Raw genomic sequence first — 110,780 nt, 5'->3', positions numbered from 1 at the left:
GCAGCAGGCGCTGCGGGCCAGCGTGCTCTCCCTGGGGCTCAAGGTTGGTGTACGGGTGGGCTATGACAAGGCCCGTGCCAAGGATGCCCAGCACTGGTTCACCCAGCGCCACCTGGCACCTCATCCCCGAGCCCATGTGCTGGAGTCCTTTCTGGACTTCGCCCGCTTGCTGGGCGTCGAGGACCTCTCGCTGGCCTGGGACCTGCCGGTACCCGAGGCTGCTGTCGAGGAGGCCTCAGACATCACCGGCGAGACACCCTATGTGATGATCAATCCCTGCAGCAGCATACGTCTGCGCAATTTTCGCAACTGGTCCGCCGAGGGCTATGCGGCGGTGATCGAGCATGCCTGGCGCCAGCAGGGCTTGAAGACGGTGCTCACCGGTGGTGGCAGCACCCAGGAGCGCCAGCTCGGAGAGCGCATCCAGGCCCTCTGTCCCCCGGAGGTAGTGACTGATGCTATTGGCCAGACTTCGCTCAAGGGCCTGCTGGCATTGATTCGCAGCGCTCGGTTGGTGATCGCTCCCGACACGGGGCCCGTGCACATGGCCAATGCCCTCGGAACCCCCGTCGTCGGGCTTTATGCTACATCGAATGTGGATAGGACGGGGCCCTACCTATGGCGGGAATTTGCTGTGAATCGCTACGCGGAGGCCGTTCGCACCTTCCTGCACAAGGAGCCTGCGGAACTCCCCTGGGGCCAGCGGGTCCGTCACCCCGACGCCATGTCGCTGATTCGTGCCGAGGACGTGATCGACCGCCTCGAGGCAGTGCTGGCCCAATCCGAGACCCCACAGGACACGGAGTCCCCCGATGAAGCTTGACCTGACCGCCCTGGAGCGCTCCCGCCTGCTGGTGGTGGGCGATGTCATGCTCGACCGCTACTGGCATGGCGGCACCTCGCGCATCTCCCCGGAGGCACCGGTGCCGGTGGTGCGGGTCGACGAGGCCGAGGACCGCCCGGGGGGTGCCGCCAACGTGGCTCTCAACATCGCCTCCCTGGGCGCCCATGCCGCCCTGGCCGGCCTGGTGGGCGACGACGACAATGCCGATCGGCTGGCCTCCCGGCTGGAGGATGCCGGAGTGAGCACTCACTTCGACCGTAGCCCCGGCATTCCCACCATCACCAAGCTGCGGGTGATGAGCCGCAACCAGCAGCTGATCCGCCTGGACTTCGAGGAGGGCCTCGGCGACGTCGACACCTCCGGGCTGCTGGCACGGGTCGAGGCGGCCCTGCCCGACTGCGACCTGGTGATCCTCTCCGACTACGGCAAGGGGACCCTCAACCGGGTCGAGGCGCTGATCCGGCTGGTCAAGGCCACCGGCAAGCGGGTGCTGGTGGATCCCAAGGGCAGCGACTTTCGCCGCTACCGCGGAGCCAGCGTGATCACCCCCAACCTGGGCGAGTTCGAGGCCGTGGTGGGACACTGCCGGGACGACGGCGAGCTCGCCACCAGGGGCGAGGCGCTGCGCGCCGAGCTGGAACTCGAGGCGCTGCTGATCACCCGCAGCGAGAAAGGGATGACGCTGATTCGCGAGGGGCACGAGCCACTGAACCTGCCCACCCGGGCCCGCGAGGTCTTCGACGTCACCGGGGCGGGCGACACCGTGATCGGCGTGCTGGGCCTGGCGCTGGCGGCCGGGCACGGCTTCGCCGAGGCGATGACCCTGGCCAACCTGGCCGCCGGCCTGGTGGTGGCCAAGCCCGGCACCGCAACCCTGTCCATTGCCGAGCTCTATACCGCCCTGCATGGCGACAAGCTGGCCGAGTTCGGGGTGATCGAGGAGCCGGCGCTGATCGAGGCGGTGCGTGCCGCCCAGGCTCGCGGCGAGCGGGTGGTGATGACCAACGGCTGCTTCGACATCCTGCATGCCGGCCACGTCGCCTACCTGGAGCAGGCGCGCCGGCTCGGTGACCGGCTGGTGGTAGCGATCAACGACGATGCCTCCATCGGCCGCCTCAAGGGTCCCAAGCGGCCCATCAATCCCCTGGCGCGGCGCATGCAGGTGCTGGCCGGCCTGGGCGCCGTCGATTGGGTGGTGCCCTTTGGCGAGGACACCCCCCAGCGGCTGATCGAGGCGGTGCTGCCAGACGTGCTGGTCAAGGGCGGTGACTATCGCCCCGAGGAGATCGCCGGCGGTGCGGCCGTCCGCGAGGCGGGTGGCGAGGTCAGGGTACTGGGCTTCGAGGATGGCGTCTCCACCACGGCAATGATCTCCACCATCCTCGATCGCGAGACCTGATGTCGGCGCCACGCCCCTGGGTCCGTCGGGGCTATGCGGCGGCCCTCTACCTCCTCGCGCCGCTGATCTGGCGACGCGTCTGGCGCGAGCAGCTGCCCGGACGGGCGCGTCGCGAGCGGCTGGGCCTGATCCCGCCCGCCGGCGAGGGCGAGCGCACCCTCTGGCTGCACTGCGCCTCGGTGGGCGAGGTGCAGGCCGCCCGGCCCTTGATCGAGGCGCTCGGGCAGCGCTGGCCCGGTCACCGCCTGGTCGTCACCACCATGACCGCCACCGGGGCGGAACGGGTGCTGGCGCTGGCAGGGAATCGCCAGGCTTCAGGGGCCGGAGCCGAAGTGAGCCATCACTTCGTGCCGCTGGACTTCCCCGGGGCGGCCCGTCGCTTCGTCGCCCGCTTACGCCCCGAGCTTGCCATCTTCTTCGAGACCGAACTCTGGCCCAACCTGCTGGCCGCCTGCGACCGGGCCGACGTGCCGGTGGCGGTGGTCAATGGCCGCCTCTCGTCCCGTGCTTTCCGGGGTTATCGCCGCCTGCGCCCCCTGATGGAGGAGGCCCTGAGCCATGTGGCCTGGCTGGCGGCCAAGTCCGAGGCCGATGCCCGGCGCTTCATTGAGCTGGGCATGGCGCCGGCACGCACCACGGTGGTGGGCTCGCTGAAGTTCGATATCGGCAACGGCGACGAGGCTCGGGAGGTGAGTGAGCGCTTGCGCACTCGGCTGGGCAGTCGGCCGGTCTGGGTGGCCGGCTCTACCCACCCCGGCGAGGACGAGCAGCTGCTGGCCGCCCATGCTCGCCTGCGCGAGCGGCTGCCGGCTGCGTTGCTGGTCCTGGTGCCCCGCCATCCCCGGCGTTTCGACGCCGTCGCCGCGCTGTGCCGCCAGGCGGGCCTGACGCTGGCGCGCCGCTCACGCGACGAGTGGCCCCGGGACGACACGGCGGTCTACCTGGGGGATACCATGGGCGAACTGCTGGCGCTCTATGGCGCGGCCGACCTGGCTTTCGTCGGCGGCAGCCTGGTGCCGATCGGCGGCCATAACCTGCTGGAGCCGGCTGCCGTGGGCACCCCCGTGCTCACCGGGCCGGCGTTGGCCAACTTCGAGGACGTGGCCGAGGCGATGCGCGGGGCCGGCGCCCTGGTGGAAGTCGAGGATGCCGAGACGCTGGCCGCCGAGCTGCTGCGCCTGTTCGGTGACCAGGAGGCGCGACAGCGCCTCGCCGAGGCCGGCCGCGACGTGGTCGCGGCCAATCGGGGCGCCCTGGCGCGCACCCTGGCCGGCCTGGAAAGGCTCATGCGGTCGGAGTGAGTGCTCACTTCGTCATGCGCGTCAGGCGGGCAGCAGGCGCTCCACACCCTGTGCGGTGCCCAGCAGCAGCACATCGGCACCGCGGGCCGCGAACAGGCCGTTGGTGACCACGCCGACGATGGCATTGAGCCGTGCCTCCATGGCCTCCGGGTCGTCGATCATGAACTCGAAGCAGTCGATGATCTGGTTGCCGTTGTCGGTGACCACCCCCTGGCGATAGACCGGATCAGCACCCAGCTTGACCAGCTCCCGGGCCACGTAGGAGCGGGCCATGGGGATCACCTCCACCGGTAGCGGGTAGTGGCCTAGCCGCTCGACCCTCTTGGAGGCGTCGGCGATGCAGATGAAGCGCTCGGCGCAGGCGGCGACGACCTTTTCCCGGGTCAGGGCCGCACCGCCCCCCTTGATCATGTGCAGGTGAGCGTTCACTTCGTCGGCGCCGTCGATGTAGAAGGGCACGCTGCCGGCCTCGTTGAGCTCGAAGACCTCGATGCCGTGGCCGCGAAGGCGCTCGGCGCTGGCCTCGGAGCTGGCCACGGCACCGCGGAAGTCATGGCGCAGGGCCGCCAGCCGGTCGATGAAGCGGTTTGTGGTGGAGCCGGTGCCGATGCCGAGGAGGGTGTCGCCTGCGAGGCGGGGGCGGATCTCGTCGATGGCGGCGGCGGCCACGGCGTCCTTGAGTTCGTCCTGGGTCATGTCGTGCTCGCTGTCGGGTGGATGGCGAATGCCGCGCCATTATAGGCGATGCCGGCGGCGGGTGCTGGACGCCATGGCCGCCGCAATGCTACCAATAAGGGTTCCTCGCGGCACCAGTCACGGTGCCCCTCGCGTCACTTCTGGGATATCAGGATGCTCGAAGCTACCGTCAAGAAGATTCTCCAGGCCCGGGTCTACGAGGCCGCTCGGGAAACCCCCATCTCCCCGGCCCACTTCCTCTCCCGCCGTTTCAACAACCAGATCCTGATCAAGCGCGAGGACCTGCAGCCGGTCTACTCCTTCAAGATCCGTGGCGCCTACAACAAGATGGCCCAGCTCAGCGAGACGCAGAAGGCCCAGGGCGTGATTGCCGCCTCGGCGGGCAACCATGCCCAGGGGCTGGCGATGGCGGCCAAGCTGATGGGCGTCAAGGCGGTGATCGTGATGCCCCGCATCACGCCGGAGATCAAGGTCCAGGCAGTGCGGGCGCGGGGCGCCAAGGTGGTGCTCAAGGGCGATGCCTTCGCCGAGGCGGCGGCGCATGCCCAGGAGCTGATCGCCGAGCACGGCTACACCTATATCCCGCCCTTCGACGACATCGATGTCATCGCCGGCCAGGGCACCATCGCCGTGGAGATCCTGCGCCAGCATGGCGGGCCGATCGATGCCATCTTCGTGCCGGTGGGGGGCGGCGGCCTGATCGCCGGCATGGCCGCCTACATCAAGTACCTGCGGCCCGAGATCAAGGTGATCGGGGTGGAGTCCGAGGACAGCGCCTGCCTCAAGGCGGCGCTGGCCGCCGGGGAGCGCGTGGTGCTGGACCAGGTCGGGGTCTTCGCCGAGGGCGTGGCCGTGGCGCAGGTCGGCGAGGTGCCCTTCTCGATCATTCGTGACCTGATCGACGACGTCATCACCGTCAACACCGACGAGATGTGTGCGGCGGTGAAGGACATCTTCGAGGATACCCGGGCGGTCTCCGAGACCTCCGGGGCGCTCTCTCTGGCGGGCCTCAAGAAGTACATCCAGCAGACCGGGGCCGAGCACCAGACGCTCGTCTGCATCAACTCCGGGGCCAACACCAACTTCGACCGCCTGCAGCACATCGCCGAGCGCACCGAACTGGGCGAGCAGCGCGAGGCGATCCTCGCCGTGACCATCCCCGAGAAGCCTGGCAGCTTCAAGAAGTTCTGTCGCACCATCGGCAAGCGGATGGTCACCGAGTTCAACTACCGCTACGCGGACCCCGAAAAGGCCCACATCTTCGTTGGCGTCCAGGTGAAGCCCGGTGGCGAGGACCGCCAGGCCGTGATCGACAAGCTGCGCGGCGCCGGCTATCCCGTGGAGGACCTCACCGACAACGAACTGGCCAAGCTGCATATCCGCCACCTGGGGGGCGGCCGGCCGAAGGAGCATTTCGACGAGGAGGTCTACCGCTTCGAGTTCCCGGAGCGCCCCGGGGCGCTGATGAACTTCCTCACCCACCTGCCCCACGACTGGAACATCTCGCTGTTCCACTACCGCAACCATGGGGCCGCCTATGGCCGGGTGCTGGTGGGCATGCAGGTGCCCAACGGCGACCGCACCCACGTCGAGGAGTACTTCGACGATATCGGCTATCGCTACTGGAAGGAGAGCGACAACCCGGCCTATCGGCTCTTCATGGCCTGACGACGGGCAATCCTCGATATGCCGAGTGAGCGCTGACTCACCGTGCAGCCTGGCGCTCTCGAGTGTTTAGAAATGTAAAACCCTAAGTGTGGCGGTTGTCATACGCAGGCATCAGGCCCTATAGTTTCGGCGTCACCGCACTCTTGCGGTGACCCGATAACAACATTCACAACGACCCTCGCGGTCCTGTCTCCCACGGAGTCAACAATGAAGCGCAAGCCCGATCTGGTCATGGCCCTGGTGCTGGTCTTCGGCATCGGGGTCGTGGCGACCGGCTATGCCCAGGCGCTGGCGGGCGGCTGAATCCCCCGCCAGCCGGGTGGAGAGCGCCACGACCGGAACCGCCTGATGACGACGGCCGATGCAGATGCATCGGCCGTCGTCGTTCGTGCAGGAGGGACCCTCAGGGGCGTATCACCCGGGCATCGCTGACGATGGCGTCCAGCGGCACGTCCCAGGGGGCGGCGGGCAGGCGCTCGACCCGCTGGCAGTCGTGGGCCAGGCCGATCAGGCGCGGGCGAGGCCCCGGGCGGCGGGTGAAGGCCAGGGTGCGGTCATAGAAGCCGCCGCCCATGCCCATGCGCTGACCTCGGTCGTCGAAGCCCACCAGCGGTAGCAGGATCACATCGAGGGCCCAGGCCGGGGTGCGCCGCGCGCGATGCGCCCCGTGGCGGGCCTCGGGCTCCGGAATGCCGAAGCGGTTGGCCACCATGGGCGTTCCCGAATGGTAGTGCACGAACCATAGCTGGTTGCGGGAGAGCGGCTTGAGGACCGGCAAGTGGACGCGGGTGCCGCGGCGCTCGAGCCAGGGAATCAGCGGGGTGGGGTCGATCTCGCCGTCATTGGGCAGGTAGAGGGCCACGCGACGGGCACGCTGGATGTCGGGCAGCGCTCGCAGCTGTCGGCAGAGGCGTTCGGTGGCGTCACGGCGGGCCTCGGCGCTCAGTTCGCGTCGACGGAGGCGCAATTCACGTCTTAGCCGGCGACGGGGGTCGTCGGTCAGGGGGGCGGCGGTATCCTGCATGTGGGTCATGTCGGATGAGGGTTCCCCAGAGTGCCGCTGTCGTTCTGGCCCTTGAACCCAGTGGTTCAAGGTGGGTGGCCGCAGCCGAACCGTCAGGCTTTCCGACGCACGGACATGCACACGGGTCCGGCTAGCATTTGGCCCCCTGGGTACTGCGCATAGGCTCGAGGGACGATAACGACTGGCAAACACCCCAGGGAACACCGTCATCCTACCAGAGGCACGGGCGGGGCCAAAGGGATGATTGCGCCGTCTCAGCGCTCGGGCATGGCGTCCAGCGCCTTCTCGAGGCGGGCATTGAGCTCGTTGAGGCTCTGCTCGCCGGCCCGATGGTCATCCAGGGCCTCGAGCAGCTCATGGGCGATGTTGAGGGCCGCCATGATGGCGATCTTCTCGCGGTCGATCACTCGCCCCCGGGAGTGGATGCCCTGCATGGCGCGGTCGAGGTAGCGGGCAGCCCGCTCGAGCTTGTCCTGCTCCTCCGGCGGGCAGGCGATGGCATAGCTGCGCTCCAGGAGGGTGATCTCGGTGGTGGGCCGCTTGGGCTCGGTCATGGCAGGCTCCGGAAAGGGCCAGGGGAAGGGATCGCACACCGGGTGCGCGTCTTGGGGAGCCGATGCGTTAACATCGAGGCCACAGTTTGAATGCCAGTCACTATAAGAGAGCCGTTTGCGGGCGGTCAACGCGCCCGGCGGCCCCACCAGCGGATCTTGCCATGTCACTGATCAACGAACGCCAGGACTTCTCGACCATTGCCGACACCTTCCTGCTCCACGGGAGCATGCAGTCGCCGGCCTTCCTCGACGGACGCCTCTGCGCCGAGCTTGCGCTGCATGACCTGACCCCCGAGGCCTGGCTGGAAGAGGTCTGCCTGAGCCTCGGGGTCGACCAGCCCCGCGACGAGCCCAGTGCCGAGCGGCTGCTGGGCTGGCGCCGCCAGACCCTCGAGGCCCTCTCCGCCGCCGAGCTCAACTTCGAGCCCCTGCTCCCGGACGAGCTCTTCTCCCTGGCCGAGCGCGCCCTGGGCCTGCAGGAGTGGACCCTCGGCTTCCTCGAGGTGGTGGCCGATGCCGGCGAGGCGCCGCGCGGAGCCTGGTCGCCGGCCCTGCGCGAGGCCCTGGAGGACCTCGAGGGGCTGACGGGCATCGAGACCGATATCGAGGACAGCCCAGAGAACGAGAACGACCTCTTCGCCCTCACCGAGCACGCGCGCATGGCCGCGATGTTGCTCTACACCGAGCAGCATCCCGGCAAGCCCCAGGTCGAGCAGGTCGACGCGCCCACCCACCACTGAGGCCGGCCACAGACCCCCACCCACCCATCCAGGAGCCGTGATGCACCCCGAGATCCTGCCCCGCCCCGCCCCGATCACCCATGACGAGTACCGTGCCCGCCGCCGGGCGCTGATGGATCGGCTGCCCGCCGACTGTGCCGTGCTGCTGCCCGGTGCGGCGCTGGTCACCCGCTCGCGGGACAGCGAGTTCCCCTTCCGCCAGGACAGCGACTTCCACTACCTGACCGGGTTTCCCGAACCGGAGGCCCTGCTGCTGCTGCTGCCGGGCCGCGAGGCCGGCGAGAGCGTGCTGTTCTGCCAGGACCGCGACCCGACGCTGGAGGCCTGGACGGGCATCCGCCTGGGCGCCGAGGGCGCCGTGCGCGAACATGGCATCGACCAGGCCTTCGAGAATGCCGAGCGCGAGGCGCGGCTGGCCGAGCTGCTCGACGGGCGTCATGCCCTCTACCTGCCGCTGGGCGATGCCGAGGCCCTGGCGCTCGCCGAGGAGGTGCGCGGTGAGCTGGCCGGCCGCGCTCGCCGCGGGGCGGTGGCGCCCTCGGCCTTCGCCGACGTCAGCGAACGGATCCACGAGCAGCGCCTGTGCAAGAGCGAGGCGGAGCTGGCGCTGATGCGCCATGCCGGGGCGATCTCCGCCCGGGCCCATGTGCGGGCCATGCGCACCGCTCGCCCGGGACTCATGGAGCGACAGCTGCAGGCCGAGCTCGAGCACGAGTTCCGCTGGCAGGGCGGCAGCGGCCCGGCCTACGCCAGCATCGTCGGTGGCGGCCTCAATGCCTGTGTGCTGCACTACATCGAGAACCATGATCCCCTGGAGGATGGCGCGCTGGTGCTGATCGATGCCGGCGCCGAGTTCGACCTCTATGCCGGCGACATCACCCGAACTTTCCCGGTCAACGGCCGCTTCTCCGAGGCCCAGCGGGCCCTCTACGAGGTGGTGCTGGCCGCCCAGGAGCGCGCCGTCGCCGCGGTCTGCCCCGGCGTCACCTTGGCGACGATCCACGAGGGCGTGGTGCACGACCTCACCGCCGGTCTCATCGAGCTCGGGCTGCTGGAGGGCGACGTCGAGGCGCGCATCGACGATGGCAGCTACAAGCGCTTCTACCTGCACTCGACCTCCCACTGGCTGGGGCTCGACGTGCATGACGTGGGGGCCTACCGCCTCGAGGGCCAGCCCCGCACCCTGCGGCCCGGCATGGTGCTCACCGTGGAACCCGGCCTCTACGTGCCCGCCGCCGACGACCTGCCGGCGGCCTTCCGCGGCATCGGCATCCGCATCGAGGATGACGTGGCGGTGACTCCCGACGGCCACGAGGTGCTGACCGCGGAGGTACCCAAGCGGGTGGCGGATATCGAAGCCCTGATGGACAGGAATTGACCAGCCGAGGAGCGCTCGGAAATGCCTTTATGTAATGTACGTTATGAAATAAAAGAGGGCGCACCATGAGAGCGACATCGCGGCCGCGGGTGGATATCGCCATCATCGGCGGCGGCCTGGTGGGCGCCAGTCTGGGCTGCGCCCTGGCCCCGCTGGTCGAGCGGGCGGGGCTCAGGGTGGCGGTGATCGAGGCGGCACCACTGCAGCCGCAGCGGGCCGAGCCCTGGCAGCCCAGCTTCGATGCCCGGGCCAGCGCCATCGCCGGTGGTTCCGCCCAGCACTTCGCGAGCCTGGGGGTCTGGGAGCACATGGCCGAGATGGCCGCTCCGATCCGCACCATCCATGTCAGCGAGCGGGGACGGTTTGGCGCGACGCGGCTGCGCGCCGCGGAGCTCGGCGTCGAGGCGCTGGGTCATGTGATCCCCAATGCCTGGATGGGGCGAGTGCTGCATGGACGGCTGAGCGAGTTGCCACTGGCCTGGCACTGTCCGGCCAGGGTCGAGGCGATCCACCCCGTTGCCGAGGGGCATCGGCTGCAGCTGTCGGATGGCAGCGAGCTGGAGGCCGGGCTGACGGTGCTGGCCGATGGCGGTCGCTCGGGGCTCAAGGAGCGGCTGGGAATCGAGAGCCGCGAGTGGCCCTACGACCAGCTGGCGCTGATCGCCAGCGTCGAGGTCAGCCGGCCCCACGGGGGCGTCGCCTACGAGCGCTTCACCTCGGCGGGGCCCATCGCCCTGCTGCCGCTCCGGGGCCAGGCCATGGAACTGGTGTGGACTCACGAGCGCGGCCAGGAAGGACGCCGCTTGGCCCTGTCCGACGGGGACTTCCTGGCCGAGCTGCAGCAGGCCTTCGGCGACCGGGCCGGGCACTTCCGGCGGGTGGGGCGCCGCCATGCCTACCCGCTGTCGCTGATCACCGCTCGCGAGACCGCTCGCCCGGGACTGGCGGTGCTGGGCAACGCCGCCCATGCCCTGCACCCGGTGGCCGGCCAGGGCTTCAACCTGGCGCTGCGCGGGGTCATGGATCTGGTGGCCGCCATCGAGGCCGGCAGCGAGCGGGGAGAGGCCGCGGGGAGTACGGCGGTCCTGCAGGACTTCGAGGCGCGTCGAGATGCTGACCGTGACAACGTCATCCGCTTCAGCGACGGCCTGATTCGCCTGTTCGGGCTCGACATGCCCCTGCTCTCCCATGCCCGCGGCGCCGGCCTGGTGGGGCTGAACCTGGTGGGACCGCTGCGTCGCGGACTGGCCCGCCGGGCCATGGGGCTGGAAAGATAGCGGCTGGAACGACAGGGAACGACAAGGGCCGGAACGATAGGAGCGCGAAGGTGGGGCATCGATACGCTGAACAGACAGCATGGCCATCGCGGCCATCACGAGGAGCAGACGCCATGAGCGCAGAACAGGGACGCGCGTCGGCGCCGTTCGAGGTGATCATCATTGGTGGTGGCATGGTGGGCACGGCCCTTGCCTGTCTGTTGGGCCGGGCGGGGCTGGAGGTAGCGTTGCTGGATGCCCGCGAGGCGCCGCTCGACCGCGAGGCCGTGGGCAAGGGGCCGCCCTCCATGCGGGTCAGTGCCCTGACCCCGGTATCCCAGCAGCTGCTGGCGGGGCTGGGCGCCTGGGCATGGATGGCCTCGCGCCGGGTGAGTCCCTATCGCTTCATGCAGGTCTGGGATGGCGAGGGCAGCGGCGCGGTGAACTTCTCAGCGGACCAGGCCGGGGTGCCGGTGCTGGGCCATATCGTCGAGAACGACGTTACCCTGGCGGCGCTGGAGGCGTGCCTGGCCGAGCTGCCGAGCGTCCAGGCGCGCTTCGATGCCCGGGTGGCCGGGCTCGAGGCGGATGCCGCCGGGCGGACGGTGCTGCTGGAGGATGGCAGCCGGCTGACGGCGCCCCTGGTAGTGGCCGCCGACGGGGCCCGGTCACCGCTGCGGGCGATGGCTGGCATCGACGTCAGTTCCCGCGACACCGGCCAGGTGGCCGTGGTCACCACGGTGCGCACGCACCGCCCCCATGGCGGCGTGGCGCGCCAGGTCTTTCTCCCGACGGGACCGCTGGCCTTCCTGCCGCTGCGCATCGAGGGCGATGACCGCCACTGCTCCATCGTCTGGTCCACCACCCCGCAGGAGGCCGAGCGATGGGTGGCCATGCCCGGGGAGGCGCTGGGCGTGGCGCTGGGCGTGGCGCTGGCGGCGGCCATTGACCACCGGCTGGGCAAGGTGACGGTGACCGACCGGGCGCTGGCGGTACCGCTTACCCAGCGCCATGCCCAGCGCTACGTGCTGCCAGGCTTCGCCCTGGTGGGGGACGCGGCGCACAGCATCCATCCGCTGGCAGGCCAGGGGGTGAACCTGGGGCTGATGGATGCGGCGGTGCTCGCCGAGGAGCTGGTCACGGGCCGGCGACGGGGGCTGTCCCCGGGCGATGTTGCGCTGTTGGGCCGCTACGCCCGGCGGCGGCGCGGTGACAATGCCGCCATGCTGGCGCTGATGGACGGTTTCCGGTTGCTGTTCGGGGCGCGCCACCCGGCACTCACTCTGGCGCGTAACCTGGGGCTCTCGGGCGTCGACCGGCTGGGGCCGCTCAAGCGCCTGCTGATGCAGCAGGCGACGGGACATCGCGGCCGCTTGCCTCGCGCCTGTCGCGCCCTCAGCCGCCGCGACGCTGGCTGAGCACATTGAGGGCCTTGAGCAGGTTGAGGGCCTCGCCGAGCTGGTAGTCCTCGCGTAGGCGCTCGCTCATCTCGCTGCGGGTGCGCTGCTCGTCCGGGGAGCGCAGGTGGCCCTCCAGGTCCGCCTCGCGCACGTTCAGGCCACTGCCCTCGGCCACCTCCAGGCGGCCGCGGATCACCTCCACGTCGGGCTCGATGCCTTGGGCCTGGATCGAGCGGCCGTCGGGGGTGAAGTAGAGCGCCGTGGTCAGCTTGAGCCCCTCGCCGTTGCCCAGCGGCATGATCTGCTGCACCGACCCCTTGCCGAAGCTCTCGGTGCCCATCACCACGCCGCGCCGCTGGTCCTGCAGGGCGCCGGCGACGATCTCCGCCGCCGAGGCGCTGCCGCCGTTGATGAGTATCACCAGCGGCACCTCGGCCGCCGCCGTCTCGCGACCGGCCGAGAAGCGCATCGCGCTGTCCGGCAGGCGGCCCTCGGTATAGACGATCAGCCCCTCATCGAGGAAGGCGTCGGCCACGTCCACCGCGGCCTGCAGCACCCCGCCGGGGTTGTTGCGCAGGTCGAGCACCAGGCCCTTGAGCGGCCCGTCGCGCTCCAGGCGGCGGATGGCGCTGCCGACCTGTGCACCGGTGCGGGTCTGGAACTGGCTGACCCGCAGGTAGCCGTAGCTCGCCTCCAGCAGCTCGCTCTTGACGCTCTCGGTGCGGATGACCTCGCGGGTCAGGGTGACCTCCAGCGGGGCGCTCTCGCCCTGGCGCAGGATGGTCAGGCGGATCTCGGTACCCGGATCGCCGCGCATCAGGTTGACCGCCTCCTGCAGGGAGAGCCGGTCGGTGGGCGTGTCGTCGATGCGCAGGATCTTGTCGCGCGACTGCAGGCCGGCCCGGGAGGCCGGCGTGTCGTCGATGGGGGTGATCACCGTCAGCTGGCCATCCTCCATGCCCACCTCGATGCCCACGCCGCCGAACTCCCCCTGGGTGGACTCGCGCAGGCTCTCGAACTCCTCGCTGTCCAGGTAGGTGGAGTGGGGGTCGAGCTCGCTGAGCATGCCGCGCATGGCGTTGCGCAGCAGCTCGGCATCCTCGACCTCTTCCACGTAGCCCCGCTTGATGCGCTCGAACACCTCGGCGAAGGCCTGGATCTCGGCGACCGGCAGGTCATCCTCCGGGCTCTGGCCCTGGGCGGCGGCAGGCAGCGGGGCGAGCGCCAGCAGGGTGGCCGGCAGCAGGGCCGACACCAGGCGGCGCATCACGGTGGGCAGAGCGGCAGGACATAGGGACATGCAGATTCTCGCGGTTCCGGTGATGGCCGCCCAGCATAGCCCGTGGCCGGGCGTCTATGGAATAGCCGGCCTCACGGCTGGCGGGCGATCCAGCGCCGCGGGTCGATGGGGTCGCCGCTGCGGCGTACCTCGAAGTAGAGCCCCGGCCGCTGTTGACCGCCGCTGTTGCCCACCGCGCCCAGGGTGTCGCCGCGGGAGACGGCGGCGCCCACCCCGGCGCTGAAGCGCTGCAGATGGGCATGCAGGGTCATGACCCGATCGCCGTGGTCGACGATCAGCAGGTTGCCGAAGCCACGCATCCAGTCGGCGAACACCACCCGGCCGGCGTGCACGGCCTGGACCGGGGTGCCTGCGGCGGCCTGGATCAGCAGGCCGTTGCGATGCACGCCCGTCCCCTCGTGGAAGGTGGAGGCGATGCTGCCCTGCACCGGCCAGGGCAGCTCGCCGCGGGTCTGCTCGATGGCCGTGGAGGGCGGCGGTTGTTCCAGGCGAGCCAGCTGCTCCTGCACCTCGCGCAGGGTGCGTTCGGCATGGGCGCGATCCTGGGCGAGTGTGGCCAGGCGGGCCTGTTCGCTGGCGAAGCGCTCGTCCAGCCTGGCCACCAAGGCGGCCCGATCCGAGATCTGCTCGGCCAGGGTGGCGCTGCGCGCGGCAAGCTCCGTGGCCACGGCCTCGAGGCGTTGGCCGCGCTGCGCCAGCGCCCGGCGATTGTCGGCCAGTTCGGCATCGAGCCTCGCCAGCGCGTCGAGGCGCTTGTTGCGCGCCCGGGCCAGGCGGTTGAGATAGTGCTGCAGGCGGTCGAGCCGCGCCGGATCGTCCTGATTGAGCAGCAGCTTGAGCTGGGGGGTGCGGCCGAGGCGATAGAGGGCGTCGAGCTGGGCCGACAGGGCCTCGACCTGCTCGGCGCGCTCGACGGCCAGCGGCTCGCGGCGCGCCTCGAGGCTGGCGATTTCGTCGCCGAGGGCGCGTCGCTCGGCCTGCAGGGCATCGAGACGGCGGTGGGTCTCGGCCAGCGCCGTTTCCACCTCGCGCAGGGCCTCACTGGCTTCGTCCCGGGCCTCCCGGGTGGTGGAGAGCCGCGCGGAGACTTCGCGGAGCTCCTCGCCAAGGGCATCGAGACGCGCCTGCGCCTCGCGCTCGGAGGGCTGGGCGGCCAGCGAGGGCGCCAGGCCCATCACCAGACACAGGCCCATTAACAGAGCTAGCCCGGGCCGCCATGCGCCGAGTGTCGCACCGCCTCTCGCCATGCCCAGGCCTCCCAACCGGCTCAGCCGCGCTCGATCAGCACCCGGCCGGTCATCTCCTCGGGGATCGGCTGGTCCATCATCGTCAGCAGGGTCGGGGCGATGTCGCACAGGCTGCCGTCGTCCGCGAGCCGCGCCGGGCGCTCGCCGACATAGATCAGCGGCACCTCGAAGGTGGTGTGGGCGGTCTGGGGCGCCCCGGTCTCGGGGTGGACCATCTGCTCGGCGTTGCCGTGGTCGGCGGTGACCAGGCAGGCGCCGCCGACGCGCTGGATCGCCTCCACCACCCGGCCGACGCAGGCGTCCACGGCCTCGATGGCCTGGATGGCGGCCTCGAAGTCGCCGGTGTGGCCCACCATGTCGCCGTTGGCGTAGTTGCAGACGATCAGGTCGAAGCGTCCGGCATCGATCGCCTCCACCAGCCTGTCGGTGACTTCCGCGGCGCTCATCTCGGGCTTCTCGTCGTAGGTCTTGACCTCCTGAGGGGAGGGCACCAGCACGCGGGTCTCGCCTCGGTACTCGTCCTCGCGGCCACCGGAGAAGAAGAAGGTGACGTGGGCATACTTCTCGGTCTCGGCGATGCGCAGCTGGGTGAGGCCGCGCTGTTCCATCACCTCGCCCAGTGTGTTGACGAGTTCCGCCGGCGGGAAGGCCGCCGGCGCCGGGATGTCGGCGGCATACTGGGTCAGCATCACCAGGCCGTCGGCGGCGAGTCTGGGTCGTGCGCGGCGCTCGAAGCCGCCGAAGCCGTCCTCGACGAAGGCGCGGGTCAGCTCCCGGGCGCGGTCGGCACGGAAGTTCATGAAGATGGCGGCATCGCCGTCGGCCATGGCCACTGGCGCGCCGCTCGGGCGGATGCTGGTGGCGGTGACGAACTCGTCGGTTTCGTCGCGCTCGTAGGCCTGGCGCAGCCCCTCCTCGGCACCGATCGCCTCGAACTCGCCCTCGCCCTCGGTGATCAGGCGATAGGCCTTCTCGACGCGATTCCAGCGGTTGTCGCGGTCCATGGCGTAGTAGCGGCCGATGATCGAGGCCACGAAGCCGTTCTCGGGGCCTACCAGCTCGGCGAGGCGCGCATTGGTACGCTCCAGCGATGCCATGGCGCTCTTGGGCGGCATGTCGCGGCCGTCGAGGAAGGCGTGGACGACGATCCGCCGCGCCCCGCGGCGGGCGGCCAGCTCGGCCATCGCCAGGAAGTGCTCCTCGTGGCTGTGCACGCCACCCGGCGAGAGCAGGCCCAGCAGGTGCACCGCCTTGCCGTCTGCCACGGCGGCATCGATCGGCGCGGTCAGGGCCGCGATGGCGTCCAGGTCGCCGTCCTCGACGGCCTTGGTGATGCGCGTGAAGTCCTGGTAGACGATGCGTCCGGCCCCCAGGTTCATGTGGCCGACCTCGGAATTGCCCATCTGGCCATCCGGCAGGCCCACGTGGCGACCGTCGGTATGGATCAGGGTGTGCGGCTGCTCCTGCCACAGGCGATCCATCACCGGGGTACGGGCGGCGAGCACGGCGTTGTCCCTGGCGTCCTCGTTGTAGCCATAGCCGTCGAGGATGATCAGTGCCACCGGACGCGGGGTAGGGGTGCGAGTATCGGTCATGGGGGAGGGCCTCTATTGTCGTTGTCAGCCCCGGCAGGCACGCGGGTGGTCACCGGGGTCGCGACTTGCATCTGCTTGCGGCATCATATCGCACGGCACCGCCGGACGTCATTTGACTGGCCCGCGGGCCGCGGCCTGCCGTGGCTTCGTGTATACTGGGTGCCGCCGCGATTGGCCGGCCCCGTTCACCGTGCACCCGAGAAAAGAGTTAGCCGAACCCATGATCGATCAGCTGTTCGAATTCGTGCAGAATCACCCGCTGCTGGTGGGGGCCTTCCTGCTGGTGTTGACCGCCTGGCTCGCCTACGAGGTCCGCAACAGCAGCAGCGGAGGCGTGACCTCCGGCGAGGCGACCCAGCTGATCAATCGAGAGGACGCCGTGGTGCTGGACCTCCGCGAGACCGGCGAGTTCAAGGCGGGTCATATCGCCGGCGCGCGCAACATCCCCCAGAGCAAGCTCGACGAGCGCATACGCGAACTCGAGAAGGTCAAGAGCAAGCCGATCATCGTGGCCTGTAAGCAAGGCCAGAGCGCCGGCGTCGCCCAGGCCAAGCTGACCAAGGCCGGCTTCGAGCGGGTGCTCAAGCTCAAGGGCGGCATGGCCCAGTGGCAGGCGGATGGCCTGCCGGTCGTCAAGAAGTAAATTTCGTTCATCGAATCAAAGGACCTTTCCCATGGCGGAAGACAACAACCAGAACGCCGGCGCCAACGGCCAGGCGGCCGGCGAGCAGGACAAGCCCCAGCTGCAGTTCGCCCTGCAGCGCATCTACGTCAAGGACCTCTCCTTCGAGGCACCCAACTCGCCGACGGTCTTCCAGCAGCCGTTCAAGCCCAAGGTCGGCCTGGACCTGAACACCACCACCCGCCAGGTCGGGGAAGGCCAGTACGAGGTGGTCATCAAGGTTACCGCCCAGGTCACCCACAGCGAGGAGGGCACCACCTCCTTCCTGGCCGAGGTCGAGCAGGCCGGCCTGTTCCGCATCAGCGGCATCGAGGGGCAGCAGCTCGAGCACACCCTGGGCGCCTTCTGCCCCAACATGCTCTTCCCCTATGCCCGCGAGTGCATCGACAATCTGGTCAATCGGGGCGGCTTCCCGCCGCTGATGCTGGCACCGGTCAACTTCGAGGCGATCTACGCCCAGAAGAAGAAGCGCGAGGCCGAACAGGCCCAGCAGCCGGGCGAGCAGGCGACTCAGTAAGCGTGAGCGGCCCGTGTCAGTGTACGCCCTGCGCGTGAAGGCCCCGCGCATCCACGTCGCCGCCGACTTTATCGTCGGCGGCGACGTCGTTCTGCCCGAGGGGCCGGCCCGCCACGTGGCCCGGGTGCTGCGCCTGGCCGAAGGGGCGCCGCTGCGGCTCTTCGACGGCGCCGGCCGGGAGGCCCGGGCGGTGATCGCCGAGGCCTCCCGCAAGCGGGTGGTGGCGCGCATCGAGGCCGTGGCCCCGGGCACCGGCGAATCGCCGCTCGCGGTGCATCTGGGGCAGGCGATCTCCAAGGGCGACCGCATGGACTACGCCATTCAGAAGGCGGTCGAGCTCGGCGTGGCGGCGATCACCCCGCTCTACACCGAGCATGGCGACGTGCGCCTCAGGGGCGAGCGCGAGGCCAAGAAGCTCGCTCACTGGCAGGCCGTGGCGGCCAGCGCCTGCGAGCAGTGCGGTCGCGCGACCCTGCCGCCCGTGCATCCCCCGGCCGGCCTGGTCGACTGGCTGGCGGGCCGCGACGAGGCGCTGCGTCTGGTGCTGCATCCCGGCACCGCCGGGGCCCTGGCGCAAGAAGAGGCGCCGGCCACCGCCGCCCTGCTGATCGGCCCCGAGGGCGGGCTTTCCGAGGCCGAGGTCGAGGCGGCCCTGGCCGGCGGCTTCGCCCCCCTGTCCCTCGGTCCGCGCATCCTGCGCACCGAGACCGCGCCGGTGGTGGCGCTATCGCTGCTGCAATCCCGCTTCGGGGATCTGTGAGCGCTGACGCATCCCCGACGCCTCGCGCCTGTTTCCTTACCGGAGGTCATCCATGCCCGATTCCCGAGACCGTCGCCCACCGCCGTCCCCCGCGTCTCGCCCTGCCGGCGCGCGGAGCACCCGAGCGCCCCGGGCATCAATCGGAGACGTGGCCTACCTCGAGGTGGTGACCGTCAACGACACCGGTGCCTTCCTCGACTGGGGCCACCCCCGCGACCTGCTGCTGCCCTACGGCGAGCAGCGTTTCCGTCCCAGCGTGGGCCGGCGGGTGCTGGTGATCATCTACGAAGACCAGCAGGGCCGGCCGGTCGCCTCCCAGCGCCTCGACCGCTTCCTGGCCGACGAGGCCGAGGGCCTGGCGGCGGGCGACGAGGTGGCGCTGGTGATCGCCGAGGCGACCGACCTGGGCTACAAGGTGGTGGTCGATCAGCGCTTCTGGGGACTGCTCTACCGCGACGACGTGAACCGGCCGCTACGCCGCGGCCAGCGGCTCACCGGCTACGTGAAGCGCCTGCGTGACGACCGCCGCCTGGACCTCTCGCTGCTGCCGCCGGGGCCGGCGCGCCTCGACGTGGTCGGCGAGCAGGTGCTCAAGGCGCTGCGCGAGAGCGGCGGCTACCTGCCGTTGGGCGACAAGAGCGACGCGGGGGAGATCAAGGCGCGCCTGGGGGTGAGCAAGAACGCCTTCAAGCAGGCCATCGGGCGACTCTACAAGCACCAGCGGATCCTCCTGGAGCCGGGCGGCATCCGGCTTGCGCCGAGCACGGAGTAGGCCGTTGGGGCAGCGCGGATAGCGAGAGGCGCCGGGGACAGGCTGAAGGGGAGGTCCGAGGACCAAGGAGGGCCGAGGTAGCGTCCAGAGAGGAATTCATAGCGCCTCCCCGCAAGCCGTCGCCGGGTTAGCCTCGAGCTGCACCGCACACACCGCACCGCATCGCCAGCTTGGTGCGCCGCTGGCCGCTGCGGCATACTGACCGCACTCACTCCCCGACCGGAAACACGACGCCATGAGCGAACGCGCGCTGAAGATCGGCGTGGTGATGGATCCCATCGCCGATCTCACCTACAAGAAGGACACCAGCCTGGCCATGCTGTGGGCCGCCCGGGACCGTGGCGCCTCGCTGCACTACCTGGAGCAGGAGGATCTCTTCCTGCGCGAGGGGCGCGCCTTCGGCCGGATGCGCGCGCTCGAGGTGCATCGCGACCCCGGCCACTGGTATGACCTGGGCGAGCCCGAGGTGGCGCCCCTGGCCGAGCTCGACGTGATCCTGATGCGCAAGGACCCGCCGGTCGACGGCTACTTCCTCAACGCCGTCTACCTGCTGGGCTTCGCCGAGCGCGAGGGCGTGCTGGTGGTCAACCCCACCCAGGCGCTGCTGGAGTGCAACGAGAAGCTCTTCGCCCAACAGTTCCCCCAGTGCTGCACCCCGACCCTGGTCTCCTGCAACGAGGCCGTGCTGCGCGCCTTCCACGCCGAGCACGGCGACGTGATCTTCAAGCCGCTGGACGGCATGGGCGGCACCGGGATCTTCCATGTGCGCCCCGACGGCCGCAACCTGGGCGCCATCATCGAAATGCTGAGCGAGCGCGGCAGGCGCCAGATCATGGCCCAGCGCTACATCCCCGAGATCAGCGAGGGCGATACCCGCATCCTGCTGGTGGACGGCGAGCCGGTTCCCTTCGGCCTGGCCCGCGTGCCCATGGCCGGCGAGACCCGCGGCAACCTGGCCGCCGGTGGCACCGGGATCAGTCGCGAGCTCACCGCCCGCGACCACTGGCTGATCGAGCAGGTCCAGCCGATGATCCGCGAGAAGGGACTGATGTTCGTCGGCCTCGACGTGATAGGCGACTACATCACCGAGATCAACGTCACGAGCCCCACCTGTGTGCGCGAGATCGACGACCAGCGCGGCACCGATATCGCCGGCCAGCTGATGGACGCCATCCAGCGCCGTCTCGGCGATCAGCGCTGATCCGGGAGGCCTGTGGCCCATGACGAGCAGCCCCGTCAGCGACCCCATCCAGTATGCCCCGGTCACCCGGCCGTATCGGCACTGGCTGGCCTGGTCGCTGGCGCTGCTGCTCCACCTGGTGGTCATCGGGGTGGTGGCGAGCCGCCAGTTCGCGCCGGCACCCGTCGAGCGCTCCAGCATCGACGTGGTGCTGGTGAGCCGGCCCTCGCCGCAGGCCGTGGAGGCCGCGGCCATCGCCGAGGCCGACCAGCGCGCCGCCGGCACGCCCCAGGACCAGGCGCCGGCGGAGGCCCGGGCCGCACCCATGGATGAGCTGCCCGAGCGGCAGGCGGCCGAACCCGAGGTGGACCCGGCCACTCCGGCCGAACCGGAGCGTACCGCCCGCCCCGATCCTGACCGTCCCAGCGAGGCACCCGAGCCCCCGGCGGCCGAGCGCCCCCGCGAGGCCCAGGCGACCCCCGAGCCCCGCGACAGTGCCCCCCAGTCGGCCGAGACCTCGGCGCCGCCCACCGCTTCGGCCCCCTCCGCCTCGGGACGCGACCTGCTCGCCCAGGCCACCTCCAGCATCCGCGAGCAGGGCCTCTCGTCGGAGTTCGCCGGCGAGCAGCCGGGCGAGGGGCGCCAGGCCGCCCAGCAGGCCGCCGAGGCGCGCTACATCGATGACTGGACCCGCCGGGTCGAGGATTACGGCAACCGGGTGCACCCGGCGCCGCGTCACCTCGAGGGACAGCTGCGCATCCGGGTGGTGATCGGCCGTGACGGTCAGGTTCGCCGGGCAGAGGTGATACAATCCTCGGGACATGCCGAACTCGACCAGGCGGCCCTGGACACGGTGCACGGTGCCGCGCCCTATCGGCCCTTCGACCGGGGCATGGGCAACCTCGACAGCCTGTCCATCACCCGGGTCTGGCGGTTCGGCCAAGGCAATCATTACGGCGTGCAATAGGTCCGCCGGGGAGTCTCATGCAATCCGTGCAACACTTCGGCTTGAAAAACCACTTCCTGCTGGCGATGCCGCACCTGGAAGACCCCAATTTCGCCGGCAGCCTCAGCTACCTCTGTGACCATGACGAGAACGGCACCATGGGCGTGATCATCAACCGGCCCCTGGAGCTGACCCTGGACGCCCTGTTCGAGCAGCTCGAGCTGGGCGGCGACGAGAGCCCCCATCGCGATGCGCCGGTCTACTATGGCGGCCCGACCCACAAGGATCGCGGCTTCATCCTGCATCGCGGGTCCAGCGATGCCTGGGATTCCAGCATCCAGGTCGCCGATGACATCGCCCTGACCACCTCCATGGATATCCTCCAGGCGCTGGCGGACGGCAAGGGGCCCGAGCAGTTCCTGATCTGCCTGGGCTGTGCCGGCTGGGAGTCGGGGCAGTTGGAGGCCGAACTCAAGGAGAATGCCTGGCTCACGGTGGAGGGTCGCGCCGACATCCTCTTCACGGTGCCGCCCGAGCAGCGCCTGGGCGCCGCCGCGGGCATCCTGGGCATCGACCTGAACCTGATGACCCGCGAGGCGGGCCACTCCTGATGAGGGGCCTGCACGCGATGACGGAGCCGGCCTGATGGCCGATGCCGGCTCGCGACTGATCCTGGCCTTCGACTTCGGCACACGACGCATCGGCGTGGCGGTGGGCAACGAGCTGCTCGCCAGTGCCCGGGAGCTCGCGCCCTTGCCGGCCCGGGACGGCATCCCCGACTGGGCGCAGGTGGCGCGGCGGGTGGACGAGTGGCGCCCGGACCTCTTCGTGGTGGGGCTGCCGCTCAACATGGACGGCAGCGAGTCGGTCATGAGCACCCGCGCGCGCAAGTTCGGCAAGCGCCTCTATGGCCGCTATGGTATTCCCTGCGAGATGGTCGACGAGCGCGGCTCCACTCGCGAGGCCAAGTCCATCGCCCGGGAGGCCGGCCACCGCGGCAACTACCGTGAACAAAGCGTCGACGGCATCGCCGCGGTACTGATCCTGAAGGGTTGGTTCGCCCGGCGCGAGGGGCTGCCGCCGCGCTGACGCCGGTCGATCAGGCCGGGCGGGTGCCGCCGTCGCGGTACTTCCTGGCGACGTCGCCCACCGAGATGCAGGTGAACTTTTCGATGAAGAACGCCAGGGTCGCCGGGCAGCGGAAGCGCTCCTCGAAGGCCTCCACCTGCCCTTCCCGCTCTCGCTCGACACTGGCCAGGTAGGCGTCGCCGGCCCTGCGGACCCTGACGGTCGCCTGGCTGTCCTGGTCCTGTTTCTCGACCATCAGCTCGCGCTGCCCCTCGAGCAACTCCCCCAGCACCTTGCCCCCCTCGAGCTCCTCGGGCGAGGCCCAGAGGGGCTGGTCACGGTTGCCGTAGCGATACAGGAAGATCATCGGCAGCACCGAGAAGATGGCCGTCGTCAGCGTCCAGGTCATCGCCGTGCCGGAGAGTTCCGCCGTGAACACCGCGACCAGCTGCACGACGATGGCGACGGCCAGCAGCCCCGCCAGGGGGCGCCACATCCGCGGGTTCATGAATCCCCTGTCCAGGAAATAGCCCCACAGCCCGATCACGACCACCGCCCCCACGCCCAGCTGGATCATGGCGAGCAGCGATCCTCCGCCCATCAGCAGGGCGATGATGCCGATCAGGATCAGCACGGTATAGAAGCCACACAGCAACAGATACGCACGTTTCAGGTTCATCGGTGTTGCGCCTCCAGGCCTGGTCGCCATGCGGCGACGCGGGTTGTCGTTCCCCACCAGCATAGGTGATCGGTCGTCACTTGTAGGCCGCTTAGAAGGCAGCGTCGTCAACGCCTAGGCGCTCGGGGACGAACCAGGGCACGTCGCGCAGCTCCTTGTCGATGCGTTCCTCGACCCCGAGCAGGGTGGCGAAGATCGCCATGCGCACCGGGATGCCGTTGTCGGTCTGGCGGAAGATCGCCAGGCGCGAGTCGCCGTTGAGGTCCACGTCCAGGTCGTTGGCCTCGGGGCGGCTGTCGCGGGGCAGCGGGTGCATGACGATGGTGGCGGGGCTGCAGCGGCTGTCCAGGAAGGCGCGATCCACGGTGAAGTCCCGGGAGAGGTTGAAGCCCTCGCTCATCTCGGCGGTGAAGCGTTCCTTCTGGATGCGGGTGGTGTAGACCACGTCCACGTCGGAGAAGTCGCCGGCCAGGCTCTCGCGGACCTCCACGCTGAGCCCCTGGCGGCTGACTCGCTCGATCAGGTGGTTCGGCATCTCGAGACCGGGCGGCGCCACCAGGGTGACGCGCATCGGGGCGTAGCGTGACAGCAGCTTGATCAACGAGTGCACGGTGCGGCCGTACTTCAGGTCGCCGGTCATCAGCACGTGGGCGTCCCTGAGCGTCTTGCCCTGCAGGGCGAACTCCTTGTCGATGGTGTAGAAGTCCAGCAGCGCCTGGCTGGGATGCTCGCCGGGGCCGTCACCGGCGTTGATCACCGGCACATTCGTCGCGGCGGCGAACTCCGCTACCGAGCCCTGGTCCGGATGGCGCATGACGATGGCATCGCAGTAGCCGCTCATCACCCGGCTGGTGTCGTAGAGCGATTCGCCCTTGGCCATGGACGAGAAAGTGAAGCCGGTGGTGTCGCAGACGCTGCCGCCGAGCCGGCAGAAGGCGGCATGGAAGCTGACCCGGGTGCGGGTGCTGGCCTCGAAGAAGAGGTTGCCGAGCACGGCTCCTTCCAGCACCCGGGTGATCTTGCGGCGCTGGGCGATGGGCTCCATCCGCGCGGCGACGCGCATCAGGTGGTCGATGTCGTCGCGGGACAGGGAGTCGATGGAGAGCAGGTGGGAACGCATCACAGGCCTCGGCGGGTGGCTGGGGGACGGGCGCTAGTGTAACCCTCCGGGGGGATGGCTTCACGGGCATACCGGTATGCCGTCTCACTTGGAGCCATCGCGGGCCGGCAGTGCCGCCGGGGGCGACGGTCAGGCCGCCGGGACCTTGCCGCCCAGCCGCGCGGTGATCTCGGCGGCGGTGTCGCGTACCAGTGCGCCCAGCTCGGCCAGTCGCTCCTCGGGGATGCGCGCCTTGGGCCCGGAAACCGAGATGGCGGCCAGCGGAATGCCGTGTTCGTCGTGGATGCAGGCGGCCACGCAGTGCAGGCCGATGGCGTGCTCCTCCCGGTCGCAGGCGAAGCCCTGTCGGCGGATCTCGGCCAGCCCCTCACGCAGCGCTATGGGACTGTGCAGCGTGTTCTCGGTGACGCGCGCCAGGCCCCGGGCGTCGAGGATGCGCTCGAACTCGTCGTCTGGCAGCCAGGCCATCAGCGCCTTGCCGACGCCCGAGGCGTGCAGCGGCGCCCGGGAGCCGAGCCGTGTGATCATGCGCATCATCTGCGGCGACTCGCTCTGGGCCAGGAAGACCGCCGTGCCGTCGTCGCGCACGCCGAGGTTGGCCGTCTCGCCGGTCTGGGCGGTGAGGCGGCGCAGGAAGGGGCGGGTGGTGCCGACGAAGTCGCGGGCCTCGAGGAAGCTGTTGCCGATGCGGAAGGTCTTGACGTCAATCTTCCACCCCCCGAGCTCGCTGTCCTGGGTGACGAATCCCTGGCTCTGCAGGGCCTGCAGCAGCCGGTGGGTGGTGGAGGGGGCGAGCTCCGCCTGCTCGGCCACCTCGGAGAGGGCCAGACCGCCGGGGTTGGCCGCCAGGCGCTCGAGCAGGTTGAGCCCGCGCACCAGCGATTGGCTGTGGCCGCTGGTGCTCTTGCCCGACCCGGCGGGCCGTCCCGCTGTCCTGCGCTTGCCTTCGCTCACCCCGATTGTCCTCCTGCGGCATTCTCTCGAGGCCACAGGATACCGTGTCGGCCGGGCGCTGTCGCGGTTGCGGAAATGGCTTCCACCCAGCGCTGACGCCGCGAGCTCAGCGGTTTCGCCGCGGTTTCAGCGATGTCGCCACTGGGGCGGGCGCTTCTCGATGAAGGCGTCGATCCCCTCGCCTGCATCCTCGGCCATCATGTTCCGTGCCATCGCCTCGCCGGCATAGGCGTACGCCTCGTCCAGCGGCATGGCGAGCTGGCGGTGGAACATCGCCTTGCCGGTGCGCACCGCGACGGCGCTCTTGGTGCAGATGCTGGCGGTGAGTGAACCCAGTGCCTCGTCGAGGGCCTCGTCGTCGGCAACTCGATTGACCAGCCCCCAGTCGTGGGCCTGGTCGGCGTCGATGAACTCGCCGGTGAAGAGCATCTCCATGGCCCGCTTGCGCCCGACATTGCGCGACAGCGCCACTGCCGGCGTGGAGCAGAACAGCCCGGCATTGATGCCCGAGACGGCGAAGCGCGCTGAGCGGGCGGCCACGGCCAGGTCGCAGCTGGCCACCAGCTGGCAGCCCGCCGCCGTGGCGATGCCCTGGACTCGGGCGATCACCGGCACTGGCAGGGCGACGATGGCCTGCATCACCGCTCCGCAGCGCGCGAAGAGCCGCTGGTAGTAGGCCTCGTCGGGGTTGGCACGCATCTGCTTGAGGTCGTGGCCGGCACAGAAGGCGCGGCCCTCGGCGGCGATCACCACGCAGCGCACGTCCTCGTCGGCGACCACGCGGTCGAGTTCGCCGCCGAGGGCCGCGAGCATTGCCTCGGAGAGCGCATTGAAGTGCTTCGGCCGGTTCAGCGTCAGGGTGGTCACACCATCGAGATCATAGCGCCGGACCAGGGGGCTGTCATCCTGCATGCTGGGGTCTCCGATGAAAGGGAACAGCCCCCAGGCTAGCACCTCGGAGGCCTTCTTCGCCGGGGCAGGTGACGTCAGACGTCGCTGCGGAAGGCACGATCCTCGCGGGGCAGGATCAGGTTGAGAACGATGGCGCACAGGGCGCCGGGAATCAGCCCCGACTCGATGATCGCCTGGAGGTTGTCGGAAAGCTCGGCGTAGAGCCCCTCCTGGGCCGGCAGGCCGATGGCCGCCGACAGCGAGACGCCGATGATCACCATGTTGCGCCTGTTGAAGTTGATGTGGGAGAGCATCTTGATGCCGGCGCTGGCGATCATGCCGAACATGATCACCACCGCGCCGCCGAGCACGGCATTGGGGATGCTGGAGACGATGGCGCCGAGCTTGGGCAGCAGGCCGGCGATGACCAGGAAGGCACCGCCGATGGCCACCACGAAGCGGCTGACCACGCCGGTCAGCGCCACCATGCCGACGTTCTGGCTGAAGCTGATCTGGGGGAAGGCGTTGAAGATGGCGGCGAAGACGCTGGCCAGGCCGTCGGCCATCACCCCGCCGGAGAGTTCCTTCGGAGTGGGCGGGCGATCCAGCCCCCCGGCGGTGGTCCCGGCGATGTCGCCGATCGACTCGGCGCAGGTCACCACGGCCAGTAGCACCACCGGCAGCACGGCGGCCCAGTGGAACTCCAGGCCGATGGCCAGCGGTGTGGGCAGCGAGAGCCAGGCGGCGCCGCCGATGGCGGAGACGTCCACCAGGCCGAAGGCGGTGGCCGTGGCATAGCCGGCGAGCAGGCCGATCAGCGGGGCCGCCTCCGACCAGATGCCGCGACCGAACTGGTGCAGCCCCAGGGTGATGACCAGCACCAGCCCCGCCAGCAGCAGGTGGTGCGAGGCCCCGAAGTCCTCGGCCCCGAAGCCGCCGCCGACATAGGCCAGGCCCACCGGCATCAGCAGGGTGCCGAGCATGATCACGAAGGTGCCGGTGACCACCGGCGGGAAGAGGAAGCGGAACCAGGGCAGGAAGAGCCCCACCAGGGCCATGGCGACCCCGCCGCAGAGCGCCGCGCCCAGGGCCGCCGGTAGCCCCATGCCCACGGCGATGGGGATCAGCACCGGCACGAAGCCGAAGCTGGTGCCCATGACGATGGGCAGGCGGGCCCCGATGGGGCCGAGCCCCAGGGACTGCACCAGGGTGGCCACCCCGGCCACGAACATGGCGGCCTGGATCATGAAGGTGGTCTGCTCGGCGGAGAGGTCCGCGGCACCGGCGATGATGATGGGCACGGTGACGTTGCCGACGAACATCGCCAGCACGTGCTGCAGCCCCAGGGGGATGGCGCGCCCCAGGGGCGGCATGGCATCGACGTCCTGGGTGCTGCGCACCCGGCGCGCCGTCGCGTCGGCGGGGGACTCGGTGGTCATGGGGTGTCTCCTGTTGTCGTTGTTGGACGTGGTGAGAACAGAGGGAAACGGGATGGGAATCAGACTGATCCGCGCAGCTCGCGGGCGGCCTGGTCATGCCGGGCCAGCAGGGCGTCGAGGTCGAGGTCCCGTGGCCAGCCGTCGATCAGGCGCCAGCGCCCGGCGACCATCACCCGGTCGGCGCGGTGGGCCCCGCACAGCAGCAGGGCCGCGACCGGGTTCTCGGCGCCGGAGAAGCGGGCCTCGTCCAGCCGGAACAGCGCCAGGTCGGCCTGCTGGCCGGGCGCCAGCCCGCCGATGTCGGTGCGTCCCAGGCAGGCCGCCGAGCCGCGGGTGGCCCAGCGGATCACGTCGTCGTGGGTCACCCGGCTCGGCGAGTAGCGCAGCCGTCCCAGCAGCAGGGCCTGGCGCATCTCCTCGGCCAGGTTGGAGTGATCGTTGGAGGCCGAGCCGTCCACCGCCAGCCCTACCGGGCAGCCGGCGGCCTCGAGTTCCAGGGTGCGGCACATGCCGGAGCCCAGCACCATGTTCGACGACGGGCAGTGGGCGATGCCGGTGCCGGCCAGGCCCAGGCGGGCGATTTCGGGGTCGGTGAAGTGAATGCCATGGGCCAGCCAGGTGCGCGGCCCCAGCCAGCCGGTGGCCTCCAGGTAGTCCAGCGGGCGCATGCCGAAGAGCCGCTGGCAGTAGGCCGTCTCGTCCTCGGTCTCGGCCAGGTGGGTGTGCAGGCGCACGTCCTTCTCCTCGGCCAGGCGGGCGCTCTCCTGCATCAGTTCGCGGCTCACCGAGAAGGGCGAGCAGGGCGCCAGGGCGATGGTGGTCATGGCGCCGTCGCCGCGCTGGTGGTGAGCGTCGATGAGCCGGGCACTCTCGTCGAGGATGGTGGCCTCGTCCTGCACCACCGACTGGGGCGGCAGGCCGCCGTCGTCGCGGCCCACGCTCATCGAGCCCCGGGTGAGGGCGGCCCGCACGCCGAGGCGGCGGGCGGTCTCCACCTGGACGTCGATGGCATTCTCCAGCGCGCCGGAGAAGACGTAGTGGTGGTCGGCCACGGTGGTGCAGCCGGACATCAGCAACTCGACCATGGCGAGTTCGCTGGCGAGTGCCAGCTGGCGCTCGGTGAGATTGGCCCAGACGTCGTAGAGGGTCGTCAGCCAGGGGAAGAGTTCCTTGTTCAGGGCCGGCGAGTAGGCCCGGGTCAGGGTCTGGTAGAAGTGATGGTGGGTATTCACCAGCCCCGGCAGCAGCACATGCGCCGAGGCGTCGAAGACCTCATCCACCGGTGTTGTCGGTGTGGCGCCGGAAGGCATTGCCTCCACGATACGTCCGTCCTGAATCACCACACCGCCGGCGGCACGCGCATCGCTGCAGGCGAGCGGCCGGCGGATCCACAGGGTCGGGTTGGGCTGGGGCATGTTGTCCTCCCGGTGGGCCGTCAAGCGGCCGCTGAATGGACAAAGGGTTACCCAAGCCTCGTGTCGGACTGGAGCCTTGGTTCAGGTACCTTCGACATCATGTGTGTACTGTCGGTATTGTCCAATGCGCGGCATGGATTGTGTACAAAATGGGAGGCTTTAGGGCAACTGTCAAGAGCGTGATGCTCAACGCTCATTTGCTCTCGCCGTGCCGCTTACGCGCCGGTCGGGCAGGCCGGCTGCACGGATCCTTATCCATTAAAAGAGCCGCCGCGTCGATGACGCGGCGGCTCCGGTCTGCCGGGAGGGAACGGGGCTCAGTCGGCGTAGTTGCTCTCGGAGTAGAGCACCCGTACGCGCAGGGTGTGCTTCACCTGGCGCAGGGCCTCCAGTGCCCGCGAGCCGTAGGCCTTGTCCACGTCGATGACCACGTAGCCAATGTGCTCGTTGGTCTGCAGGTACTGGCCGAGGATGTTGATGTCGTTCTCGGAGAGCACGCGGTTGATCTCGGAGAGAACCCCGGGCACGTTCTCGTGGATGTGCAGCAGGCGGTGCTTGCCCGGGTGGGCCGGCAGGGCCACCTCGGGGAAGTTGACCGAGCTGACGGTGGTGCCGTTGTCGGAGTAGGTGACAAGCTTCTCGGAGACCTCGATGCCGATGTTCTCCTGGGCCTCGAGGGTGGAACCGCCGATGTGCGGGGTGAGGATGACGTTGGCCAGGCCACGCAGCGGGCTCTCGAACTCTTCTTCGTTACCCTTGGGCTCCACCGGGAAGACGTCGATGGCGGTGCCGTTGAGGCGGCCGGCCTTCAGCGCCTCGGCCAGGGCCTCGATCACCACCACGCTGCCGCGGGAGGCATTGATCAGGATGCCACCCGGCTTCATCAGGGCGATCTCGGCCTCGCCGATCATCCAGCGGGTGGAGGGCAGGTCCGGCACGTGCAGGCTGACCACATCGGCGCGGGCCAGCAGCTCCTCGAGGCTGGCCACCTGGCGGGCATTGCCCATCGCCAGCTTGGTCACCACGTCGTAGTAGATGACGTCGAAGCCCAGCGACTCGGCGAGCACCGAGAGCTGTGAGCCGATGCTGCCGTAGCCGATGATGCCCAGCGTCTTGCCGCGCGCCTCATGGGCGTTCTTCGCCGACTTCAGCCAGCCACCCTGGTGGGCGCGGGCGCTCTTCTCGGGGATGCCGCGCAGCAACATGATCGCCTCGGCCAGCACCAGCTCGGCCACCGAGCGGGTGTTGGAGAAGGGCGCGTTGAAGACAGGGATGCCGCGTACCAGAGCGGCATCGAGGTCCACCTGGTTGGTCCCGATGCAGAAGCAGCCCACCGCCACCAGCTTTTCGGCCGCGCTGAAGACGCGCTCGTTGAGCTGGGTACGCGAGCGGATGCCGACGAAGTGGACGTCGCGGATCTTCTCGATCAGCGTCGCCTCGTCCAGCGAGGTCGGCAGGTGCTCGATATTGGTGTAACCGGCATTGAGTAGGTTGTCCACCGCGCTCTGGTGGACGCCCTCGAGCAGCAGGATCTTGATCTTGCTCTTGTCCAGGGACGTTTTGGCCATGGTCGATTCAACCCCTTCGTCGGCGCGCGCCGCATGCATGTGTCATGAAGATGCTGAAGAGCCTGGGGCCCGCCGGAGACGCTTCGCCCGGGGCAAGGGCAGGCTCGAAACAGGGCCGATAGCTTATCACAGCCGGCATGAGCGAGGATGAAAATGCTGAGCGCCATGGATGAATGGCATGCAAGTTGCCCGGAGCCGGCCGGGGCAGACGACCCCCCCGGGGGAGCGTGTATACTGTCCGCCTATGAACCAGCCACCAGCGAGAGAGGCGATGGCGGAACAGCACAGCCAAGGCAGCGGCGACGAGCCGGCACCGGCCGACTTCGCCGCCACCGTCGAGCGCCTCGAGCAGCTCGTCGAGCGACTGGAGTCCGGCGAGCTGTCCCTGGAGGGGTCGTTGGCCGCCTTCGAGCAGGGCGTGCGCCTGACCCGCGACGCCCAGCGTCGGCTCGACGAGGCGGAGCTGAGGGTGCGCACCCTGACCGAGGGCGAGGCCGGCGGCGTTGACCTGCAACCCTTCGATGCGCCTGCCGCGGAGGACGATGGTGAGCGCTGATCCCCTGGCCGGCCGCCTGGCCGCGGATCGTGCCCGGGTCGACGCCCGTCTCGAGGCGCTCTTCACGGCGCGCACGCCCCCCTCGCCGCGCCTCGAGGCGGCCATGCGCCACGGACTGCTGGTGGGCGGCAAGCGGCTGAGGCCGGTGCTGGTCTATGCGGCCGGTCGCTCCCTGGGCGCCGCGGACGACGACCTGGATGCCCCGGCCATGGCGTTGGAGCTGGTCCACGCCTATTCGCTGGTCCACGACGACCTGCCGGCCATGGACGACGATGACCTGCGCCGTGGCCAGCCCACGGTGCATCGGGCCTATGACGAGGCCACGGCGATACTCGCCGGTGACGCCCTCCAGGCCCTGGCTTTCGAGGTGCTGGCGCGGGCCGCTCACCCCCGGCTACCGGCACTGGTCACCGGCCTGGCCGGAGCCGCCGGGCGCGACGGCATGGTGGCCGGCCAGGCGCTGGACCTCGCCGCCGTCGGCGGGCACCCGGATACCGCGGCGCTGGCGGCCATGCATGGCCACAAGACCGGTGCGCTGATCCGCGCCGCGGTGCGCCTCGGCGGGCTGGTCGCCGTCGACGAGGCCGACCCGCGGCTGGCTGCCTTGCACGCCTATGCCGAGGCCATCGGCCTGGCCTTCCAGATCCACGACGATATTCTCGACGTGACCGGCGACACCGCCACCCTGGGTAAGACCTCCGGGGCCGATGCCGCCCGGGCCAAGCCCACCTACCCGAGCCTGCTGGGGATCGCGGGCGCCCGCCGCCGGGCCGATGCGCTGGTCGAGACGGCCGTGGCGGCCCTGGCGCCGCTGGGCGAGGCCGCCACCCCCCTGGCCGACCTGGCCCGCTACATGATCGAGCGTGACCATTGACACTACAGGGCCCTCATGAAGCTGTTCGATGACATCCCCGTCGAGCGTCCGGCCACGCCGCTGCTCGATACCCTGGATACCCCGGCCGGGCTGCGCGCCATGAATGCCGGTCAGCTGGCCCAGGTGGCCGACGAGCTGCGCGCCTACCTGCTCTACAGCGTGGGCGTCTCCGGCGGCCATTTCGGCGCCGGCCTGGGCGTGGTGGAACTCACCGTGGCCCTGCATCAGGCGCTGGAGACCCCCTATGATCGCCTGGTCTGGGACGTGGGCCACCAGGCCTATCCCCACAAGATCCTCACCGGGCGCCGCGAGGCGATGACCGGCATCCGCCAGTACGGCGGCCTTGCCGCCTTCCCGCGGCGGGCCGAGTCGGAGTACGACACCTTCGGCGTGGGCCATTCGAGCACCTCGCTCTCGGCGGCCCTGGGCATGGCCCTGGCCGCCCGCACCCGCGGCGAGAAGCGCCGGGTCTGCGCGGTGATCGGCGATGGCGCCCTGACCGCCGGGATGGCCTTCGAGGCCCTGGCCCATGCCGGCCATGTGGACGCCAACCTGCTGGTGGTGCTCAACGACAACGAGATGTCGATCTCCGAGAACGTCGGCGGCATGGCCAGCTACCTGGCACGCATCCTCACCAGCAAGCCCTACACCAGCATGCGCGAGGGCGGCAAGCGGGTGCTCTCCCATCTGCCCGGGGCCCTGGAGCTGGCGCGGCGCACCGAGGAGCATATGAAGGGCATGATCAGCCCGGCTACGCTCTTCGAGGAACTGGGCTTCAACTACATCGGGCCCATCGACGGCCACGACCTGCCGCTGCTGGTGCAGACCCTGCGCAACATGCGCGACCTGGAGGGACCCCAGTTCCTCCATGTGAAGACCTGCAAGGGCAAGGGCTTCCTGCCCGCCGAAGCCGACCCCATCGGCTACCATGCCATCACCAAGCTGGAGAAGAACGGCGACACGCCGCCACCGCTCAAGCCGGCCCGTCCGCCAGTCAGCCGCAAGCAGAAGTACTGCCGTGTGTTCGGCGACTGGCTGTGCGACATGGCCGCGGTGGACGAGCGGCTGGTCGGCATCACCCCCGCCATGCGCGAGGGTTCCGACCTGGTGCGCTTCTCGAAGGAGTACCCGGAGCGCTACTTCGATGTGGCCATCGCAGAGCAGCATGCGGTGACCCTGGCCGCGGGCCTGGCCTGCGAGGCCATGAAGCCGGTGGTGGCGATCTATTCCACCTTCCTGCAGCGCGGCTATGACCAGCTGATCCACGACGTGGCGGTGCAGGCGCTTGATGTCACCTTCGCCATCGATCGCGCCGGCCTGGTGGGCGAGGACGGCCCCACCCACCACGGCAGCCTGGATCTCTCCTACCTGCGCTGCGTGCCGGGGCTGGTGGTGCTGGCCCCCGCCGACGAGGCCGAATGCCGGGCGATGCTCAGTGCCGCCTACCACCATCCCGGTCCAGCCGCAGTGCGCTACCCGCGCGGCACCGGCTCGGGCGTCGCGACGCCCGACCATCTCGAGCCTCTCGAGATTGGCCGAGCCGAGTGGCGGCGGCGCGGCAGTGGGGACGCGGTGCGGGTGGCCCTGCTGGCCTTCGGCAGCCTCAACGGCCCGGCGGCGGAGGTGGCCGAGCGCCTCGACGCCAGCCATCTCAACATGCGCTCGATCAAGCCGCTGGACCGTGACGCCGTGCTGGCCGCGGCCGACGAGCACGACCTGCTGGTGACCCTGGAGGAGAACGTGGTCGCCGGCGGTGCCGGCAGTGCGGTCAACGAGCTGTTGGTGGCCGAGGGGGTGCAGGTGGAAGTGCTCAACCTTGGGCTGCCCGACGCCTTCGTCGAACACGGCAAGCCCGCCGAACTACTCGCCGAGTGCGGCCTGGACGCAGACGGCATCGAGGCCTCGATCCGCGCCCGGCTGCCCTGACCCTTCACGTTTCTCTCACGAGGTTGCGATGCTGTTCCTGATACTGATCGGTGCCCTGCTGGGGCTGGCCATCGGCGGCCCCATCGGCCTGTTGGTGGGCGGCGCCCTGGGCTATTGGCTGGGCAGACGCCTGCGTCATCGCCTGCTGAACAAGCTGGTTGGCGTCCAGTCACAGTTCCTAGAATCGACCTTCGCCGTCATGGGGTGCCTGTGCAAGGCCGATGGCCAGGTCTCCGAGGACGAGCTGGAAACCTCCCGGCAGCTGTGGGAACGGCTGCGGCTCAGCGAGGTCCAGCGCGCGCAGGCCCGCGCTGACTTTACCCGCGGCAAGGGCGACGACTTCGACCTGGACGCTGAGCTCGCCAGGGTTCGCCGCATTGCGGCACACCAGCCCGCGCTGCGTCAGGTCTTCCTGCAGGTGCAGCTGGCCGCGGTCGCCGCCGATGGCGAGCTGCACCCTGCCGAGCACGAGATGCTGATGCGGGTGGTGCGGGGCCTGGGCTGTTCCGAGGCCGAGATTGCCCAGGTCGAGGCGATGCTGCGCGGTGGCCCTCGGGGGGAGGACGAACAGGGCCCGTCGCTGGAGGATGCCTACCGGGTGCTGGGCGTCGACCAGGACGCCAGCGACGCCGAGATCAAGAAGGCCTACCGCCGCCTGATGAGCGAGAATCATCCTGACAAGCTTGCCGCCAAGGGCCTGCCCGAGAGCATGCGCGAGGTCGCCAAGGAGCGTACCAGCGAGATCGGCAGCGCCTACGAACGCATCCGCAAGGCCCGCGCCGCCTGACGATGCTCAGGCGGCGAAGGGCAGCACCGCGGTGTAGACCGCGAAGTAGTGGCAGGTGCTGCCGCCCATCACGAACAGGTGCCAGATCGCGTGGTTGTAGGGGATGGCGCTGATGGCATAGAAGGCCACGCCCAGGGTGTAGGTGACGCCGCCGGCGACCAGCAGGGCGAGGCTGGTATCGGACAGGCGGGCCGCCAGTTCGTCGCCGGCGAAGACGATCAGCCAGCCCATCAGCAGGTAGATGGCGACCCGCAGCGTGGCGAAACGGTGGGGCCAGGCCAGCTTGCAGGCGATGCCGGCCAGCGCCAGGGACCAGACGGTGGCGAACAGTGTCCAGCCCGTGGGGCCGCGCAGGTTGACCAGCAGGAAGGGCGTGTAGGTGCCGGCGATCAGCAGGTAGATCGCGCAGTGGTCGAGCAACTGGAACAGGCCCTTCAGGCGCGGGTGGCGGACCCCATGGTAGAGGGTAGAGGCGGCGTAGAGCAGCACCAGGCTGACGCCATAGCAGCCGATGCCGACGAGCTTCCAGGGGTCGACCCGGGCAGTCAGGCTGGCCAGCACGAGCAGCACCACGACCCCCGCGAGGCTGAGCGCCGCGCCGATGCCATGGCTGATACTGTGAAGGAGTTCCTCGAGGCTACTGAAGGGCGTCTCGTCGTCGCGGGTGGGATGCGTCATCGGGGGAGCCTCCTGCCGAGGAGCCAGACCGATGCCGGGGTCCGGTGGCTCAGGGCTTGCGTTCGATATCCACATCGCTTGCCTGGGTGAAGTCGCCCAGCGCCATCATGTGGCCCAGTTTGCCGGCCTTGGTGGTGAGGTACTGCTCGTTATGCGGGTTTAGACCGGTGGTCAGCGGGACGCGTTCCACCACCACCACGCCGGCCTGGGTCAGGGCGTCGACCTTGCGGGGGTTGTTGGTCATCAGGCGCAGCGCCTTGACCCCCAGGTGATCGAGCATCGGCACGCAGAGGTCATAGCGGCGCAGGTCGGCGGCGAAGCCCAGCTGCTCGTTGGCTTCCACGGTGTCGGCGCCGGCATCCTGGAGGTGATAGGCGCGGATCTTGTTGAGCAGGCCGATGCCGCGGCCTTCCTGACGCAGGTACAGCAGCACGCCCCGCCCTGCCTCGGCGATGCGCTTGAGCGCTTCCTGCAGCTGGAAGCCACAGTCGCAGCGCATGGAGAAGAGGGCATCGCCGGTCAGGCACTCGGAGTGGACCCGTCCCAGCACCGCTTCGCCATCGGCCACGTCACCCAGGGTCAGGGCGATGTGATCCTTGCCGGTGGCATCATCCTCGAAGCCGTGCATGGTGAAGGTGGCCCAGGGGGTGGGCAGCCGGGAGGCGGCGATGAATCGAATCGTCACGATGTACCTCGGTGGAAGACCACGGCGTTGTCGACGGGTGGAGGGCCATTCTATCAGGAAGGCCGGGCTGGCTCACCGTTGTGTCACGGGGCTCATCCCCGGGCCATTCGATGGGGTACAATGGCGCTCACATTTTCCGTGGACGAGCGAGCGCATGGAACTCAAGAACGACCGCTTTCTGCGCGCCCTGGCGCGTCAACCCGTCGACCGCACGCCGGTGTGGATGATGCGCCAGGCCGGCCGCTACCTGCCGGAGTATCGCGAGGTGCGTGGCCATGCCGGCAGCTTCATGGACCTGTGCCGCAACCAGGAGCTGGCCTGCGAGGTCACCCTGCAGCCGCTGGAGCGCTACCCCCTGGATGCGGCCATCCTCTTCTCGGACATCCTGACCATCCCCGATGCCATGGGGCTGGGGCTCTACTTCGAGACCGGCGAGGGCCCGAAATTCCGCAAGCCGGTACGCACTTCGGCCGAGGTGGAGGCCCTGCAGGCACCGGACGCCGAGCGAGACCTGGACTACGTGATGCGGGCGGTCGCGACCATCCGCCGCGAACTCAACGGCCGGATGCCGCTGATCGGCTTCTCCGGCAGCCCCTGGACGCTGGCCACCTACATGGTGGAGGGCGCCTCCAGCAAGGACTTCCGTCACGTCAAGACGATGCTCTATGACGCGCCCGACACCATGCACCGGCTGCTCGATACCCTGGCCCATGCGGTCACCGATTACCTCAACGCCCAGATCCGTGCCGGCGCCCAGGCGGTACAGATCTTCGACACCTGGGGCGGGGCGCTCTCCACGCCGGCCTACCTGGAGTTCTCGCTGCGCTACATGGAGCAGATCGTCGCCGGCCTGATCCGCGAGCACGAGGGGCGCCGGGTGCCGGTGATCCTGTTCACCAAGAACGGCGGCCAGTGGCTCGAGGACATCGCGGCGGCCGGTTCCGATGCCGTCGGCCTGGACTGGACGACCGAGCTCGCCGATGCCCGGGCGCGGGTCGGTCATCGCGTCGCCCTGCAGGGCAACCTCGACCCTCACGTGCTGTTTGCCCGCCCCTCGGCGATCCGAGCCGAGGTGGCGCGCACCCTCGACAGCTTCGGCCACGGGCCCGGGCATGTCTTCAACCTGGGGCACGGCATCAACCAGTTCACCGACCCGGACCATGTCACGGCCTTCATGGACGCCCTGCATGACCTGAGCCCGGCCTATCACCGCAACATCGCCCATGGCTGACTGGCTCTACCGGCTGGCCGCCGGGGAGGATAGGCGCTGGCGCCGCCGCTGGGCGCTGCTGGCCTGCCTGGCGGTGTTGGTGATCGCCTGGGGCAGCCTGGCGCCCAGCAGCGAGCTGCCCGAGACGCTGCCCTGGGACAAGGCCAGTCACTTCATCGGCTATGCCGGCCTGGCGGGCCTGATCGGGCTCGCCGGCGTCCGTCTGCCGCTGGCCTTCCTGGCCGCGCTGCTGCTGGGCATCGTCATCGAGTTTGCCCAGCTCCCGGTGCCCGGCCGCAGCGGCGGCGACGGAGCGGACATCCTGGCCAACGGCCTGGGCGCCGCCTCGGCGGCACTGGGGCTGCATGCCTTTCGTCGGGTCTGCCTGCGCCGTCCGCCTCGGGGCATGCCGCGCCACTAGAGGCGCGGCTCCCGGCTGGCGTCGGGCTCTGCCTGGCCGCCGGTCGCCAGGTCCAGGGTCGGCTCGCTGGCGGTGCGCTGGGGGCGGTGGCGTTCGGCAGGGCGCGTCACCCGGGCGCGGCCCAGCACGCTCTCCTCCTCGGGTGCGCTCCTGCTCGCCGCGCTGGTCCAGGCGGCCTCGTGGTCATGCACCGCCGGGCGCCGCTCCCAGGAGCGGGTGACCACGGCGCCGGGGGCGAAGCCGGGGCGCTGTGCGCCCAGGTGGTGGGGCAGCAGCCACAGCTCGGCCAGCAGGCGCAGGGCCACGGCGGCGAGCAGCCAGGTACCCCCGGCCAGGGCCAGGGTCGGCCAGGCGGAGGCCCAGTCGACGGGGGCGAGCCAGGGCGTGCGGGGAGCCAGCCACAGGGCCGCTCCGGCCAGCAGGCCGAGCTGCAGCAGCAGGTGGCAGGTCAGCAGGGTGGTGCGGGCCAGCGGCCGGCGAGGAAACAGGAACTGTCGCATCGGGGTCCTCCCGGGGAATGCACATCGTGGTGATGAGTCGCGCCGACGTCCTTGCCGGCCAGGGCAGGATGCTACCCCAGATCCCGCCGCCCTGCAGTCATTGCGTATCGCCAGGTTGACCAACGGGAGTGCGCTTGCCAATGTGGAACGAGAGGCGGAAGTGGCTGTCCCGTCGGGAGGACTTCCGCCAACTCACCAGCATCAAGGAGCGGCTATGACAACCTATATCGTGGTGGCTGATGCGGCGCGGGCTCGGCTGTTCACCCGCAATGGACTCAAGGTCAGCGAGAAGGACAGCCTCCTCCATGCCGAGGGTCGCATGCACGAGGGGGACCTGGTGACGGACAGCGGTGGCGATGTCCATGAGTCGACCTCGACGACGGCGCGCAGCGCCGGCGGGGAGAATGTCGCGACCCAGCACCACGAGGAGATCTTCGCCCGCGAGGTCGCCGAGCGGCTCTATCGCGCCCGTGTCGACAACACCATGGAGAAGCTGATCCTGGTCGCACCGCCGCGCTTCCTCGGCCAGTTACGGGAGAAGGTCGATGGCCCCACCGCCAAGCTGGTGATCCACACCCTGGCCAAGGATCTCACCAAGGCCTCCCTCGCCGATATCCAGGAGGCCGTCAGCGACCTCCGCTAGCCTCTCGCTGACGCCTTCCCCGCGGCCCGGCTCTGTCGCCGGGCCGCGTCGCGTCAGGGCACCTGGGGCAGAGCGATCTGGTCGCTGCGACGGATGCCTTCGGTCATCTGCCGACACAGCTTGAGGAACTCGCGCATGCCGGTGGCCAGGTACTTGTGGCGATGCCAGATGAAGGTGAACTGGCGACTCAGGTCCAGCTCCGGGGTGGCGATGGGCACCAGGCTGCCGCGGCGGAAGGCGTCGCGCAGGGCCAGTTTCGAGACGCAGCCGATGCCGAGCCCCGATTCCACCGCCCGCTTGATGCCCTCGGTATGCTCCAGTTCCAGCAGGATGTTGAAACGCCCGCGGCGGTGACGTGCCGCCTGCTCCAGGGTCAGCCGGGTGCCGGAGCCCTGCTCGCGCATGATCCAGGCCTCGCGCAGCAGACGGTCCAGCTCCACCGGACCCGCGGTGGCGAGCGGATGACGGGGCGAGCAGAACACCGCCAGCTCATCCTCCACCCAGGGCTGGGTGATCACGTCCTCCTCCTCGCACTGCCCCTCGATCAGCCCCAGGTCGAGCCCGTGCTGGCGAACGCTGTCGATGATGGTCCGGGTGTTGCGCACCGAGAGGCGCACCCGGCTGCCCGGATGGCGCTGCATGAAGTCGCTGATCAGCAGGGTGGCCAGGTAGTTGCCGATGGTCAGGGTGGCGCCCACGTCCAGGGTGCCGATGCCCTGCTGGCCACGCAGCAGCTCCTCCACCTCCTCGGCGCGGTCGAGCAAGGCCACCGCCTTGGGCAGCAGCTGGAAGCCCAGGGCATTGAGCTTCAGGCGCTTGCCGATGCGATCGAGCAGCCGGCAGTCGAACTGCCGCTCCAGCTCGGCGAGGGCGGTACTGGTCGCCGACTGAGAGAGCGCCAGGATGCGGGCCGCCCGGGAGACGCTCTCGTGCTGGGCGACGGTGACGAAGACTTCCAGCTGGCGCAGGGTGTAACGCATGACACTCCTCGGCGGTTTGATATCTAGAGCTGATATCTACAGTATAGATAAGTGTTATCCATACAATCCATTTAACAGATAATGCCTCGTCTCTTAGAATTGCACTCAAAGATTGGCTGTCTTATCTATTCGTTTATGGAATATCTAGGAGTCGGCATGAGCAAGTTTGCGCTTGAGGACGTTCTGAGTGTGCACCACTGGAACGATACCCTGTTCAGTTTCCGGACCACCCGCGAGCGCAGCCTACGCTTCAAGAACGGCCAGTTCGTGATGATCGGCCTCGAGGTGAACGGCAAGCCGCTGATGCGGGCCTACTCCATCGCCAGCCCCAACTACGAGGACCACCTGGAGTTCTTCAGCATCAAGGTGCCCGACGGTCCCCTGACCTCGCGCCTCCAGCACCTCAAGGTGGGGGACCAGATCATGGTCAGCCGCAAGCCCACCGGCACCCTGGTCACCGACGACCTGCTGCCGGGGCGCAACCTCTACCTGCTTTCCACCGGCACCGGCCTGGCGCCGTTCATGGGCCTGATCCAGGACCCGGAAGTCTACGAGCGCTTCGAGAAGGTGGTGCTGGTGCACGGTGTGCGCAACGTCAGCGAGCTGGCCTATGCCGACTTCATCCAGAAGGATCTGCCCGCCCACGAGTACCTCGGCGAAGAGATCAGCGAGAAGCTGGTCTACTACCCCACCGTGACCCGCGAGACCTTCCACACCATGGGGCGGCTGACCGATCATATCCGCAGCGGAAAGCTGGCCGAGGACACCGGCCTGCCGACCATCGATCCCAAGCAGGATCGCGCCATGATCTGCGGCAGCCCGGCGATGCTCGATGACACCAGCCACCTGCTTGACGAGCTCGGCTTCACCATCTCGCCGCGCATGGGCGAGCCCGGCGACTATGTCATCGAGCGGGCGTTCGTCGAGAAATAAGCTGGAAGCTTGAAGAGCGCCGCTACGCGGCTGGAAGCTGGAAGAGAAAACCCCGTGGCCTGGCCACGGGGTTTTTCAGTATGCGGTGGTGGATCGTACGCTGACCGACTTCGAGCTTCGAGCTTCGAGCTTCGAGCTTCGAGCTTCGAGCTTCGAGCTTCGAGCTTCGAGCTTTAGACCGCATCCTTTCCGGTCTCGCCGGTACGAATACGGAGCACCTGCTCCAGGGCGGTGACGAAGATCTTGCCATCGCCGATCTTGCCGGTATTCGCGACCTGGGTGATGGCATCGATCACCTTCTCGGCCATCTCGTCGTCCACGGCCACCTCGAGCTTCACCTTGGGCAGGAAGTCGACCACGTACTCGGCGCCGCGATAGAGCTCGGTGTGGCCCTTCTGGCGACCGAACCCCTTGACCTCGGTGACGGTGATGCCCTGGACACCGATCTCGGAGAGCGACTCCCGTACGTCGTCGAGCTTGAACGGCTTGATGATGGCGGTCACCAGTTTCATGGTCTTGATCCTCGTTGTGTCCGTTGGTCGGTGGCGCTGTCCGCCACCCCTGCTGCATTCATTGTGCCAGAGCATACACCCGCTGCGGGAGGAATAAAAAAGGCCCCCCGAAGGGGGCCAGAAGGAGCACGCCAGCTCACTCGGGGGCCTGCCTCACTTCTTGGAAGCACTGAACTCGGGGTAGGCTTCCAGGCCGCACTCGGTCAGGTCGACGCCTTCGTACTCTTCTTCCTCGGTGACCCGGATGCCCATCACGGCCTTGAGGATCAGCCAGACGATCAGGCTGGCCACGAACACCCAGGTGAAGATGCCGAGGATGCCGATGATCTGGGGGCCGAAGCCGGCCTCGGCGTTGGTAAACGGGACCGCCAGCACGCCCCAGATGCCCACCACGCCGTGGGCGGAGATGGCACCCACCGGGTCGTCCAGCTTGAGCTTGTCGAGGACGACGATCGAGCTGACGACCAGCAGGCCGCCCACGATACCGATCAGCACGGCACCCAGAGCGCTGGGTGACAGCGGGTCGGCAGTGATCGCCACCAGGCCGGCGATGGCACCGTTCAGGGCCATGGTCAGGTCGGCCTTGCGGAACCACAGCTTGGCCAGGATCAGGGCGGCGATCACGCCCCCGGCGGCGGCCGTGTTGGTGTTGACGAACACCTGGGCCACGTTGTTGGCGGAGGCGACGTCGGACATCTTCAGCTCGGAGCCGCCGTTGAAGCCGAACCAGCCCATCCACAGGATGAAGGTACCCAGGGTGGCCAGCGGCAAGTTGGCGCCGGGGATGGCGAAGATGCTGCCGTCCTTGCCGTACTTGCCCTTGCGCGGGCCGAGCACCAGTACGCCAGCCATAGCCGCGGCGGCACCGGCCAGGTGCACGATGCCAGAGCCAGCGTAGTCGGAGTAGCCGATCTCGGCCAGCCAGCCGCCGCCCCAGGTCCAGTAGCCGGACACCGGGTAGATGAAGCCGGTCATGACCACGGCGAAGGCCAGGAAGGCCCACAGCTTCATGCGCTCGGCCACGGCACCGGAGACGATGGACATGGCGGTGGCCACGAACACCACCTGGAAGAAGAAGTCCGAGCGCATCGAATAGTAGGGAGCGTCGTCACCGCCGGCCAGCACTGCATCGACGCCGTTCTCGCTACCGATCAGCATGCCGAGACTCGGCAGGACGCCGCCCGCGCCGCTGGAGTACATCAGGTAGTAGCCCACCAGCAGGTACATGGTGCAGGCGATGGCGAACAGCGCGATGTTCTTGGTGAGGATCTCGGCGGTGTTCTTGGAGCGTACCAGGCCCGCCTCGAGCATCGAGAAGCCGGCGGCCATCCACATCACCAGGACGCCGCAGATCAGGAAGTAGAAGGTATCGAGCGCGTAGCTCAGCTCCGGTAATTCGACCATGGGGTCTCTCCACGTCAGGAAGGGTAAGGGAGGCGTCGGTCAGACGGCATCGGCGCCGCGCTCACCGGTGCGGATGCGGATGACGTCCTCCAGCGGCGTGACGAAGACCTTGCCGTCGCCGATCTTGCCGCTGTTGGCCGCGCTGCAGATGGCATCGAGCACCGCCTCCAGCCGTGAATCGTCTACCGCGACCTCGACCTTCACCTTGGGCAGAAAGTCGACGACGTACTCTGCACCGCGATAGAGCTCGGTGTGGCCCTTCTGGCGCCCGAAGCCCTTGACCTCGGTGACGGTGATGCCCTGGACGCCGTTGTCGGCGAGTGACTCGCGCACGTCGTCGAGCTTGAACGGTTTGATGATGGCAGTAATCAGCTTCATCCCGGATCTCCCCTGCTGGATGTCGGCGGCCTGATGCCGTGCGATGGGTGGCTGTCCTGCTCAAGCGTAAACCGTGCCACATTACGGAATATGGTTTTTATATCAGTGAGATGAGGCGATGTGCGAAGCGGCTTCCCGGTGAGGTGAACCTCGCCGCCACCGCGGCTGCACTCTTGTGGTGCCTTGTCGTGGTACTCATGCCCCATAACAGGGCGCCGGCGGGGAATGCGCCGGGCGGGGGGCTTGCGTATCCTGTGGGCAGGCATCCCATCACGATTGAGGAGAGACACCATGGTGAGCCATGATCGTATCAGCCGCCTGGCCCAGCAGATCGGCGACCGCCTGCAGGGCGCTTCTCAGGCTCCGGAAGAGGTGCAGAAGGGCATTCAGCAGGTGGTGAAGGGCGCCTTCGATCGCCTGGAGCTGGTCTCGCGGGAGGATTTCGACATCCTGATGGACGTGATGCAGCGCACCCGGGCGCGGGTCGAGGCGCTGGAGACGCAGGTAGCGGCCCTTGAGGCGGCGCTGGACGGCAACGCCTCGCAGGAGGCGGCGCCTAGCGAGCCTCCGGCCGCGCTGCCGGAGGAGTCGAGCCCCGAGGAGGATGCCGGCGCCGGTGAGACCGAACGCTGATCCCCGGCCGGTGCCGGGCGCATCCGGCTGGCCTGGGCTAGCCTGAGGGTAGATAGGCTGCGAGGGATCGCCGATGACGCTGGCAATCATCCACACCCGGGCCGGCCTCGGGCTCGAGGCGCCCGAGGTGCTGGTCGAGGTGCACCTGGCCAATGGGTTGCCCGGCATGACCCTGGTGGGGCTGCCGGAAGCCGCCGTCAAGGAGAGCCGCGAGCGGGTGCGCAGTGCCTTGGTGAATGCCGGCTTCGACTTCCCGCTGAGGCGCATCACCCTCAACCTGGCGCCTGCCGACCTGCCCAAGGAGGGGGGCCGCTTCGACCTGCCCATCGCCCTGGGCCTGCTGGTGGCGTCTGGCCAGGTACCGCCCGAGGCGCTGGCGGATGTCGAGTGCGCCGGCGAGCTGGCCCTGGACGGCCGGCTGCGCCCGGTGACCGGCGTCCTGCCGCTGGCCATGGCGACGCGTCGCGCCGGTCGGCGACTGATCGTGCCGCGGGCCAATGCCGACGAGGCGGCCCTGGCCGGCGATCTCGAGGTGTTGCCGGCGGATCACCTGCTGGAGGTGGTGGCTCACCTGCTGGGTCAGACGCCCATCGCACCCCATCGGTCACCGAGTATCGTCCCGTCACTCGAGGCGGGCCCTGACCTGGCGGAGGTGCGTGGCCAGCATCAGGCACGGCGCGCCCTGGAGGTGGCCGCCGCCGGCGGGCACAACCTGTTGTTCGCCGGGCCGCCCGGCACCGGCAAGACCATGCTGGCCAGCCGCTTGCCGGGGATCCTGCCGCCGCTTTCCGAGTCGGAGGCCCTCGAGGTGGCGGCGATCCGCTCGGTCAGTGGGCGTTCGCATGCCGAACAGTGGGGTGTGCGCCCCTTCCGCGCCCCGCACCATACCGCCAGTGCCGTGGCCCTGGTGGGCGGTGGTTCGAAGCCGCGGCCCGGCGAGATTTCCCTGGCCCATCACGGGGTGCTGTTTCTCGACGAGCTGCCGGAGTTCTCGCGACACGTGCTGGAGGTGATGCGCGAGCCTATGGAGTCGGGACAGATCCATATCGCCCGGGCCAGCCACGAGCGCCGTTACCCGGCCGGCTTCCAGCTGGTGGCGGCCATGAATCCCTGCCCCTGCGGCCACCTGGGTGACCCTCGCCAGGCCTGCCACTGCACGGCCGCGCAGATCCAACGCTACCAGACGCGCCTGTCGGGGCCGCTGCTCGACCGCATCGACCTGCAGGTGGAAGTCCCGGCGCTCTCGCCGGAGAAGCTCACCTCCCGCGAAGCGGGGGAGTCCTCGGCGGTGGTGCGCGAGCGGGTGCTGGCGGCCCGGGCACGTCAGGCGGCTCGCGGCGCGCTGAATGCGCGGCTGGCCGGGCAGGCCCTGGAGGAGGCCTGCGCCCTGCAGGCGGCGGATCGCGCCTGGCTGGCCAGCGTGCTGGAGCGGCTCAAGCTGTCGGCCCGGGCCTACCACCGGGTCCTGCGGGTGGCCCTGACCCTCGCCGACCTGGCCGACGAGGCGCGTCCCGGGCGTGACCAACTGATCGAGGCGATCGGCTACCGCCAGCTCGATCGTCTGCTCAAGGGCTGAGGGCCAGCCCGCGCTCAGAGGGCGGTAGCGTCCAGGGCCCCGCTGATCTCGCTGCGCCACGCCGGCGCGTCGCTCCCCGCGCGTCGCAGTTCCAGGCTCAGGCGATAGGGCAGCAACTCGCGGTCGGAGAGCTGCAGCCGGGGGCCGTCGGCCTCGAGGCGGCTGTTCAGGCGCCAGTGGTTGTCGCCGCCCCCCTCGGCCATGGCATCGCGCCACGCCAGCACCTGAGGGCCGTCGGGAACCGCCAGCAGGGCGCGGGTCAGGCTCTCGAGCACGCGTTCTTCGCCGAGCCCCAGGCGGCGGTCGACGTCCGGCCTGGCCAGCAGCAGGACCTGGTCGACCGCCGGTCTGGGCATGGGCGGCGTCGCCGTGAGCCGCTTGGCGGCGCGCTCGCCGAGCCCGAACAGGGCCTGGCGCAGCGTGGTCGGCTGCTCCGGCGCAGCGGCACAGCCGGCGAGCAGCAGGGTCGCCAGCAGCAAAGGCAGGTGGGGTTTCATGGTGAGATCGTCTCCCGGGGCGGGGTGTCGGTCGGCTCCAGTCTGGCAATGAAGCGGTCGAGGACCGTGAACAGCTCGCGGCGAATCGGCTCGGCCTCGTTGACCAGGTGGTGACGGGCCTCGGGGTGGCGATGGATCTCGGCGCCGGGGAACTTGCGCGCCAGCACCTCGAGGTTCCACTCCCAGTCCACGGTCAGGTCCTGCTCACCCTGCAGGATCAGGGTGGGAACCGGGCTCGGTGGCAGTGCCAGCAGCTGCGGCATCCAGCGGCGCATGGCCCCCACCCAGTCCATCGCCAGGCGGTCGGTCTGGAGGGGGTCGCCCTCGCGCAGGAAGTCGGCGAAGTCGGCATCCGTGGAGTTGGCGCGGAACTTGCGCGGGATCGATTCCACGAAGGGCCCCACCAGGCGGTGCAGCCAGCTCGACTGGTTCCAGCCCCAGGGGCGTACCAGCGGCGCCAGCAGCGCCAGTCCCGACCAGGCGCCGTCGTCGCCGCGGGTCAGGGCGTCGGTGGCGAGGATCGCCGCCCCGGTGCTCTGGCCGATGCCCAGCCAGGGCCGGGGGGCCAGTCCCTCGTCCTCGAGATGTTGCTGCAGGTGGTGCAGGCAGCTGCCATAGTCATTGAAATCGTCGATGGAGGCACGGCGGCCGCTGGAGAGGCCATGGCCGGGCAGGTCCCAGAGCACGACCCGCCAGCCCCGCGCGAGCAGGCACTCCAGCAGGTGGCAGTAGAGGCCGAGATGGTCGAAGTAACCGTGCACCACGAAGGCCGTGCCGATGGGCGCCTCGGGACTCCAGACCTGGGTCCAGAGGCGGAAGTCACCGGCCTCCAGGTAGCCCACGTAGAGGCCCACATGCTCGGCAAGCAGGGGTGCCAGGCCGTAGTGGCCCAGGTAGCGCTCGAGGTCTCGGCCGGACAGGTCTGCCGGGGCGAGTGGCCCGAGGGCCTGCAACGGGGTGAAGTCGCTCATCGGTTTCTCCGCAATGCCCGTTCATGCTAGCGCCAAGCCGCCGGCCCGGCCAGCAATGCCTCGGTGGCCGGCCGGCCTCATCATCATATGCGAGCCACGGGCGGTAAGCGGCAGGTATAGGTTTACATGTGGAAGTATTTTCCACAAAATCGACGCTACACCGTCATCTTTCCCTGTCCGGCCGGTCGGTGCCAGGGGGCACCGAGCAGCCAAGCATGAGGAGTACGACCCATGACCCAACGCATCACTCGCCATCGCCTTCAGGTGGCCGCCGAGCTGGACCGTTTCATCAACGAACAGGCCCTGCCGGGCACCGGTGTCGACCCCGAGGCCTTCTGGGCCGGCGTCGACGCGCTCTTCCATGATTTGACCCCCCAGAACCGCGAACTGCTCGCCGAGCGCGATCGCCTGCAGGAGAAGCTCGATGCCTGGCATCGCGAGCACCCCGGCCCGATTCGCGACATGGCCGCCTACCGTGCCTTCCTCGAGGAGATCGGCTATCTGGTGGAAGCACCGGCCAGGGTCGGCGTGACCACCGCCAACGTCGACCGCGAGATTGCCGTCCAGGCCGGCCCGCAGCTGGTGGTGCCGGTCAACAACCCGCGCTATGCACTGAACGCTGGCAATGCCCGCTGGGGCAGCCTCTACGACGCCCTCTACGGCACCGACGCCATCTCCGAGGAGGGCGGTGCCGAGAAGGGCTCGAGCTTCAACCCCAAGCGCGGCGAGAAGGTCATCGGCTATGCCCGCGGTGTGCTCGACCGCGCCGCCCCGCTGGCCACCGGCTCCCACCATGATGCCGTCAACTATGCGCTGCGCGACGGCCACCTGGTGGTCTCCCTGGACGGCGGTCGCGAGACCGGCCTCAAGGACCCGGGCAAGCTGGTGGGCTTCAACGGCCCGGCCGAGAGCCCTGAGTCCGTCCTGCTGGTCAACCACGACCTGCACCTGGAAATCCAGATCGATCCGAGCCACCCGATCGGCAAGACCGACCCGGCCGGCGTCAAGGACCTGGTGGTCGAGGCGGCGCTGACCACCATCATGGACTGCGAGGATTCGGTGGCCGCGGTGGACGCCGAGGATAAGGTCGGGGTCTATGCTAGCTGGCTGGGCCTGATGAAGGGTGACCTGGAAGAGCAGGTCGAGAAGGGTGGAAAGACCCTCACCCGCCGCCTCAATGCCGACCGCACCTGGCACAATACCGACGGGGGGACTGTCACCCTGCCGGGCCGCTCGCTGATGTTCGTGCGCAACGTCGGTCACCTGATGACCACGCCGGCGGTGCTGGATGCCGACGGCAACGAGCTGCCCGAGGGCATCCTCGACGGCATCGTCACCGGCCTGGTCGCCCTGCACGACCTGAAGAAGGGCGAGAACGAGCCGCGCAACTCGCGCACCGGTTCGATGTACATCGTCAAGCCGAAGATGCACGGCCCCAAGGAGGTCGCCTTCTCCAGTGTGCTGTTCGGCCGCATCGAGGACATCCTCGGCATGGCCCGCGATACCCTGAAGATGGGCATCATGGACGAGGAGCGTCGCACCTCGGTCAATCTCAAGGCCTGCATTGCCGAGGCCAGCTCACGGGTGGTGTTCATCAACACCGGCTTCCTCGACCGCACCGGCGACGAGATGCACACCGCCATGGAGGCGGGCCCGATGATCCGCAAGGGCGACATGAAGGGCTCCGCCTGGATCCAGGCCTACGAGAAGAACAACGTCCAGGTCGGCCTGGCCTGCGGCCTGCGCGGCCGCGCCCAGATCGGCAAGGGCATGTGGGCCATGCCCGAACTGATGGCCGCCATGCTCGAGCAGAAGGTCGGCCATCCCAAGGCCGGGGCCAATACCGCCTGGGTGCCGTCGCCCACCGCCGCCACCCTGCATGCCCTGCACTACCACCAGGTGGATGTGGCGGCCCTGCAGCGCGAGATGGAAGGCCAGGGCGAGGCGGACTTCCTGAATGACCTGCTTACCGTGCCGGTGGCCGAGTCACCGCAATGGAGCGACGAGGAGCGCCAGCAGGAGCTGGACAACAACTGCCAGGGCATCCTCGGCTATGTGGTGCGCTGGGTTGAGCACGGCGTGGGCTGTTCCAAGGTGCCGGACATCCATGACGTGGGCCTGATGGAGGACCGCGCCACCTTGCGGATCTCCAGCCAGCACATCGCCAACTGGCTGCACCATGGCGTGGTCGATGCCGCCCGGGTCCAGGAGACCCTGGAGCGCATGGCCAAGGTGGTCGATCAGCAGAACGCCGGTGACCCGGAATACACGCCGATGAGCGCCGATTTCGCCGCCTCGACCGCCTTCCAGGCCGCCAGCGACCTGATCTTCAAGGGTCGCGAACAGCCCGCCGGCTATACCGAGCCGCTGCTGCACCACTGGCGTGCCGTGCACAAGGCGAAATAAGCGGCTTCGGGCTTCGGGCTTCGGGCCCAGCTCAGCGGATACATTGATATCCGTAGCTCGTAGCTCGTATGCATCAAGCGCCCCGGGTACCTGCCCGGGGCGCTTTCGGTTATGTTGACGCAAACGTCACCTTCCCAATGAACCGCAAGGAGCCTGCCGATGACCGTGATGACCGCCGCCGCCATCGAGGACTTTCTCGACGAGGTCTTTCCCCAGCGGACCGGGACCATCGAGGGCGTCGACGAGATGCGCGCGACCATGAGCCTGGCCATCGAAGACGAGCACCTGCGCCCCGGGGCCAGTGTCTCCGGCCCCACCCTGATGGGGCTGGCCGACGTCTGTCTCTACGTGGCGATACTGGCCCAGATCGGCCCCGAGCCCATGGCCGTGACCAGCGACCTGCATTGCCGCTTCCTGCGCCGGCCGCGGGGCGATCGCGATGTCATCGCCAACGCCCGCATCCTCAAGCTGGGACGCCGCCTGGTGGTGGGGGAGGTGCAGCTCTTCTCGGCCGGCGACGAGCGGCCGATGGCCCTGGTCACGGCGACCTACGCCCTGCCCGACGGCGACTAACCGCGTGACCTTGCGCGCAGCACCGTCACCGCCAGGGTCAGCCAGCCGCCGATCATCAGCACCCCGCCCAGCGGGGTGACCAAGCCCAGACCGCGCAGGCCCGTCAGCGCCATGGCGTAGAGCGAGCCCGAGAAGAGCGCCATTCCCGCCGCCCAAAGACCCAGGGAGAGCCGCTGGCCGGCGAGCGGTGTGGTGGCGCGCCAGGCCAGCACCGCCAGCAGCGCCAGGGTATGCCACGCCTGGTAGCGCACCCCGGTCTCGAAGGCAGCCGCCAGCCGCGGGGCCAGCTGGCCCTCCAGCGCATGGGCGCCGAAGGCACCGGCCATCACCACCAGGGCGCCGGAGAGCGCCGCACCCAGCCACCATCCCCTATCCTGCATATTGGTCTCCTCGCGGTTCTCGTTAATCGGGCGCTACCGTACCCCGGCGAAGCGGAAGCCGCTACAATATTGCCCCCGATTCACAGGGCTATCACAGACATCAGCATTGCTCGGGCTGATCCGTCGGCAGGCCTACGAGGAGGCGCTGTAAACCCTTCCATGGGCGCTACCGACGCCATCCCTGGCGTAGGACCTCCTCTTCGGCCTGCCCCCGGTGCCCTCGCTAGTGTCAAGTGCGATAGCTCTGCCCTGATTCATTGCTGGCGACGAGTGCCCCAAGCCCATGACCGACCCACGACACGACGACAAGACCACCGCCCCCGAGGGCCCGGATGCCCCGCTGCATCGCCGCGGCATCAAGAGCTATGTGCTGCGCGCCGGCCGCATGACCCAGGCCCAGACCCGGGGACTCGAGGAGGTCTGGCCGCACCTGGGACTGACCCTCGCCGATGGCCGCCAGGACCTCGATGCCCTGTTCGGGCGACAGGCGCCCCGGGTGCTGGAGATCGGTTTCGGCATGGGGGCCTCGCTGGTCGAGCAGGCCGAGCGTCATCCGGACACCGACTTCATCGGCATCGAGGTGCATGCGCCGGGGGTCGGCAAGCTGCTCGACGAGGCCGACAAGCGTGGCCTGACCAACCTGCGCGTCTACCGCGAGGATGCCCTGGCGGTGCTCGAGCAGTGCCTGCCCGAGGTGAGCCTCGATACCCTGCAGCTGTTCTTCCCTGACCCCTGGCCGAAGAAGAAGCATCACAAGCGGCGCATCGTCCAGCCGGCCTTCGTCGAACTGGTGCGGTCGCGACTCAAGCCCGGTGGCACCCTGCACATGGCCACCGACTGGGCGGCCTATGCCGAGTGGATGGCCGAGATGATGGAGGCCGCTCCGGGCTTCGCCAACACCGCCGGCCCCGAGACGGCCCCCTATGTGCCACGCCCCGAGTTTCGCCCGCTGACCAAGTTCGAGGCGCGCGGCGAAAAACTGGGGCACGGCGTCTGGGACCTGATCTTCACGCGGGTCGACTGACCGGGTCTAGCCGCAGGGCGTCGGTAGCATCCATGGTAACGGCGGTATCCTTAGGTTTGGGTTTTTGGCGAACTTCAGCTCACTCAGCTTTACCACCGTTTTTCTATCCTGCCGTTACCTAATATAACTTCGTTTTCACTGCAGGCTGCGAAGAACCCTAAAGGCTGGAGATGGACAGTCTGGATACAATAGGCATACTGTAATTGTATATACATTATTTTCGCCCAAGGATGCCTATGGCCAACACGCCGCCTCTCTATCAGCAGATCCAGCAGTACCTGCTCGACAAGATCACCAGTGGTGAATGGCCAGCCCATCACCAGATTCCCCCGGAAGAGCAGCTAGCCCGGGATTTCCACGTCAGCCGCATGACCGCCAACAAGGCGATCCGCGACTTAGTCCAGAAAGGGTATCTGACACGCCAGTCGGGGCTTGGCACTTTCGTCACTGATCGAAAGGCAGAGTCATCACTGGTCGAGGTGTACAACATCGCCGAAGAGGTGCGGTCTCGCGGGAATCGTTATGGCAACAAGGTTCTGATCTACGAAGCGAGCGAAGCCAGTGATGAGGTGGCGCTGCGTCTCGGGGTGCGGCTCGGCAGTCGGGTCTTCCACACTCTGATCCTTCACCTCGAGAACGATGTGCCGATCCAGCTCGAGAGGCGTTTCGTCAATCCGCGCTGGGTCCCGGATTATCTGGACACCGACTTCTCCCGCTACACACCCAACGAGGTGCTGGTGGCCGCCTGTCCCATCACTGATGTGGAGCACATCGTAGAGGCGGTGCTGCCCGACCACCAGGCTGCCGAATGGCTGGCCATCGAAACGGTTAGCCCCTGCCTGAGCATGATTCGGCGTACTTGGTCTGGTGAGCATCTGATCAGCTATGCGCGGCTGCTCCATCCTGGGGAGCGCTACAAGTTGCGCTCCTCGATGCATCGCGAGCTGAAATGATCGACCGGTCCACCACTCTCGATGCAAACGGCTGGGGATTCCCAGCCGTTTGCGTATGCAAGCTTTACTACAGTTTCAGCCGATCAGTGTCTGTACCAGATAGCCGGTAGGGACGGCCAGCAGCAGGCTCAGGGACACCCGGATGAACCACACCACCAGCATGCGACCCACCGACAGCGGAATGCTGGTGGAGAGGATGCAGGGGATCGAGGCCGAGAAGAACAGCACGGCCGACACCGACACCACACCGGCGGCGAAGCGAACCGCAAACTCGGCTTCTGCCATCAGCAGCGCCGGCAGGAACATCTCGGCGAGTCCGGCAGCGGAGGCTTGCGCCAGGGCGGCCGCATCCGCCATGTCCCACACCGCTACAAAGGGGTAGAAGAGCCAGCCCAGCCATTCAAACAGCGGCGTGTACTTGGCAACCAGCAGGCCCAGCAGCCCCACCGACATGATCGATGGCAGGATGCTGATGGCCATGACCAGTCCTTCCTTGAAGTTGAGTGCCACGCTGCGATGCAGGCTCGGGGCCTTCTCCGCCACTTCCAGGCCAGTCTGCCAGGCCGTAGTGAGGCGCTTGCCGGGTACCGCTTGTGGTTCGCCATCCGTGGCGCTGTCATCCATCCGCGAGAGCGGCGGCAGCCGCACGGTCACCGCGGTGACGATGAAGGTGATCAGCAGGGTCAACCAGAAGTAGAGGTTCCACACGTCCATCAGGTCGAGGGTCTTGGCCACGATGATCATGAAGGTGGCCGAGACCGTGGAGAAGCCGGTAGCGATGATGGCCGCCTCCCGCGCCGAATACTGTCCGGCCTGATAGACCCGGTTGGTAATCAGCAAGCCGATGGAGTAGCTGCCCACGAAGGAGGCCACGGCGTCGATGGCCGAGCGGCCCGGCGTGCGCCAGATGGGGCGCATCACCGGCTGCACCAGCACGCCGATCAGTTCCAGAAGGCCGTAGCTGATCAGCAGCGCCAGGAAGATGGCGCCGATCGGCACGATCAGACCCACCGGAATCACCAGCTTGTCGAACAGGAAGGGCAGCATGTCCGGCTCATGCAGGAAGGCCGGCCCCCATCCCGTCAGCGCCATCACCGCGGCTGCGACACCGGCAATCTTCAGTATCGTGAATATGCGCTCGGTGAGGTTGCGGTTCCAGTTGCCGCGGACCAGTGGATAGGCCGCGCCGGCAACAATCAGCACCAGGGCATAGAGCCCGCTGGCTTCTCCCAACAATGCGCGCGCGCCGGTCACCATATGGTCCAGGGGGATGGTGCGCTTACCGGCGATCTCGATGGGCACGAAAAAGATCAGGACGCCCAAGGCGCTGGGCAGGAACAGCTTGAGAAGGGTGGCAGTAGCGGCGGGTTGCCGAGCCAGAGGGTCTTGGCGATTCATGAGCATACCTCTTGTCTTGTGTCGTGCGGTGACTGGGTCGGGATAGGCGTCCTGCCTCGATATGTATATACAATAAAATAAGCCAAGCCGGTACCTTCGCCTAGCTATCCAGGCTAGACATTGGTCTAATTCCTTGATCGATGACAGATGGAATTGAGACTGTATATCCTATATAACTATTTGTTTAACGTGAAATAATAAGGATCCCCATCTTTTCGGGCGCGCTGCTTCTCCCTGTGAGCCTCTTGGGGAGGTGGCTTGACGTGGTCCCGCATGCTGGGCTTAATTGTATATACATTGAGTCTGCATCTGTTGAACCACCCCGGAGGAGGCCTCCATGTCGAATACCCCCCCTACGCGTCGTCTATGGCGCGAGATGAAAGTCTTCGACGGGCTGCACACGCTGCCCGAGCCCATGGCCGTCGTCACCGAAGGGGCGCGGGTCGCGTCGCTGGTGCCGATGCGGGAGTTCGATGAAGGGCTCGCGGAAGGCTGCCATGACATGGGCCGCGGCGGCGTGATGACCCCCGGCCTGGTGGACTGTCATACCCACCTGGTGTTTGGCGGCTCCCGTGCCGATGAGTTCGAGGCGCGCCTGAAAGGAGTCAGCTACGAAGAGATCGCCCGTCGTGGCGGTGGGATCCTGAGCACCGTGACGGCCACTCGGGAAGCCAGCGAGGACGAACTACTCGAGCTGGCCAGGCCGCGTCTCGAGGCACTGATCGCCGACGGTGTCACCACCGTGGAGATCAAGTCCGGCTACGGCCTGACGGTCGAGGACGAGCTGAAGATGCTGCGCGTGGCGCGCCGTCTCGGCAAGGCGCTGCCGGTGCGTGTGGTGACGACACTACTGGGTGCCCATGCGCTGCCGCCGGAGTTCAAGGATGACAGTGACGGCTATATCGACCTGGTGTGCCAGGAGATGGTCCCGGCGGCCGCCAGCGAAGGTCTTGCCGATGCTGTCGATGTGTTCTGCGAGAAGATCGCCTTCTCGGTGGCGCAGTGCGAGCGGGTCTTCGAGGCCGCCGAAGCGCATGGTCTGCCGATCAAGGCCCACGCCGAGCAGCTCTCCAACCTGGGTGGCACCGCCATGGCGGCCCGTCACGGGGCACTCTCCGCCGATCATATCGAGTACCTCGATGAGGCCGGGATCGCCGCCATGCGCAAGGCCGGTAGTGTCGCCGTGATCCTGCCGGGGGCCTTCCACACCCTGCGCGAGACGCAGCAGCCGCCCATTGAGGCACTGCGCGAGGCCGGCGTGTCCATGGCCGTGGCCACCGACGCCAACCCGGGCAGCTCGCCGCTGTTCATGCCGACCTTGATGCTGAACCTGGCCTGCACCCTCTTCCGCCTCACGCCTTCCGAGGCGCTGGCCGGCATGACCGCCCATGGGGCGACTGCCCTCGGACTCAAGGGAGAGGGGCGGATCCGGGAAGGGGGCGCCGCCGACCTGTGTGTTTGGAATATCGACATCCCGGCCGCACTGGCTTATGCCGTCCAGCCCGGTCGCCTGCGTCAGCGACTGTTTCAAGGGGAGCTGACTCATGCCGTCTGATACGTCGCATCACCAGGATTTCGACAGCACCTTGTGGCAGGGGCGTACCGACCCCGAGCCCGACAGCGAGCGCTGGCACCAGAAGATTAAGCCGCTGGCTGAGGGTGGCACACCCGGCTGTGCGCTGCTGGGGTTCGCCTGCGATGCCGGGGTGGCACGCAACCAGGGCCGTGTGGGCGCCGCCGAGGGCCCTGCCGCACTGCGTCGCGCCCTGGCGCCGTTGGCCTGGCACCGACAGGACCCCGCCTATGACGCCGGCGACGTGCGCTGTGAAGGCGACGCCATGGAAGTTGCCCAGCAATCGCTGGCCGACCGTCTCGCCCCGCTTCTGAGGGAGGGGCACCTGCCCATCGTGTTGGGTGGCGGCCATGAGGTGGCCTACGCCAGCTGGTCGGGGCTCGCCCAGCATCTGGCGACCCGCGGCGAGATGGCGCCCCGCGTCGGCATCATCAACCTGGATGCCCATTTCGATCTGCGTGACCCCCAGCACGTGCGCTCCTCGGGCACACCCTTCGCGCAGATCGCCGACGACTGTCGACAGCGCGGCTGGCCATTCCGCTATGCCTGCCTGGGCGTGAATCGTGGCGCTAATACGCGGGCGCTGTTCAACCGCGCCGACGAGCTTGGCGTGATGGTGCGCGAGGATCGCGACTTCCAGCCGGCCCGCTTCGACGAGATCCAGCGCGACCTGGAGCGCTTCCTGGTGCGCTGCGACCACCTCTACCTGAGCATCGATCTGGACGTGCTGCCGGCCGCCGAGGCCCCCGGGGTGAGTGCCCCGGCCGCCCGTGGCGTTGCGCTCGCCCTGATCGAGCCGCTGATCGAGAGCATTCGAGATAGCGGCAAGCTGCGCCTGGCCGACCTGGCGGAACTCAACCCCGGCCGTGATATCGACGGCCGCACCGCCAGGGCGGCCGCTCGCCTGGTGCATCTGCTGACCCTGAATGACTGAGAGCCGACGGCTCCACGACACGACAATCCACCAAGACTCAAGAGTCAATACGCTATGACCCAGCAAGACAAGCGTCACGACCCCTCCCGCAAGATCGCCGCGCCCACTGGTACCGAGCGCAGCTGCAAGAGCTGGCTCACCGAGGCCCCGCTGCGCATGCTGATGAACAACCTGCACCCCGATGTGGCCGAGCGCCCCGAGGACCTGGTGGTATATGGCGGCATCGGCCGTGCCGCTCGCGACTGGGAGTGCTACGACAAGATCGTCGAGACCCTGCAGCGCCTGGAGGATACCCAGACCCTGCTGGTGCAGTCCGGCAAACCGGTGGGCGTCTTCGAGACCCACAAGGACGCGCCGCGTGTGCTGATTGCCAACTCCAACCTGGTGCCGGCCTGGGCCAACTGGGAACACTTCAACGAGCTGGATCGCAAGGGTCTGATGATGTACGGCCAGATGACCGCCGGCTCGTGGATCTACATCGGTTCTCAGGGCATCGTGCAGGGCACCTACGAGACCTTCGTCGAGGCAGGTCGCCAGCACTATGACGGCGAGCTCAAGGGCCGCTGGATCCTGACCGCTGGTCTCGGTGGCATGGGCGGTGCTCAACCGCTGGCCGCCACCCTTGCCGGTGCCTGCTCACTCAATATCGAGTGCCAGCAGAGCAGCATCGATTTCCGTCTGCGCACTCGCTACCTCGACGAGCAGGCCGAGGACCTGGATGACGCCCTGGCCCGCATCGAGCGCTATACCGCCGAGGGTAAAGCCATTTCCATCGGCCTGTGCGCCAACGCTGCCGACGTGCTGCCCGAGCTGGTCAAGCGTGGTGTGAAGCCGGACATGGTCACCGACCAGACCAGCGCCCACGATCCTCTGCATGGCTATCTGCCCTCCGGCTGGACCTGGGAGGAGTACGTGGCGCGTGGCAAGTCGCAGCCCGAGGCCACCGTCAAGGCCGCCAAGCAGTCCATGGCGGTGCATGTGCAGGCGATGCTCGACTTCCAGAAGATGGGCGTGCCCACCTTCGACTACGGCAACAACATCCGCCAGATGGCGATGGAAGAGGGCGTCAAGAATGCCTTCGACTTCCCTGGCTTCGTGCCGGCCTATATTCGCCCGCTGTTCTGCCAGGGCATCGGCCCGTTCCGCTGGGCAGCGCTCTCCGGTGACCCGGAGGACATCTACAAGACCGACCAGAAGGTCAAGGAGCTGATACCGGACGATCCGCACCTCCACAACTGGCTCGACATGGCGCGCGAGCGCATCAGCTTCCAGGGCCTGCCGGCGCGCATCTGCTGGGTCGGCCTCAAGGACCGCGCCCGCCTGGGCCAGGCCTTCAACGAGATGGTCAAGAGCGGCGAGCTCAAGGCGCCAATCGTGATCGGGCGCGACCACCTGGACTCCGGCTCGGTAGCCAGCCCCAACCGTGAGACCGAGGCGATGCAGGATGGCTCCGATGCCGTGTCCGACTGGCCGCTGCTCAATGCCCTCCTCAACACCGCCGGTGGCGCTACCTGGGTGTCGCTGCACCATGGCGGCGGCGTGGGCATGGGCTACTCCCAGCACGCGGGCGTGGTGATCGTCTGTGACGGCACCGATGACGCTCACGCCCGCGTGGGCCGGGTTTTGCGCAATGACCCGGCTACCGGCGTCATGCGTCACGCCGATGCCGGTTACGAGACCGCCAAGGAGTGTGCCCGTGAAAACGGCCTCGACCTGCCGATGCTGAACAACTAATAGGAGACTTCCCAATGGCCCATCTCGAGATTCGGCCCGGCACGATGACCCTGGCGCAGGCGCGTCAGGTCTTCCAGGAGCCTGTCAACGTCAGCCTTCCGGGCAGTGCCGATGACGATATCGGCAAGTCAGTCGACTGCGTCAACCGCGTCATCGCCGAGAACCGCACCGTATATGGCATCAACACCGGCTTCGGGCTGCTGGCCCAGACCCGCATCGCCAACGAGGACCTCGAGGCGCTGCAGCGCTCCCTGGTGCTCTCCCACGCCACCGGCGTCGGAGCGGCCCTAGATGACAACCTGGTGCGGCTGATCATGGTGCTCAAGGTCAACAGCTTGGCGCGCGGGTTCTCTGGCATCCGTCGAGAGGTGCTCGACGCCCTGGTCGCACTCATCAATGCCGAGGTCTACCCGCATATCCCGGTCAAGGGATCCGTCGGGGCTTCGGGGGATCTCGCCCCCTTGGCCCATATGAGCGTGGTTTTGCTCGGTGAGGGAAAGGCTCGGTATCAGGGCGAGTGGGTCTCGGCTCGAGAAGCCCTTGAGATCGCCGGACTCGCCCCTATGGAGCTGGCGCCCAAGGAGGGTCTGGCTCTGCTCAACGGCACCCAGGTCTCCACTGCTTATGCGCTGCGCGGTCTCTTCGACGCCGAGGATCTGTTCGCTGCGGCGACGGTATGTGGGTCATTGACCGTGGAGGCTACTCTCGCCTCTCGCTCGCCCTTCGACGCTCGGGTCCATGAGGTCCGTGGCCAGCGCGGCCAGATCGATGCCGCTGCAGCCTATCGTCACCTGCTGGGGGAGGGCAGTGCCATCGGAGACTCCCACGCCGACTGCGACAGGGTCCAGGACCCCTACTCACTGCGTTGCCAGCCCCAGGTGATGGGTGCCGTTCTGACCCAGATCCGTCAGGTAGCTGAAGTGCTGGCGGTGGAGACCAATGCAGTCTCGGATAACCCGCTGGTGTTTGCTGCGGACGACGACATCATCTCCGCTGGCAATTTCCACGCCGAGCCGGTGGCCATGGCGGCCGACAATCTGGCGTTGGCCATCGCCGAGACGGGCTCGCTGGCAGAGCGGCGCATCTCGCTGATGATGGACAAGCACATGTCCCAGCTGCCTCCCTTCCTGGTGGAGAATGGCGGGGTCAACTCGGGCTTCATGATCGCGCAAGTGACGGCGGCGGCTCTGGCGAGCGAGAACAAGGCCCTGGCCCATCCGCACAGCGTCGACAGCCTGCCCACCTCTGCCAACCAGGAGGACCACGTCTCCATGGCTCCGGCCGCCGGCAAGCGGCTCTGGGAGATGGCCGATAACGTTCGCGGCATCCTGGCCATCGAGTGGCTGGCCGCCTGCCAGGGGCTCGACATGCGCCACGGCCTGAAGAGTAGCAAGACACTGGAGCAGGCCAGGCAACTGTTGCGCGAGCGGGTCAGCCACTACGGGCAGGACCGCTTCTTCGCACCGGACATCGAAGCCGCCAGTGAGCTGCTCGCCGACCGTACCCTGAGCCCTCTGGCTCGACCCGGCACGTTGCCCAGCCAGCACTGATACGCCTGGTGCTGCTCTACGGCACCGGGCCGTGGAGCAGTCATCGTATTCAACTCCAACGACAAAGTAGGCTTTCCATGAATGCAATCGTCTTGGCCATCCTGGTGATGGTCGGTCTGAGTCTTTCTCGCGTTTCCGTGGTCTTTGCTCTGATCGTCGCCACTCTGGTGGGCGGTCTCTATGCTGGCATGCCCATCAATGAGATCCTTGATGCCTTTAACGATGGCCTAGGCAACGGCGCTACCGTGGCGCTCGCCTATGCCGTGTTGGGCGCCTTCGCCGTGGCGCTTTCTCGTTCGGGGATCACCGAGGTATTGGCGAATCGTGCCATTAGCCGCTTTCATGTCGACGAGACGGGCAGCAGCCGGCGGATGGTGACTTATACGCTGCTGGCCGCCTTGTTGGCCGCGGCCATCAGTTCCCAGAACCTGATCCCGGTACACATCGCCTTCATTCCGGTAGTGGTGCCGCCTCTGCTCAAGCTGATGAACCATCTTCAGCTTGATCGTCGCTTGGTGGCTTGTGTGATCACTTTCGGCATCACCGCGCCCTACATGCTGCTGCCGGTGGGCTTTGGTGCCATCTTCCTTAACGACATTCTGCTGACCAATCTCAATGAGAGCGGTGCCGCATTGGGTCTCGAGGTGACTCGCCAGATGGTGCCGATGGCCATGGTGATTCCCATCGGGGGCATGGCGCTGGGGCTCGCCGTGGCAGTGCTGATCAGCTACCGGAAAGGGCGTAAGTATGAGGACCGTGATCTGGCGCACGGTGACGAGACTCCTGCCGAGGCGTCGCAGCATCTGAAGGGCTGGCAGAAGGCCGTACTCGCCATTGCGCTGGTAGGCACGGTAGCGGTTCAGCTCTACACCGGCTCGATGGTGCTGGGCGGTATCTTCGGTTTCGCCGTGCTATCGCTGAGCGGTGTTTTTCGCTGGCATGAGCAGGACGGCATCTTCACCGAAGGCATGCGGATGATGGCCCTGGTCGGCTTCATCATGATCACCGCGGCAGGTTTCGCCAGCGTGATGCAGGCCAGTGGTGAGGTCGAAGGGTTGGTAACGAGCTCCACCGAGATGATCGGTGACAACAAGGGACTGGCGGCGTTGATCATGCTGCTGGTGGGCCTGTTCATCACCATGGGTATTGGCTCGTCTTTCTCGACGATTCCGATTATCGCCTCGCTCTACGTCCCATTGGCGCTCAACTTCGGCTTTTCGCCGCTCGCTACAGTGGCCTTGGTTGGCACCGCTGCTGCTCTGGGGGATGCCGGCTCGCCCGCCTCGGATTCGACGCTTGGCCCCACCGCCGGCCTCAACGTCGATGGCCAGCATGATCACATTTGGGACAGCGTGGTGCCGACTTTCCTGCACTACAACATTCCGCTAGTGGTCTTTGGTTGGATTGCGGCCATGGTGCTGTGACCTGACCAATGCTTCTCACCGCCGCGTGTGATCCACCGGCGGTGATTTAAACGGTTCATGGCACTTTGCCGGAAAAGCGGCGTGGATCTTTACAAAGAAGTACGCCGTGTCGCCATATCCGAAGGCAATCCGCTTGCTGATCTTGCGGGCAGTCTTATTATAGCCGCTGCAGACAGGGGTAATCCGATCATCGGGCTCCACCTGGAGATGCGACGTCTAAGGGGCCAGAAACGCGTGATGAGCGACGGTGAAGCCTTTCCGGAGCAGGGGGGTAGCCTCTATGGCGAGGGCGGTAACCGTGAACAGACGTTTGTGGTGAATAACTGCTTGCTCGGATTTACCGACGTTTCGCTATCCTGCCTTAATTAGGTCAGCTTTGTTTCGCTTTCACGCCAGTCTGCGAAGAACCAAAAGAAAGCCGCCCCGGAAGAGGCGGCAAAAAAGACCGTGACTAGCAATGAGAGGGAGAAACCAGGGCAGGAGACTGGCGGGTTCCTGCCTGGCGTGGCGCCTCATCAACGCCACGGTTCAAGAATAATCATTCTCGTTTGAGCTGTCAATACAAATGCGAACGCTTTTCGTTAGCGATGTATCGTCAGCCGGCAAGGCGCAGCCACAGCGGCAGGGTCAGCATGGCCAGCAGCGTCTGGCCGGTGATCAGGGCCGCCATCAGCTCGGCGTCTCCGCCCAGCTGGCGGGCCAGGATATACGCCGAAGTGGCGGTGGGCAGGGCGGCGAACAGCAGGGCCACATCGCGGGTCACTGGATCCAGGCCCAGCAGCAGGGCCAGAATGAGCACCAGGGCCGGCATCAGCCCCAGCTTGACCAGGTTGGCGGTCCAGACCCCGCGATCGCGTCTCAGTAGCGCGGCGGGACGCAGCGCCACGCCCACCGCCACCAGGCCCAGCGGCAGGGCGGCACGGCCCAGCAGCTCCATGCCGGGCTGGCTCCAGCCGGGCAGGCCGATGCCGCTGAGGTTGAGGGCGATGCCGGTCAGGCAGGCCAGGATCAGCGGGTTGCGCGTCAGTGCGGCGAGGCTCCTGCCCAGGCTCGCCGAGCCCAGAGTGCCGGTTGCGATGAAACTGGCCACGCAGAGCACGTTGACCACTGGCACCATCAGCGCCACCGCGACCGCGGCCACCGTGGCCCCGGCACTGCCGTGCAGGGCGGCGGCCCCGGCCACCCCGACATAGGTGTTGAAGCGCAGCGCGCCCTGGAAGGCCGAGGTGAAGGCGGGCGCAGCGAGTCGCAGCCGGCCTCGCAGCCCCCACAGCAGCAGGCCGAACAGGCCCATGGCACCGAGCAGGGCGAGGGCCAGCCGGGCCACCGGCACCTGGGCGACGTCCGCGGTGGCCAGGGTCGAGACCAGCATGGCGGGAAACAGCAGGAAGTAGATCAGCCGTTCCATGCGCGGCCAGAAGTCGCCGCCCGGCTGGCGCCACCAGCCGAGCCCGGCGCCCAGCAGGATCAGCAGGAACAGCGGCCCCAGTGCGTTGCCCACGTCGTCCATGACAGTTCCCTCCTGATGGTCTCCCCTGCGACATCCTTGCGCACTTCGCCGCAGGCAAATGCTGATAAGCTTACCTCCATCCTGCCACCGATGGAGGCCCCGCGCTTCGCCATGCCCCCGCGTATCCCGTCGTCGAGCGGTGCGGCTCGCCCCCCGCTGCTGCCCCTGCTGATCACCGTCACCCTGCTGACCCTCGCCGTGGCGCTCTGGTACCTGACCCGCTACAGCCTGCGCGATGAGGTCGGTGTGCACTGGCATCCGCCGGCGGAGGTCCGCTGCGACCTCCATGCGGGCCCCTGCACGGCGCGCCTGGGGCAGGGCATCACGCTGCGCCTGGCGATCGCGTCGGACGGCCCCATCCGGGCCCTGGAGCGTCTGCCGCTGGAGGTGCGCCTGGCGGGTATTGCCGCCGAGTCCGCGCGCGTCGACTTCGTCGGCCGCGACATGGACATGGGGTTGCACCGCTTCCCCCTCGAGGCCGTGGGAGGCGGCGTCTTCCGTGGGGAGGGGCAGGTGACGATCTGTACCGAGGCGGTCATGCCCTGGCGCGCGAAGGTGGTGGTGGACACGCCACAAGGCCGTCTGGGAAGCTGGTTCGACTTCGACGTGGCGAGGCGGTGATCATGCAGCGGCGAGGCATCTGGCTGGGACTGGGCGCGATACTGATGGTGGTCGCGGTCGGCCTCGCCTTCTACCAGCAGCAGCTGAGGGACCCGGCGAAGGGCGAGCCCCAGGGAGGGCCGATCGAGCTGCCGTCGACCGCGGGCGAGTTCTCGCTGAGCCAGCTCGATGATGATCAGCTGGCGGTGATCTTCTTCGGCTACACCTGGTGCCCGGATGTCTGCCCGATGAGCCTCGCCGTGGTGCGTCAGGTGATGGGGCGTCTCGACCCCGAGCAGCGGCGCCGGGTGGTCCCGCTGATGATCTCGCTGGACCCCGAGCGGGATACCCTGACGCGGCTGGAGGAGTACCTGGCCTTCTTCGGGGAGGGGTTCATCGGCGCCACCGGCAGCCAGGACGCGCTCGAGGCACTGGCCGAACGCTACGGGGTGGTCTGGCGCAGGGTGGCGACCCCGGACTCCGCCATGGCCTACACCATCGATCACAGCGCCTCGCTGTTCCTGGTCGACCGCGACGGCGAGATTCGCCGCCGGGTGCTGCATTCCCCCACCTCGGGCCCGCTGCAGGCCGCCCTGGAACAGGCGCTGGCCGAGGGCTGACGCCTCGGCACGGGAACGGCTGGCTTATTTCTCGTCGGGTGCCTGCTGCAGGCGCTCGATCATGGCCATCAACGCCCCCGTCTGGGAGCCCCGGCGGCTGTCATGCAGGGGGTCGAGTTGCCAGGTGCTCTCGGAAAAGCCCCACCAGTCCCAGCAGCCCTGGGGATTGGGCAGGCTGGTTTCCGCCTGGGGGTAGAGCACCACCCGTCGATTGGTGGCGGCCCACTCGTTGAGGCCACTGTGGCGAACGAAGGCCTCGTCGATCTGCTCGACATCCATGGCACAGCCATGCAGCGCCACGGTCAGCTCACAGCCGCCCTTCTCGCAGTTCGCTGGCACGAACAGGTAACCGGTGTCACCCAGCCCGCGGGCGTCGAAGCTTGACTGGTCGAAGCGCACGAGCTCACCCCGTGGTTCGCCCGGCGCGGGGGGCGCCAGGTCGCCGTGCAGCCAGCCCAGCATCTCCCCGGCGATATCCAGGTCGCAGGCCAGCAGGTGGGTGCCGCCGCCGCCGCGACAGTCCGCCAGGGCATCCACGGGCGTGTCCACACTCGCCGCCAGCGGCCAGCCGTGGCCGGCCTCCTCGCTCTCCATGAACCTCAGCTGGCCATCGGGGGAGGCCAGCCAGCCGCGAAATTGCTCGGCCAGGGCTTGGCCCAGTGCGGGGGCCACGGTGTCGTCCTCCGCGCCATGCCAGACGAAGACCCGCAGCTCGGCCAGGGCCTCGGGCTCGCCGACCAGCTCGCGCCGGCGGTACCCCCGGTAGCGGTCCTCGAGCTCCGCCGGGTCCGGCATGCCTCGCTGGGTCGACATGCATTGGCCCAGGGCCAGGCCCAGGGAGCCGCGGGCACAGGCCCAGGGCCCGGCGGCGGCGACGCCCAGCCCGGCGAACCGTTCGGGCCAGGCCACCGCCAGCTGGGTGGCCATGTAGCCCCCCGAGGAGACACCGAGCACGCTGACGCTGTCCCGGTCCACGCCCAGGCGCGGCAGTTGTGCCGGCGGCTCCTGGGCGGCCAGCGGGGCGGCCAGCCCCAGACAGAGACCGGCGGCGGCCAGGCAGCGGAGGGCGTTCATCGGGGCCGGATCATTCACCAGCCACGTCGAGCAGCTCGACCTTGAAGATCAGCGTCTCGTGGGGGCCGATGGGACCCTGTCCCTGGGCGCCGTAGGCCAGCTCGGAGGGAATCACCACCTCCCAGGTGTCACCCACGCTCATCAGCAGCAGGGCTTCCTGCCAGCCCTCGATGACCTGGCCGACCTGGAAGCTCACCGGCTCGCCGCGATCATAGGAGCTGTCGAAGACGGTGCCGTCGATCAGGGTGCCCTCGTAATGGACCTCCACGGTGTCGGCGGCGGTGGGGGTCGCACCGTCGCCGGATTCCAGCTCGCGATACTGCAGGCCCGAGTCGGTGACCGTCACCCCGTCCTGTTCGGCGTTCTCGGCCAGGTAGGCCTCGCCCTCGGCGCGGTTGGCCGCGGCCTGCTGTTCGGTCTCGGCCTCGCGGGCGGCCATGGCCTCCTGCTGGAACGTTGTCAGGGCCTTGGCCATCTCCTCGTCGCTCATTTCCAGCTCGCCGTCGTCGAAGACGTCGCGGATGGCCTGGGTGAAGGCATCGACGTCCAGGTCCTCGACATCCTGCTGGATGCTCTGGCCCAGGGTCACGCCGAGGCTGTAGCCCAGCTTTTCGTCGTCGGTCTCCGGGGCGGCGGCCAGTGCCAGGGGGGCGGCGGCCAGCAGGGCTGTCAGGGAGGCGGAGGTCAGCAGTGTCTTCATGAAAGAACCTTGTGCTTTGGCGCGCAGGCGCCTTGGGTGGATGTCCGAGAATGCATGGAAATCATGGGACTCTAACAGGGCCGGGCCAGTTCCGCACCCGCATGACATACAGGGGGAAACCGGCCCGGCGAGGGGTGCCCGCGAGGGTCAGACGATCAGGGTCGGGCAGTGGGCGGAGCCGGCCACCCGCTGGGCGACGCTGCCCAGCAGCAGGCTCTTGTCGCCGTTGGTGCCCTGGGAGCCGATCACGATCAAGTCACACTCGCGCTTGCGGGCAAAGCGCACGATGATGCGCGACGGCCGCCCCCCCTTGACGAAGGAGCGTACCTTCTCGGCCGGCACCCCGAGCTCCACGGCATGAGACTTGGCATGGACCGCGATCTCGGTGGCGTACTCCTTGAGCGCGTCATCGGGCAGGTCGAGCTGCTCGGGCCTCACCATGGAGAGCGAGGCCTCGAGCAAGCTGTGGTGCTTGAAGACGCACAGGATGTAGAACTCGGCCCCGGTCAGCAGCTGCAGGCCAGCACCTTTCTCCAGCGCCTTGAGGGCGCCCTTGGAGCCATCCACCGGGACCAGTATCCGATTGAACATGGTCGTTTACTCCTTGGGTCAGGCGAACGCCAGGTCACGCAGGAACAGGGCGATCTGCGGGAACATGATCAGCAGGGCCGCGGCCATGATCAGCATCAGCACGAAGGGCGGCGTGCCCTTGATCACGTCCAGGTAGGGGCGCTTGAAGATGGCGATGGCGGTGAAGATGTCGCACCCGAAGGGTGGCGTCGCCGAACCGATGGCCACCTGCAGGGTGATCAGGATGCCCACCAGCACTGGATCGAGCCCGGTAGCCGCCACGGCCGGGGCGAAGATCGGCGTCAGCACCAAGATCACCACGATGGGGTCGACGAACATGCAGGCCACGAAGAAGGCGACGCAGATGGCGATCAGCACGCCCGTGGGGCCCGCCTCGTGGACGCCCGCTGCCGCCAGGATCTCCTGGGGGATCTGGGCGAAGGAGATGATCCACGAGAAGCTATTGCCCACCGCGACCAGGATGAACACCACGGCGGTGATCAGGCCGGTGGACTTGGCGATGGCATAGATGTCGTTGATCTTCAGCGAGCGGAAGATCAAAAACTCCAGGAAGATGGCGTAAAGCACACAGGCGGCCGCTGCCTCGGTGGGGCTGAAGATGCCGCCGTAGATGCCGCCAACGATGATCACCGGGAAGCCCAGCGGCCACAGGGCCAGGCGGACCGCGGTGAGGCGTTCGCCCCAGCTCGATTTCGGCTCGGTAGGGACCTTGCGCACGGTGGCGTAGATCACGCAGTAGATCGAGAACATCACCAGGATCAACAGCCCGGGCCCGATGCCGGCGATGAACAGTTCGGCGATGGAGGTTCCCGAGATAACCCCGTAGATGATCATGCCGATGCTGGGCGGGATCAGGAAGGCGATATCGCTGGAGTTGATGATCAGCGCCAGGGTGAAGGAGTCCGAGTAGCCGGCCTTGAGCATCTTGGGACGCAGTGGCGACCCGACGGCCACCACCGTGGCCTGGGTAGAGCCCGAGACGGCGCCGAACAAGGTACAGGAGGCCGCGGTGGAGACCGCCAGACCGCCCTTAACGTGGCCAATGAAGGACATCACCATGTTGATCAGACGATCGGCCGAATGCCCACGCGTCATGATATCGGCGGCCAGGATGAACATCGGCACCGCAATCAGCGAGGCGGGGCGGATGCCGGCCATCATCTGCTGGATGAGCGTGTCCATCTGGCCCAGGCCGTTGAACATCATGTAGAAACCGATGACCGCCGCGGTGATCAGCGGGATCATCATGGGAAAGCCCAGCAGCAGCAGGGCGATCATGGTGGTAACCATTATTGTCGTCATCGTGCGTTCCCCCGGGCGTTCTGCCCTCCGTCAGACTTCCGTTTCCGTGTCCTTGTAGCCGTCGAGCACGCCAGTCGACAGATAGACGTCCCGTGACGTCAGGTTCTTGATCGCGGTGAGCAGGTACTGGATCCCGGTGATCAGAAAGCCCAGGGGTGCCCAGATGTAGATGATCCAGATCGGGAAGCCCAGCGCCGGCAGGATCCTGCCCTTGGACTGCAGGTCCAGGATGTAGACGATCGAGTAGTAGAGCAGGAAGAACATCACCAGCGAGGTGACCAGAGAGATGAAGATCATCAGCGCCTTGCGGCCGCCGACCGGCAGGGCATCGTAGATCGCCGACATGCGGATATGGCGACCGTGGCGGGCGGCATAGCCGATGCCGGCGAAGGTGATCATGATGATCAGGATGCGGTTGATCTCGCCGGAAAAGAAGATGCTGTCACCGAACACGAAGCGGGCGATGACGTTGGCGATGGTGTTGAAGGCCATCAGCAGCACGCCGAGTGCCAGGATCGCCGCCTCCAACTTGCTTATCAGGGTGTCGATGACCCCGAGCGGGCCAGGAAGGCCCGAGCGATAGTGCTTTTCGGACTCGTCGTCGGTCATGTCCGTACTCCCCTTCGGCTGCGATGAGGGAAAATCAGGAATCCCTTATGGCCAGCATACGCGTGGATGCCTGGCCCGGTGGCCGCCGACATCAACGCTGGGTGCACGCTGCCATGTTCGGAAACCTCATGTCCACAAACCTCATGTCCATAAACAACAGGAGGGGGGCGGCCCGGGCAGGCCACCCCCCTTCAAGGTCGAAGCCGGTGGTGATTACTCCACGTCTTCGGTTACGGCCTCGAGGTCGGCCTTGAACTGCTCGAGCAGTTGCTTGCCACGCTCGCCGGTCATGTCGATGAATTCTTCTTCGACCTGGGGCGCGCGCTCCTTGAAGGCCTGGATCTGCTCATCGTTGAGCCGTGTCACGGTGCACTCGTCGCAGGCTTCCATGATCTTGTCGAGCGATTCTTCGGCCAGGCCCTGGATGTGATCGATGGTATGATCGTAGGCCGCTTCGGATGCCTTACGCACCAGCGCCTGGTCCTCGTCGGAGAGGCCCTCGAAGAAGTCCTGGTTGGCCATCATCGCGGTGGTGAACCAGCCATGGCTGGTGAAGGTCAGGTGCGGGGAGACCTCGTAGAGGCCGCCGGACTCGATCCAGAAGATCGGGTTCTCCTGGCCGTCGATGATGCCGGTCTGCAGGCCGCCATAGACCTCGCCCCAGGGCAGCGGCGTGGGCGTCGCACCGAAGGCGTTGTAGGTCTCCGCCAGCAGCGGGTTGGTCATGGTGCGGATCTTCTTGTTATTGAAGTCCTTGGGCGAGGTGATCGGCTCGTCGGCGGTGACCACCATCTCGCCTTCCGGATACATCTGAAGTAGCTCCAGGCCTTGCTCGGCATAGAGCTCCGGAAACACCTCGTTGATGGCCTTGCTCTCGTCGAAGAACTCGAGCACCTGGTCCATGTCGGTGGGCATCAGATAGGGAATGAAGAAGATCTGCGCCTCGGGAATCAGCGAGCCGGTGAAGCCGGGCGACTGGTTGACGAACTGCAGGATGCCGTTCTGGGTCTGCTCCATGATGTCGTCGGACTCGCCGAGCTCGCCGAAACGGTAGATCTGCAGCGAGTGGTCGGAGTTGGCCTCGATGTAGTCCTTGAAGGCGACCGCGAAGACGTCCTGGACGTCACCCTCGTATTCCTCGTGGGCGTAGCGCCAGTTGTCGGCGAAAGCAGCGGTGGACATGCCGAACATCAGTGCGCCGATACCGGCGCCCGTCAACAGCTTGTGTGACTTCATTCTTGTGATCCCTCTGCAGGTTTGTCCCGTGATGGAGGATGCGGCCATCAGCAGGTGTCAGGTGAACATGACATTCACTCGGCTGATTTCAGGCTAGCGTGGCCGCCAAGAGGGGTCAAGCTGGCTTTCTAGGGTTTGCAGGGCACTAAGATGAGGTTTTTTCTGCACTTGCAGACGCGTGGCGAGGCGTTCCGCCAGGCGGGGAGAGGGGCTCGGCAGGGCAGATAGCCGGTCGCTCTCGAACGCCAGCCGCTCCAGGCGCGAGAGGGCCTCGCGCTCCGCCTGGAGCTCGGCTTGCTGGAGCGTCCGGCGCAGCGCGGCCACGGACTCGCTCTCCTGGGCCTCCGGCTTCAGCTCCCGGCGCAGCCGGCGAAGGGGGATCGTGACACGGCGCTGCCAGCGGCGGACCGGGTCGGGGCACGCGTCGCACGCCAGCCCGTGCTGATAGAGCCAGCAGTGCCAGAGCAGCTCGCAGACATCGACCCCGGCCTCGTCCTGGAGCACCAGGCAGGCCGCCTCGACGCCGTCGCGCCCGTAGAGGGCGAGGGCAAACTCCCATAGGGGGGCGTCGAGCAGTCGGGCCCGCAGAGCGGACGGCAATTGGGTAGAATCGTGGGTCATGACACGGCTGTCGTCCCGGTGGGCGGCAGCCTCACGGACTGCCGAGTGGAGCCTGCATGATCGCACTGCGCCAAGTTTCCCTGCAACGCGGCACCCAGACCCTGCTCGAGGGAGCCGACCTGACCCTGCATGCTGGCCACAAGGCGGGCATCGTCGGGCCCAACGGGGCGGGCAAGTCGAGCCTGTTCAAGCTGCTGCTCGGCGAGCTCTCCCCGGACCAGGGGGAGATGGAGATGAGCGGTGGCCAGCGCATCGCCCACATGGACCAGGAGGTGGCGGCGCTGGAGCGCTCCATCATCGACTACGTGCTGGACGGCGACCGCGAGCTGCGCCACACCGAGGCGGCCCTCGAGGCCGCCCGCGAGCAGGACGCCGCCCATCGCGAGGCGGAACTGCATGGCGCCATCGAGGCGTTGGATGGCTACAGCGCCCCGGCCCGGGCGGCTCAGCTGCTGGTGGGGCTGGGCTTCGTCCAGGCCGACCTGGAGCGGCCGCTGGCCGCGTTCTCCGGGGGCTGGCGGATGCGCGTCAACCTGGCGCGCACGCTGTTCAAGCCCTCCGACCTGCTGCTGCTGGACGAACCCACCAACCACCTCGACCTGGATGCCCTGCTGTGGCTCGAGCAGTGGCTCACCCGCTACCCCGGCACCCTGCTGCTGATCTCCCACGACCGCGACTTCCTCGATGCGGTGTGCGATCACATCGTGCACTTCGATCACCGCAGCCTGGTGCTCTATCGTGGCAACTACTCCACCTTCGAGCGCACCCGCGCCGAGAAGCTGGCCCTGCAGCAGGCCGAGGCCGCCAAGCAGCAGGCGCGCCGCGAGGAGATCGAGCGCTTCGTGGCCCGCTTCCGCTACCAGGCGACCAAGGCGCGCGCCGCCCAGAGCCGGCTCAAGACCCTCGAGCGCATGGGGGATATCGCCGTGGCCCATGCCGACTCGCCCTTCCACTTCACCATTCCGGCGTCCGACAAGGTGTCCCACCCGCTGCTGGTGCTCGACGAGGCGCGCCTGGGCTACCGTAACGAGGCCGGCCAGGAGGCGGTGCAGCTCGAGGGCGTCAAGCTGAGCCTGCTGCCCGGCCAGCGCATCGGCCTGCTGGGCCCCAACGGGGCCGGCAAGTCGACCCTGATCAAGTCGCTGACTGGCGATCTGCCGTTACTCTCCGGCCGGCGGGTAGCCGGCGAGCACCTGGCGATCGGCTACTTCGCCCAGCACCAGCTGGAGGGGCTGGACCTGGCCGCCACGCCCTTCATGCACGTGCAGCGTCTCTCGCCTACCGCCGCCGACCTGGACATTCGCAAGTTCCTGGGCGGCTTCGGTTTCCACGGCGACGACGCCTTCGCCGAGGTGGGGCGCTTCTCCGGCGGCGAGAAGGCGCGCCTGGCCCTGGCGCTGGTCGCCTGGCAGAAGCCCAACCTGCTGCTGCTGGATGAGCCCACCAACCACCTGGACCTGGAGATGCGCGAGGCGCTCACCGAAGCGCTGGCGAGCTTCGCGGGGACGGTGATCATCGTCTCCCACGACCGGCACCTGTTGCGCGCCACCGTGGACGAGTTCTGGCGGGTGGCCGACCATCGCGTCGAGCCCTTTGATGGCGACCTGGAGGACTATCGGGCCTGGCTCAAGGCGCGCTTGGAGGGCGAGCGCCGCGAGGCCCGGGCCGACAAGGCCGACCGCCAGGCCGAGGGGGAGGCTCCCAGGGAGGATCGCAAGACGGCCCGTCGCGCCGCCGCCGAACTGCGTGAGAAGCTGCGGCCCCTGAAGAAGACGCGCGACCGCGCCGAGCAGGCCATGGAGAAGGTCCAGAAGGAACTCGCCGCGGTGGAGGAGACGCTCGGCGACGCCGAGCTCTATACCGACCCGGCGCGCAAGGACGAGCTCACCGAGCGCCTCGGTCGCCAGGGCGAGCTCAAGTCGCGTCTGGAAGACCTGGAACAGGCCTGGCTGGAGGCCGAGGAGGCGTTGGAGGCCGCCGCGCTGCGCGCGGAGCTATGAGCCATAAGCTTGAAGCTGAAAGATAACCTGGTCCGGCTTCGCCGGGAGCTGGAAGCCCCCCTTGAATGAGACACCTGTGGGCGCGCGCTGCCTTCCAGCTTCCAGCTTCCAGCTTCCAGCTTTCAGCTTTCGAGCAGGAACGTCACCGGTCCATCGTTGATCAGCGAGACCTGCATGTTGGCGGCAAACTCGCCGCTGGCGACCCTCGGCCAGGCGTCTCGGGCGCGCCTGAGCAGGTAGTGGAAGAGGCGCTCGCCCTCGGCGGGCGGTGCAGCGCTGGAGAAGCTGGGTCTCAGCCCCTTGCGGGTGTCGGCGGCCAGGGTGAACTGGGAGACCAGCAGCAGGCCGCCTTCGGCCTGCTGCAGGTTCAGGTTCATCTTGCCCGCCGCGTCGGGGAACACCCGATAGTGCAGTAGCCTGTGCAGCAGCCGGTCGGCTGCCGCCTGGTCGTCGCCCTTCTCGACGCCCACCAGGGCCAGCAGCCCCGGGCCGATGGCGCCCACCTCGCGATCGTCGACCGCCACGCTGGCACGTTTGACGCGCTGGATCAGGGCGCGCATGGCTCTCCTCCACTGGTTGAGTCGGGGCGACAGAGGGTAGCACCTTGGGCGGGTCTCAGGCGTCCGGTCACCAGGCGCGGCAGAGCATGATGTCGCAGTGGGGTTCGCAGAGCAGGCGCTCGGTGATCTGGCTATGGCGGCCCAGCTGGCCGCGGCTGCCCAGGGCGAGCAGGTCCGGCGGCTGGCGGCGCAGGCGGGTCATCAGGACCTCGAGGGGCTCGCCCTGCTCCAGCACCAGCTCGAGCTCCGGCACGTCGTCGAGCTCGCTCATCAGCTGCTCGGTCTCGCGCTCGAGCTGGGTGCGCAGGCGTTCCACCTCGCGGTCGCGCCAGCGGGCATAGTCGCCGTCGGAGCCCAGCTCCCGCTCGCCGGGGATGTCCCAGGCATGGAGCAGGGTTAGCCGGGCGCCGGGGAAGCGCTTGAGGGTCTCGCGCAGGGTGTGGCGCGAGGTCAGCGAGAAGTCCACCGGCACCAGGATGTCCTGCCACTCCTGGGTGGCCAGGTGGCTGACCGAGAGCACCGGGCAGGGGGCGCTGCGCAGCACCCGGGCGAGGGTGGTGCCGGCGACCAGGTCGGGCTGGCCGCGCTTGCGATGGGCGCCGAGGATGATCATGTCCGCCTCGCGCTCATGGGCCTCGCGGATGATCTCGGCATAGGGGGCGCCGGCCATGGTCTGGATCAGGCACTGGGGCTCGGGCAGGGCATAGTCCTCACGGATGTCGACGAGGGTGGCGCGGATGTCCTCCACCACGGCCGCTTCCAGGTCATGCAGGACCCGTCGCGGCAGGTAGGGGTCGAGCACATGGATGACATCGAGTCGGGCACCGCTCTCCACCGCCAGGCGTATGGCGCGGGCGAAGGCGGCGCGGTTCTCGGCGGAAAGGTCGCTGGCGAAGAGCAGGGTCTGGCTCATGATGGCTCACTCCCGGGAAGGTTGATCCCCACGGCACAGCCTTCAGCATGGGCGGCAGGGGGGGAGCGCGCAAGCCTGGCGGGTTACCACCAAGCGTGGAAGTGGTGCACCGGACCGTGGCCCTGACCCACGTCAAGCCGGTGGCTCTCCTCGAGGGCCCGCGAGAGCCAGGCCTTGGCGGCGGCCACCGCCTCGCGGGGAGCGTCGCCAAGGGCCAGGCGGGCGGTGATCGCCGAGGAGAGGGTACAGCCGGTGCCGTGCAGGTTGGTGGTGTCGACCCGGAAGCCTTCGATCCAGGTGGCCGCGTCGGTGGTGATCAGCAGGTCGGGGCAGTCCTCGCCACGCAGGTGGCCACCCTTGAGCAGCACGGCGCCGGCGCCCAAGGCACGCAGGCCGGGGGCCAGCGCCTCCATGCCGGCGCGGTCCTCGGGTACCGGGCAGCCCAGCAGCACCGCGGCCTCCGGCAGGTTGGGGGTGATCAGGTCGGCCAGCGGCACGAGGATATCCCGCACTGCACGGATGCCGGCATCGTCGACCAGGATGTCGCCGCTCTTGGCCACCATCACCGGGTCGAGCACGATCCGGCCCGGCCGCCGCCGAGTCAGGGCCTCGCGGATCACCTCGGCGACCTCCCGGCTGGCCACCATCCCGATCTTCACGGCATCGATGTCGATGTCATCGAGCAGCGTCTCGAGCTGGGCGGCGATGAAGTCCGCCGGCACCGGGTGAACTCCGGTGACGCCGCGGGTGTTCTGGGCGGTCAGGGCGGTGATCACGCTGGTAGCATAGGTCCCCAGGGCCGAGAGGGTCTTGAGGTCGGCCTGGATGCCGGCGCCGCCACTGGGGTCGGAGCCGGCGATGGTCAGGGTGTTGGGTATGCAGCGGGAGGCGGCCATCAGCGTCACGTCATTGCGGTCGAAGAGAGCCAACAGCCTACTGCAGGGACGGGGGGCGGTGCCATGCTGACCCTGTTCCTGGTGGCGCTGGCCAGCGCCACCCTGCTGCCCGGTGGCTCCGAAGTGTGGCTGGCCCGGCTGTGGTGCGCCGGCGAGCCGGCCATGCTGCTGTGGGCGGTGGCCAGTCTCGGCAATACGTTGGGCAGCCTGGTCAATGTGGGGCTGGGGCGCTACGCGCGACACTTCCAGGATCGCCGCTGGTTCCCGGTGTCCCGTCGGGGGCTGGAGCGGGCCGAGCGCTGGTACCTGCGTTTCGGGGAGTGGAGCCTGCTGGCCTCCTGGGCGCCGCTGGTCGGCGACCCGCTCACCGTACTGGCCGGCATCCTGCGGCTGCCATGGTGGCGCGCCATCCTGCTGATCACCCTGGCCAAGGCGGCGCGCTATGCCGTGGTGCTGTGGCTCGCGAAGGCCTGGCTGGCTCCCTGGTGTTGAGTGCCGATGCGTTGAGACGCATCGCTGGCCGGGTTTCGGCAAAAGGCCGATAATCCTCTAGGCTAGTTATTAGCCTGCAATCCTGAGCGGCTGTCTCCGGTCCGCAGCGATGAGGGAACGAGGTCGGCGTTTGACCGCCAGCCTAGGGATACGCGATTCGAGAGGTCATTCGTGGAGCATGACAGCATGGCAGTGGTTTCCGACTACTGGGCGACGGGATTCTTCATCCTGGCGGTACTCGTGCTGTGTGTGCTGATGATCGGCCTCTCCGCCTTGCTTGGCGGGCGCAGTACAGGGCGCAGCAAGTCTCTCCCCTTCGAGTCCGGGGTGATCGGCGCTGGCAACGCGCGTCAACGCTTTTCCGTCAAGTTCTATCTGGTCGCCATGCTGTTCGTGATCTTCGATCTCGAAGCCGTTTTCCTGTTCGCCTGGGCCGTATCCGTCCGTGAGGTGAGCTGGGCGGGCTTTGCCGGGGCGGCCGTGTTCATCGTTATCCTGCTGGCCGGGCTGGTCTACGATAGCCGCGTCGGTGCCCTCGACTGGGCGCCTCCCGGGAGCAGGCCACGTGACGGGCAAGGCTGACGCCGTGCCAGAGGCTGGTGTCGCCCCGGGTAGCCGTCACATCATCATCTGCCGAATGTCGCTGGAGGAGTCGCATGCCCTATACCTTGACGCGTGCCGAAGAGGCGGTGTCCGCCGATGCCCGCTATCCGCTCGGCCGCACCCAGCGGGTCGAGGACGACCCACTGAGGCAGCAGGTGCATCGCAGCGTGTTCACCGGCAAGCTGGAAGAGGTACTCAACTCGGCGGTCAACTGGGGACGCAAGAACTCCCTGTGGCCCTACAACTTCGGCCTGTCCTGCTGTTATGTGGAGATGACCACCGCCTTCACCGCGCCGCACGACATCGCCCGCTTCGGCGCCGAGGTGATCCGCGCCTCGCCGCGCCAGGCCGATTTCATGGTCATCGCCGGGACCTGTTTCATCAAGATGGCCCCCGTGATCCAGCAGCTCTACGACCAGATGCTCGAGCCCAAGTGGGTGATCTCGATGGGTTCCTGCGCCAACTCCGGTGGCATGTACGACATCTACTCGGTGGTTCAGGGGGTCGACAAGTTCCTGCCGGTGGATGTCTATGTGCCGGGCTGTCCGCCGCGTCCGGAGGCCTTCCTGCAGGGACTGCAACTGCTGCAGGATTCGATTCAGGAGGAGCGTCGGCCGCTGTCGTGGGTAGTCGGCGACCAGGGCGTGTACCGTGCCGAGATGCCCTCGCAACGCGAGAGGCATCGCGACCGGCGCATCCAGGCCACCGAACTGCGCAGTCCCGACCGCCTCTGAGTTCGTTTTTTGCAGGAGCTTGCCGACGTCCATGAGCGACGCTATCCCGACCACCGCCCCTTCAGCCACCGACGATCCACTCGTCGGTGCGCTCAGGCAGCGCTTCGGTGATCATGCCCTTGTCGAGCAGCCGACTCTCACCGGGCTGCCGGTGGTGTGGATCGCCCGTGAGTCCCTCGGCGACATGCTGCGCTTCCTGCGCGACATGCCTGAACCGTTCGAGATGCTCTATGATCTCTCGGCGATCGACGAGCGGCTGCGCACCCATCGTCGCGACCTGCCCGCGGCCGATTTCACGGTCTTCTACCACGTGCTGTCGGTGTCACGAAACCGCGACGTGATGCTCAAAGTAGCCCTGCAGGAGGGCGACCTGGCACTGCCCAGCGTGGTTTCGCTCTATCCCAACGCCAACTGGTACGAGCGTGAGGTGTGGGACATGTTCGGCATCGACTTCGTCGGCCACCCGCACCTCACGCGGATCCTCATGCCACCGACCTGGCAAGGGCATCCGCTGCGCAAGGATCACGGCGCCAGGGCCACCGAGTTCGACCCTTACACCCTCACCGTGGAGGGCCAGGATGTCGAGCAGCGGGCGCTGCAGTTCAAGCCCGAGGAGTGGGGGATGCGGCGCGAGCGGGAGGGCGCCGAGTTCATGTTCCTCAACCTCGGCCCCAATCACCCCTCGGCACACGGCGCCTTCCGCCTCGTACTGCAGCTCGACGGCGAGGAGATCATCGACTGCGTCCCGGATATCGGCTATCACCACCGCGGTGCCGAGAAGATGGGCGAGCGCCAGTCCTGGCATAGCTACATCCCCTACACCGACCGGGTCGACTACACCGGCGGGGTGATGAACAACTTCCCTTACATCTTGGCGGTGGAGAAGCTGGCCGGTATTGACGTGCCCGCGAGGGTCGAAACCATTCGCGTAATGATGGCCGAGATGTTCCGCATCTCCAGCCACCTGCTGTTCCTGGGCACCTATCTCCAGGATCTGGGTGCCATGACGCCGGTGTTCTTTACCTTCACCGATCGCCAGAAGGCCTATGAAGTCATCGAGGGTATTACCGGCTTTCGCATGCACCCGGCCTGGTACCGAATCGGCGGAGTCATGCAGGATCTGCCCAAAGGCTGGGACCGGCTGGTGCAGGGGTTCCTCGACTGGATGCCGCGCCGGCTTCGGGAATACGAACGGGCGATGATGGACAACACCATCGTCAAGGAGCGCACCCAACACATTGCCGCGTTCAACACTGACGAGGCGCTAAAGTGGGGCGTCACCGGCCCCAACCTGCGCGCCACCGGGTGCAACTTCGACCTGCGCAAGCAGCGCCCCTATGGCGGTTACGAGAATTTCGACTTCGAGGTGCCGCTGGGCCGCCACGGCGATGTCTTCGACCGCGGCCAGCTGCGCATCGAGGAGATGCGCCAGAGCCTCAAGATCATCCAGCAGTGCGTCGATCACATGCCGGCAGGCGACTACAAGGCCGACCACCCGTTGACCACGCCGCCGCCGCGCGAGCGGATGCTCCAGCATATCGAGACGCTGATCACCCACTTCCTGCAGGTGTCGTGGGGGCCGGTGCTCGAGCCGGGCGAGTCGCTGGCGATGATCGAGGCGACCAAGGGCATCAACAGCTACTACCTGACCAGCGACGGCAACACCATGAGCTACCGAACCCGTATCCGCACGCCGAGCTTCCCGCACCTGCAGCAGATTCCGGCGGTGATGCGCGGCGGCTTCGTGCCCGACCTGATCGCCCACCTGGGCAGTATCGATTTCGTGATGGCTGACGTGGACCGCTGACCCATGACCGAGAGCGCACGACGGATCGCCAGCGACGCTGAGGGCTTCATTCTCGAGGCCGAAGACCGGCGCGCCATCGCGCACGAGCGCGATCACTACGAGCAGCCCCAGGCGGCCTGCATCGAGGCGTTGAAGATCGTCCAGCATCGTCACGGCTGGGTGCCCGACGCGGCGATCCCGGCGATCGCCGAGGTGCTGGGGGTGGGGCCCGCCGATGTCGAGGGCGTGGCAACCTTCTACAGCCTGATCTTCCGCCAGCCGGTGGGGCGGCACGTGATTCTGGTCTGCGACAGCAGCTCGTGCTTTCTCAATGACTATGAGGAACTGCGCGACGCGTTGTCCGAGCGGCTCGGCATCGGCTTCGGCCAGACCACCGCCGATGGCCGCTTCACGCTGCTGCCGGTGTGCTGCCTGGGCGCCTGCGATCGCGGCCCGGCGCTGATGATCGACGATCATACCTACGGCCCCGTCGACCCGGGGGATGTGGCCGACCTGCTGGAGGGTTATGCATGAGCACAAGCCGCTATCATTGCCAGCTGCGCCAGGGCGCCGCCGAACGCCGCGCCGAAACCCACCCGCTGACCTGGCGGCTGCGCGAGGATGGCGCCATGCTGGGGCTCGACGACTATGTCGAGAAGGACGGCTATGCCGCGGTCCGCGAGGTGCTCAATCACCGCACCGCCGACGACGTGATCAAGACCATGAAAGAGGCCAACGTGCGCGGGCGTGGCGGTGCCGGCTTCTCGGCGGGCCTCAAGTGGAGCCTGACCATGAAGGGGCCGGACATCCCGCGTGGTTACCTGGTCTGCAACGCCGACGAGATGGAGCCCGGCACCTTCAAGGATCGCTTGCTGCTCGAGCAACAGCCGCATCTGCTGATCGAGGGAATGATCCTCGCCGGCTACGCCAATGATTCGTGCTTCGGTTACATCTTCCTGCGTGGCGAGTACCTCGAGGCGGCGCGCGCCGTGCAGCAGGCGCTCGACGAGGCGCGCGCCGCCGGCTGGCTGGGCCCCGATATCGCCGGCAGCGGTTTCGACTTCGATATCGCCCTGCACACCGGCGCCGGACGCTACATCTGCGGCGAGGAGACCGCGCTGATCAACTCGCTGGAGGGCAAGCGCGCCAACCCCCGGGACAAACCGCCGTTCCCCGGTCAGTCCGGTGCCTGGGGCAAGCCCACCGTGGTCAACAACGTCGAGACCCTGTGCAACGCGCCGGGCGTGATGCACCACGGCGCCCAGTGGTACCAGGATCTCTCCGGCGACTTGAGCGACGACGGCGGCACCAAGCTCTACGGCGTTTCCGGCAAGGTCAACAAGCCCGGCCTGTGGGAGCTGCCGATCGGCACCCCGGCGAGCGAGCTGCTCGAGCGGGCCGGCGGCATGCGCGACGGCCGGGCGCTCAAGACCTGGCTGCCCGGCGGCGGCAGCACCGGCTTCCTGTTGCCCGAGCACCTCGACGAGGCGCTCGACTTCGACACCATCGGCAAGCTGGGCAGCCGCCTGGGCACCGGGCTTATGACGGTGGTCAACGAGGACCAGAGCGTGCTGTCGCTGATGCGCAACCTCGAGCAGTTCTTCGCCCGCGAGTCGTGTGGCTGGTGTACACCGTGTCGCGATGGGCTACCGTGGATCGTCAAGCTGCTCCAGGCGCTGGAGCGCGGCGAGGGTGAGCGCGGCGACATCGAGATGCTCGACAAGCTGGCCGACGACCTGGGGCCGGGCAAGACCTTCTGCGCCCATGCGCCCGGCGCGGCGATGCCGCTGCAGTCGGCGCTCAAGTACTTCCGCGACGAGTTCGAGCGCGGCGTGACGCATCCGGCGGGGGTGGCCCATGCCGAGCCGATTCCGGTGGGCGAGGCATGAAGCGGACCATCAACCAGGAGGCGAGGTAGCGCCATGGCGACGATTCACGTGGACGGGCAGCGCTACGACGTGGAAGGGTCCGACAACCTGCTGGATGCCTGCCTGTCGCAGGGCCTCGACGTGCCCTATTTTTGCTGGCATCCGGCGATGGGCAGTGTCGGTGCCTGCCGGCAATGCGCGGTCAAGCAGTTCAAGGACGAGGACGACACCCAAGGCAAGCTGGTGATGTCGTGCATGACCCCCGCGGCCGATGGTACCCGGATCTCGATCGATGACGAGCAGGCGCGCGAATTCCGTGCCAGCGTCATCGAGTGGCTGATGACCTATCATCCCCACGACTGCCCGGTGTGCGAGGAGGGCGGCCACTGCCACCTGCAGGACATGACGGTGATGACCGGCCACGACCGTCGGCGCTATCGCTTCCGCAAGCGTACCCACCGCAACCAGTACCTGGGGCCGTTCATCGCCCACGAGATGAACCGCTGCATCAACTGCTATCGCTGCGTGCGCTTCTACCGGGATTATGCCGGCGGCACCGATCTGGGCGTCTTCGGCATGAACAACAATCTCTATTTCGGTCGTCATCAGGAAGGCACGCTGGAAAGCCCCTTCTCCGGCAACCTCAGCGAGGTCTGCCCCACCGGGGTGTTTACCGACCAGACCCACTCCGAGCAATACACCCGCAAGTGGGACCTGCAGTTCGCACCGAGCATCTGCCACCAGTGTGCGGTGGGCTGCAACATCAGCCCCGGTGAACGCTATGGCGATATCCGGCGCATCGAGAATCGCTACCACGGCGAGGTCAACCGCTTCTTCCTCTGCGACCGCGGGCGCTTCGGCTATGGCTACGTCAACCGTGACGACCGCCCGCGCCAGCCCGAATGGCGTAGCGATCGCGATGATGCCTGGGTGACCCTGGAGGTTGATGCCGCCCTGGATCACGGCGCCGATCGACTGAGAAGCGCCCGTCGGGTGATCGGTATCGGCTCCCCCCGTGCCAGCCTGGAAAGCAACCATCAACTGCGTGAGCTGGTCGGCGAGGAGGCTTTCTCCACCGGCATCGCCGCCGCCGAACAGCGTTGCCTGGACGAGATGCACTCGCTCAACCAGCGCTGTGGGCTGCCCACGCCGACGCTTCGCGAGGTCGAGCACCACGACGCGCTGCTGATTCTCGGCGAGGATCTGATCGAAAGCGCCGCCCGCGTCGGCCTGGCAGTGCGCCAGGCCGCCCAGGCACGACGCGAGACGCTGGCCGCCGAGCGCGATATCCCCGCCTGGAATGATGCCGCGGTACGCACCCTGGGGCAGGATCGCTACCATCCGGTGTTCATCGCCTATCCGATTGCCACGGAGCTCGACGACGTCACCGCGGCGCGCTTCACGCTGGCCCCGGACGACATCGCCCGGCTGGGGTTTGCGGTAGCCCACGAGATCGACGACAAGGCGCCGGCCGTCGCCGGCCTCGACCCCGCCACCCGCGAGGCGGCCCGCGACATCGCTGCGCAGTTGATGGCCGCCGAGCGCCCGCTGGTGATCAGCGGCGGCTCACTGGGCTGCGAGGCCATCCTCCAGGCTGCCGGCAACGTGGCCCGGGCCCTGGCGCGCCGTGCCCGCCGAGGGGGGGTCTTGCTGGTGCGTCGCGAGGCCAACAGCACGGGGCTAACGATGATCGGCGGCAAGCCGCTGGAATGGGCGCTCGACGAGCTCGCCAGCCGGCGGGCCGATGCCGTGGTGATCCTCGAGAACGACCTCTACCAACGCCTGCCCGCGACGCTCATCGACGTAGCCCTCGCCACCGCCGAAACGGTGGTGGTACTCGACCATCAGCGCACCGCCACCTGGGCACAGGCCCATCTGGGCCTGCCCGCGGCCAGCTTCGCCGAGGCCGACGGCACCCTGGTCAGCCTCGAGGGCCGGGCCCAACGTTTCTTCCAGGTCTTCGATCCCACCTACCTGCGCCCCGCGACGCGCATCCACGAGAGCTGGCGCTGGCTGCATGTGTTGCGTGGCGACATCCGGCGTCACCCGGTGGCCGACATCACACTCGATGCCGTGACCCGCGACTGTGCCCGTGCCAACCCTGCGCTGGGCGCCATCGTCGATGCCGCGCCGGACGCCGACTACCGGGTGCACGGCCTCAAGCTGGCGCGCGAGCCGCACCGCTACAGCGGGCGAACCGCCATGCGCGCCCATCTCGATGTCAGCGAGCCGCGGGTTCCCCAGGACCCGGATTCACCCTTTACCTTCTCGATGGAAGGCTACAGCGGCATCGGCCGTCCCCGCGAGGAGGTCGCCTTCGCCTGGGCGCCGGGATGGAACTCGCCCCAGGCCTGGAACAAGTTCACCGATGAGGTCGGCGGCCACCTGCGCGCTGGCGATCCGGGAGTGCGCCTGATCGCTCCGCGCCCCGGTGCTGATGTCTACGCGACCTCGATTCCCGAGGGCTTTCGTGGCCGCGACGGCGAGTGGCAGCTGGTGATCCTGTCGCGGCTGTTCGGCGGCGACGAGACCTCGTCGCGGGCCGCGCCGATCGTCGCTCGGGCGGCGCCGGCCACCCTCGCAGTGGCCCCCGATGATGCCACGCGGCTGGGCGTGGATGACGGGGACCGGCTCGAGATAACCGGCCAGGCCGGGTCGCTGACGCTCGCGGTGCGTCGCGAGGCGACCCTGCCCGGTGGGGTGGTCGGCTTGCCGGCCGGTCTCGCGCCAGTGCTGGTCGCCGGGGAGTGGGTACGCCTGGCCGTGTCTCGTGGCGGGGGCGGCGATGAAGGGGGGCACTCATGAGCTGGCTGTCAGCGTCACTCATCGCCAGCTTGCTCGCCATGCTGCAGGCGGGGGTGATCCTGCTGGGCGTGGTGCTGCTGGGCGCGGTGCTGACGATAGTCGAGCGTCGCCTGCTGGGGCTCTGGCAGGATCGCTACGGGCCCAATCGGGTGGGCCCGTTCGGCTCGCTGCAGCTGGTCGCCGACATGATCAAGATCTTCTTCAAGGAGGACTGGATCCCGCCGTTCGCCGATCGTGCGCTATTCGTGCTGGCACCGGCGATCGCCATGGCCTCGTTGCTGCTGTCGTTCATGATCATTCCCATCACCCCCGGCTGGGGGGTGGCGGACTTCAATATCGGGCTGTTGTTCTTCCTCGCCATGGCCGGCATCAACGTCTACGCGGTGCTATTCGGCGGATGGTCGAGCGGCAACAAGTATGCCCTGCTCGGCGCCATGCGCGCCTCGGCGCAGACGCTCTCCTACGAGGTGTTCATGGGCCTTTCGCTGATGGGTGTGGTGGCGATGGCGGGCACCTTCAACATGCGCGAGATCGTCAACGCCCAGCCGGGCCTGTGGTTCGTCGTCCCGCAGTTCTTCGGCTTCGCTACCTTCCTGATCGCCGGCATCGCGGTGACCCACCGCCATCCCTTCGACCAGCCCGAAGCCGAGCAGGAGCTGGCCGACGGCTACCACATCGAGTACTCGAGCATGAAGTTCGGCATGTTCTTCATCGGCGAGTACGTGGGCATGGCGCTGATCTCGGCGTTGATCGTCACGCTGTTCTTCGGCGGCTGGCATGGCCCCTGGCTGCCGCCGATCGTGTGGTTCGCGCTGAAGACGGGGGCCTTGCTGGTGCTGTTTATCCTGCTGCGCGCCTCGTTGCCCAGGCCGCGCTATGACCGAGTGATGAGCTTCGGCTGGAAGTTCTGCCTGCCGCTGACCCTGATCAATCTGCTGGTGACCGGGGCGCTGATCCTGCTCACCGACCCGCTGTAACCGAGGAGCGACCACCATGTTCATGAAGGTGATCGAAGGCACTATCTCGCAACTGCGCACCCTGGGCATGATCTTCATGCACAGCTTCCGCAAGCGCGAGACGGTCAACTATCCCGAACAGCCGGTGTATCTGCCGCCGCGCTACCGCGGGCGCATCGTGCTGACCCGCGACCCCGACGGCGAGGAGCGTTGCGTGGCCTGCAACCTCTGCGCGGTGGCCTGTCCGGTGGCCTGCATCTCGCTGCAGAAGGGTGAGCGCGAGGATGGGCGCTGGTACCCGGAGTTCTTTCGCATCAACTTCTCGCGCTGCATCTTCTGCGGGATGTGTGAGGAGGCCTGCCCGACCTCGGCGATCCAGCTCACCCCGGACTTCGAAATGAGTGAGTACCGGCGCCAGGAGCTGGTCTACGAGAAGCAAGACCTGCTGATCAATGGGCCGGGCAAGGATCACGACTACCACTTCTACAAGGTGGCGGGGCTGGCGATCGCCGGCAAGGACAAGGGCAAGGCGCAGGACGAGGCCGAGCCGATCGACGTCAAGACACTGCTGCCCTGAGGCGCAGGAGGAAATGCCATGGACATCGCCTTCTATCTGAGTGGCCTGGTCGCGGTGCTGGCCACCCTGGGAGTGGTCACCAACACCAATCCGGTGCATGCCCTGCTCTACCTGATCGTCTCGCTGATCAGTGTGGCGCTGGTGTTCTTCGCGCTGGGCGCGCCCTTCGCCGGGGCGCTGGAGGTGATCGTCTATGCCGGGGCGATCATGGTGCTGTTCGTGTTCGTGGTGATGATGCTCAACCTCGGTCATGAAGGCACTGCCCAGGAACGCTTGTGGTTGCGACCGCGGGTCTGGCTGGGGCCGGCGGTGCTCTCGGCGGTGCTGCTGGTGACCCTGATCGCCACGCTGTGGAGCGGAGATAATGGGCGCATGATCCCCGGCAAGACGCTGACCGCCAAGGCCGTGGGCTCCCTGCTGTTCGGTCCCTGGCTGCTGGTTGTCGAGCTCGCCGCCATGCTGCTGCTGGCGGCATTGGTGACCGCTTCGCATGTCGGGCGTGTGCCGGGGCCGACGCCTTCCGGCAGTCGCGACACCCAGCCCCGCAAGGAGGGAGCATGAGCGGCATTCCCATGGAGCACGGCCTGGTACTGGCCGCCATCCTGTTCGTGCTGGGGATCGCCGGACTGATCTGCCGGCGCAACCTGGTGTTCGTGCTGATGAGCCTGGAGATCATGCTCAATGCCGCAGCACTGGCGTTCATCGTCGCCGGCACCGCCTGGGGGCAGCCGGAGGGGCAGGCGATGTTCCTGCTGGTGATCACCCTGGCGGCGGCCGAAGCCAGTATCGCCCTGGCGCTGTTGATCCAGCTCCATCATCGTTTCAAGACGCTGGACGTGGACGCGGCCAGTCGCATGCACGGATGAGGCACCGCCGATGTCGTTACTGCCACTGACCTTCCTGTTGCCGCTCGCCGGCACCCTGATCCTCGCGCTGTCGCGGGGCCGGCTCGACGCGCGAGCCTGCACGAGGGTCGGCGTGACCAGCGTGGGGCTGGCGGTGCTGGTGTCGCTGTGGGTGGGCTGGCGATTCCTGGCCGCTGGCGGGCAGGGCCTCGGCATCACGCTGTGGACCTGGGTGACGGTCGGCGATTTTCGCCCGACCATCGGCCTGGCGCTGGACGGCCTGTCGCTGACCATGGTCGGCATCATCACCGGCGTGGGCTTCCTCATCCACCTGTTCGCCGCCTGGTACATGCAGGGCGAGGCCGGGGTAAGGCGCTTCTACGCCTACATGAACCTGTTCGTGGCCAGCATGCTGCTGCTGGTGCTCGGCGACAACCTGCTGCTGCTCTACCTGGGCTGGGAAGGCGTCGGCCTGTGCAGCTACCTGCTGATCGGTTACTACTACCGGACCGCGGCCAATGGCTGGGCGGCCTTCAAGGCGTTCATCGTCACCCGCCTGGGCGATGTCTTCCTGGCGATCGGCCTGTTCCTGCTGTTCCGCGAGCTGGGCACGCTGGACATCACCGAGATTCTCGCCCGGGCGCCTGAGGTGTGGGTCGAGGGCGCCTGGCAGGCGCAGCTCGCGTCGCTGCTGATCCTCGGCGGGGCGCTGGGCAAGTCGGCGCAACTGCCGCTGCACACCTGGCTGGCCGATGCCATGGCGGGCCCCACGCCGGTCTCGGCGCTGATCCACGCCGCGACCATGGTCACCGCCGGCGTCTATCTGATCGCCCGCCTGCACGGGATCTTCGAGCTGGCGCCGGCGGTACTCACCCTGGTCGGCGTGATCGGTGCGCTGACGCTGCTGATGGCCGGTTTCGCCGCACTCGCCCAGACCGACATCAAGCGCGTGCTGGCCTACTCGACCATGAGCCAGATCGGCTACATGTTCCTGGCACTGGGTGTCGGCGCCTATCAGGCGGCGATCTTCCACCTGATGACCCACGCCTTCTTCAAGGCACTGCTGTTCCTCTCCGCCGGGGCGGTGATCGTCAGCTGCCATCACGAGCAGGACATGCGCCGCCTCGGCGGGTTATGGCGTCGCCTGCCGCTGGCCTATGCCGGCTTCGTGATCGGCGGGGCGGCGCTGGCCGCGCTGCCGCTGGTCACCGCCGGCTACTACAGCAAGGACGAGATCCTCTGGGAGGCGCTGGCTGCCGGCCATGGCGGGCTGATGCTGGCCGGCCTGATCGGCGCATTGCTGACCTCGCTGTATACCCTGCGGCTGATCATCGCCACCTTCCATGGCGAGATGAAGAGCGACAACGCCCGCCATGCCGAGCCCGGCCGCGGCCCGGCGCACGGCCTGCCGTTGCTGGTGCTGGCGGTACTCTCTACCTTCCTCGGTGCCTGGATCCATCCGCCGCTCGCGGGCGTGCTGCCGGCCAGCGGCGGGGCGGAGGTACATGGTGTCGGTCACGGCGTGCTGGCCAGCGTCGCGGCACTGGTGTCGCTGGGCGGGCTGGTCATCGCCGCCTGGCTGTTCCTGTGGCGCCGGCGCTGGCTGGCCGAGCGCGTGGCGGGCGGCTGGGAGGCACGCCTGTGGCGGTTCTGGCACCAGGCCTGGGGCTTCGATATCGCCTACGACAGGCTGTTCGTGCGGCCCTACCGTGGCCTGGTCCGGGTGCTGCGCAGCGACTTCCTCGACCGCCTGCTGCTGCTGGCGGGCTGGCTGTCGTGGGTGCTGCATCGTGGTCTGAGCGGGACCCAGACCGGCAAGCTGCGCCTCTACGCCGGGACCATGGTGGCCGGCATGACGCTGGTGCTGATGGTATTGGTGCTGAGGGGCTTATGAGAGTGACACCGCACGCGTGCGCCGACGGGCAAGTGCCGCCGAGGGTTCAACGACAGGGAAGGCACCATCTATGACGCTGTTCTGGCTGATCCTGATCCCCTTCATCGGGGGCCTGCTGTGCTGGCAGGCAGAACGCTTCGGTGACCTGCTGCCGCGCTGGATCGCGCTGGCGACGATGCTGATCGAATTGGCGATCACCCTGGGGCTATGGTTCCACGGCGACTATCACCTGGCCAATGCCGGGATGGCCAGCGATTCAGTGCGCTGGTCGATGGAGTGGCGGGTGGCCTGGATTCCGCGCTTCGGCATCGAGGTACACCTGGCGCTCGACGGCCTGTCGCTGGTGCTGATCGCGCTGACCGGCTTCCTGGGCGTGCTGGCGGTGCTCTGCTCGTGGCACGAGATCGTGCGCCGTGTGGGCTTCTTCCATCTCAACCTGCTGTGGATCCTCGGTGGGGTGGTCGGGGTGTTCCTGGCCATCGACCTTTTCCTGTTCTTCTTCTTCTGGGAAATGATGCTGGTGCCGATGTACTTCCTGATCGCGCTGTGGGGGCACAGCGGCTCGGAAGGACGTACCCGCATCCGCGCGGCGACCAAGTTCTTCATCTACACCCAGGCCAGCGGACTTGTGATGCTGGTGTCGATCCTCGGCCTGGTATTCGCGCACCATGCCAACACCGGCGAATACTCCTTTGCCTATGCCACGCTGATGCAGACGCCACTCTCCGAATCCACGGCGATGTGGCTGATGCTGGGCTTCTTCGTGGCCTTCGCCGTCAAGCTGCCGGTGGTGCCGGTGCATGGCTGGCTGCCCGATGCCCATGCCCAGGCCCCCACCGCCGGCAGCGTCGATCTGGCGGGTATCCTGCTCAAGACCGCGGCCTATGGCATGCTGCGCTTCGCCCTGCCGCTGTTTCCCGAAGCCTCCCAGGCGTTCGCCCCGGTGGCCATGACCCTGGGCGTGATCGGGATCTTCTATGGCGCACTGCTGGCCTGCGGCCAGCAGGACATCAAGCGGCTGATCGCCTATACCAGCATCGCCCACATGGGCTTCGTGCTGATCGGCATCTACGCCGGCACCCCGCTGGCCCTGCAGGGCGTCGTACTGATGATGGTCGCCCATGCCTTCTCGGCGGCGGGGTTGTTCATTCTCAGCGGGCAGCTCTACGAGCGCCTGCACACCCGTGACATGCGCGAGATGGGTGGCCTCTGGGGGCGCCTGGGCAGCCTGCCGGGCTTCTCGCTGTGCTTCGTCGCCGCTTCGCTGGGCATGCCGGGGACCGCCAACTTCCTGGGCGAATTCCTGATCCTGTTCGGCAGCTTTCCGGTGGCCCCCTGGGTGGTGGTGATCGCCAGCGTCGGCCTGGTTCTGGCGGCGATCTATTCCCTGTTGCTGATGCAGCGGGTGTACTTCGGCCCCCCGCAGGGAGAGGGGATGTTGGCCGACCTCGACCACCGTGAATACGTGATGTTGCTGACGCTGCTGGTGTTAGTGTTGCTGTTCGGGCTCTATCCCCAGCCCCTGCTGGATACCACCGCGGCAGCCATGGGTGAGGTACAGCGCCTGTTCGGTGCCGTGCCTCAGTCGACCACTCTGCTGACGGGAATGCCATGACGTTGACCGCGACGCACCTGCTGGCCCTGGCACCACCGATCCTGGTCTGCATCACGGCCATCGTGGTGATGCTGGCGATCGCCTGGCGACGCCATCACACGGGTATCGCCATCGTCACCGTGGTGGGCCTCAACCTGGCGCTGCTGTCGCTGATCGGCGTGTGGCGCATGGCGCCGCTGGCGGCGCCGATGCTGGCCATCGACGGTCTGGCGATCTTCGCTGCGGTGCTGATCCTGGTGGCGGCGTTGGCCTGCGCGACCCTGGCGCATGCCTATCTGGCACAGCACAGCGGTCCTCGGGAAGAGTTCTATCTGCTGCTGCTGTGCGCCACGGCCGGTGGCTTGGTGCTGTCGGCCAGTACCCACCTGGCGACGCTGTTCTTCGGCCTGGAGCTATTGTCGATCCCCCTCTATGGCATGCTGGCCTATGTCTACGGCGAGCGCCGCTCCCTCGAGGCGGGGGTCAAGTATCTGGTGCTGTCGGCCACGGCGACCACTTTCCTGCTGTTCGGCATGGCACTGCTGTACGCCGAGACCGGTCATCTTGATGTCGCCGGGCTGGCGGCGCGACTCGGTGGCGAGCTCGGTGCCTGGGGGCTGGCCGGGGCTGCCCTGATGATGATGGGTCTGGCCTTCAAGCTCTCGGTCGTGCCGTTTCACATGTGGACCCCAGACGTCTACCAGGGTGGGCCTGGTCCGGCGGCCACCTTCCTGGCCACGGCCAGCAAGGTGGCCGTATTCGTGGTGCTGCTGCGCCTGGTGATAACGGCCCCGGCCTTCCAGGATGGCTGGTTGCACAACGTGCTGGCGGTGCTGGCGATTCTCACCATGCTGGTCGGCAATCTGCTGGCGCTGACCCAGTCGAACCTCAAGCGCCTGCTGGGCTATTCGTCGATCGCCCACTTCGGCTACCTGCTCACCGCGCTGGTGATCGGCGATGGCCTGTCGGTCGAGGCCTCCGCTGTCTACCTGGTGACCTACCTGCTTGCCACCCTGGGTGCCTTCGGGGTAGTCACGCTGCTCTCCAGCCCCTATGTCACCGGCACCCAGGGCGGCGAGGACACGGCAGCGCTGCACCACTATCGCGGGCTGTTCTGGCGGCGTCCCTACCTGACCGCGGTGCTGACGATCACCCTGCTGTCACTGGCGGGGATTCCCTTCACCGCCGGCTTCATCGGCAAGTTCTATATCATCGCCCTGGGCGTCGAGGCCGAGCGCTGGTGGCTGGTTGCCGCCGTGATCCTGGGCAGTGCCATCGGGCTTTTCTACTACCTGCGGGTGATGGTCACGCTGTTCCTCGCCGAGGCGGGCATGCAGCGGCGTGATGCGCCCGAGAACTGGGCGATCCAGGCCGGTGGCGTGGTGGTGCTGGGGGCGGCCGCCCTGGTGGTGGTGCTGGGGATCTATCCGGCCCCGATGATCGACTGGATGCACCATATCGAGGTGCTGGTCGGCGGTTGAGGAAACCGCCGGGCCCCCCGTGGGGGATGCGCTACCGGGCCAGGGCCCGGTAGCGCTCAGGCGATCATTCGCTGGTGGAGTCGCCTTCCGGGTTGCGGGCGTTGTAGTAGGCCTGCTCGGAGATGGCGTGATAGTCCACCACCTTGTTCTGGAAGGCCTGGTAGGAGTCGTAGATCTTCCGGGCCATGTCGCTTGACTCGGCGAGCTCGGCAACCACGTCGGCGGAGTGCTTCTTGGCTTGGGCCAGGACGTCGTCCGGCAGGCGGCGCAGTTCCACGTCGTGCTCGTTGACCAGGGTTTCCAGGGCGTCGTTGTTGCGGGCGGTGTACTCATCCAGCACATCGGCATTGATGTCGCGCACCGCGGTGCGCAGGATCGCCTGCAGGTCGGCGGGCAGCGAGGCATAGGCCTCTTCGTTGATGATCGCCTCGAACATCACGGTCGGCTCGTGCCAGCCTGGGTAGTAGTAATAGTCGGCGGCCTGGTGCAGGCCGAAGGCCAGGTCGTTGTAGGGGCCGATCCACTCGGTGGCGTCGATGGCGCCGGACTGCAGTGACGTGAAGATCTCGCCGCCCGGCATGTTGACGATGGCCACGCCCATGCGGTCCATCACCTCGCCGCCCAGGCCCGGCATGCGCATCTTCAGGCCGTTCAGGTCGTCGACGGAGTTGATCTCCTTGTTGTACCAGCCGCCCATCTGCACGCCGGAGGCGCCAGCGACCAGCACGTCGACGCCGAAGTCGTCGTAGAGCTCATTCCAGAGCTCCATACCGCCACCGTAGTGCAACCAGGCGTTCATCTCCTGGGCATTCATGCCGAAGGGCACGGCGGCGAAGAACTGGGCGGCCGGCGCCTTGCCCTTCCAGTAGTAGGAGGCGGAATGGCCCAGCTCCGCGGTGCCCTCGGAGACGGCGTCGAACACCTCGAAGCCCGGCACCAGCTGGCCGGCGCCGAAGACCTCGATGGTCAGGCGCCCGTCGGACATCTCCTCGACGAGTGTCGACAGGCGCTCGGGCCCCTGGCCGACGCCCGGAAAGTTCTTCGGCCAGGAGGTGACCATCTTCCACTCGAAGGTTTCCTGGGCCTGCGCCGTGTTGCCGACGCTGGAGACCAGCATCAGGCCGGAGACGGCACCGCTCATGGCTACGGCGACGGCGAGTGATCTGAGTTTCATGTGCTTTCCCTCTGGGTATTGTGGGTCTTGTCGTTGAAAGCCCTCGCGAGGGCTGGCGTGTGTCCGGCGGCCACGGGGGCCAGCCGGGTGGCACCGCAGGCGGTGCCGGAAAACGGCCTGTCCTGGCGTCGCCGGTCCGCGCGGGCCGGGAACCCTTGCGTGTCCCCTCGGCCGGTTAGAACTGCCCCGGCAGCCAGGTGGCGAGCCCCGGGAAGAAGGCCAGAGCCAGCAGCATGCACAGCTGCAGCCCGATGAACGGGATCACCCCCTTGTAGATCGCCGAGGTGGGCACTGACTCCGGGGCCACACCGCGCAAGTAGAAGAGCGCGAAGCCGAAGGGCGGCGTCAGGAAGGAGGTCTGCAGGTTGATGGCGATCATGATGCCCAGCCAGATGGGGTCGAGCCCCATCGCCAGCAGGATCGGCCCGACGATGGGTACCACCACGAAGGTGATCTCGATGAAGTCGAGGATGAAGCCGAGCAGGAAGATCACCAGCATCACGACCAGGGTGGCGCCCACCACGCCGCCGGGCATGTTGTTGAAGACCTCGTGGATCAGCTCCTCGCCGCCATAGGCGCGGAACACCAGCGAGAAGAGCGCGGCACCGATCAGGATCATGAACACCATGGTGGTGACATGGGTCGTCGAGCGCAGCACCTCCCTGAGGGTGGCGAGGTCCAGGCGCCGATAGGCCAGCGACAGGACAAGGGCGCCGAAGGCACCGACGCCCGCTGCCTCGGTGGGCGTGGCGAAGCCGCCGAGAATCGAGCCCAGCACGGCCACTATCAGCACGATGGGCGGCACCAGCCCCTTGAGCACCAAGAGCCCCAGGCCCCCTTCATGACCCAGCTCGGCCATCAGTTCCTTGCGGTCAGCAGGCGGGGCGGAAGCTGGCCTGAGCCAGGCGACCACGGAGACATAGGCGATGTAGAGCACCACCAGGATCAGCCCTGGCACCAGGGCACCCATGAACAGATCGCCCACCGAGACCGTCTTGGGGCTGAAGATGCCCATCGAGAGCTGGGCCTGCTGGTAGGCGGAGGAGAGCACGTCACCGAGCAGCACCAGGGCGATGGAGGGCGGGATGATCTGTCCCAGGGTGCCGGTGGCGCAGATGGTGCCGGTGGCCAGCGGCATGCTGTAGCCGCGCTTGAGCATGGTTGGCAGCGACATCAAGCCCATGGTCACCACGGTGGCGCCGACGATGCCGGTAGAGGCCGCCAGCAGCATCCCCACCAGGGTCACCGAGATGCCCAGGCCGCCGCGCAGCGAGCCGAACAGCAGCGCCATGGCATCGAGCAGGTTCTCGGCGACCTTGGACTTCTCCAGCAGCACCCCCATCAGCACGAACAGCGGCACCGCCAGCAGGGTCTGGTTGGTCATGATGCCGTAGAGACGATTGGGGAAGGCGCCCAGGTAGCCAGCGTCGAAGTTGGCATCGATCCCCAGGGCCTCGAAGCCCAGCCCCAGGCCCGCGAAGGCCAGCGCGGTGCCGGCCAGCGACAGGGCGACGGGATAACCGGCCATCAGCACCATGCAGATGACGACGAACAGCACCAGCGGCATGAACTCCAGCATCACAGGCGCTCCTCGGCGTGGTCGTGGTCATGGGCGGGGGGATCCATGCGTCCGGTGAGGACCAGGAAGTGGCGGGTGGCTTCCACCAGGCCCTGCAGAAGCATCAGGCCGGCGAACAGCGGAATCAGGGTCTTGAGCAGGAAGACGCCGGGGATGCCGCCGGAATCGGGCGAGCCCTCGAGAATGCTCCATGACCGGCCGACGTAGCTCAGGCTCGTGAGGATCACGAAGGCCATCACCGGCAGCAGCAGGAAGAGGGTGCCGCAGAGATCGACCAGCGCCTTGCGCCTCGGCGTCATGGCGCGGTAGAAGATATCCACTCGCACATGGCCGTCATGTTTGAGGGTCCAGGCCGCGGCCAGCATGAACACCGTGGCATGCATGTACATCACCGACTCTTGCATGGGGATGCTGTTGAAGCTGAAGGCGTAGCGCAGCACCACGATCAGGAACTGGATCAGCATCATCGCCAGGACAAGCCAGGAGAGGCTCCTGCCGAGCCATTCCGAGGCACGGTCGAGCCAGGCAATGACGCCTGGCAGCTCGCGGGATTGGGCCATGGGTGTGGGTCTCGCTGTTCGGTCTTCGCGTCTGGTGGGGCATCATGGTCGCACATCGGCGGGCCGGCAGCAGCCACTCGAACCAACGTTGCCTATACGGTAGTGCGCGGTGACCGTCAGCGTCGCCGCCGGGCGGCGCCGTGGGTGGCGGCCCGGCAGGTTTCCAGGCAGGCCTCGGGCAGCCGGATATCCACGGCGATGGGCAGGTGGTCCGAGAAGAGGTGGTCGAGCACTCGCACCTCGTCGGCCTGGAGGGACTTCGAGAGCAGGATGTGGTCCAGGGCCCGGCGGGGCTGCCAGGAAGGATAGCTGAGCGGCGGGCGTACCGGATGCAGCGGCAGCGAGGCACAGAAGCGCGCGTGGCCGTGGAGCTGGTCGGGGGTGCAGTTGAGGTCCCCCATCACCACCACATGGCGCAGCGGCTGGATGATCTCGCTGAGGTAGTCGAGCTGGCGCACCCGGCCGCGGTGGCTCAGCGCCAGGTGGGCGACGAACAGGTGCAGGGCATCGGGACCCTCGCCGTAGCGGGCATGGATGGCGCCGCGGCCGGGCAGGGTGCCGGGCAGGCGATACTCCTCGATGCGGGCCGGGGGCAGTCGCGACAGCAGCCCGTTGCTGTGTTGGGCGATGCGGCCCAGGTTGCGGTTGAGCTGCTGGAAATGGTGGGGAAAGCCGGCATGGCTGGCCAGGTACGCCACCTGGTTGACCTGGCTGGAGCGGAAGCTCCCACCGTCGGCCTCCTGGAGGCCGACGATGTCGAAGCGACCGAGCACCTCGCCGATCATGTCCAGACGCCGCAGCCGGTTCGGGTGCGGTAGCAGGTGCTGCCAGCTGCGCGTCAGGTAGTGGTGGTAGGCCGAGGTCTGTATGCCCACCTGCAGGTTGAAGGTGAGCAGCTTCAGGTGGCCACCCTCGAGCAGCGGCGTCCTTGCCTCGGCCAGATGGGACATCTCAGTCAGCACGCTCCTCGCGGACCCGCTCGACCAGGGCACCGGCCACCTGCGGCATGTTGTCGAGGCTACCGGCCGAGCTCGGCGTGACCAGGTAGCGGCCATCGACGATCAGTGCTGGCACGCCCATCAGCTGCATCTGGCGCATGCGGGCATGGGCCTGGTTCACCTTGCCCTTGACGCCGAAGGAGCCCAGCGCCTCGCGGGCCTCCTTCTCGCTGACGCCATAGTCGCTGAAGAAGGCGGAGATGGCCTCGGGCTCGGTCAGGCTGCGCCCCTCCTCGTGGATGGCGTGGAAGAAGTCGTCATGCAGGGCGTCGAGGATCCCCAGTTGCTGGGCCGCATAGAAGGCGAACGCATGCGTGTTCCAGTCGCCGCCCATGGTGGCTGGCATGCGCTGGAAGGCGACATCCTCGGGCTGCTCGGCGACCCAGGCGTTGAGCGGGTCCTCCAGGTTGTAGCAGTGGGGACAGCCGTACCAGAAGGCCTCGGTCACCTCGATGCGCTGGTCCTCGACCTGGGTCTCCACCGGGTTGTCGAGCACCTCGTAGTGCTCGCCCTCGACGAGGGACTGGGCGGTGGCCAGGCCCGGCAGGGCGAGGCCGGCGAGGACGAGCATCAGGGGCTTGAGCATGGGGTTCTCCTTGAAAGAATCGTGATCCAGTGCCGATGGAGGGCACATCGCTGGCTTTGAGTCTCGCCCGCGGCTGGGGTTCCCCGCAGACACCGAGGGCGGCCAAAGGCCGCCCTCGGCGTGCCAGCGCGGTGCGCCGGGTCAGCCTCAGTGCAGGCCGAGCACGTAGTTGGCTACGGCTTCCATGTCGCGATCGCTCAGCTTGGAGGCGATGTCGCCCATCATGTTGGCCGGGTCGTTGTTGCGCGCGCCGGAGGCGAAGGCCTTCAGGTTGGCTACCACGTAGTCGTGCTTCTGGCCGGAGAGCGCCGGGTAGACGGCGCTGCCGATGCCCCCGCCGGTGGGTGTGTGGCAGGCGGCGCAGGCGGGGACGCCCTTGGCCATGTCGCCGGCACGGTACAGTTCACGGCCACGTTCGATCAGCGCCTCGTCGGCGTCGGCCTGGCCCAGGGCGGGGTCCATGTCGGAGAAGTAGACCGCCACGTCCCAGGCGTCCTGGTCGGAGAAGTTGTCCACCTGGCCGGCCATCTGGGGCACCATGCGGTTGCCGTCACGGATGTCCATGATCTGCTTGGCCAGGTAGGAGGCCTGCTGACCGGCCAGGTTGGGGAAGATGCCGGACGGGCTGATGCCCTGCTGCCCGTGGCAGGCGGCGCAGGCCTGCGCCTTGTTCTTGCCCGCCGCGGCATCGGCATCCGCTTGAAGGTCTGCATGGGCCATGCCGACGGCGCCCATGGTGATTGCCAGGCTTGCCAGTAGCTTTCTCATCGCTGTTCCACTATCCCGTTACGTTGTTGGCCGGTACGTACCCCGGGTGCCGCCCGATCCTCGAGGCCGGGTGCCCTCTGGCCGGTCGTCGCCGACGCCCTGTGGTCGGTCGCTGACGGCCGGAGCACGGTGGTATACTGGTGCGCCCCGGGTCGCAGACAAAGACACTGCATTATAACGGAACACCCGAGCCGCGGGAATGCAAGCCGTGGCGCCCTTGATCAACGTCAGGATTTTCCCGCCATGTCGCGACTCAACACTCGCCTCAACTCTCGCTTCAATTATCAGGCCTCCCGTTTCCTCACCAGCGCCCCGACCCTGGCCAAGTGCCCGCCGGACGAGGGGGCCGAGGTGGCCTTCGCCGGCCGTTCCAATGCCGGAAAGTCCAGCGCCATCAATGCCCTGACGCGGCAGAAGGCGCTGGCCCGTACCTCCAAGACGCCAGGGCGTACCCAGCTGATCAACTTCTTCGTGCTGGGCGAGGACGCCGGCCACCGGCTGGTCGACCTGCCGGGCTACGGCTATGCCAAGGTGCCCGAGCAGGTCAAGCTGGAGTGGCAGCGCCATCTCTCCGACTACCTGCGGCGCCGCGGCTCGCTGCGCGGGCTGGTGCTGGTGATGGACGTGCGCCACCCGCTGACGGAGTTCGACCAGACCCTGCTCGGCTGGGCCGACGAGGCCGGCATGCCCGTTCATATCCTGCTGACCAAGGCCGACAAGCTGAAGAGCGGCGCGGCGAAGGCGGCACTGCAGCAGGTGCGCACGCGGCTGCGTGAGTGGGAGGACCTGGTCAGCATCCAGCTCTTCTCCGCCCTCAAGAAGCAGGGCATCGAGGAGGTGCACGAACGCCTCGATGGTTGGCTGCTCGATCCCGAGCAGGGCTGACCCCGGAGGGCCCTAGCCCTTACGCTCCAGGCGGTCGATCAACGCCGGCAGCTCTCGCACGTGGCCAAGGCGGTACACCCCCGTGGGGAGCTCGCCGGCATGGGGCGTGTCGGCGGCGATCCAGGCCGCGCGCATGCCCAGGCGCAGGGCCGGCAGCACGTCTTCCTGCCAGGAATCCCCCACGTGCAGCGCCCGGGAGGGCGGCGTGGCGAGCCGCGCCAGGGCGGCGAGGAAGGGGCGGGCGTCCGGCTTGGGCGCCTGGATCTCGCCGGCGGCGATGGCTACCCGGAAATGCCGGTGCAGCGCCAGGCGGTGCAGCGCCAGGTTGCCGTTGGTGATGGCCCCCAGCCGGTAGCGGCTGCCGAGCCCCTCGAGCAGCGGCTCCACCTCGGGATGGGGCGAGACCGCGAGGCGCAGTTCGTGGAAGCGCGCCAGGGTCGCGGCGGCCCACAGCCAGGCGGCGCTGCGCGGCAGCCCGAAGGCCTCCAGCAGCTCGACGAGGGCGCGTTCGCGCAGCCAGCTGAAGTCACCGCGACGCAGCGGGTGTCGCTCGGCGAGGCGTCGGCGGCTGGCCTGGTAGGCCGCCAGGGGGAAACGCTCGGCGAAGCGGCCGAGGTGCGTCTCGCCGCGGTTGGCCAGCCAGTCGCTCAGGGCCTCGTCGAGCCAGGCGTAGTGGCCGGCCTCGGTGCGCGCCATCACGCCGCGGTTGTCCCACAGGGTGTCATCCAGATCGAAGGTGATCGCCCGCAGGGTCATGACGGCTTTCCGCCATCGTCGGAGCGGCGTCGTGCCCGGGGGTGGGCCGCGTCGTAGCTCGCCGCCAGGTGCTGCCAGTCGAGCCGGGTGTAGACCTGGGTGGTGGCGAGGTCCGCATGGCCCAGCAGCTCCTGCACGGCCCGCAGGTCCTGGCTCGACTCTAGCAGGTGGCTGGCGAAGGAGTGGCGCAGCCGGTGCGGATGGAGGTGCTCGGCTAGGCCCCTGGCCCTGGCCAGCTCGGCCAGCCGCTTCTGGATGGCGCGATGGCCCAGCCGGGCGCCGCGCACTCCGACGAACAGCGCCGGCGTGTCGCGGTCGGCCAGCTGGACGCGCACCGCCCGCCAGGCGTCCAGGGCCTGGCGCGCCCGGCGCCCCACCGGCACCTGGCGGGGCTTGCCGCCCTTGCCCAGCACCCGCACCCGCTGCGGCTGGAGGTCGCCGAGGTCCAGCGCCGCCAGCTCGGCCAGGCGCAGGCCGCTCGAATAGAAGAGTTCCAGCATCGCCTGGTCGCGCCGGGCCAGGGGCGAGCCATCGTGGGGGGTGTCGAGGAAGCGGGCCAGCTGGTCCACGTCCAGGGGTCGCGGCAGGTGCCGGGGTTGGCGCGGCGTGCGCACCAGGGGCACCGGGTTGTGGCGTAGCCGGCCGGCCTGCACCAGATGGCGGGCGAAGCCCGAGATGGCCGCTCGCCGCCGGGCCAGGCTGCGCGGGGCCTGCCCCCGCATGCGCTCGCTGCCCAGGAAGCGGCGCAGCAGGGCGGCATCCAGCGCTGACCAGTCGTCGATGGCCTCGGCCTCGAGGAAGGCCACCAGGGCCGCCAGGTCACGCCGGTAGGCGTCCACCGTGGCCGGACTGGCAGTGCGGGCCAGCCCGGCCAGGAAGACCTCGACCTCGGCGCCCAGCGCACGACCGGTCACGGCGAGGCCGGGGCCAGGCGCACCAGCAGCCGCGCCACCACCTCGGCCACGTACTCGGTGAACAGGGTATCCATGCTGGCGCGGAAGTGGTCCGGGTCGGGACTCGCCAGCACCAGGTAGCCCAGCGGCTCGCCCAGGGTCAGCCGCGACAGGGCGCAGGAGCCGGCCTTGTCGGGCGCCGGCACATGGGGCAGCAGGCGCTTCCAGTCGGTCGGCGTCAGTCGCGTGCAGCGGCTGGGGCGGCCGTCGAGCAGGGCGGCCAGGCGCTGGCCGGCATGGTCGTCGAGGACCTGGCGCGGGGCCTGAGGCGGCCGCGGCTCGGCATCGGTCAGGCTGGCCGGACACCACAGCGCCAGCGCCGGGGTATGGAAGCGCTCGGCGAGCTGGGTGGCCAGCGCCTGGCCCAGAGCGTCGTTGTCCTCGGCCTCGAGCAGCGCCAGCACCAGCTCGCGGGTGCGGCGATACTGGCCCTCGTTGTGGCGGGCCGACTCCAACAGCTGCTCCAGGCGCCATTCGGCCTGCTCGGCGCGGGAGCGCAGGTCGTGGACCAGCCGCTCGAGCAGCGAGGTGGCGCCACGGGCCTCGGGATGCGGGACCTTGAGCTGCTGCAGTAGGCCCTCGCGACCGACGAAGAAGTCCGGGTGACAGGCCAGCCACTGGGCCACCCGATCGGGGTCGAGGGTCTTGCGCGGGTCGGGGGCGGCTCGGGTCATGGGAGCTTCTCCTTTGGTGGCGGGGCGACTCAGTTCAGGACGACGCGGCCGTCGAAGACGCGCTCGGCGGGACCGGTCATGATCAGGGGGGCGTCGCCGCCGGCCCACTCGATGCGCAGGTCGCCGCCGCGCAGGTGGACGGTGACCGGGCTTTCCAGCAGCCCTCGGCGGATGCCGCTGGCCACCGCGGCGCAGGCGCCGGTACCGCAGGCCAGGGTCTCGCCGCTGCCGCGTTCATACACCCGCAGGCGGATCTCGTGGGACGTCACCACCTGCATGAAGCCCACGTTGACCCGCCGCGGGAAGCGCGGATGGGCCTCGAGGGCCGGCCCCAGGCGCTCGACGGGGGCCGTGTCGACGTCGTCGACGCGCAGCACCACATGCGGGTTGCCCATCGACACCACGCCCACCTCGAGGCGCTCGCCGTCCACTTCCAGCGGGTGGAGCAGGCGGTCCTCGGCGGCCTCGAAGGGCAGTGCCTCGGGGGCGAAGCGCGGTGTTCCCATGTCGACGCGGACCCGGCCGTCGTCCTCGACCACCAGGGTCAGCGGACCGCCGGCGGTCTCGACATGGATCTCGTGCTTGTGGGTCAGGCGCTGGTCGCGCACGAAGCGGGCGAAGCAGCGGGCGCCGTTGCCGCAGTTCTCTACCTCGCTGCCGTCGGCGTTGTAGATCCGGTAGCGGAAGTCCATCTCCGCGTCCCGCGGCGGCTCGACGACCAGCAGCTGGTCGAAGCCGATGCCGAAGCGGCGGTCGGCCAGCTGGCGGATCTGGTCGTCGGCCAGGCGGGCCCGCTGGGTGACCAGATCGACCACCATGAAGTCGTTGCCCAGCCCCTGCATCTTGGTGAAGTGCAGCAGCATCAGCGCGCCTCCCCCTCGTCGTCGGGCAGCAGCGACTCGCCCGCCCACAGCGCTTCCAGGCGCTCGCGGCGGCGCACCAGGTGGGCGCGGTCGCCGTCGACCATCACCTCGGCGGGGCGCGGACGGCTGTTGTAGTTCGAGGCCATCGCGAAGCCGTAGGCGCCGGCGGAGCGCACCGCCAGCAGGTCGCCGGCGGCGATGGCGAGCGCGCGCTCCTTGCCCAGGAAGTCGCCGGTCTCGCAGACCGGGCCGACCACGTCATAGGTCGCGGTGTCGCGCGGCTTGCGGGTATCCACCGCCAGGATCGCCTGCCACGCCTGGTAGAGGGCGGGGCGGATCAGGTCGTTCATGCCGGCATCGACGATGGCGAAGTTCCGGGTCTCGCCGGGCTTGAGGTACTCGACCCGGGTCAGCAGCACCCCGGCATTGGCGGCGATGGAACGGCCCGGCTCGAAGAGCAGGGTCAGACGCTCGCTGCCCGGCCACTTCGACAGCCGCTCGAGCAGGGCGGTGGCATAGTCGAAGGGCGCCGGCGGGCGTTCGTCGCGGTAGGGCACGCCGAGGCCGCCGCCCAGGTCCAGGTGTTGCACCTCGATGCCGCGCTCGCGCAGGCGTTCGAGCAGCGCCAGCAGCCGGTCGAGGGCGTCGAGGAAGGGCGAGAGCTCGGTGAGCTGGGAGCCGATATGACAGTCCAGGCCGGTGACGCGCACGTTGGGGAGCGCGGCGGCCAGCTCGTAGACGGCCAGCGCCTCGTCCACCGGGATGCCGAACTTGTTGTCCTTGAGCCCGGTGGAGATGTAAGGGTGGGTGCCGGCGTCCACGTCCGGGTTGACCCGCAGCGACACCGGGGCGACCTTGCCGAGCCGCCCGGCCACGGCGTCGAGGCGCTCGAGTTCCGGGCGCGACTCGACGTTGAAGCACTTGATGCCTACCTCCAGCGCCCGGGCCATCTCGGCCTGCTGCTTGGCCACGCCGGAGAAGACAACCCTGGTCGGGTCGCCGCCGGCGGCCAGCACCCGTTCCAGCTCGCCCACGGAGACGATGTCGAAGCCGGCGCCGAGCCTCGCCAGCAGCCCCAGCACCGCCAGGTTGCTGTTGGCCTTCACCGCATAGCAGATCAGGTGGGGGTGGCTGCCCAACGCCTCGGTGTAGGCGCGGAAATGGCGTGCCAGGGTGGCCCGGGAGTAGACGTAGCAGGGGGTGCCGACCTCGTCGGCGATGCGGGTCAGCGGCACGTCCTCGCCGTAGAGAACGCCGTCGCGGTATTCGAAATGGTCCATGCTAGCTCTCGCTTCGGAGAAACGTTGATTTATTGCTGCGCTCGATATCCTGGCCGCCGGCGGTGCGCGCAATCCTCATTGAGCAGCCAGTCAACTCCGGTTGCTGTGCTCCGGCGGCGATCAGCCTATCTTTCGCTCGCGACATAAATCAGCGCTTCTCTTGGGAATCGGTGTCGTCGTCCTGCCGGGCCGCGTCCTCGTCCGACGCCTCCTGCTGGCCGGCAGGGTCGTAGCGCTCGGCGGCCGCCTCGTCGCCGGGCAGGTAGAGCGGGCCCTTCTGGCCGCAGCCGGCCAGGGCCAGTCCCATGGCTATTCCCAGGGTCAGGGGGGCGAGGCGACGCATCAGGCCTGGCCCGTCAGGGTCGCCAGGGCGTCACGGGCCCGCTGGGCCGCGGCGCGCACCTGGTCCGGGGCGGTGCCGCCGATATGGTTGCGGGCGGCCACCGAGCCCTCCAGGGTCAGCACCTCGAAGACGTCTGCCTCGATGGTGTCGGAGAACTGGCGCAGCTCCTCGAGGGACATCTCGGAGAGGTCCTTGTGCTTCTTGAGGCCGAAGGCCACCGACTGGCCGACGATCTCGTGGGCATCGCGGAAGGCCACGCCCTTGCGCACCAGGTAGTCGGCGAGGTCGGTGGCGGTCGAGAAGCCGCGACGGGCGGCCTCGGCCATGCGGGCCTTGTTGGGTTCGATGGCCGGCACCATGTCGGCGAAGGCGCGCAGGCAGCCCTTGACGGTATCCAGGCTGTCGAACAGCGGCTCCTTGTCCTCCTGGTTGTCCTTGTTGTAGGCCAGGGGCTGGGATTTCATCAGCGTCAGCAGGCCGATGAGGTGGCCGTAGACGCGGCCCGTCTTGCCGCGCACCAGTTCCGGCACGTCCGGGTTCTTCTTCTGCGGCATGATCGAGGAGCCGGTGCAGAAGCGGTCGGGCAGGTCGATGAAGTCGAACTGGGCGCTGGTCCACAGCACCAGCTCCTCGCTCATGCGCGACAAGTGCATCAGCAGGATGCTGGCGAAGGCCGTGAACTCGATGGCGAAGTCGCGATCGCTCACCGCATCGAGGCTGTTCTCGGCAGGGCGCTCGAAGCCCAGCAGCTCGGCGGTGACGTGACGGTCGATGGGGTAGGTGGTGCCGGCCAGCGCCGCGGCACCGAGCGGCATCACGTTGACCCGCCGGCGGCAGTCGAGCAGGCGCTCGTGGTCGCGGGCGAGCATTTCCTGCCAGGCCAGCAGGTGGTGGCCGAAGGTCACCGGCTGGGCGGTCTGCAGGTGCGTGAAGCCGGGCATGATGGTGTCGGCTTCGCGGTCGGCCAGGGTGATCAGCCCCTCGCGCAGGCGGGCCAGCTCGGCGCCGACCACGTCGATCTCGTCGCGCAGGAAGAGGCGGATGTCGGTGGCCACCTGGTCGTTGCGCGAGCGGCCGGTATGCAATTTCTTGCCGGTGATGCCGATCTTGTCGGTGAGCCGCGCCTCGATGTTCATATGCACGTCCTCGAGGGCCACGGACCACTCGAAGGCGCCAGACTCGATCTCGCCGCGGACCTCGCCGAGCCCCGCGATGATGGCGTCGCGCTCCTCGTCGGTCAGCACCCCGACCCGCGCCAGCATGGTGGCATGGGCGATCGAGCCCTGGATGTCGTGAAGGGCGAGGCGCTGGTCGAAGTCGACCGAGGCGGTGAAGCGTTCGACGAAGGCGTCGGTGGGCTCGCTGAAACGGCCGCCCCAGGACTGGTTGGTGCCGGGGTTGGGTGAACTCGGGCTCATCGGGCTGGGCATCCTGCTAGATGATTGCGGTGGGTGACGGCCGGCGGGCCGGCCGCAGTGCCGCCGGGGCGGCGCTGCCTTGACATGGCGGAAAGTGTACCAGAGTCCGTGAGGCTGGCGAGGGACGGCAGCGCAAGGTCGCCGCGGGACGACGCGATTTTTCCTGCCCCGCGCGGTGCTTTATGATGAGGGATATCCATGACATCACCGGGCGCCGGCACAACGTGCGCCAACGGCAGGCAACCCGGTACGGGAGAACCACGTGCAAGCCATCAATACCCTGCGTATCGCCACCCGCAAGAGTCAACTGGCCATGTGGCAGGCCGAGCATGTCCGCGACCGACTGATGGCTGCCCATCCCGGCCTGAAGGTGGAGCTGGTGGCCATGTCCACCCGCGGCGACAAGATCCTCGACACGCCGTTGGCCAAGGTCGGCGGCAAGGGGCTGTTCGTCAAGGAGCTGGAGGAGGCGATGCTCGACGGCCGCGCCGACATCGCCGTGCACTCCATGAAGGATGTGCCCATGCACTTTCCCGAGAGCCTGGGGCTCTCGGTGATCCTCGAGGGCGCCGAGCCCACCGACGCCTTCGTCTCCAACCACTACGCCTCCCTGGATGCGCTGCCCGAGGGCGCGCGCATTGGCACCTCGAGCCTGCGGCGCGGCCTGCAGATGCGCGAGGCGCGCCCCGATCTCGAGGTCCTGAGCCTGCGTGGCAACGTCCAGACCCGGCTAGGCAAGCTCGACGACGGCGAGTTCGACGCCATCCTGCTGGCCACCTCCGGCCTCCGGCGGCTGGGACTCGACGATCGCATCACCATGGAGCTGCCCCCCGAGGTCTGCCTGCCGGCCTGCGGCCAGGGGGCGCTGGGTATCGAGTGTCGCCTGCACGACCCCGAACTGCTGGCGCTGCTCACCCCCCTGGACGACGCGACCACCGCGACCCGGGTGCGCGCCGAGCGTGCCATGAACACTCGCCTGGAGGGGGGCTGCCAGGTGCCCATCGGTGGTCATGCGGTGTTCGAGGATGACGGCCAGACCCTGTGGCTGCGTGCCCTGGTGGGCAATCCGGAGGGTACCCGGGTGCTGCGTGCCGAGGGGCGCGGCTCCCTGCATGAGCCGGAGGCCCTGGGCATTCGCGTCGCCGAGGAGCTGCTCGACCAGGGCGCCGGCGAGATCCTCGCCGAGGTCTACGGCGCCGTCTGATGGCAGACCTGCCGGTACTGATCTCCCGCCCGGGCGAACGGGCCGGTCCGCTGGCTGCAGCCATCGAGGCCCGAGGCCTTGCCGTCAATCGCCTGGACGTCATGCACCTCGAGGCGTTGCCGGACGCCCCGGCGACGCGGACTGCCTGGCTGGACATCGACCACTTCCATAAGGTGGTGGTGGTGAGCCCCTTCGCGGCCGAGTGCCTGGTCGAAGCGCTGGAACGCTACTGGCCGCAGCTGCCGGTGGGCATCGACTACTATGCCGTGGGGGCCTCCACCGCCGCCCTGCTGCATCGGCGTCTGGGGGTGCGGGTCCATGTGCCGTCGCCGTCGGCCGGCGAGGACACCAGCGAGGCGCTGCTGCGGCTCGCCTCGCTGCAGGCCCTCGAGGAGCGGCGCGTGCTGCTGGTCGCCGGCGAAGGGGGGCGCCCCCTGATCGCCGAGACCCTGGCGGCACGCGGCGCCCGGGTGACCCGGCTGGCGGTCTATCGCCGCCGCCTCCTCGACCCCGATCTCGCCATGCAGGCGCGCTTGGCGAATGGCGATTATCGTGCGCTGGTGGTCAGCAGCGGAGAAATCCTCGAACATCTGGCAAGATGGTGCACAGACGCCGCCTTGAACCAACCGCTAATCGTTTCCAGCGCCCGGTTGGCTACACTGGCCGGCAGGCTGGGGTTTCGTTTCCCCGTCGTGGCGTCGGGTGCCACGCCTGCCGCCCTGGCGGTCGCGGTCGCCAGGAGCAGCGCCCCGGAGGAGGCCGATGTCGATCATGATGATCTCGAAAAGGGCTAGCGACAGATGAGCAAGCAACCACACGATCAGGATGAACAGCAGGCGCCCTCCGGCGCGGAACCGGCGAACTCGGGGGGCGAGGCCGACAAGCCGTCGGCTTCCGGCAGGCGCCGTTCACGGCGCTATGACAAGGCCGGCGGCAAGCAGGCCGCTGGCGCGTCGCAGGGCAAGCCGGATGCCACCGAGGCGCCCGCCGCGGCCCGCGAGTCCGGCGCCGGGAAGGCGCCTTCCGCCGCGGCCGAGTCGTCCGCCAGTCCGGCAAAGGCCGACAAGCCGGCCTCCGGCGGCGACAAGCCCGCGGCGGAAAAACCCACCGCCCAGCAGCCTGGCGCGGAGAAGCCGAGCGCAGAAGAGAAGCCCAGCGCGAGCCAGGCATCCAGCGCCAAGCCTGCTTCCCCGAAGAGTGGGTCCGACAAGCCCGCCAGTGCCGACAAGTCGGCCAGTGGCAACAAGGCCGGCAGTACCGGCAAGCCCGCCGGCAACGGTGGTGCCGGCGGCGGCAGGCCCGCGAGCGCGGCGGCTGACGGCGGCGGCGGCAAGGGCGGCGGCAAGGCCGGAATCCTGGCCCTGGTGCTGGTGATCCTGCTGGCCATCGGGGTGGGTCTGTTGGGCTGGCAGGGTTGGCAGCGGCTGGAGGCCCAGCAGCAGCGCCTTGCCGCGCTGCCCGACGACGTGGCCAGCCAGTCACAGATCGGCGAGCTGCAGGGGCGTCTCGAGAGCGCCGAGAGCGAGCGTAACGCGACGCTGGACTCGGCCCTCTCCGATCTGCGCAGCGAATTTGCCGACTACCGCAGCAGCGTCGACGAGACCTTGGACAAGGTGCTCGACGAGCTCTCCCGTGAGCAGAGCACCGACGAGCGCGACTGGCTGCACGCCGAAGCGGCTTATCTGCTGCGCCTGGCCAACCAGCGCCTGCAGCTGGAGCGCGATGTCGAGGGTGCCGCGGCCCTGTTGCGCACCGCCGACGCGCGGCTGCGCGAGGCCGACAACCCGGCCCTGACGCCGGTGCGCCGCGAGATCGCCTCCGAGCTTGCCGCGCTGGATTCGGTGCCGCAGGTCGACCGTACCGGGCTCTACCTGGCGCTCAACGCCCAGCAGGAGCAGCTCGCCGGCCAGCCACTGGCCCAGGATGTCGAGGAAGTCACCGCCGGTGCCACCCTCGAGGAGGCCCCCTCGGGCGGCTGGCGGGAGCAGCTGGCGCGTTTCGGTGGCGAGCTCAAGGACCTGGTCACCGTGCGCAAGCATGACCAGGCCCTCGAGGCGCTGATCTCGCCGGAGCAGGAGTCCTACCTGCGCCAGAGCGTGCGCCTGGTGCTCGAGCAATCCCAGCTGGCGCTGCTCAAGGAGGAGCAGGCGCTCTATGAGGCCAGCCTCGACAAGGCCCTGACGCTGATCCGCGGCTACTACGATACCGACGCCGGCGGCGTCCAGGCGGTGATCGAGCGTCTCGAGGCTCTCAAGCAGCGCAGCATTCACCCGGAGCTTCCCGATATCAGTGGCTCCCAGCAGGCGCTGGCGGCCTTCATCGAGCGGCGCTTCGAGAGTCGTGACGACGGCCAGGGAGATGACGCATGAGAAAGCTGATCCTGATCGTGGTCCTGGGCCTGGCGCTCGGGGCGCTGTTCGGCCAGCTGATGATGTCGGTACCGGGCTACTGGCTGGTGCGGGTGGGCGACACCTCCCTCCAGACCTCCTTCTGGTTCGGCCTGGTGCTCCTGCTGGCCGCCTTCATCGTGCTGCACTTCGGCCTGCGCCTGCTGATGCGCCTGACGCGGCCGGTGAGTCGCTTCAAGGTGTGGAACAGCCGTGCCCGTAACCGCAACGCCATGAAGCGCACCGTGCGCGGCCTGGTGGCGCTGGCCGAGGGGCGCTGGAAGAAGGCCGAGAAGTCACTGGTCAAGGCGGCCGACGACTCCAGTACGCCGCTGGTCAACTACCTCTCGGCGGCCCTGGCGGCCCACTATCAGGGGCGCTACGAGCAGGCCGACACCCTGCTCAAGCGGGCGCACCTGAGCACCGAGGGGGCCGACACCGCGGTGGGCATGATGCAGGCCCAGCTGATGCTGGACCGCCAGCAGTACGAGGAGGCGCTGGCGATCCTCACCCGCCTGGACCGCCATCTGCCGAACCACCCCCAAGTGCTCAAGCAGCTCAAGCAGGCCTACCTCAGCGTCAGCGACTGGGATGGCCTGCGCCACCTGATGCCCCGTCTGGGGGCCCAGCAGCTGGTCTCCCGCGAGGAGCGCGAGCAGCTCGAGCAGCGCGCCTACCGCGAGCTGATCGGCCAGGAGGCGCGCAATCCCGGTGACATCGAGCGGGTCCGCAACCTCTGGGCCGACATGCCGGACCACCTGCGCACCAACACCGACCTGATCGTGCTCTATGCCGAGGCGCTGGTGCGGGGCCACGAGGAGGGCATCGCCGAGCGGCTGCTGCGCCACTCGCTCAAGGAGCACTGGGACAGCCGCCTGGTGTTGCGTTATGGCCTGCTCGACGTGGATGCTCGCCGGCAACTGGTGCTCGCCGAGAAGTGGCTGCAGGAGCGGCCCAACGACCCGGATCTGCTGCTGACCCTGGGGCGCCTGTCGCTGCGCAACGCCTACTGGGGCAAGGCCCAGGAGTACTTCGAGGCGAGCCAGCGCCAGCGGCCCAGCGGGGTGGCCTGTGCCGAGCTGGCCCGGCTCTATGCCAACCTCGGCGAGCACCAGAAGAGCCAGCTCTTTTACCGCCAGAGCGTCGAACTGCTCGACAAGTCGCTGCCTTCCTTGCCTCAGCCGAGCGAGGAGCCGCACGAGGAGCCGCACGAGGAGCCGCACGAGGAGAAGCAGAGCAAGACGGCCTGAGCGCTCCGCCGCCGGGCCGGCCAGTGATCCACTTTCAAGGGGCGCCAGATGGCGCCCCTTGTATTGCCTGGTCATCCGCGATTGCCAGTTGCGGTGGGTGGCCGCCACCCTTCCCCAAACGCCAGCGGGGCTGCCTATCGGCAGCCCCGCTGTTCGCACGCGTGGCAGTATCGCCAGGGCGTCAGGAACTTTCGACGTCACTCCCGCCAGGGTTGCGATGGTCGGGGTCGGCGATCTCCTGGATGCCGTGCTTGGGGTCATCATCCTGATGGGGCGCGGCCCCCTTGCGCTGCCGTGCCGTGGACTCCAGCACCCGCACATTGGCGGCCGGTGAACGTCCCGCCTTGTCCTCGCCGAAGTAGAGCGTGGTGTGCGGGAAGGGAATCTCTATGCCGGCCTCGTCGAAGCGCAGCTTGACCAGGCGATTGTAGGCACGGCCCACGGCCCACTGGTCACCCGGCGTGGTCTTGATGACCACCCGGATGTTCACCGAGCTGTCGGCCAGCGCCACGACGCCGGCCACGGTGAGCGGTTCCAGCAGCTTGTGGCCGTGCTCATCGCTGGCCTGGAGGTCCTCGAAGGCCCGCTTGAGCTGTTCGATGGCCTCGTCGATGCTCTCGCGGTAGGCGATGCCGTACTCGCCCACATGGTTGCCGAACTCGCGCATGTAGTTGGAGACGGTATCCACGCTGGAGAAGGGCACGATGTGGTAAGTGCCGGAGAGATCACGGATGCCCACCGAGCGGATGCTGAGTTTCTCGGCGGTGCCGGTGACGCCCCCCACCGTGACCACGTCGCCGGTATTCATGGCGTTCTCCACCTGAATGAAGATGCCGGTGATGATGTCCTGCACCAGCTTCTGGGAGCCGAAGCCGATGGCCAGGCCCAGCACGCCGGCACCGGCGATCAGCGGGCCGATGTTGATGCCGATCTCGGCCAGCACGATCATCGCGGTCATGGTGATCAGGGCGATGGCCAGGGCGTTACGGAACAGTGCCAGCAGGGTCTGGGCGCGGGCCGAGGGCACGCCGCCGCCGGTCTCCGGATTGAGCTTGTGCTCGATCAGGCTGGCCAGGCCCAGCCAGACGGCCACGGCGATCACCAGGATCGCCGCCACGCTGATTACCATGCCGACCAGGCCGCGGCCCGCCTCTGAGGCGTACCAGGCCGCCAGGTCGAAGGCGCCCCAGGCGTTCAGCACCACCAGGATCACCGCAATCAGGATCAGGGTGCGGATGACCCGCAGGGCATTGGGCACATAGCTGTTGAGCCGTGGCTCGAGCAGCGGCAGCTTGCGGCGCAGGTCGTCGCTCAGCCGGATGCGCCGGCCGATGGTCTGGGTCAGGAAGCTGGAGGCCAGCATGCCCACCAGCACGGTCGCCAGGGTCTTGAGGGTGGCGATGAGCACGAAGGGCAGGGCATCCGCGGGGCGGGTCAGGGTGAGCACCAGCACCATCACGAAGTAGGCCAGGGCGAACAGGTGCCAGGTGCGGGCGAACAGCTGCAGCGAGACCCGGCTGGCCGCCATGGTGGCGTTATTGGCCTTGTGGTTGAGGGCGTCGCGGAGGCGAACCCGGTTGCGCAGCACCACGGCGACCGCATAGATGAAGGCACCGACCATGATCAGGGTACCGATGCTCTGGCCCAGGGTCGGCGACAGGTAGACGTTGACCAGCGGCACCACCACCATCAGGCCATAGCCCACTAGCCCGATCAGACGGGCAATCCAGCCATTCCAGTAGGCGGCATCCTCGGCTCCCACCGGCAGCAGGCGCAGCCCCTCGTAGCGTGACGAGAAGAGCATGCGCACGGCCGCCTTGAGTAGCTCGATCACCAGGAAGGCGTTGAGGAACAGCGAGGCACGGGTGGAGAGTTCGCCGGTCTCGCCTACCGCGAAGGTGGCGACCAGGTTGCCACCCACGTAGGCCAGGGCCACCACCGCCACGTCGATCACGGCCGCCAGGGCTACGCAGAGCACCAGGCGCAGCACCGGGGTCAGACCCTGGCCGTTGAGCGACCACCGGCTGATGCGCGTGAACAGTGGCCGGGCCAGCCGGCGGATGGCCACGAACAGCACGAAGGTAGCCAGTATCACCAGCCCGAGGTTGATGGCGGCGCTGGTGAAGGCGGCCGTGTCGAAGCTGCTGGTTGCATCGGCACTGCCGGTGAACAGCCCGCCGAGCACTTCCACCAGGCTGGTGAACTGGCTACCGACATCACCGACGATGCGACTGGTGGCTTCGGCCAGCTGCCTGGGCAGCGAGGGCTCGGAGACGGCGGTGATCGACTCGGCAGCCGCCGATTCGGAGGCGGCGACGTTACCGGCCATGCCGCGCAGCTGGTCGATCAGCTGCTGACGTGACTGCTCGTTCTCGAGCAGGTCGGCCAGGGTGGAGTAGGCCGGTGGCTCGCTGCCGGCATCGGCCTGCTGGGCCTGGGCCGGGGTGGCGAGTGCCACCAAGGCAATCAGCAGCCAGGCGAGGATGGCAGGGATGGCTCGCATTGGGTTCACGCGGTGACCTCCGTCTCTTGGCGTATTGACGATGTGGTGTCAGGGTTACGATCGTTTATCAGCATGATACGGACTTTGACCCGGGGTCACGACCCGCGCTGTCATCGCATTTTCATGTACATTAATTGTACATCATGGTAATATTGTGCGAATATTGTGTCCAGCAGCGACTCGAGGGTCCCTGCCCCCTGCAAGGCAAGCATGCGATACTCTTGGCCATCCTCATCGGGTGGCCTTTTTTTGGCGCTTCGTCGCCATCGTCCTGGGGCCTTTCCCGCAACGCCTGGAGAGTGGATGAGCATCGACCCGCTGGTGCTGCTGGCCGTGGCCGGTGGCGGGGGGTTGGGCGGCATGGCGCGCCTGGCGGTGAGCAATGTCGTGACCCGTTACCTGGGGGCCGCCTTGCCCTGGGGGACCCTGGTGGTCAACCTGAGTGGCGCCCTGCTGATGGGCATGCTGGCCGGGGGGCTGGGCCTGCCCGGCCCCGTGGCGGGGCCGGCCTGGTCGCTGCTGGCCATCGGCCTGCTGGGGGGCTACACCACCGTCTCCTCCTTCAGCCTGCAGACCCTGACGCTCTGGCAGCAACGGCGCATGGCCGCGGCCCTGGGCTACGTCGCCCTGACCCTGGGAACGGGGTTCGCGGCCCTGCTGGCCGGGACCTGGCTGGCGGGGGGCCTGCCTTGATCGCCTGGCGTGCCTATGGCGCCATAGGGCTGGGCAGCGCCCTGGGCGCCACGCTGCGCTACTTGGCCGCGCTGGCGCTGGTGGGGCCGGCCTTCCCCTGGGCCACCCTGGCGGTGAACGGCCTCGGTTCCTGGCTGATTGCCGGTTTCGCCGCCTATGCCGCCCGCCGCACTCGCGGCCGGGTCGCGCGCTGGCAACCCTTCCTCGTCGGCGGTTTCTGTGGCGGCTTCACCACCTTCTCGCTGTTTGGCCTGGAGACACTGGACCTGATGCAGCAGGGCCGCCAAGTGGCGGCCCTGAGCTATGTGGCGGTCAGTCTCGTGGTATGGCTGGGCGGCGCCTGGGCGGGACATCACGCCGGGCAGCGGCTGGCGCTCGCCCGGCAGTGAGGGGCCTCAGCCCTTGGTCTTGCCCTTCTTGTTGCCCTTGGCAGCCGATTCGCCGCCGCGGGGGAAGTGATCGCGCACCAGCGCCAGCAGGCCCTGGGTGGAGGCATCGAAGTCCTGGCTGTGGGCATCGATGCGCTCGCTGAT

Annotated in this window: 109 protein-coding genes and 1 other RNA gene (1 of these 110 running past the window's edge); 60 read left to right on the top strand and 50 right to left on the bottom strand. The window is 68.1% G+C overall.

Annotation, left to right across the window (positions count from 1 at the left end; genetic code table 11):
• The 3 genes in view from OP497_RS05965 to waaA are tightly spaced (each overlapping or abutting the next) and all read left to right on the top strand, a layout consistent with a single transcriptional unit that may run on beyond the window.
• Positions 1-823 carry the 3' portion of a glycosyltransferase family 9 protein gene (locus OP497_RS05965; RefSeq protein ID WP_280547186.1) on the top strand. Its footprint begins 275 nt before the window's first position, so 823 of the gene's 1,098 nt are visible here — the last part of the coding sequence; its start codon lies beyond the left edge, outside the window; its stop codon occupies positions 821-823.
• Positions 813-2,243: a bifunctional D-glycero-beta-D-manno-heptose-7-phosphate kinase/D-glycero-beta-D-manno-heptose 1-phosphate adenylyltransferase HldE gene (hldE, locus tag OP497_RS05960; protein ID WP_280547185.1), complete on the top strand. Its 1,431-nt coding sequence runs from the start codon at positions 813-815 to the stop codon at positions 2,241-2,243. The genes OP497_RS05965 and hldE overlap by 11 nt, the downstream gene beginning before the upstream one ends.
• A complete protein-coding gene (gene waaA / locus OP497_RS05955) occupies positions 2,243-3,544 on the top strand; it encodes a lipid IV(A) 3-deoxy-D-manno-octulosonic acid transferase (protein ID WP_280547184.1) in 1,302 nt (433 codons plus the stop codon). The genes hldE and waaA overlap by 1 nt, the downstream gene beginning before the upstream one ends.
• Positions 3,545-3,565: 21 nt before the next feature.
• On the opposite strand, the gene rpiA is transcribed toward waaA, so the two are convergent.
• Positions 3,566-4,240 (bottom strand): ribose-5-phosphate isomerase RpiA, encoded by a 675-nt coding sequence (gene rpiA, locus OP497_RS05950; protein ID WP_280547182.1) that lies wholly within the window; start codon positions 4,238-4,240, stop codon positions 3,566-3,568.
• Positions 4,241-4,393: 153 nt separating this feature from the next.
• Here rpiA and ilvA point away from each other — a divergent pair, with 153 nt between their 5' ends.
• Entirely contained in the window at positions 4,394-5,908 is a 1,515-nt protein-coding gene (gene ilvA, locus OP497_RS05945; RefSeq protein WP_280547180.1) for a threonine ammonia-lyase, biosynthetic, read from the top strand.
• 403 nt (positions 5,909-6,311) lie between these two features.
• Here the strand turns inward: ilvA and OP497_RS05940 are convergent, their stop codons facing one another.
• The 3 genes from OP497_RS05940 to OP497_RS05930 form a co-directional block, all read right to left on the bottom strand.
• Positions 6,312-6,941: a 5-formyltetrahydrofolate cyclo-ligase gene (locus tag OP497_RS05940; RefSeq protein WP_280547179.1), complete on the bottom strand. Its 630-nt coding sequence runs from the start codon at positions 6,939-6,941 to the stop codon at positions 6,312-6,314.
• 9 nt (positions 6,942-6,950) lie between these two features.
• A non-coding RNA gene (ssrS, locus tag OP497_RS05935) (6S RNA) lies at positions 6,951-7,135 on the bottom strand.
• A 51-nt stretch (positions 7,136-7,186) separates the two neighbouring features.
• Entirely contained in the window at positions 7,187-7,486 is a 300-nt protein-coding gene (locus OP497_RS05930; protein ID WP_280547178.1) for a cell division protein ZapA, read from the bottom strand.
• A 161-nt stretch (positions 7,487-7,647) separates the two neighbouring features.
• On the opposite strand from OP497_RS05930, the gene OP497_RS05925 reads away from it, so the two are divergent.
• The 4 genes from OP497_RS05925 to OP497_RS05910 all read left to right on the top strand — a co-directional run bounded on the left by OP497_RS05925 (position 7,648) and on the right by OP497_RS05910 (position 12,278).
• Positions 7,648-8,226: a YecA family protein gene (locus OP497_RS05925; protein ID WP_280547177.1), complete on the top strand. Its 579-nt coding sequence runs from the start codon at positions 7,648-7,650 to the stop codon at positions 8,224-8,226.
• Between the two features lie 40 nt (positions 8,227-8,266).
• Entirely contained in the window at positions 8,267-9,604 is a 1,338-nt protein-coding gene (gene pepP / locus OP497_RS05920) for a Xaa-Pro aminopeptidase (protein ID WP_280547176.1), read from the top strand.
• A gap of 65 nt (positions 9,605-9,669) precedes the next feature.
• Positions 9,670-10,881 (top strand): 2-octaprenyl-6-methoxyphenyl hydroxylase, encoded by a 1,212-nt coding sequence (gene ubiH, locus OP497_RS05915; RefSeq protein WP_280547174.1) that lies wholly within the window; start codon positions 9,670-9,672, stop codon positions 10,879-10,881.
• Positions 10,882-10,994: 113 nt separating this feature from the next.
• Positions 10,995-12,278 carry a UbiH/UbiF/VisC/COQ6 family ubiquinone biosynthesis hydroxylase gene (locus OP497_RS05910; RefSeq protein ID WP_280547173.1) on the top strand — a complete coding sequence of 428 codons (1,284 nt, stop codon included), beginning with the start codon at positions 10,995-10,997 and terminating at the stop codon, positions 12,276-12,278.
• Here the strand turns inward: OP497_RS05910 and OP497_RS05905 are convergent.
• The 3 genes from OP497_RS05905 to gpmI all read right to left on the bottom strand — a co-directional run bounded on the left by OP497_RS05905 (position 12,256) and on the right by gpmI (position 16,402).
• Positions 12,256-13,560, bottom strand: a complete 1,305-nt coding sequence (locus tag OP497_RS05905; RefSeq protein ID WP_280547172.1) for a S41 family peptidase — start codon at positions 13,558-13,560, stop codon at positions 12,256-12,258. The genes OP497_RS05910 and OP497_RS05905 overlap by 23 nt on opposite strands.
• A 71-nt stretch (positions 13,561-13,631) precedes the next feature.
• On the bottom strand, positions 13,632-14,753 hold the full coding sequence (locus tag OP497_RS05900; protein WP_280547171.1) for a peptidoglycan DD-metalloendopeptidase family protein: 1,122 nt from the start codon (positions 14,751-14,753) through the stop codon (positions 13,632-13,634).
• A 74-nt stretch (positions 14,754-14,827) separates the two neighbouring features.
• Complete coding sequence (gene gpmI / locus OP497_RS05895; protein WP_280547170.1) at positions 14,828-16,402, bottom strand: 2,3-bisphosphoglycerate-independent phosphoglycerate mutase; 1,575 nt, start codon at positions 16,400-16,402, stop codon at positions 14,828-14,830.
• Positions 16,403-16,622: 220 nt separating this feature from the next.
• On the opposite strand from gpmI, the gene OP497_RS05890 reads away from it, so the two are divergent.
• From OP497_RS05890 to ruvX, 8 genes are all read left to right on the top strand, one after another.
• Positions 16,623-17,045 carry a rhodanese-like domain-containing protein gene (locus tag OP497_RS05890; RefSeq protein ID WP_280547169.1) on the top strand — a complete coding sequence of 141 codons (423 nt, stop codon included), beginning with the start codon at positions 16,623-16,625 and terminating at the stop codon, positions 17,043-17,045.
• 31 nt (positions 17,046-17,076) lie between these two features.
• A complete protein-coding gene (gene secB / locus OP497_RS05885) occupies positions 17,077-17,601 on the top strand; it encodes a protein-export chaperone SecB (protein WP_280547168.1) in 525 nt (174 codons plus the stop codon).
• Positions 17,602-17,614: 13 nt separating this feature from the next.
• Positions 17,615-18,361, top strand: coding sequence for a 16S rRNA (uracil(1498)-N(3))-methyltransferase (locus OP497_RS05880; RefSeq protein ID WP_280547167.1), 747 nt, complete (start codon positions 17,615-17,617; stop codon positions 18,359-18,361).
• A gap of 52 nt (positions 18,362-18,413) precedes the next feature.
• Positions 18,414-19,133, top strand: a complete 720-nt coding sequence (locus OP497_RS05875) for a S1-like domain-containing RNA-binding protein (RefSeq protein WP_280547166.1) — start codon at positions 18,414-18,416, stop codon at positions 19,131-19,133.
• Between the two features lie 235 nt (positions 19,134-19,368).
• Positions 19,369-20,334 (top strand): glutathione synthase, encoded by a 966-nt coding sequence (gene gshB, locus OP497_RS05870; RefSeq protein ID WP_280547164.1) that lies wholly within the window; start codon positions 19,369-19,371, stop codon positions 20,332-20,334.
• 19 nt (positions 20,335-20,353) lie between these two features.
• The gene (locus OP497_RS05865; protein ID WP_280547163.1) at positions 20,354-21,280 is read left to right on the top strand and encodes a TonB family protein; all 927 of its coding nucleotides are present in this window, start codon (positions 20,354-20,356) and stop codon (positions 21,278-21,280) included.
• Between the two features lie 17 nt (positions 21,281-21,297).
• Positions 21,298-21,870, top strand: coding sequence for a YqgE/AlgH family protein (locus OP497_RS05860; protein WP_280547162.1), 573 nt, complete (start codon positions 21,298-21,300; stop codon positions 21,868-21,870).
• Positions 21,871-21,904: 34 nt separating this feature from the next.
• Positions 21,905-22,348 carry a Holliday junction resolvase RuvX gene (gene ruvX / locus OP497_RS05855; protein WP_280547161.1) on the top strand — a complete coding sequence of 148 codons (444 nt, stop codon included), beginning with the start codon at positions 21,905-21,907 and terminating at the stop codon, positions 22,346-22,348.
• Positions 22,349-22,358: 10 nt separating this feature from the next.
• On the opposite strand, the gene OP497_RS05850 is transcribed toward ruvX, so the two are convergent.
• The 7 genes from OP497_RS05850 to serA form a co-directional block, all read right to left on the bottom strand.
• The gene (locus OP497_RS05850; RefSeq protein ID WP_280547160.1) at positions 22,359-23,006 is read right to left on the bottom strand and encodes a hypothetical protein; all 648 of its coding nucleotides are present in this window, start codon (positions 23,004-23,006) and stop codon (positions 22,359-22,361) included.
• Positions 23,007-23,097: 91 nt separating this feature from the next.
• Positions 23,098-24,126 (bottom strand): aspartate carbamoyltransferase, encoded by a 1,029-nt coding sequence (pyrB, locus tag OP497_RS05845; protein WP_280547159.1) that lies wholly within the window; start codon positions 24,124-24,126, stop codon positions 23,098-23,100.
• Between the two features lie 129 nt (positions 24,127-24,255).
• On the bottom strand, positions 24,256-25,080 hold the full coding sequence (locus OP497_RS05840; protein ID WP_280547158.1) for an IclR family transcriptional regulator C-terminal domain-containing protein: 825 nt from the start codon (positions 25,078-25,080) through the stop codon (positions 24,256-24,258).
• 126 nt (positions 25,081-25,206) lie between these two features.
• On the bottom strand, positions 25,207-25,992 hold the full coding sequence (locus tag OP497_RS05835) for an enoyl-CoA hydratase (RefSeq protein WP_280547157.1): 786 nt from the start codon (positions 25,990-25,992) through the stop codon (positions 25,207-25,209).
• Positions 25,993-26,066: 74 nt separating this feature from the next.
• Positions 26,067-27,410 (bottom strand): nucleobase:cation symporter-2 family protein, encoded by a 1,344-nt coding sequence (locus tag OP497_RS05830; protein ID WP_280547156.1) that lies wholly within the window; start codon positions 27,408-27,410, stop codon positions 26,067-26,069.
• A 59-nt stretch (positions 27,411-27,469) separates the two neighbouring features.
• On the bottom strand, positions 27,470-28,825 hold the full coding sequence (locus OP497_RS05825; protein WP_280547155.1) for an 8-oxoguanine deaminase: 1,356 nt from the start codon (positions 28,823-28,825) through the stop codon (positions 27,470-27,472).
• A 317-nt stretch (positions 28,826-29,142) separates the two neighbouring features.
• Complete coding sequence (gene serA, locus OP497_RS05820; protein WP_280547154.1) at positions 29,143-30,393, bottom strand: phosphoglycerate dehydrogenase; 1,251 nt, start codon at positions 30,391-30,393, stop codon at positions 29,143-29,145.
• Between the two features lie 271 nt (positions 30,394-30,664).
• Between serA and OP497_RS05815 the strand changes: the two genes are divergently transcribed.
• From OP497_RS05815 to djlA, 4 genes are read left to right on the top strand one after another with little or no spacing between them, the layout of a single operon-like run.
• Positions 30,665-30,949: an exodeoxyribonuclease VII small subunit gene (locus OP497_RS05815; RefSeq protein ID WP_280547153.1), complete on the top strand. Its 285-nt coding sequence runs from the start codon at positions 30,665-30,667 to the stop codon at positions 30,947-30,949.
• The gene (locus tag OP497_RS05810; RefSeq protein ID WP_280547152.1) at positions 30,936-31,823 is read left to right on the top strand and encodes a farnesyl diphosphate synthase; all 888 of its coding nucleotides are present in this window, start codon (positions 30,936-30,938) and stop codon (positions 31,821-31,823) included. Before OP497_RS05815 ends, OP497_RS05810 begins: the two co-directional genes overlap by 14 nt.
• 15 nt (positions 31,824-31,838) lie before the next feature.
• Positions 31,839-33,749 (top strand): 1-deoxy-D-xylulose-5-phosphate synthase, encoded by a 1,911-nt coding sequence (gene dxs, locus OP497_RS05805; RefSeq protein WP_280547150.1) that lies wholly within the window; start codon positions 31,839-31,841, stop codon positions 33,747-33,749.
• A 28-nt stretch (positions 33,750-33,777) separates the two neighbouring features.
• On the top strand, positions 33,778-34,536 hold the full coding sequence (gene djlA, locus OP497_RS05800; protein WP_280547149.1) for a co-chaperone DjlA: 759 nt from the start codon (positions 33,778-33,780) through the stop codon (positions 34,534-34,536).
• 6 nt (positions 34,537-34,542) lie between these two features.
• Here djlA and OP497_RS05795 read toward each other — a convergent pair whose 3' ends face one another.
• Together OP497_RS05795 and ribA are read right to left on the bottom strand one after the other, a co-directional pair.
• On the bottom strand, positions 34,543-35,214 hold the full coding sequence (locus tag OP497_RS05795; RefSeq protein WP_280547148.1) for a hemolysin III family protein: 672 nt from the start codon (positions 35,212-35,214) through the stop codon (positions 34,543-34,545).
• Between the two features lie 49 nt (positions 35,215-35,263).
• The gene (ribA, locus tag OP497_RS05790; RefSeq protein ID WP_280547146.1) at positions 35,264-35,899 is read right to left on the bottom strand and encodes a GTP cyclohydrolase II; all 636 of its coding nucleotides are present in this window, start codon (positions 35,897-35,899) and stop codon (positions 35,264-35,266) included.
• 154 nt (positions 35,900-36,053) lie between these two features.
• Here ribA and hemE point away from each other — a divergent pair, with 154 nt between their 5' ends.
• The gene (hemE, locus tag OP497_RS05785) at positions 36,054-37,130 is read left to right on the top strand and encodes a uroporphyrinogen decarboxylase (protein WP_280547145.1); all 1,077 of its coding nucleotides are present in this window, start codon (positions 36,054-36,056) and stop codon (positions 37,128-37,130) included.
• On the top strand, positions 37,123-37,530 hold the full coding sequence (locus OP497_RS05780; protein WP_280547144.1) for a VanZ family protein: 408 nt from the start codon (positions 37,123-37,125) through the stop codon (positions 37,528-37,530). The genes hemE and OP497_RS05780 overlap by 8 nt, the downstream gene beginning before the upstream one ends.
• Here OP497_RS05780 and OP497_RS05775 read toward each other — a convergent pair.
• Positions 37,527-38,030, bottom strand: a complete 504-nt coding sequence (locus OP497_RS05775; protein WP_280547143.1) for a hypothetical protein — start codon at positions 38,028-38,030, stop codon at positions 37,527-37,529. The two genes, OP497_RS05780 and OP497_RS05775, sit on opposite strands and share 4 nt — an antisense overlap.
• A gap of 214 nt (positions 38,031-38,244) precedes the next feature.
• Here OP497_RS05775 and OP497_RS05770 point away from each other — a divergent pair, with 214 nt between their 5' ends.
• A complete protein-coding gene (locus OP497_RS05770) occupies positions 38,245-38,673 on the top strand; it encodes a host attachment protein (RefSeq protein WP_280547141.1) in 429 nt (142 codons plus the stop codon).
• A 53-nt stretch (positions 38,674-38,726) separates the two neighbouring features.
• Here OP497_RS05770 and OP497_RS05765 read toward each other — a convergent pair whose 3' ends face one another.
• Positions 38,727-39,653, bottom strand: coding sequence for a LysR family transcriptional regulator (locus tag OP497_RS05765; protein WP_280547139.1), 927 nt, complete (start codon positions 39,651-39,653; stop codon positions 38,727-38,729).
• A 156-nt stretch (positions 39,654-39,809) separates the two neighbouring features.
• Between OP497_RS05765 and OP497_RS05760 the strand changes: the two genes are divergently transcribed.
• A complete protein-coding gene (locus OP497_RS05760) occupies positions 39,810-40,586 on the top strand; it encodes a ferredoxin--NADP reductase (protein WP_280547137.1) in 777 nt (258 codons plus the stop codon).
• A gap of 173 nt (positions 40,587-40,759) precedes the next feature.
• On the opposite strand, the gene glnK is transcribed toward OP497_RS05760, so the two are convergent.
• From glnK to OP497_RS05745, 3 genes are all read right to left on the bottom strand, one after another.
• A complete protein-coding gene (gene glnK, locus OP497_RS05755; RefSeq protein WP_151442144.1) occupies positions 40,760-41,098 on the bottom strand; it encodes a P-II family nitrogen regulator in 339 nt (112 codons plus the stop codon).
• A 153-nt stretch (positions 41,099-41,251) separates the two neighbouring features.
• Positions 41,252-42,502: an ammonium transporter gene (locus tag OP497_RS05750; RefSeq protein WP_280547135.1), complete on the bottom strand. Its 1,251-nt coding sequence runs from the start codon at positions 42,500-42,502 to the stop codon at positions 41,252-41,254.
• Between the two features lie 39 nt (positions 42,503-42,541).
• Positions 42,542-42,880 carry a P-II family nitrogen regulator gene (locus OP497_RS05745; RefSeq protein ID WP_280547134.1) on the bottom strand — a complete coding sequence of 113 codons (339 nt, stop codon included), beginning with the start codon at positions 42,878-42,880 and terminating at the stop codon, positions 42,542-42,544.
• A 291-nt stretch (positions 42,881-43,171) separates the two neighbouring features.
• Here OP497_RS05745 and OP497_RS05740 point away from each other — a divergent pair, with 291 nt between their 5' ends.
• Both OP497_RS05740 and OP497_RS05735 read left to right on the top strand, forming a co-directional pair.
• Positions 43,172-43,513, top strand: coding sequence for an accessory factor UbiK family protein (locus tag OP497_RS05740; protein WP_280547132.1), 342 nt, complete (start codon positions 43,172-43,174; stop codon positions 43,511-43,513).
• Between the two features lie 73 nt (positions 43,514-43,586).
• On the top strand, positions 43,587-45,089 hold the full coding sequence (locus tag OP497_RS05735; protein WP_280547130.1) for a YifB family Mg chelatase-like AAA ATPase: 1,503 nt from the start codon (positions 43,587-43,589) through the stop codon (positions 45,087-45,089).
• A 14-nt stretch (positions 45,090-45,103) separates the two neighbouring features.
• Here the strand turns inward: OP497_RS05735 and OP497_RS05730 are convergent, their stop codons facing one another.
• Both OP497_RS05730 and OP497_RS05725 read right to left on the bottom strand, forming a co-directional pair.
• Positions 45,104-45,586 carry a hypothetical protein gene (locus OP497_RS05730; protein WP_280547128.1) on the bottom strand — a complete coding sequence of 161 codons (483 nt, stop codon included), beginning with the start codon at positions 45,584-45,586 and terminating at the stop codon, positions 45,104-45,106.
• Complete coding sequence (locus tag OP497_RS05725; RefSeq protein ID WP_280547126.1) at positions 45,583-46,557, bottom strand: alpha/beta hydrolase; 975 nt, start codon at positions 46,555-46,557, stop codon at positions 45,583-45,585. Before OP497_RS05725 ends, OP497_RS05730 begins: the two co-directional genes overlap by 4 nt.
• Positions 46,558-46,788: 231 nt before the next feature.
• Here OP497_RS05725 and OP497_RS05720 point away from each other — a divergent pair, with 231 nt between their 5' ends.
• Positions 46,789-48,963, top strand: coding sequence for a malate synthase G (locus tag OP497_RS05720; RefSeq protein ID WP_280547124.1), 2,175 nt, complete (start codon positions 46,789-46,791; stop codon positions 48,961-48,963).
• Between the two features lie 159 nt (positions 48,964-49,122).
• Positions 49,123-49,536: a PaaI family thioesterase gene (locus OP497_RS05715; protein ID WP_280547123.1), complete on the top strand. Its 414-nt coding sequence runs from the start codon at positions 49,123-49,125 to the stop codon at positions 49,534-49,536.
• On the opposite strand, the gene OP497_RS05710 is transcribed toward OP497_RS05715, so the two are convergent.
• Entirely contained in the window at positions 49,533-49,916 is a 384-nt protein-coding gene (locus tag OP497_RS05710; RefSeq protein ID WP_280547121.1) for a DUF423 domain-containing protein, read from the bottom strand. The two genes, OP497_RS05715 and OP497_RS05710, sit on opposite strands and share 4 nt — an antisense overlap.
• A 283-nt stretch (positions 49,917-50,199) precedes the next feature.
• Here OP497_RS05710 and trmB point away from each other — a divergent pair, with 283 nt between their 5' ends.
• Both trmB and hutC read left to right on the top strand, forming a co-directional pair.
• Positions 50,200-50,940: a tRNA (guanosine(46)-N7)-methyltransferase TrmB gene (trmB, locus tag OP497_RS05705; protein ID WP_280547119.1), complete on the top strand. Its 741-nt coding sequence runs from the start codon at positions 50,200-50,202 to the stop codon at positions 50,938-50,940.
• A gap of 236 nt (positions 50,941-51,176) precedes the next feature.
• Entirely contained in the window at positions 51,177-51,893 is a 717-nt protein-coding gene (gene hutC / locus OP497_RS05700) for a histidine utilization repressor (protein WP_280547118.1), read from the top strand.
• Positions 51,894-51,968: 75 nt separating this feature from the next.
• Here the strand turns inward: hutC and OP497_RS05695 are convergent, their stop codons facing one another.
• Positions 51,969-53,291 carry a YjiH family protein gene (locus OP497_RS05695; RefSeq protein WP_280547117.1) on the bottom strand — a complete coding sequence of 441 codons (1,323 nt, stop codon included), beginning with the start codon at positions 53,289-53,291 and terminating at the stop codon, positions 51,969-51,971.
• Between the two features lie 337 nt (positions 53,292-53,628).
• Between OP497_RS05695 and hutI the strand changes: the two genes are divergently transcribed.
• From hutI to OP497_RS05665, 6 genes are all read left to right on the top strand, one after another.
• The gene (gene hutI, locus OP497_RS05690; RefSeq protein WP_280547116.1) at positions 53,629-54,846 is read left to right on the top strand and encodes an imidazolonepropionase; all 1,218 of its coding nucleotides are present in this window, start codon (positions 53,629-53,631) and stop codon (positions 54,844-54,846) included.
• Positions 54,836-55,798 carry a formimidoylglutamase gene (gene hutG / locus OP497_RS05685; RefSeq protein ID WP_280547115.1) on the top strand — a complete coding sequence of 321 codons (963 nt, stop codon included), beginning with the start codon at positions 54,836-54,838 and terminating at the stop codon, positions 55,796-55,798. Before hutI ends, hutG begins: the two co-directional genes overlap by 11 nt.
• A gap of 54 nt (positions 55,799-55,852) precedes the next feature.
• The gene (gene hutU / locus OP497_RS05680) at positions 55,853-57,532 is read left to right on the top strand and encodes a urocanate hydratase (protein ID WP_280547114.1); all 1,680 of its coding nucleotides are present in this window, start codon (positions 55,853-55,855) and stop codon (positions 57,530-57,532) included.
• A gap of 14 nt (positions 57,533-57,546) precedes the next feature.
• On the top strand, positions 57,547-59,082 hold the full coding sequence (hutH, locus tag OP497_RS05675; RefSeq protein WP_280547113.1) for a histidine ammonia-lyase: 1,536 nt from the start codon (positions 57,547-57,549) through the stop codon (positions 59,080-59,082).
• Between the two features lie 77 nt (positions 59,083-59,159).
• On the top strand, positions 59,160-60,506 hold the full coding sequence (locus OP497_RS05670; RefSeq protein WP_280547111.1) for a Na+/H+ antiporter family protein: 1,347 nt from the start codon (positions 59,160-59,162) through the stop codon (positions 60,504-60,506).
• Positions 60,507-60,587: 81 nt separating this feature from the next.
• Positions 60,588-60,875, top strand: a complete 288-nt coding sequence (locus tag OP497_RS05665) for a hypothetical protein (protein WP_280547109.1) — start codon at positions 60,588-60,590, stop codon at positions 60,873-60,875.
• A 226-nt stretch (positions 60,876-61,101) separates the two neighbouring features.
• On the opposite strand, the gene OP497_RS05660 is transcribed toward OP497_RS05665, so the two are convergent.
• Positions 61,102-62,016 carry an AEC family transporter gene (locus OP497_RS05660; protein ID WP_280547108.1) on the bottom strand — a complete coding sequence of 305 codons (915 nt, stop codon included), beginning with the start codon at positions 62,014-62,016 and terminating at the stop codon, positions 61,102-61,104.
• A 111-nt stretch (positions 62,017-62,127) separates the two neighbouring features.
• On the opposite strand from OP497_RS05660, the gene OP497_RS05655 reads away from it, so the two are divergent.
• A complete protein-coding gene (locus OP497_RS05655; protein WP_280547107.1) occupies positions 62,128-62,637 on the top strand; it encodes a hypothetical protein in 510 nt (169 codons plus the stop codon).
• 2 nt (positions 62,638-62,639) lie between these two features.
• Positions 62,640-63,236: an SCO family protein gene (locus OP497_RS05650; RefSeq protein ID WP_280547106.1), complete on the top strand. Its 597-nt coding sequence runs from the start codon at positions 62,640-62,642 to the stop codon at positions 63,234-63,236.
• Between the two features lie 24 nt (positions 63,237-63,260).
• Here the strand turns inward: OP497_RS05650 and OP497_RS05645 are convergent, their stop codons facing one another.
• The 7 genes from OP497_RS05645 to OP497_RS05615 all read right to left on the bottom strand — a co-directional run bounded on the left by OP497_RS05645 (position 63,261) and on the right by OP497_RS05615 (position 69,369).
• The gene (locus OP497_RS05645) at positions 63,261-64,310 is read right to left on the bottom strand and encodes a PHB depolymerase family esterase (protein WP_280547105.1); all 1,050 of its coding nucleotides are present in this window, start codon (positions 64,308-64,310) and stop codon (positions 63,261-63,263) included.
• Between the two features lie 10 nt (positions 64,311-64,320).
• Positions 64,321-65,010, bottom strand: a complete 690-nt coding sequence (locus OP497_RS05640) for an FKBP-type peptidyl-prolyl cis-trans isomerase (protein WP_280547104.1) — start codon at positions 65,008-65,010, stop codon at positions 64,321-64,323.
• 147 nt (positions 65,011-65,157) lie between these two features.
• Positions 65,158-65,601, bottom strand: a complete 444-nt coding sequence (locus OP497_RS05635) for a universal stress protein (protein WP_280547103.1) — start codon at positions 65,599-65,601, stop codon at positions 65,158-65,160.
• 18 nt (positions 65,602-65,619) lie between these two features.
• Complete coding sequence (locus OP497_RS05630; RefSeq protein WP_280547102.1) at positions 65,620-66,903, bottom strand: TRAP transporter large permease; 1,284 nt, start codon at positions 66,901-66,903, stop codon at positions 65,620-65,622.
• Positions 66,904-66,933: 30 nt separating this feature from the next.
• Positions 66,934-67,512 carry a TRAP transporter small permease gene (locus OP497_RS05625; RefSeq protein ID WP_280547100.1) on the bottom strand — a complete coding sequence of 193 codons (579 nt, stop codon included), beginning with the start codon at positions 67,510-67,512 and terminating at the stop codon, positions 66,934-66,936.
• Between the two features lie 213 nt (positions 67,513-67,725).
• The gene (dctP, locus tag OP497_RS05620; protein ID WP_280547099.1) at positions 67,726-68,748 is read right to left on the bottom strand and encodes a TRAP transporter substrate-binding protein DctP; all 1,023 of its coding nucleotides are present in this window, start codon (positions 68,746-68,748) and stop codon (positions 67,726-67,728) included.
• Between the two features lie 93 nt (positions 68,749-68,841).
• The gene (locus OP497_RS05615) at positions 68,842-69,369 is read right to left on the bottom strand and encodes a TIGR02444 family protein (protein WP_280547098.1); all 528 of its coding nucleotides are present in this window, start codon (positions 69,367-69,369) and stop codon (positions 68,842-68,844) included.
• A 56-nt stretch (positions 69,370-69,425) separates the two neighbouring features.
• Here OP497_RS05615 and OP497_RS05610 point away from each other — a divergent pair, with 56 nt between their 5' ends.
• Entirely contained in the window at positions 69,426-71,369 is a 1,944-nt protein-coding gene (locus OP497_RS05610; protein ID WP_280547097.1) for an ATP-binding cassette domain-containing protein, read from the top strand.
• A 122-nt stretch (positions 71,370-71,491) separates the two neighbouring features.
• On the opposite strand, the gene dtd is transcribed toward OP497_RS05610, so the two are convergent.
• From dtd to thiD, 3 genes are all read right to left on the bottom strand, one after another.
• Positions 71,492-71,929 (bottom strand): D-aminoacyl-tRNA deacylase, encoded by a 438-nt coding sequence (dtd, locus tag OP497_RS05605; RefSeq protein ID WP_280547096.1) that lies wholly within the window; start codon positions 71,927-71,929, stop codon positions 71,492-71,494.
• A 67-nt stretch (positions 71,930-71,996) separates the two neighbouring features.
• A complete protein-coding gene (locus tag OP497_RS05600; RefSeq protein ID WP_280547095.1) occupies positions 71,997-72,842 on the bottom strand; it encodes a universal stress protein in 846 nt (281 codons plus the stop codon).
• A gap of 83 nt (positions 72,843-72,925) precedes the next feature.
• The gene (gene thiD / locus OP497_RS05595) at positions 72,926-73,738 is read right to left on the bottom strand and encodes a bifunctional hydroxymethylpyrimidine kinase/phosphomethylpyrimidine kinase (protein WP_280547303.1); all 813 of its coding nucleotides are present in this window, start codon (positions 73,736-73,738) and stop codon (positions 72,926-72,928) included.
• 63 nt (positions 73,739-73,801) lie between these two features.
• Here thiD and OP497_RS05590 point away from each other — a divergent pair, with 63 nt between their 5' ends.
• The 14 genes from OP497_RS05590 (at position 73,802) to nuoN (ending at position 89,373) form a co-directional block, all read left to right on the top strand.
• Positions 73,802-74,230 carry a YqaA family protein gene (locus OP497_RS05590; RefSeq protein WP_280547094.1) on the top strand — a complete coding sequence of 143 codons (429 nt, stop codon included), beginning with the start codon at positions 73,802-73,804 and terminating at the stop codon, positions 74,228-74,230.
• 186 nt (positions 74,231-74,416) lie between these two features.
• Positions 74,417-74,812 carry an NADH-quinone oxidoreductase subunit A gene (ndhC, locus tag OP497_RS05585; RefSeq protein ID WP_280547093.1) on the top strand — a complete coding sequence of 132 codons (396 nt, stop codon included), beginning with the start codon at positions 74,417-74,419 and terminating at the stop codon, positions 74,810-74,812.
• A 74-nt stretch (positions 74,813-74,886) separates the two neighbouring features.
• Positions 74,887-75,567, top strand: a complete 681-nt coding sequence (locus tag OP497_RS05580) for an NADH-quinone oxidoreductase subunit B (protein WP_280547092.1) — start codon at positions 74,887-74,889, stop codon at positions 75,565-75,567.
• A 31-nt stretch (positions 75,568-75,598) separates the two neighbouring features.
• The gene (nuoC, locus tag OP497_RS05575; RefSeq protein WP_280547091.1) at positions 75,599-77,374 is read left to right on the top strand and encodes an NADH-quinone oxidoreductase subunit C/D; all 1,776 of its coding nucleotides are present in this window, start codon (positions 75,599-75,601) and stop codon (positions 77,372-77,374) included.
• A 3-nt stretch (positions 77,375-77,377) separates the two neighbouring features.
• The gene (nuoE, locus tag OP497_RS05570; RefSeq protein ID WP_280547089.1) at positions 77,378-77,887 is read left to right on the top strand and encodes an NADH-quinone oxidoreductase subunit NuoE; all 510 of its coding nucleotides are present in this window, start codon (positions 77,378-77,380) and stop codon (positions 77,885-77,887) included.
• Positions 77,884-79,242 (top strand): NADH-quinone oxidoreductase subunit NuoF, encoded by a 1,359-nt coding sequence (gene nuoF, locus OP497_RS05565; protein WP_280547088.1) that lies wholly within the window; start codon positions 77,884-77,886, stop codon positions 79,240-79,242. Before nuoE ends, nuoF begins: the two co-directional genes overlap by 4 nt.
• A gap of 33 nt (positions 79,243-79,275) precedes the next feature.
• Positions 79,276-82,026 carry an NADH-quinone oxidoreductase subunit NuoG gene (nuoG, locus tag OP497_RS05560; RefSeq protein ID WP_280547087.1) on the top strand — a complete coding sequence of 917 codons (2,751 nt, stop codon included), beginning with the start codon at positions 79,276-79,278 and terminating at the stop codon, positions 82,024-82,026.
• Positions 82,023-83,003, top strand: coding sequence for an NADH-quinone oxidoreductase subunit NuoH (nuoH, locus tag OP497_RS05555; protein ID WP_280547086.1), 981 nt, complete (start codon positions 82,023-82,025; stop codon positions 83,001-83,003). The genes nuoG and nuoH overlap by 4 nt, the downstream gene beginning before the upstream one ends.
• 16 nt (positions 83,004-83,019) lie before the next feature.
• On the top strand, positions 83,020-83,559 hold the full coding sequence (gene nuoI, locus OP497_RS05550; protein WP_280547085.1) for an NADH-quinone oxidoreductase subunit NuoI: 540 nt from the start codon (positions 83,020-83,022) through the stop codon (positions 83,557-83,559).
• Positions 83,560-83,577: 18 nt separating this feature from the next.
• On the top strand, positions 83,578-84,120 hold the full coding sequence (gene nuoJ, locus OP497_RS05545; protein ID WP_280547084.1) for an NADH-quinone oxidoreductase subunit J: 543 nt from the start codon (positions 83,578-83,580) through the stop codon (positions 84,118-84,120).
• On the top strand, positions 84,117-84,425 hold the full coding sequence (nuoK, locus tag OP497_RS05540) for an NADH-quinone oxidoreductase subunit NuoK (protein WP_280547083.1): 309 nt from the start codon (positions 84,117-84,119) through the stop codon (positions 84,423-84,425). Before nuoJ ends, nuoK begins: the two co-directional genes overlap by 4 nt.
• A 10-nt stretch (positions 84,426-84,435) precedes the next feature.
• Complete coding sequence (gene nuoL / locus OP497_RS05535; protein WP_280547082.1) at positions 84,436-86,298, top strand: NADH-quinone oxidoreductase subunit L; 1,863 nt, start codon at positions 84,436-84,438, stop codon at positions 86,296-86,298.
• A 70-nt stretch (positions 86,299-86,368) separates the two neighbouring features.
• A complete protein-coding gene (nuoM, locus tag OP497_RS05530) occupies positions 86,369-87,913 on the top strand; it encodes an NADH-quinone oxidoreductase subunit M (protein WP_280547081.1) in 1,545 nt (514 codons plus the stop codon).
• Positions 87,910-89,373, top strand: a complete 1,464-nt coding sequence (gene nuoN, locus OP497_RS05525) for an NADH-quinone oxidoreductase subunit NuoN (RefSeq protein ID WP_280547080.1) — start codon at positions 87,910-87,912, stop codon at positions 89,371-89,373. Before nuoM ends, nuoN begins: the two co-directional genes overlap by 4 nt.
• 64 nt (positions 89,374-89,437) lie before the next feature.
• Here nuoN and OP497_RS05520 read toward each other — a convergent pair whose 3' ends face one another.
• The 6 genes from OP497_RS05520 to OP497_RS05495 form a co-directional block, all read right to left on the bottom strand.
• The gene (locus OP497_RS05520; protein ID WP_280547079.1) at positions 89,438-90,547 is read right to left on the bottom strand and encodes a TRAP transporter substrate-binding protein; all 1,110 of its coding nucleotides are present in this window, start codon (positions 90,545-90,547) and stop codon (positions 89,438-89,440) included.
• A 175-nt stretch (positions 90,548-90,722) separates the two neighbouring features.
• A complete protein-coding gene (locus OP497_RS05515; RefSeq protein WP_280547077.1) occupies positions 90,723-92,126 on the bottom strand; it encodes a TRAP transporter large permease subunit in 1,404 nt (467 codons plus the stop codon).
• Entirely contained in the window at positions 92,126-92,686 is a 561-nt protein-coding gene (locus OP497_RS05510; protein WP_280547074.1) for a TRAP transporter small permease subunit, read from the bottom strand. Before OP497_RS05510 ends, OP497_RS05515 begins: the two co-directional genes overlap by 1 nt.
• Before the next feature lie 116 nt (positions 92,687-92,802).
• Positions 92,803-93,636, bottom strand: a complete 834-nt coding sequence (locus OP497_RS05505; protein ID WP_280547073.1) for an endonuclease/exonuclease/phosphatase family protein — start codon at positions 93,634-93,636, stop codon at positions 92,803-92,805.
• Between the two features lies 1 nt (position 93,637).
• Complete coding sequence (locus tag OP497_RS05500; protein ID WP_280547072.1) at positions 93,638-94,270, bottom strand: thiol:disulfide interchange protein DsbA/DsbL; 633 nt, start codon at positions 94,268-94,270, stop codon at positions 93,638-93,640.
• Positions 94,271-94,417: 147 nt separating this feature from the next.
• A complete protein-coding gene (locus OP497_RS05495; RefSeq protein WP_280547070.1) occupies positions 94,418-95,038 on the bottom strand; it encodes a c-type cytochrome in 621 nt (206 codons plus the stop codon).
• Between the two features lie 243 nt (positions 95,039-95,281).
• Here OP497_RS05495 and yihA point away from each other — a divergent pair, with 243 nt between their 5' ends.
• Positions 95,282-95,923 carry a ribosome biogenesis GTP-binding protein YihA/YsxC gene (yihA, locus tag OP497_RS05490; protein WP_280547068.1) on the top strand — a complete coding sequence of 214 codons (642 nt, stop codon included), beginning with the start codon at positions 95,282-95,284 and terminating at the stop codon, positions 95,921-95,923.
• Positions 95,924-95,935: 12 nt separating this feature from the next.
• Here the strand turns inward: yihA and OP497_RS05485 are convergent, their stop codons facing one another.
• The 7 genes from OP497_RS05485 to argH form a co-directional block, all read right to left on the bottom strand.
• Complete coding sequence (locus OP497_RS05485; RefSeq protein ID WP_280547066.1) at positions 95,936-96,679, bottom strand: HAD family hydrolase; 744 nt, start codon at positions 96,677-96,679, stop codon at positions 95,936-95,938.
• The gene (locus OP497_RS05480) at positions 96,676-97,593 is read right to left on the bottom strand and encodes a tyrosine recombinase XerC (RefSeq protein ID WP_280547065.1); all 918 of its coding nucleotides are present in this window, start codon (positions 97,591-97,593) and stop codon (positions 96,676-96,678) included. Before OP497_RS05480 ends, OP497_RS05485 begins: the two co-directional genes overlap by 4 nt.
• On the bottom strand, positions 97,590-98,306 hold the full coding sequence (locus OP497_RS05475; protein ID WP_280547063.1) for a DUF484 family protein: 717 nt from the start codon (positions 98,304-98,306) through the stop codon (positions 97,590-97,592). The genes OP497_RS05480 and OP497_RS05475 overlap by 4 nt, the downstream gene beginning before the upstream one ends.
• A gap of 29 nt (positions 98,307-98,335) precedes the next feature.
• Positions 98,336-99,169: a diaminopimelate epimerase gene (dapF, locus tag OP497_RS05470; protein WP_280547062.1), complete on the bottom strand. Its 834-nt coding sequence runs from the start codon at positions 99,167-99,169 to the stop codon at positions 98,336-98,338.
• Positions 99,169-100,449, bottom strand: coding sequence for a diaminopimelate decarboxylase (lysA, locus tag OP497_RS05465; protein WP_280547061.1), 1,281 nt, complete (start codon positions 100,447-100,449; stop codon positions 99,169-99,171). The genes dapF and lysA overlap by 1 nt, the downstream gene beginning before the upstream one ends.
• Before the next feature lie 148 nt (positions 100,450-100,597).
• Positions 100,598-100,792 carry a lipoprotein gene (locus tag OP497_RS05460; protein ID WP_280547060.1) on the bottom strand — a complete coding sequence of 65 codons (195 nt, stop codon included), beginning with the start codon at positions 100,790-100,792 and terminating at the stop codon, positions 100,598-100,600.
• The gene (gene argH / locus OP497_RS05455; RefSeq protein WP_280547059.1) at positions 100,792-102,210 is read right to left on the bottom strand and encodes an argininosuccinate lyase; all 1,419 of its coding nucleotides are present in this window, start codon (positions 102,208-102,210) and stop codon (positions 100,792-100,794) included. Before argH ends, OP497_RS05460 begins: the two co-directional genes overlap by 1 nt.
• Before the next feature lie 262 nt (positions 102,211-102,472).
• On the opposite strand from argH, the gene hemC reads away from it, so the two are divergent.
• From hemC to OP497_RS05435, 4 genes are read left to right on the top strand one after another with little or no spacing between them, the layout of a single operon-like run.
• Positions 102,473-103,414, top strand: a complete 942-nt coding sequence (gene hemC / locus OP497_RS05450) for a hydroxymethylbilane synthase (protein ID WP_280547058.1) — start codon at positions 102,473-102,475, stop codon at positions 103,412-103,414.
• Positions 103,414-104,208: a uroporphyrinogen-III synthase gene (locus tag OP497_RS05445; RefSeq protein WP_280547057.1), complete on the top strand. Its 795-nt coding sequence runs from the start codon at positions 103,414-103,416 to the stop codon at positions 104,206-104,208. The genes hemC and OP497_RS05445 overlap by 1 nt, the downstream gene beginning before the upstream one ends.
• A gap of 6 nt (positions 104,209-104,214) precedes the next feature.
• Positions 104,215-105,783, top strand: a complete 1,569-nt coding sequence (locus tag OP497_RS05440) for a uroporphyrinogen-III C-methyltransferase (RefSeq protein ID WP_280547055.1) — start codon at positions 104,215-104,217, stop codon at positions 105,781-105,783.
• On the top strand, positions 105,780-107,051 hold the full coding sequence (locus OP497_RS05435) for a heme biosynthesis HemY N-terminal domain-containing protein (protein WP_280547053.1): 1,272 nt from the start codon (positions 105,780-105,782) through the stop codon (positions 107,049-107,051). Before OP497_RS05440 ends, OP497_RS05435 begins: the two co-directional genes overlap by 4 nt.
• Positions 107,052-107,232: 181 nt before the next feature.
• Here OP497_RS05435 and ybiO read toward each other — a convergent pair whose 3' ends face one another.
• A complete protein-coding gene (ybiO, locus tag OP497_RS05430) occupies positions 107,233-109,563 on the bottom strand; it encodes a mechanosensitive channel protein (RefSeq protein WP_280547052.1) in 2,331 nt (776 codons plus the stop codon).
• A gap of 294 nt (positions 109,564-109,857) precedes the next feature.
• Between ybiO and OP497_RS05425 the strand changes: the two genes are divergently transcribed.
• Positions 109,858-110,247, top strand: coding sequence for a CrcB family protein (locus tag OP497_RS05425; RefSeq protein WP_280547051.1), 390 nt, complete (start codon positions 109,858-109,860; stop codon positions 110,245-110,247).
• Positions 110,244-110,636, top strand: coding sequence for a CrcB family protein (locus OP497_RS05420; RefSeq protein ID WP_280547049.1), 393 nt, complete (start codon positions 110,244-110,246; stop codon positions 110,634-110,636). The genes OP497_RS05425 and OP497_RS05420 overlap by 4 nt, the downstream gene beginning before the upstream one ends.
• Positions 110,637-110,780 lie beyond the last annotated feature (144 nt).

This window comes from Halomonas sp. 11-S5, assembly GCF_029889825.1.
Taxonomy (GTDB): Bacteria; Pseudomonadota; Gammaproteobacteria; order Pseudomonadales; family Halomonadaceae; genus Halomonas.
This window is presented reverse-complemented; position numbering and strand designations above follow the sequence as displayed.

Excerpts from the sequence above, each read along its gene's own strand:
- hldE (WP_280547185.1), top strand. The coding sequence starts at position 813 with ATGAAGCTTGACCTGACCGCCCTGGAGCGCTCCCGCCTGCTGGTGGTG.
- waaA (WP_280547184.1), top strand. The coding sequence starts at position 2,243 with ATGTCGGCGCCACGCCCCTGGGTCCGTCGGGGCTATGCGGCGGCCCTC.
- rpiA (WP_280547182.1), bottom strand. The coding sequence starts at position 4,240 with ATGACCCAGGACGAACTCAAGGACGCCGTGGCCGCCGCCGCCATCGAC.
- ilvA (WP_280547180.1), top strand. The coding sequence starts at position 4,394 with ATGCTCGAAGCTACCGTCAAGAAGATTCTCCAGGCCCGGGTCTACGAG.
- OP497_RS05940 (WP_280547179.1), bottom strand. The coding sequence starts at position 6,941 with ATGACCCACATGCAGGATACCGCCGCCCCCCTGACCGACGACCCCCGT.
- OP497_RS05930 (WP_280547178.1), bottom strand. The coding sequence starts at position 7,486 with ATGACCGAGCCCAAGCGGCCCACCACCGAGATCACCCTCCTGGAGCGC.
- OP497_RS05925 (WP_280547177.1), top strand. The coding sequence starts at position 7,648 with ATGTCACTGATCAACGAACGCCAGGACTTCTCGACCATTGCCGACACC.
- pepP (WP_280547176.1), top strand. The coding sequence starts at position 8,267 with ATGCACCCCGAGATCCTGCCCCGCCCCGCCCCGATCACCCATGACGAG.
- ubiH (WP_280547174.1), top strand. The coding sequence starts at position 9,670 with ATGAGAGCGACATCGCGGCCGCGGGTGGATATCGCCATCATCGGCGGC.
- OP497_RS05910 (WP_280547173.1), top strand. The coding sequence starts at position 10,995 with ATGAGCGCAGAACAGGGACGCGCGTCGGCGCCGTTCGAGGTGATCATC.
- OP497_RS05905 (WP_280547172.1), bottom strand. The coding sequence starts at position 13,560 with ATGTCCCTATGTCCTGCCGCTCTGCCCACCGTGATGCGCCGCCTGGTG.
- OP497_RS05900 (WP_280547171.1), bottom strand. The coding sequence starts at position 14,753 with ATGGGCCTGTGTCTGGTGATGGGCCTGGCGCCCTCGCTGGCCGCCCAG.
- gpmI (WP_280547170.1), bottom strand. The coding sequence starts at position 16,402 with ATGACCGATACTCGCACCCCTACCCCGCGTCCGGTGGCACTGATCATC.
- OP497_RS05890 (WP_280547169.1), top strand. The coding sequence starts at position 16,623 with ATGATCGATCAGCTGTTCGAATTCGTGCAGAATCACCCGCTGCTGGTG.
- secB (WP_280547168.1), top strand. The coding sequence starts at position 17,077 with ATGGCGGAAGACAACAACCAGAACGCCGGCGCCAACGGCCAGGCGGCC.
- OP497_RS05875 (WP_280547166.1), top strand. The coding sequence starts at position 18,414 with ATGCCCGATTCCCGAGACCGTCGCCCACCGCCGTCCCCCGCGTCTCGC.
- gshB (WP_280547164.1), top strand. The coding sequence starts at position 19,369 with ATGAGCGAACGCGCGCTGAAGATCGGCGTGGTGATGGATCCCATCGCC.
- OP497_RS05865 (WP_280547163.1), top strand. The coding sequence starts at position 20,354 with ATGACGAGCAGCCCCGTCAGCGACCCCATCCAGTATGCCCCGGTCACC.
- OP497_RS05860 (WP_280547162.1), top strand. The coding sequence starts at position 21,298 with ATGCAATCCGTGCAACACTTCGGCTTGAAAAACCACTTCCTGCTGGCG.
- ruvX (WP_280547161.1), top strand. The coding sequence starts at position 21,905 with ATGGCCGATGCCGGCTCGCGACTGATCCTGGCCTTCGACTTCGGCACA.
- OP497_RS05850 (WP_280547160.1), bottom strand. The coding sequence starts at position 23,006 with ATGAACCTGAAACGTGCGTATCTGTTGCTGTGTGGCTTCTATACCGTG.
- pyrB (WP_280547159.1), bottom strand. The coding sequence starts at position 24,126 with ATGCGTTCCCACCTGCTCTCCATCGACTCCCTGTCCCGCGACGACATC.
- OP497_RS05835 (WP_280547157.1), bottom strand. The coding sequence starts at position 25,992 with ATGCAGGATGACAGCCCCCTGGTCCGGCGCTATGATCTCGATGGTGTG.
- OP497_RS05830 (WP_280547156.1), bottom strand. The coding sequence starts at position 27,410 with ATGACCACCGAGTCCCCCGCCGACGCGACGGCGCGCCGGGTGCGCAGC.
- OP497_RS05825 (WP_280547155.1), bottom strand. The coding sequence starts at position 28,825 with ATGCCCCAGCCCAACCCGACCCTGTGGATCCGCCGGCCGCTCGCCTGC.
- serA (WP_280547154.1), bottom strand. The coding sequence starts at position 30,393 with ATGGCCAAAACGTCCCTGGACAAGAGCAAGATCAAGATCCTGCTGCTC.
- OP497_RS05815 (WP_280547153.1), top strand. The coding sequence starts at position 30,665 with ATGGCGGAACAGCACAGCCAAGGCAGCGGCGACGAGCCGGCACCGGCC.
- OP497_RS05810 (WP_280547152.1), top strand. The coding sequence starts at position 30,936 with ATGGTGAGCGCTGATCCCCTGGCCGGCCGCCTGGCCGCGGATCGTGCC.
- dxs (WP_280547150.1), top strand. The coding sequence starts at position 31,839 with ATGAAGCTGTTCGATGACATCCCCGTCGAGCGTCCGGCCACGCCGCTG.
- djlA (WP_280547149.1), top strand. The coding sequence starts at position 33,778 with ATGCTGTTCCTGATACTGATCGGTGCCCTGCTGGGGCTGGCCATCGGC.
- OP497_RS05795 (WP_280547148.1), bottom strand. The coding sequence starts at position 35,214 with ATGACGCATCCCACCCGCGACGACGAGACGCCCTTCAGTAGCCTCGAG.
- hemE (WP_280547145.1), top strand. The coding sequence starts at position 36,054 with ATGGAACTCAAGAACGACCGCTTTCTGCGCGCCCTGGCGCGTCAACCC.
- OP497_RS05780 (WP_280547144.1), top strand. The coding sequence starts at position 37,123 with ATGGCTGACTGGCTCTACCGGCTGGCCGCCGGGGAGGATAGGCGCTGG.
- OP497_RS05775 (WP_280547143.1), bottom strand. The coding sequence starts at position 38,030 with ATGCGACAGTTCCTGTTTCCTCGCCGGCCGCTGGCCCGCACCACCCTG.
- OP497_RS05770 (WP_280547141.1), top strand. The coding sequence starts at position 38,245 with ATGACAACCTATATCGTGGTGGCTGATGCGGCGCGGGCTCGGCTGTTC.
- OP497_RS05765 (WP_280547139.1), bottom strand. The coding sequence starts at position 39,653 with ATGCGTTACACCCTGCGCCAGCTGGAAGTCTTCGTCACCGTCGCCCAG.
- OP497_RS05760 (WP_280547137.1), top strand. The coding sequence starts at position 39,810 with ATGAGCAAGTTTGCGCTTGAGGACGTTCTGAGTGTGCACCACTGGAAC.
- glnK (WP_151442144.1), bottom strand. The coding sequence starts at position 41,098 with ATGAAACTGGTGACCGCCATCATCAAGCCGTTCAAGCTCGACGACGTA.
- OP497_RS05750 (WP_280547135.1), bottom strand. The coding sequence starts at position 42,502 with ATGGTCGAATTACCGGAGCTGAGCTACGCGCTCGATACCTTCTACTTC.
- OP497_RS05745 (WP_280547134.1), bottom strand. The coding sequence starts at position 42,880 with ATGAAGCTGATTACTGCCATCATCAAACCGTTCAAGCTCGACGACGTG.
- OP497_RS05740 (WP_280547132.1), top strand. The coding sequence starts at position 43,172 with ATGGTGAGCCATGATCGTATCAGCCGCCTGGCCCAGCAGATCGGCGAC.
- OP497_RS05735 (WP_280547130.1), top strand. The coding sequence starts at position 43,587 with ATGACGCTGGCAATCATCCACACCCGGGCCGGCCTCGGGCTCGAGGCG.
- OP497_RS05730 (WP_280547128.1), bottom strand. The coding sequence starts at position 45,586 with ATGAAACCCCACCTGCCTTTGCTGCTGGCGACCCTGCTGCTCGCCGGC.
- OP497_RS05725 (WP_280547126.1), bottom strand. The coding sequence starts at position 46,557 with ATGAGCGACTTCACCCCGTTGCAGGCCCTCGGGCCACTCGCCCCGGCA.
- OP497_RS05720 (WP_280547124.1), top strand. The coding sequence starts at position 46,789 with ATGACCCAACGCATCACTCGCCATCGCCTTCAGGTGGCCGCCGAGCTG.
- OP497_RS05715 (WP_280547123.1), top strand. The coding sequence starts at position 49,123 with ATGACCGTGATGACCGCCGCCGCCATCGAGGACTTTCTCGACGAGGTC.
- OP497_RS05710 (WP_280547121.1), bottom strand. The coding sequence starts at position 49,916 with ATGCAGGATAGGGGATGGTGGCTGGGTGCGGCGCTCTCCGGCGCCCTG.
- trmB (WP_280547119.1), top strand. The coding sequence starts at position 50,200 with ATGACCGACCCACGACACGACGACAAGACCACCGCCCCCGAGGGCCCG.
- hutC (WP_280547118.1), top strand. The coding sequence starts at position 51,177 with ATGGCCAACACGCCGCCTCTCTATCAGCAGATCCAGCAGTACCTGCTC.
- OP497_RS05695 (WP_280547117.1), bottom strand. The coding sequence starts at position 53,291 with ATGAATCGCCAAGACCCTCTGGCTCGGCAACCCGCCGCTACTGCCACC.
- hutI (WP_280547116.1), top strand. The coding sequence starts at position 53,629 with ATGTCGAATACCCCCCCTACGCGTCGTCTATGGCGCGAGATGAAAGTC.
- hutG (WP_280547115.1), top strand. The coding sequence starts at position 54,836 with ATGCCGTCTGATACGTCGCATCACCAGGATTTCGACAGCACCTTGTGG.
- hutU (WP_280547114.1), top strand. The coding sequence starts at position 55,853 with ATGACCCAGCAAGACAAGCGTCACGACCCCTCCCGCAAGATCGCCGCG.
- hutH (WP_280547113.1), top strand. The coding sequence starts at position 57,547 with ATGGCCCATCTCGAGATTCGGCCCGGCACGATGACCCTGGCGCAGGCG.
- OP497_RS05670 (WP_280547111.1), top strand. The coding sequence starts at position 59,160 with ATGAATGCAATCGTCTTGGCCATCCTGGTGATGGTCGGTCTGAGTCTT.
- OP497_RS05660 (WP_280547108.1), bottom strand. The coding sequence starts at position 62,016 with ATGGACGACGTGGGCAACGCACTGGGGCCGCTGTTCCTGCTGATCCTG.
- OP497_RS05655 (WP_280547107.1), top strand. The coding sequence starts at position 62,128 with ATGCCCCCGCGTATCCCGTCGTCGAGCGGTGCGGCTCGCCCCCCGCTG.
- OP497_RS05650 (WP_280547106.1), top strand. The coding sequence starts at position 62,640 with ATGCAGCGGCGAGGCATCTGGCTGGGACTGGGCGCGATACTGATGGTG.
- OP497_RS05645 (WP_280547105.1), bottom strand. The coding sequence starts at position 64,310 with ATGAACGCCCTCCGCTGCCTGGCCGCCGCCGGTCTCTGTCTGGGGCTG.
- OP497_RS05640 (WP_280547104.1), bottom strand. The coding sequence starts at position 65,010 with ATGAAGACACTGCTGACCTCCGCCTCCCTGACAGCCCTGCTGGCCGCC.
- OP497_RS05635 (WP_280547103.1), bottom strand. The coding sequence starts at position 65,601 with ATGTTCAATCGGATACTGGTCCCGGTGGATGGCTCCAAGGGCGCCCTC.
- OP497_RS05630 (WP_280547102.1), bottom strand. The coding sequence starts at position 66,903 with ATGACGACAATAATGGTTACCACCATGATCGCCCTGCTGCTGCTGGGC.
- OP497_RS05625 (WP_280547100.1), bottom strand. The coding sequence starts at position 67,512 with ATGACCGACGACGAGTCCGAAAAGCACTATCGCTCGGGCCTTCCTGGC.
- dctP (WP_280547099.1), bottom strand. The coding sequence starts at position 68,748 with ATGAAGTCACACAAGCTGTTGACGGGCGCCGGTATCGGCGCACTGATG.
- OP497_RS05615 (WP_280547098.1), bottom strand. The coding sequence starts at position 69,369 with ATGACCCACGATTCTACCCAATTGCCGTCCGCTCTGCGGGCCCGACTG.
- OP497_RS05610 (WP_280547097.1), top strand. The coding sequence starts at position 69,426 with ATGATCGCACTGCGCCAAGTTTCCCTGCAACGCGGCACCCAGACCCTG.
- dtd (WP_280547096.1), bottom strand. The coding sequence starts at position 71,929 with ATGCGCGCCCTGATCCAGCGCGTCAAACGTGCCAGCGTGGCGGTCGAC.
- OP497_RS05600 (WP_280547095.1), bottom strand. The coding sequence starts at position 72,842 with ATGAGCCAGACCCTGCTCTTCGCCAGCGACCTTTCCGCCGAGAACCGC.
- thiD (WP_280547303.1), bottom strand. The coding sequence starts at position 73,738 with ATGGCCGCCTCCCGCTGCATACCCAACACCCTGACCATCGCCGGCTCC.
- OP497_RS05590 (WP_280547094.1), top strand. The coding sequence starts at position 73,802 with ATGCTGACCCTGTTCCTGGTGGCGCTGGCCAGCGCCACCCTGCTGCCC.
- ndhC (WP_280547093.1), top strand. The coding sequence starts at position 74,417 with ATGGCAGTGGTTTCCGACTACTGGGCGACGGGATTCTTCATCCTGGCG.
- OP497_RS05580 (WP_280547092.1), top strand. The coding sequence starts at position 74,887 with ATGCCCTATACCTTGACGCGTGCCGAAGAGGCGGTGTCCGCCGATGCC.
- nuoC (WP_280547091.1), top strand. The coding sequence starts at position 75,599 with ATGAGCGACGCTATCCCGACCACCGCCCCTTCAGCCACCGACGATCCA.
- nuoE (WP_280547089.1), top strand. The coding sequence starts at position 77,378 with ATGACCGAGAGCGCACGACGGATCGCCAGCGACGCTGAGGGCTTCATT.
- nuoF (WP_280547088.1), top strand. The coding sequence starts at position 77,884 with ATGAGCACAAGCCGCTATCATTGCCAGCTGCGCCAGGGCGCCGCCGAA.
- nuoG (WP_280547087.1), top strand. The coding sequence starts at position 79,276 with ATGGCGACGATTCACGTGGACGGGCAGCGCTACGACGTGGAAGGGTCC.
- nuoH (WP_280547086.1), top strand. The coding sequence starts at position 82,023 with ATGAGCTGGCTGTCAGCGTCACTCATCGCCAGCTTGCTCGCCATGCTG.
- nuoI (WP_280547085.1), top strand. The coding sequence starts at position 83,020 with ATGTTCATGAAGGTGATCGAAGGCACTATCTCGCAACTGCGCACCCTG.
- nuoJ (WP_280547084.1), top strand. The coding sequence starts at position 83,578 with ATGGACATCGCCTTCTATCTGAGTGGCCTGGTCGCGGTGCTGGCCACC.
- nuoK (WP_280547083.1), top strand. The coding sequence starts at position 84,117 with ATGAGCGGCATTCCCATGGAGCACGGCCTGGTACTGGCCGCCATCCTG.
- nuoL (WP_280547082.1), top strand. The coding sequence starts at position 84,436 with ATGTCGTTACTGCCACTGACCTTCCTGTTGCCGCTCGCCGGCACCCTG.
- nuoM (WP_280547081.1), top strand. The coding sequence starts at position 86,369 with ATGACGCTGTTCTGGCTGATCCTGATCCCCTTCATCGGGGGCCTGCTG.
- nuoN (WP_280547080.1), top strand. The coding sequence starts at position 87,910 with ATGACGTTGACCGCGACGCACCTGCTGGCCCTGGCACCACCGATCCTG.
- OP497_RS05520 (WP_280547079.1), bottom strand. The coding sequence starts at position 90,547 with ATGAAACTCAGATCACTCGCCGTCGCCGTAGCCATGAGCGGTGCCGTC.
- OP497_RS05515 (WP_280547077.1), bottom strand. The coding sequence starts at position 92,126 with ATGCTGGAGTTCATGCCGCTGGTGCTGTTCGTCGTCATCTGCATGGTG.
- OP497_RS05510 (WP_280547074.1), bottom strand. The coding sequence starts at position 92,686 with ATGGCCCAATCCCGCGAGCTGCCAGGCGTCATTGCCTGGCTCGACCGT.
- OP497_RS05505 (WP_280547073.1), bottom strand. The coding sequence starts at position 93,636 with ATGTCCCATCTGGCCGAGGCAAGGACGCCGCTGCTCGAGGGTGGCCAC.
- OP497_RS05500 (WP_280547072.1), bottom strand. The coding sequence starts at position 94,270 with ATGCTCAAGCCCCTGATGCTCGTCCTCGCCGGCCTCGCCCTGCCGGGC.
- OP497_RS05495 (WP_280547070.1), bottom strand. The coding sequence starts at position 95,038 with ATGAGAAAGCTACTGGCAAGCCTGGCAATCACCATGGGCGCCGTCGGC.
- yihA (WP_280547068.1), top strand. The coding sequence starts at position 95,282 with ATGTCGCGACTCAACACTCGCCTCAACTCTCGCTTCAATTATCAGGCC.
- OP497_RS05485 (WP_280547066.1), bottom strand. The coding sequence starts at position 96,679 with ATGACCCTGCGGGCGATCACCTTCGATCTGGATGACACCCTGTGGGAC.
- OP497_RS05475 (WP_280547063.1), bottom strand. The coding sequence starts at position 98,306 with ATGACCCGAGCCGCCCCCGACCCGCGCAAGACCCTCGACCCCGATCGG.
- dapF (WP_280547062.1), bottom strand. The coding sequence starts at position 99,169 with ATGCTGCTGCACTTCACCAAGATGCAGGGGCTGGGCAACGACTTCATG.
- lysA (WP_280547061.1), bottom strand. The coding sequence starts at position 100,449 with ATGGACCATTTCGAATACCGCGACGGCGTTCTCTACGGCGAGGACGTG.
- OP497_RS05460 (WP_280547060.1), bottom strand. The coding sequence starts at position 100,792 with ATGCGTCGCCTCGCCCCCCTGACCCTGGGAATAGCCATGGGACTGGCC.
- argH (WP_280547059.1), bottom strand. The coding sequence starts at position 102,210 with ATGAGCCCGAGTTCACCCAACCCCGGCACCAACCAGTCCTGGGGCGGC.
- OP497_RS05445 (WP_280547057.1), top strand. The coding sequence starts at position 103,414 with ATGGCAGACCTGCCGGTACTGATCTCCCGCCCGGGCGAACGGGCCGGT.
- OP497_RS05440 (WP_280547055.1), top strand. The coding sequence starts at position 104,215 with ATGAGCAAGCAACCACACGATCAGGATGAACAGCAGGCGCCCTCCGGC.
- OP497_RS05435 (WP_280547053.1), top strand. The coding sequence starts at position 105,780 with ATGAGAAAGCTGATCCTGATCGTGGTCCTGGGCCTGGCGCTCGGGGCG.
- OP497_RS05425 (WP_280547051.1), top strand. The coding sequence starts at position 109,858 with ATGAGCATCGACCCGCTGGTGCTGCTGGCCGTGGCCGGTGGCGGGGGG.